The following is a 115343-nucleotide window of genomic DNA, read 5'->3' on the forward strand; positions in this document are numbered from 1 at the left end:
ATCTATCCCATCACCCCCTCGTCCACCATGGCCGAGTATGTCGACAGCTGGGCTGCGGAAGGCCGCAAAAACATCTTCGGCCAGACCGTCAAGGTTGTCGAAATGCAGTCCGAAGCAGGCGCGGCCGGCGCCACCCACGGCTCGCTGCAGGGCGGCGCCCTCACCACCACCTTCACCGCCTCCCAGGGTCTTCTCCTCATGGTCCCCAACATGTACAAAATGGCCGGCGAACTCCTGCCGGGCGTCCTCCACGTCAGCGCCCGCGCCGTCGCCGCCTCGTCGCTCAGCATCTTCGGCGACCACCAGGACGTCATGGCCACCCGCCAGACCGGCTTCGCCCTCCTGGCCGAAAGCAGCGTCCAGCAGGTCATGGACCTGTCCGCCGTCGCCCACCTCGCCGCCATCGAAGGCCGCGTCCCCTTCGTAAACTTCTTCGACGGCTTCCGCACCTCGCACGAAATCCAGAAGATCGAAACCTGGGACTACGCCGACCTCGCCAGACTCATCGACCGCGACGCCCTGGCCGGCTTCCGCCAGCGGGCCCTCAACCCCAGCCGTCCCTGCATCCGCGGCACCGCCCAGAACCCCGACATCTACTTCCAGGGCCGCGAATCCGCCAACGAATACTACCAGGCCCTGCCGGCCATCGTCGAAAAATACATGGCCAAAGTCAAAGAAGTGACCGGCCGCGAATACCACCTCTTCGACTACTACGGCGCCCCCGACGCCGACCGCATGATCGTCGCCATGGGCTCGGCCTGCGAAACCATCGAAGAAACCATCGACAAACTCCTGGCCCAGGGCGAGAAGATCGGCCTGCTCACCGTCCACCTCTACCGGCCGTTCTCCATCGAGCATTTCCTGAAATACATCCCCAAAACCGTCAATAAAATCGCCGTCCTCGACCGCACCAAAGAACCGGGCAGCGCCGGCGAGCCCCTCTACCTCGACGTCAAAAACGCCTTCTACGGCAAGTCCTGGCAGCCCGTCATCGTCGGCGGCCGCTACGGCCTCGGCTCCAAGGACGTCGTCCCGGCGCAGATCGTCGCCGTCTACGAAAACCTCAAAGCCGCCCAGCCCAAAGACGGCTTCACCATCGGCATCGTCGACGACGTCACCGGCACCTCGCTGCCGCTCGGCGCCGACATCGACACCACTCCGGCCGGCACCCGCGCCTGCAAATTCTGGGGCCTCGGCTCCGACGGCACCGTCGGCGCCAACAAAATGGCCATCAAAATCATCGGCGACAAAACCGACCTGTTCGCCCAGGGCTACTTCGCCTACGACTCCAAGAAATCGGGCGGCATCACCGTCTCCCACCTGCGGTTCGGCAAAAAGCCCATCAAATCCCCCTACCTCATCAACAAAGCCGACTTCATCGCCTGCCACAACCAGTCCTATGTCGCCAAATACGACGTCATAGCAGGCCTCAAGCCCGGCGGCACCTTCCTCCTCAACTGCATCTGGGACGCCCAGGAACTCGACGCCCAGCTGCCGGCGGCCATGAAGCGCTACATCGCCAACAACAACATCAAATTCTACACAATCAACGCCGTCAGCATCGCCCGCGAAATCGGCCTCGGCGGCCGCATCAACATGATCATGCAGTCCGCCTTCTTCAAACTCGCCGACATCATCCCCGTCGAAGACGCCGTCAAGTACCTCAAAGACTCCGTCACCGACGAATACGGCAGCAAAGGCGACAAAATCGTCAACATGAACTTCGCCGCCATCGACCAGGGCACCAGCGCCATGGTCAAAATCGACGTCCCCGCCGCCTGGAAAGACGTCAAGGACGCCGTCGCCGCCGCCAAAGCCGTCCCCGAATTCATCAGCAAAGTCGTCGTCCCCATCAACCGCACCGAAGGCGACAGCCTCTCGGTCGGCGTCATCAAAGAAATGGGCATGACCGACGGCACCTTCCCCTGCGGCACCTCCGCCTACGAAAAACGCGGCATCGCCGTCGAAGTCCCCGAATGGCAGCTCGACAAATGTATCCAGTGCAACCAGTGCGCCTTCGTCTGTCCGCACGCCTGCATCAGGCCCGTTCTCGCCAATGACGACGAAATGAAGAAAGCCCCCGCCGGCTTCACCGCTAAACCGGCCACCGGCGCCGCCGGCCTGCAATTCCGTATGGCCGTCTCGCCGCTCGACTGCACCGGCTGCGGCAACTGCGTCCAGGTCTGCCCGGCCAAGGAAAAAGCCCTCGTCATGCAGCCCCTCGACAGCCAGATGCCCCAGCAGGACCTGTGGGACTACGCCATGAGCCTGTCCGTCAAGCCCAACCCCATGAACAAAGAAACCGTCAAAGGCAGCCAGTTCGAAACCCCGTACCTCCAGTTCTCCGGCGCCTGCGCCGGCTGCCTTGAAACAGCCTACGCCCGCCTCGTCACCCAGCTCTTCGGCGACCGCATGATGATCGCCAACGCCACCGGCTGCTCCTCCATCTGGGGCGCGTCCGCGCCGTCCATGCCCTACTGCACCGACAAAAACGGCTTCGGTCCGGCCTGGGCCAACTCCCTCTTCGAGGACAACGCCGAATACGGCCTCGGCATGTACACCGCCGTCAAGCAGATCCGCGAGCGCCTGGCCGGCAAAGTCGCCGAAGCCGTCGCCGTCTCCTCCGGCGACCTCAAAGCCGCCCTCCAGGAATGGCTCGACAAAAAAGACATCGGCGCCGGCACCCGCGAGCGGGCCGACAAGCTCGCCGCCGCCCTCGAAGCCGCCAAAGGCGCCAATCCTCTCTACGCCGAAATCCTCGGCTACAAAGACTCCTTCCTCAAACGCTCCCAGTGGATCTTCGGCGGCGACGGCTGGGCCTACGACATCGGCTACGGCGGCCTCGACCACGTCCTCGCCTCCGGCGAAGACGTCAACGTCTTCGTCTTTGACACCGAAGTCTACTCCAACACCGGCGGCCAGTCCTCCAAGGCCACGCCCACCGCGGCCATCGCCCAATTCGCCGCCAGCGGCAAGCGCACCAAGAAAAAAGACCTCGGCATGATGGCCATGAGCTACGGCTACGTCTACGTCGCCCAGGTCTGCATGGGCGCCGACCGCGCCCAGACCCTCAAAGCCATCGCCGAAGCCGAAGCCTATCCCGGCCCGTCGCTCATCATCGGCTACTCGCCCTGCATCAACCACGGCCTCAAGCTCGGCATGGGCAACAGCCAGCTCGAATGCAAGCGCGCCGTCGAGGCCGGCTACTGGGCCAACTACCGCTACAACCCCGCTCTCAAGGAAATGGGCAAAAACCCCTTCAGCCTCGACTCCAAGGCGCCCACCGCCGACTTCATCGAATTCCTCATGGGCGAAGTGCGCTACGCCGCCCTCAAGCAGGAATTCCCCGACGTCGCCGACCAGCTATTCGCCAAAACGGCCAAAGACGCCGCCGAAAGGCTCGACAGCTACAGGCGGCTGGTCAAGTCCTACGACGAAGCCGTCGCCGAAGCGGCCGCCACCCAAGAAAAGAAATAAACCGGCACCAACGAAAAGCCTCAGCCCTGAACCAGGGCTGAGGCTTTTCCCATACCACCCCGCGCTGCCGCTGATAGCGCCATCGTTATTTGCTATAACAAAGATTTACATATTATTAACAGGTAACAGCAGGAGTTTCAATATTGAATTTATAATCATTATAAATTAATAATACATATGAATGCCAGACGATGCGCTTCGGCGCGGCAAAAGGAGACGGGATCCATGTTCAACATCTTCAGGAAAAACGCGCCCTGCGAGGAAGCCCTGTGCATCCTCAAAAACGTCGAGGACAGAATTAGCGGCAAACCGGCCGACCCTATCGCGGTCGCCTACCCCATCCACCAGCGCGTGCTCGGCAACTTCGACAAACTGCTGGCCAGCGAAGCCAAAATGGCGGGCGCCTGCAAAACCATGCTCGGCACCGTCTCGGCGCTCAGCGAATTCGACGTCAGGATGACCCACTCCGCCTACAGCCTCATCAGCTTCGCCCAACAAATGGCCACCCTCAGCGAATCCAACCTCGCCATCGTCGAAGAGATCACCGCCAGCATGAACGACGTCAACGAAACCATCGGCCAGACCTCGCAGAAAATGCTGCACCTGTCCGCCGCCTCCCAGGCCCTCATCGCCAAAAACGACGCGAGCATCGTCCAGATCGGTGAAATCAACGCCCTCAAAGAAAACGTCGTCACCGACACCACCCTCATGCACGACCAGATCGGGCAGCTCGTCGAAATGACCACGCGAATCAACGACATCGTCGACGGCGTTGCCGCCATCGCCGAGCAGACAAACCTCCTCGCCCTCAACGCCTCCATCGAAGCGGCGCGGGCCGGCGAGCACGGCCGCGGCTTCGCCGTCGTCGCCGAGGAAATCCGCAAACTCGCCGACAGCACCAAAACCAACCTCAACGACATGCGCGTCTTCGTCAACAACATCCAGCAGGCCGCCCATGGAGGGCGGGAGAGCCTCGGCAACACCCTCCGCTCCACCAGCTCCATGAACGACAAGCTCGACGGCATCGCCGGCACCATAGAGGAAAACGTCGCCATGCTCAAAACGGCCGTCAAAGACGTCGACGACATCTCCACCCTCATGGTCAACATCAAAGAATCCGCCCAACAGGTCAACCAGGCCATGACCCTGTCCGCCCAGGACGCCGAAAAACTTCACGGCATGACCCAGGCCATCCACGACGACGCCACCCAGAGCGCCGCCAACGCCAAGCAGATATCCAAGATCGACGAAGAACTCAGCGGCATCGTCCGCGACATGGTCTCCGCCCTCAACGGCGGCATCCACGCCATCTCCAACGAAGAGCTCGTCGCCAGCCTCCTCAAAGCCAAGGAAGCCCACGCCAACTGGATGCGCAACCTCAAAAAGATCGCCGACGAAATGAAAGCCTACCCCATCCAGACCAACTCCAAGCGGTGCGCCTTCGGCCACTTCTACCACGCCATCACCATCACCCAGCCCGACGTCCTCCGGGAATGGGCCGCCATCGACGATGTGCACAACCAGCTCCACGGCATGGGCGACAAAATGATCGCCGCCGTCAACGCCGGCGAAGCGTACGGCGCGCATAGCCTGTACGCGCAGGCCGAAGAGCTGTCGCTGCAGATCGCCGCCCGCATCGACGCCGCCATCCGCGTCATCGAAAGCAAGGGAAAAGCCGGCGAAGCCGTATTGCGGTACGCCTGACCCTGAGAAAAACCGCCCCGCTCCCGGAAAGAGGAGGGGGCGGTTTTTTTATCCTATGAAAGATTGGCTTTTTCTCGCGACCGGGATCCAGATCTCGCTCCGGAAGTCTGGCGAAGAAAAATCCGCATGCTCGTTCCAGAGGATTTCCGGCCCCTCCGCCAGTTCGTAGCCCGAAGAAGGGAACCATTCGGCGTAGATGCGTCCCCAGACGTTCTGAAGAGTATCGGGGAACGGTCCCACAGCCGTGAACACCGCCCAGGTCGACGCCGGCACCTCAAGCGAGGTCAGGCTCTCCGGGCAGGGTCGCGTGGTCGCCACGCCGATGTAATGGTCGAGTTCGCCCTTTTCCTCCATCCGCCCCTCGGAAAAGTTCGCCGACGCCTGGATAAGTCCCCGGGGATCGACATTCGAAAGGCTTTTCAGTCTCGCGATCGCCTCGCCGTCGAGCGCTTTCCACATGGCGGCGATATCGGGGTTGACCCCCGTGAAAACGATCGGTACGCGTCTTTTGACGCCGATAATGCGGAAAGCATCCTTCTCTTCGACTCGATAGTTCATCTCGTCGCCTCCTTTTACAGTTAGTTGGAAAAACATCCGCGAATACGCCTTCAGCGCCTGGCCGCCGCTTCTGGCCTCGGACGGCGTCACACCGTGCAGCGCCTGAAAAGCGCGGGCGAAAGAATCCGGCGAACCGTACCCGTACTTGACCGCCGCATCGATCACCCTCACGTCGCTGTTCGCAAGCTCCAACGCCGCCAGGCTCAGGCGCCTGCGCCGGATATACTCCGACAGCGTCACCCCCGCCAGCGAAGAAAACATCCGCTTGAAATGATACTCCGAGCAATAAGCGCGCCGCGCCGCCTCCTTGAAATCGATATCGTCCGTCAGATTATCTTCGATATAGCGCAGCGCGTCATTCATCTTTTCCAGCATCCCCATGGGCCGTCGCCTCCTCCCACCGATAGAGTAACAGAAACGCGCGGCCGGTATCCGACATTTCGTGCCCAGTTTTGCAGGGTAGGCATGAAAAAGCCTCCCTGCCCCGTGAAGGGCGGGAGGCATTCGGTGGTGGCGCGAATAGCGCTAACCCTCCGCCGCGAACCGCGCCAGTTCCTTGTTGAACTTCTCGCGTTCATCGTAAAACAGGCCGTGGCCGCTGTACTTGAACGGCACCAGCCGCGAGTGCGCGATACCCTCGTGCTGGGCCACGCCCAGCGGAAACCGGCACACCCTGTCGTGGATACCGTGCATAATCAGCGTCGGCACGCCTATCCGGCCGAGGTCGGCGAACAGCTCCTCCTCCCCCAGCCACGCCTGGGCCACCGCCGCCGTCGACCAGCCCGCCGCCGCCAGTCCCATCTGGAAAAACCACTCCGCAAACGGCTGGGTCACATAGCGGAAAAAGAACATATCGCCGAACTCCCGCAGCATCGCCGGCCGGTCCGCGAGCGTCCCGGCGATGATCTTCTCCACATCCTCGCGCTTCAGGCCGTAAGGGAAATACGGGCGCTCTATCAGGCTGGGAGCCGCCGCCGCGCACAGCGCCAGCCTCGCCAGGCCGCAGCCGTGGCGGGCCGCGTAGCGGACCGCGATCGCGCCCCCCGTCGAATGCCCGGCCAGCGTGAAGTTCTCCAGGCCGAGCGCCTGCACCACGCACAGGACATCGTCCGCCTGCCGGTCGTAGTCGTAGCCCCCCGCCGGTCTGTCCGACCTGCCGAAGCCGCGGAAATCGACGCCCACGCAGCGGAACCCCATGCCGGAAAGCTCGCCGAACTGATACTCGAACATATTATGATTCGCCGGCCAGCCGTGCAGAAAAACGATCGCCTCCCGGCCCGCAGGGTTCACATCCTCCACATAAAGCCGCACCTCCGGCTCCGCCTTGATATAATAGCCCATCCGCCTCGCCTCCGAAATCAGTTTATTACCATCCTATTCGGCGGCTTGGCGCGCGGCTACATAAAAACACCCCCGGCCCCGATAAGGGGGCGAGGGCGCTCCGCCAGGCAAATTCCGCGCACAGCTACACCTTCGTATCGATCCTCGATGAGAACAATACCGGTCCCTTCTCGGCGCCCGGCAGCACCAGCCTCCTGATAACGTCCCTCCCCAGGATTTCGATCTGCCTTTCCGCCTGGGCGGTCAGATAAACGATTAAATCTTCCTCCGCGGTCGGCAGGTAGCTCTTTATCGTATTATAGATACAATCCCGATTGAGCATGGCAGCCTCCTGATAATCGCTTACGGGGATGGCCCGCAAATCCGCCGTAAAAATAAACAAAGCAGGCGACCGCCTGCCCGAAATCGACTATCTGTTAAATAGCCGGCGGCTTGGCAGTCATAGACACATGTCCTTAGACCCATAGCTTTGCGTCCTTATCTTTCGACAAGTTTGCCACATTCGACAAATTATAACAATTATTTGCAGTTTCATATTACTACTTAGCTATTATTAGTGTCAAGATATTTCCTAGGAGTTTTTTCCCATAAAACCAGGACTTTAGTCCTATTCGCGGGGCTGCTGGCCACCGGTTTCCGGCAGCGCTGCCAATAGCCCGCAGGATAACCGGCAGACTTACGCGAAGATAAAAATATACTCCAGGGAAAATGTGTTAAAGGAGGTAAATATATGAGAAAAGCTGTGGTTTTTGCGCTGACGCTTCTCATAATGGTCTTTACGGGATCGGTTTCGGCCGCAGAGCAAGGCGAGTCCGACTTGCAGCGGGCCTGGGAAATTATCCGCACAAAACAGCTTGTCGATCTCACGCACGCCTTTGGCCCTGGGATTCCGCACTGGAAAGGGTTTTCCGACGAAAAGCGGGAGATATTGTATACCTATAAGAAAGACGGCTTTCTGGTCCATCTGTATACTCATGTGGGGCAATGGGGAACACACGTCGACCCGCCGGCCCACTTTTTCGCCGGCAAGCGAACAGTCGACCAGATTGACCTGACAGAAATGATTCTGCCCCTCGTAGTGCTCGATATTCATGAAGCGGTTGCGAAAAATGCCGACTATACGGTGACCCTCGACGACGTGAAAGCCTGGGAAAACAAATACGGCAAAATACCGCCAGGGGCTTTTGTCGCGTTGCGCACCGACTGGCATAAACGCTGGCCGGATGCGGCCGCCATCGCCAACAAAGATAAACTCGGCGTCGACCATTATCCCGGCTGGAGCCTGGCTGTGCTCAAATACCTTTACGAAGACCGCCGAATCACGGCCTCGGGGCACGAGACCACCGACACGGACCCCGGCATCGCGACAAGCAAAGGCGATTACTCGCTGGAAGCCTACATCCTGCAGCAAAATCATTATCAAATCGAACTGATGGCCAATCTCGACAAAGTTCCCGAACACGGCGCGCTGATCGTCGTTACCTTCCCCAAGGTCAAAGACGGCTCCGGTTTCCCGGCAAGGGCCTTTGCCATCCTGCCCTAGATAAAATGCCCCCTCCACCGCCGGCTGTCGCCGGGCCGAAGGAACTCTGCCCTGCTGCTTAATAATACGCTCACATGGTAAAAGGAGGAATATTGATGTATTGTTCAAGAAAAATAGTCGCTATTCTCTGCTTGGCCTGCTTGCTTTCCAGTACTGTTTTGTTCGCGACCGGTCAGCAGGTATCCGCCTGCAGCCGGGTGCTTTCCGCCGACAACGGACAGGCTGTTCTTGTCGGCCGGAATATGGACTGGCCCAGTATGCCCGATATCGCCTTGTGGGCAATGCCGCGCGGCATACAGCGCGAAGGGCTGCCAGGCAACAATCCGCTGGTCTGGACCGCAAAGTATGGCAGTCTGGTAACCGCTTCCTACGACAATAGCAATGGGTGCGTCACCGACGGCATCAACGAAAAAGGCCTGGCTGCCAACCTGCTGTGGCTCACCGAAAGCAACTACGGACAAAGGGACGAGCGCCTTCCCGGCCTGTCCGTCGCCATGTGGGCCCAATACTTCCTCGATAACTACGCCACCGTCGCTGAAGCCGTGCAAGGCATGAGAAATGCGCCGTTTCAGGTCGTCGAGCAAATTATTCCCCGCACCACTCCTGCGGGGACAATAATGCAACCAGCCAGCCTTCACCTATCCCTGGCCGACAAATCCGGCGATTCGGCCATTATCGAATACATCGACGGCCAGCCGGTGATTTACCACGACAGGAACTATACCATCATGACCAACTCGCCCACTTTTGAAAAACAGCAGGAAAATCTGAAGCAGTATCAGGGCTTCGGGGGCGATAAACCGTTGCCGGGAACGGGAGAACCGGCCGACAGATTTGTCCGCGCAGCCTACTATATGAAGTATTTGCCGAAGCCGAAGAATCATCGCGAAGCCGTAGCCGGCATACTCAGCGTTACCAGGAACGCCTCCCAGCCTTTCAGGCTATCGGCAGACCCCCAAAAACCGTTTACCTCCTCGACGATCTGGCGTACAGTATCAGACGTGACCAACGGGTACTACTTTTTCGAATCCACAATCAGCCCCTCCATCATCTGGGCGAATTTCTCCGAGTTCAACTTAAAAGAAGGCGCCCCGGCCATGAAGCTCGATCTAACCAATAATCCCGACTACAGCGGCAACGTATCCAAAAAATTCGTCAAGGGAAACACCGCAGAACTAAAAGTGCCTAAATTTTAGTACCAATGCCACCAGCCCAAAACCTCGCAAACTACGCGGGGTTTTGGGTTTTTTTCATTGCCGGGAGGTCAACCGCGGGCGGGGGGGACCGTTGGCCTTGTGCCAATACCTTCGCGGGGGCGCAAACGCCCTGCTCCTGCCCTCCGGCTTAACGCGCCGTATGGCTCGCGGTTTCACCCACTGGCGCCGTCGTCAACTGTCGTCCGTGACAGATGACTCCTCTCGCACGTCCTGATTTCGTCACCTTATCCGCCGTCATGGCTTTTGGAGATTCCCAGCCGCCTCCTATGTGCGAGCCGTCCATGGCCGCTCGCACCCGCAAGGGGCAGGCCGCAGTTCTAAGCGCAGAGGCGCTAAGAACTTGCGCACCGCCGCGTGCTCACCCCTTCGCCGACGGCGCGTAACAAAGCGACCACATCGCCGCTAAAGCGTCGTGTGTCTGCTTTTCCGCAACGTCGCCGTTCGTTTGCGCCCCCCTTTTGTTATGCTTTGGGTAGGGACCGGGTACTCCGCACGGGAATAGCATACATTTGCTTACAGCAGGCAAAACTGATTATATAAACTGCGGGAGGTCTTGCCGTGAGCAATCAGACGCTTATGTGGTCAATATTGGTTATGCCCTGGCTTACCCTGGCTTTTATGAAAAAAGACGCCATAAAGCGCTTTATGCCTGTCGCCCTGTTATCGGCGCTCGCCAGCGTATTGGCCGTCGAGATGGGGGAAAATCTGGGCTGGTTTGTTTATGGTGAGTCTGCCTATCCGCTGCGGACAGGTTATTATATTATCTTTGGTTTAAATATCGTCACCACGATGTGGCTTTTTTACTTTCTTTACGGCCGGTTCTGGAAATATACGGCGATAGATATAGTGCTGAACTTTGGCTTCATTTATCTATTTCACGTCTATTTTCTCGGCGGTAGAGGGCTTTTTCGTGAAGTGGGCATAACCCCCTTTACGAACGCATTGATTCCCTCCGCTGTTGGTGCTTTACTTTATGCTTATCAGATGTGGCAGGAAGGAATATTCGTTCCCGCCGAACGAACCGCAACGGCCGGACACTCGCGAATCCTGCGGCCCGAAGCGGCCAAACCGCTGGACAGTGATGAACGAGACGATGACCGGCATGATTGAAAGACTTAGCCCAACCAATGAGGAGCGGGGCACCCGCTCTTTTTTCATGCCCATGGCAGGTACCGCGCCAATCGCGGCGTATACTTACATATTACCAGTATATAGGAGTGATTACCCATGGAGCATCTTTGGCTTATTTTTGCGCTGTTGTCGGCGGCGACGGCGGCGTTGGTGGCGATTTTCGGCAAGATCGGGTTGCAGGGCATCGACGCCAACACCGCCACCGCCGTGCGGGCCGTGATTATGGCTGTTTTCCTCATTGGCGTTGTCGCCTTCCAGGGGACGCTGAAGGACATTCCCGCCATCATTGCCAACAAAAGAGCCATCACTTTTATCGCCCTCAGCGGCGTGGCGGGGGCGACGTCGTGGCTGTTCTACTTCCTCGCCCTCAAGTACGGCAAGGTGTCCCAGGTCGCCCCCGTCGATAAGCTCAGCGTCGTCATGGCCACAATTATCGCCGTCCTCTTCCTCGGCGAGAAGGTCAGCCTCCTCGGCGGCGCGGGCGTCGCCCTCATAGCCCTCGGCGCCATCCTCGTGGCTCTCGGCTAGTAATCGGAATTTTGCTGCACCGTGAGGGGCCGCCAGACTCCGGGCTCCGTAGCTACAGAAGCACGCGCCGTAAGACTCGGGTCTTGCGCCGCTAGCACCGTCGCCAACTGTCGTCCGTGACAGATGGCTCCTCGCCCGGCCGTCCATGGCCGGGCGTGCTGCGGCGCTACGACCGCTTCGTCAACGGCGCGTAGCATCTTCCGCAAAGTCGCCCTGAGCCTGGCGGTCCCTCGCAATGTACCTCACAACAGGGTAGAGCAAAATAAAAGGAGCGAATCGCCCATGCCTATCCCCATCTACCAGGTCGACGCCTTCACCGCCAAGCCGTACAGGGGCAACCCGGCGGCCGTATGCCTGCTCGATAAGGCCGCCGACGCGGCGTGGATGCAGGATGTCGCCGCCGAGATGAACCTGTCCGAGACCGCCTTCATCTTCCCCGAGGGCGACGGCTACCGGCTGCGCTGGTTCACGCCCAAAAGCGAAGTCAAGCTGTGCGGCCACGCGACGTTGGCCACCGCCCACGTCCTGTTCCGCGAGCAGGGCGCGCCCCAGGACAGGCCGATCAACTTCTACACCCTCAGCGGCCTGCTCACCGCCGGCCTGCGGGACGGCATGATCGAGCTCGACTTCCCCGCCTCCCCCGTCGTTCCCTGCGAAGCGCCGCCCGGCCTTGTCGAGGCTTTGGGCGTACAGCCGGTGTTCGTCGGCCGCGGCGACGACGATTACCTCGTGGAAGTGGCGACCGAACAGGAAGTCAGGGACGCCGCCCCCGACTTCGCCCGCCTCGTCAAAACGCCCTGCCGGGGCGTCATCCTCACCGCCCTGTCCCGCTCCGGCGAATACGACTTCGTCTCCCGCTTCTTCGCCCCAGCCGTCGGCGTCAGCGAAGACCCTGTCACCGGCTCGGCCCACTGCCGCCTCGTCCCGTACTGGCAGGCCAAACTGAACCGGGACGAATTCACCGCCTACCAGGCGTCGGCGCGCGGCGGCTTCCTCAAGGTCGCCGCCAGGGGCGAACGCGTCAGCATCCGCGGCCACGCCGTCACCGTCTTCGCCGGCGGCCTGCTGGCCTAGTCGCAACCATGACGGTGCCAAGCCTCATCATCGTATCTAAGCCGCGACCTGAAGGTCGCGGCTTTCATTTTTTATTACACCTGATATTTTCCCGCGCCGCCGCGAAAGCTATCTTCAGAAAGGAGCGTGGGCACGACGAAAAAGAAGATCGCCAATATCCCCTTTGGACCGTACATCGCCGTCCTGGCGGGGGCCACCGTCAACGGCAAGCCCAATTACGCCACCCTCGGGGCCTATGGGGTCGTCAGCCAGCGGCCGGTGCTGTACATCTCGCTGAAAAACTCCCACTACACCACGGCGGGAGTGGTCGAGAACGGCTTCTTCAGCGTCAACATCCCGGCCTCGGCGGATATCGCCAAAACCGATTACTGCGGCACCGTTTCCGGCAAAGACGTCGACAAGTCGGCGGTGTTCGAGTCCTTCTACGACGAGGCGGGCAACGCGCCGCTGATAAAGGAATGCCCGGTCAATTACCTCTGCAAGGTCATCCAGACCATCCCCGTCTTCGACTTCACGATGTTCCTCGGCGAGATCGTCGCCGCCTACGCGGACGAGGAATGCCTGGAAAACGGAGTGCCTGACGCTTTGAAAGTCAAACCGACGATGATGCTGGCTTTCGGATATTTCGATATCAAGGATAGAATAGGGACCGTATTCAAAGCCGGCAGCGGCGGTAAATAAAAAAGCGCCGGCCTACCAGGCGTCGGCGCGCGGCGACTTCCTCAAAGTCGCCGCCAGGGGCAGCCGCGTCAGCCTCCGCGGTCACGCCGTCACCGTCTTCACTGACGAACTGCGCGTCTAGCCACCCGGCGCTTCGAACTTTTGGGCATAGCACGGAAAAACCCGCACTGGCTGCGGGTTTTTGGTTACAAAATTTCATTTTGGCAAATTCGTCCCCGCGAGAACGCCGACGCCGAACGTCGTCAGCAAGACGATAATATGAAATAAAAACCAGGCCCACTTCCCGTACGCAAAGGCCTCGCGCGCAATGGGGGCCCGCGCGTTCTCCGGCACCACCTTGCCGCCGATCCATTCGAACAGCAGAAAATAAATCCACCAGGTCGTGTAGGAATCCCACAGATCCCAGGCAGGCTGATACTTGATGAGTTGCGTATGGCGTTCCATCAGGAACTCCGCGAAAACCCCCGGATTGATGATAATTCCGTAAAAAGGGACCTTGTACAGCCATTTTGTCGGGCTATAGCGTATCCCCAGCAAAACATAGAAAGAAAACGCCGTCAGTATCGACTCGAACGGAAAGGGCAGAAAGCCCGGGATAAGCAGGTGCGGAAAAGTGTAATACCCCAGCAGGACGAAAATATAGCATAGCCCAGAGCCCAGTATGCCGCTCAACAACACGATAAAACCGTAACGCTTCCAGTCATGCCTGGCGACCCAGATGATACCCGCCGCATTGATCGCGAGAGCGCCGATTAAGATGACTGTTTCGATATTACGGCCGATATTTACGGTCATAGCACCTCACCCGATGGTAATATACCCAATCCGGCAGCCGACCTCACCCCTCGTAAATCTGGATCAGGTTCCCGCACGTGTCGTCGAATAGGGCTATCGTGACAGGGCCGGCCTTGGTGGGCGGCAGGGTGAAGGTGACGCCGAGCTTGAGCAGGCGGTCGTACTCCCTGGCGATATCGTCGCTTGCGAAAGCGGTCATCGGTATGCCCTGGGAGCGGAGCGCCTTCTGATAAACCTGGGCCGCCGGGTTGCCGTTCGGTTCCAGAACGAGTTCCGCCGCGTCCGGAGCCTCGGGCGACACCACGGTCAGCCATCTGGCATCCCCCACGGGGATGTCGTTTTTCTTCGCGAACCCCAGCACCCCGGTATAAAAATTCAGGGCCTTTTCCTGGTCGTCCACGAAAACGCTGCTCAGCTTTATTTTCATGCTTGTCCTCCCCTTACAAACTATCTGCTCTTTTTTTGGCAGGGCTTCCTGGTTTATCCGGCGAAAGTTAAAAAAGTATTTGCCGCAGCTTTCTTGTCCAAACTGCAAAGCATGCATTGCGAAAATTAACTTGTCGCCGAGGAGTGAAACCTACGTGGACCAGATCGATTCCGTCAAAGTCAGGCCGGCGTCGGAACAAAGGCCGATCATGCGCATCTTCCTCAATCGCTACGGTATTCTGCTTTTCAACCTGCTGCTGCTCGCAATACTGGTGTCGTCCATCATAGATATGGCCGGTATGCTGCTTGACCCCAGGGACGATTTCGAGGCGCTGGAACTCACGATCGAGGGGCTCGCCACCATATTCATCGCCTACGGCGTGGTGCTGGAGGAACGCGAGTCGCTGCTGAAAATATTCCGCTATTATCCGCGCTTTATGAGCGAGCAGGAGACTCGGATAGATCATATATGCCACGACTATGGCGTACTCTTCCTGGTGATCGGCCTGCTGGCAGAGGTGGCCGTGCAGCTGGTCAAGATCCCCGACCGTATCTTTAATACCGCCAAGCTTGAGGAAATATTGTTCGGCCTGGGGATGGCCCTTCTAATAGCCGGAGGGTACTACACCGTGAGCTTCTGCTGGAAACTGGCGACTTCCTGCCGTAAACAAAGCAACTGCGACTCGCCCGCCGCCTGATCGCCATACCATCTGCTCAAACGCAAAGCAGATAAAAGAAGGCGCATCCGACATCCCCCGAAGGGATGTCGTTTTTCTTTCCGAAACCCATAACCTCGGGATAACAATTTTGTGCCTTCTCCCGGACGCCGCTCAGTTTGATTTTCATCCTGTTCCTCCCGAAACGTTGTTCTTCTCAGGGTGAAAAACTTTGAGGCGGAAGCTGCAATCGCAAGCGAGTATTGGCGGAAAAGCAGACGCACGACGCTTTAGCGGCGATACGGTCGCTTTGCTACGTGCTGTAAACTCGGACCGCCGCGAACGAAACCGTACGCCCGTCCATGGACGGACGGGCGAGGAGCCATCTGTCACGGACGACAGTTGGCAACGGTACGGCTGAGTCGGCGCGGGTTGTACAGCGCGTTAATCCGGAGACACGCGAGCGGTGATTGCAGCTTCCGCTTGGCAGCAGGCCCCAACTGCCTCAATGCAGCACCTCCACCACGCCCCGCGTCCCGTCCACCCGTATCCTGTCCCCGTCGTGGATCTTCGCCGTCGCCTCGTCCACCCCCACCACCGCCGGGATGCCGTACTCGCGGGCCACCACAGCGCCGTGGGTCATCAGCCCGCCCACCTCGGTCACCAGCCCGCTCGCCGACACGAACAGCGGCGTCCAGCCCGGATCGGTGAACGGCGCCACCAGGATGTCGCCCCGCTCAAGGTCGGCCTCCTCCAGCCTCGTCACCACCCGCGCGCGGCCCTCCACCGTCCCCGCCGACACAGGCATGCCCGCCAGCGCCCCCGGCGGCAGGTCGCGCGGCGCGTACGAGCCGGCGAACGCCTCGCCCTCGCTCGTCAGCACCCGCGGCGGCTTCAGCTTCTCGTACCCCGCGTACTTCTCCCGCAGCGCGGCGATCCCGGCCTTGTCGGCCCGGCCGGTCGCCACCGCCGCCGTCAGCTCGTCGAGCGTCAGGTAGAAAACATCCTCCGGGCGCTCGATCACCCCCCGCGCCGCTAAAACGTCCGCCTCCGCCATGATCGCCTTCTTGCACTCATCCAGCAGGCACACCATGATATACTTCGGGAACTCCCTAAGACCGATGAAATCCCGGTACGTCCGCACCAGCCTGCCCATCATCCGGGCCTTCATGCCGCCGCCCAGCCTGCGCCTCAGCCGCCGCAGCAGCTCCTGCGCCGCCCGCCCGGCGTCCGCCTCCCCCTGGGCGAACCTCCGCCGGTGCTCGCCAGGCTCGGTGCTGTGGATATGGCTGACGATCGCCGGTATCAGCTGTGTCGGCCGCTCCCGCCAGCGTGGCCGGGTTATGTCGATCTCGCCCGGGCAGCGCATCCCATACTTGCGCAGAAAACCCTCGAACGCCGGCCGGACGGCGTCGCCGCCCTCCACCCGCTCCAGGCCATCCAGCAAAGTGGCGTCGTCCGCCGCCTGCAGATACGCCAGCGCGGCGGGATACCGCCGGATGACGTCCGCCAGGTCGCCCAGCTCCAGCCCCATCTCGCTCGACACATTCCCCGGCGCCGACTTCGTCAGCTCGTCGAGCGGCGACGGTTCGCCCAGCCAGTGCCGCGCCAGCCAGCCGATCAGCATCGACGCCATCCAGGCCGCGAACACCGGCTTGCCCATCTCGCCGATGACATCATCGAAACTCATCGTGAAATTGCCGGCGATAAACGCCACCCGGTCCGCCCCCGACCGACTGGCCAGATCGCGGCGCAGGTCGCCGATGACCCTCGCCCCTACCGCCGCTGCGTCCGGAGCCTCGATCTTCTCCCTGAACAGCAGCTCGAACACCGACGCCGCCATCATGGCGAAACTCTTCCGGATGTACGACTTCCCGGCCTTGGCCCGTTTGCGCGGCTTCAGGCCGGCGATAAAATCGCGGCGGCGGATGACCTCGGCGATCGCGCTCGCGATCAGCGCGTCCGACTTGCTGTACATCGCCGGCGCCGTCTTGCGCCCCAGCCACGTGGCCAGCGAATCGGTGATGTCGATATACATCCGCCCCCCCGCGGCCACCGGCACCCAGCGATTGTCCACCGCCTTCATCGTATTCTCCCAGACCGACATCCCCAGCGGCCTGATCGGGTCGGTCATCATCTGCACATGACCGAAAGACACATATACCCCCGGCGTGTCGCCCGGCGTCTCCGGCAGGGGGTACAGCGTCGTTATCGGTCGGCTCTGCACAATGTAAAAACGCTCCCCGGCCCGCGCCCACTCGATATCCTGCGGCGCGCCGAAATGCGCCTCGATCCTCCGGCCCAGCTCAGCCAGCTCCAGGATTGCCCCGTCGGCCAGCGCCTGCTCGCGCTGCCGCTCCGGCGGCAGCGCCCGCTCCTCCGTGCCGCCGTCCGGCAGCGGATATATCGCCAGCCTCTTGGCCGCCACCTGCCGCTTCACCAGCCGTCCGTTCCGCACCTTGTAAAGATCGGCGCTCACCAGCCCCGACACCAGCGCCTCGCCCAGCCCGAAAGCCGCGTCGACCGACACCGTCTTGCGGTTGCCGCTCACCGGGTCGGCGGTGAACATTATCCCCGACACCTCCGGGAAAACCATCCGCTGCACCGCCACCGCCAGTTGCACCTTGCCGTGGTCGAAGCCGTTCTTAGCCCGGTAGGCGATCGCCCGGTCGGTGAAAAGCGACGCCCAGCAGCGGCGGACATGCTCGAGCAGCTCGTCCTCCCCGCGGATATTCAGGTATGTATCCTGCTGGCCGGCGAACGACGCCCCCGGCAGGTCCTCGGCCGTGGCGCTCGAACGCACCGCGTACGCGTGCTCCGTCCCTGTCCGCCGCCAGGCGCGGACGATCGCCGCCGCCACCCGGCCGGGGATGGCCAGCCCCTCCAGATGGCCGCGGATGCGTCGCCCCAGCGCCCTGATCTCCTCCAGATTCCCGGCGTCCACCCGGCGCAGCCCGTCCAGCAGCGCCGCCAACTCGCCGCTCCCGGCCGCAAACTCCTCATAAGCCGCCGTCGTCACGCAAAACCCGGCCGGCACCGCCACCCCCCGGATGCGGCCCAGTTCGCCGAGGTTGGCCCCCTTGCCGCCGACCGCCGCCAGGCTGTCTTTGTTTATCTCCGCAAAGTCGAGCACATAACGCTCCATTATCTGCCCCTCCTTTTTTCGTAGCTTTCCCCGCCGTTTGCTACCCGTACCCCATTTGTGATAATATTTTCTTGCCTGCAACGAAAAGATTTCGTGTCCATTTTCCACCCTGATATACGAGGTGAAGACGTGCTGCCCTGGCTCGACCTGCTCGGCCTTATCGCCCGCGGCGTATTCTACGTGTTCTTCGACCTGACCTTCTGGCTGGTGCTTGCCCTCGTGGCCTTTCAGTACCGGCAGATGCAGAAGGACCAGCTTAGAATGTTCAGCGTCCCCGGTCCCAGCCTGCGCCAGCAGGTGATGACCGCCGCGGCCATCGGCGCCGCCGGCGGCGTCATCGGCAGCTTCGTGCTGACCTTCGTCGGCGTGCCCCTCAATAACCTCGGCCTCGCCTACATCTGGCCGGTCGTCATCGCCCTCATGCTTGTCAACATCCGCTTCATGTGCTTCGCCTACGCCGGCGGCCTTGTCGCCGTATCCAACGTCCTCTTCGGCTGGCCGGAGGTCAACGTCCCCCAGGTCATCGCCCTTGTCGCCGCCCTCCACGTCACCGAGGCCATCCTCATCTTCGTCAGCGGCCGCTACGGCGCCGTGCCCATGATCCTCAAAAAAGACGACGGCCGCCTCGTCGGCGCCTTCACCCTCCAGAACTTCTGGCCGCTGCCCCTCGTCCTGCTGGCCGCGACCAGCGTCCCCGAGGCCTCGCTGCCCGCCGTGATAAAAATGCCCGACTGGTGGCCGCTGCTGCCCATCGGCCAGGACCCGCCCGCCGGCCACACCTGGCTGTACGCCATGGTTCCCGTCGTCGCCGCCCTCGGCTACGGCGACGTAGCCGTCTCCAGCACCCCGGCCGAGCGCCGCCGCCAGTCGGCCTTCCACCTCGCCCTCTACAGCCTCGTCCTCCTCGGCCTGGCCGTGCTGTCCGCCAAATACGCCTGGCTGCAGTTCTTTGCCGCCGTCCTGTCGCCGGCCGGCCACGAGCTGCTCGTCCGCCTTGACAACCGGCGGGAAATGCGGGGCGAGCCCCGCTTCGTGCCCCCCGCGCGCGGCGTCATGGTCCTCGACACCGTCGCCGCCACCCCCGCCCGCCAGGCCGGCCTCCGCCCCGGCGACATCATCCTCGACCTCGGCGGCCTCGGCGTCGACAACGGCTTCGAGCTGGCCCGCGCCATCAGCTTCGCCCCCGACGAATTCAATATCACCGTCAACCGCGCCGGCGCCGTCGCCCGCCGCCCGGCCCGCTATGTCAACGGCGAGCGCCGCCTCGGCGTCATCATCGTCCCCGAAGGCCACGAACAGCACTACGCCCAACTCGTCGGCAACCGCTTCGGCCTGATCGACTGGCTCAGGAACAAATTCCGCAGACGATGAAAATCATTCTTATTTCCTCTTGGTTGTGTTATAATTATTACTAACCGATAATTTTTATAAATTAATTTCCAGCTCAGGAAAATATCGTACAAATTACCGCCGTCTGCCGGGCATTTGTCAGAGTAAATGACAGGGCCGATGTCAGGGAAAATGCCAGGGTATTTGTCAGATAAATGGCAGATTTTTCACGACCCGCTTGCCCGAACATACGTGCTGTAGTACAATGATAATAACGAACATTTGTTCTTAGCGAGGCTGTTATGACGTCACTAGTCCCCAAGCTGAAAAACACCTATCAGGAAGGCAGCAGACCCTTCGAGGTCGTCGCCCCGTTCGTCCCGACGGGCGACCAGCCCACCGCCATCGACAAACTGGCCGGCGGCATCGGGAGCGGCGACTGGGCCCAGGTGCTGCTGGGCGCGACCGGCACCGGCAAGACCTTCACCATCGCCAAGACCATCGAGGCGGTGCAGAAGCCGACCCTTGTCATCGCTCACAACAAAACGCTCGCGGCCCAACTGGCCAGCGAGTTCAAGGAGTTTTTCCCCCACAACGCCGTCGAGTATTTCGTCAGCTACTACGACTACTACCAGCCCGAGGCGTACATCGCCCATACCGACACCTATATCGAAAAAGACGCGTCGATAAACGACGAGATCGACAAGCTGCGCCACTCGGCCACCAGCTCGTTGTTCGAGCGGCGCGACGTCATCGTCGTGGCCAGCGTCTCCTGCATCTACGGCCTCGGCTCGCCGGAGGACTACTATAATCTGGTGCTGTCCCTCCGGCAGGGGCAGACCAAAGACCGCGACGAGATCCTCCGCAAGCTGGTCGATATCCAGTACGAGCGCAACGACATCAACTTTACCCGCGGCACCTTCCGCGTGCGCGGCGACATCATCGAGATATTCCCGGCCGCCTACGGCGAGCGGGCGGTGCGCGTCGAGCTGTTCGGCGACGAGGTCGAGCGGATCATCGAGATCGACACCATGACCGGCGAGGTGCTGGCCGAGCGCAAGCACATCGCCATCTACCCCGCTTCCCACTACGTCACCTCGCGCGACAACATGCTGCGGGCGACGCAGGACATCGAGGCAGAGTTGGAGCAGCGGCTGGCCGAGCTCAAGGCCGGGGACAAGCTCCTCGAGGCCCAGCGCCTGGGGCAGCGCACCAGGTACGACCTGGAGATGCTGCTGGAGATGGGCTACTGCTCGGGCATCGAGAACTATTCGCGCCACATCACCGGCCGCAAGCCGGGCGAATCGCCTTACACCCTCATCGATTACTTCCCCGACGATTTCCTGATCGTCGTCGACGAATCGCATGTTACCATCCCCCAGCTAAGGGCGATGTACAACGGCGACCGCTCCCGCAAGGAGGCGCTCGTCGAGTTCGGGTTCCGCCTGCCGTCGGCCTACGACAACCGGCCGCTGACCTTCGACGAGTTCGTCGAGCGCATCAACCAGATAATTTACGTGTCGGCGACGCCGGCGGCTTACGAATTGGGCGCGTCCACCCAGGTGGCCGAGCAGATCATCCGCCCGACCGGCCTCCTCGATCCCGTGGTCGAGGTGCGGCCGATCAAGGGCCAGATGGACGACCTGCTGGGCGAGATCAAGGCCCGCGCCGCCGCCAACGAGCGCGTGCTGGTGACCACGCTGACCAAGAAAATGGCCGAGGACCTGACCGAGTACCTCAAGGAGATGGGGGTGCGGGTGCGCTACCTCCACTCGGATATCGTCACCCTCGAGCGTCTGGAGATAATCCGCGACCTGAGGGCCGGCACCTTTGACGTGCTTGTCGGCATAAACCTCCTCCGCGAGGGCCTCGACTTGCCGGAGGTGTCACTGGTGGCCATCCTCGACGCTGACAAGGAGGGCTTCCTCCGTTCGGAAACGTCGCTCATCCAGACGACCGGCCGCGCCGCCCGCAACGCCAACGGCCGGGTCATCATGTACGCCGACAGGGTAACCGATTCGATGAAGCGGGCCATCGGCGAGACCGACCGCCGCCGGGCGGTGCAGCAGGCGTATAACGACGCGCACGGCATCACGCCGCAGACCATCCAGAAGCGGGTCAAGGAGATCATCGAAACGACCAAGGTGGCCGAGACGCCGGGCGAGTACCGCGCCGACCGCATCAAGTCGATGTCGCGCTCCGAGACGCTGGCGCTCATCGCCAAGATGGAGAAGGAGATGCGCCAGGCGTCCAAGGCGCTGGAGTTCGAACGGGCCGCCGAGTTCCGTGATATGATCGTCGAGCTTCGCCAGGGCCTGCAGAACGCGCCGCCGGCGGTGAAGGAAAAGAAGAAAACACGCGGCAAGTGATATATAGGTTCATGTATTGTCAGTTTTAATTACTTTCGGAGGCTTACAACGTTGAAAGATAAAATTTTCGTCAAAGGGGCCAGGCAGCACAATCTGAAGAATATCGACGTGGAGATCCCGCGCGATGAGCTGGTGGTCATCACCGGCCTGAGCGGCTCGGGGAAATCTTCGCTCGCTTTCGATACCATCTACGCCGAGGGGCAGCGCCGCTATGTCGAGTCGCTGTCCGCCTACGCCCGTCAGTTCCTCGGCCAGATGGACAAGCCGGACGTCGACTACATCGAGGGCTTATCCCCGGCCATTTCCATCGACCAGAAGACGACCAGCCGCAACCCCCGCTCCACCGTCGGCACGGTGACGGAAGTTTACGACTACCTGCGCCTGCTGTTCGCCCGCGCCGGGCGGCCCCACTGCCCGCAGTGCGGCAAACTTATCAGCCAGCAGACGGTCGAGCAGATGGTCGACCAAATCATGGCCCTCCCCGAGGGTACCCGTCTGTCCGTCCTCGCCCCGGCCATCCACGGCAAGAAGGGCGAACACCAGAAGGTGCTCGAAGATATCCGCAAAGACGGCTACGCCCGCGTGCGGGTAGACGGAGAGGTCATGGAGATCGGCGCCGACATCAAGCTGGAGAAGACCAAGAAGCACAACATCGATGTGGTCGTCGACCGCATCGCCATCCGCGACGGCATCGCGCCCCGCCTGGCCGATTCGCTGGAAACGGCTCTGAAACTCGCCGAGGGCCTGGTGGTCATCGACGTGGTCGGCGCTAAGGAGCTGATTTTCAGCCAGAACTTCGCCTGCGCGGATTGCGGCATCAGCCTGCCGGAGATCGCGCCGCGGATGTTCTCGTTCAACAACCCCTACGGCGCCTGTCCCGACTGCACCGGCCTCGGCAACAACATGGAGATCGACCCGGCGCTGGTGGTGCCGGACGGCTCCAAGTCGCTCGCCGACGGGGCGCTTGCCGCGTTTTCCAAGAACACAAACTCGTGGTTCATGTGCCAGCTGGAGGCGCTGGTCGAGAAGCGCGGCCATTCGCTGTACAGCGTGTGGGACGAGCTGCCGGCCGATGTGCAGCAGACCATCCTGTGGGGGGCGGGGGAGGAGAAGGTTACCTTCGAATACGAGAACCTGCGCGGCGAACGGCGCATCCACCACACCCACTACGAGGGCGCCATCCCGACGCTCGCCCGCCGCTACAAGGAGTCGAGCTCCGACTGGTCGCGCGAGGACATCGAGGAATTCATGAGCACCAAACCCTGCCCGACCTGCAAGGGGGCGCGCCTCAAGCCCGAGGTGCTGGCCGTGAAGGTGGGGGGCAAGAGCATCTACGAGGTGACGAAGCTGACGGTGGGCGACTGCGTCGATTTCTTCGCCGGCCTCGACCTGACCGAGCGCGAGCGCACGATTGCCCACCAGATTCTCAAAGAGATCAAGGCCCGGCTGGGCTTTCTCTTAAACGTCGGCCTCGACTACCTGACCCTCGACCGGGCGGCCGGTACGCTTTCGGGCGGCGAGGCCCAGCGCATCCGCCTGGCGACCCAGATCGGCTCCGGCCTGGTCGGCGTGCTCTACATCCTCGACGAGCCGAGCATCGGCCTCCACCAGCGGGATAACAACCGCCTGCTGGAGACGCTGAAGAAGCTGCGCGACCTCGGCAACACCATGCTGGTCGTCGAGCATGACGAGGACACGATGTACGCCGCCGACCACATCATCGACATCGGCCCCGCCGCCGGCGAGCACGGCGGCCGCATTATCGCCCAGGGGACGGTGGAGGAGATCAAGCGCAACCCGTCGTCGGTCACCGGCCAGTACCTGAGCGGCAAGAAGGCCATCCCCGTGCCTGAGACCCGCCGCAAGCCCAACGGCAAGTGGCTGGAGGTGACGGGGGCGCGGGAGAACAACCTCAAAAACCTGACGGTGAGGTTTCCGATGGGCGTGTTCACCGCCGTTACCGGTGTGTCCGGTTCGGGCAAGAGCACGCTTGTGAACGAGATACTCTATAAGGGGCTGGCCGGCCGGCTGTTCGGCAGCCGCCTGCGGCCGGGCGAGCACGACGCCATCCGCGGCGCGGAGTATATCGACAAGATTATCGATATCGACCAGTCGCCCATCGGCCGCACGCCGCGGTCCAACCCGGCTACCTACACCAGCCTGTTCGACGCCATCCGCGAGGTTTACAGCCAGACGCCGGAGGCCAAGGTGCGGGGCTACAAGCCGGGGCGATTCAGCTTCAACGTCAAGGGCGGCCGCTGCGAGGCCTGCCGCGGCGACGGCATCATCAAGATCGAGATGCACTTCCTGCCGGACGTGTACGTGCCCTGCGAGGTTTGCAAGGAGGCGCGCTACAACCGCGAGACGCTGGAGGTGAAATACAAGGGCAAGAGCATCGCCCAGGTGCTGGATATGGTGGTGGACGAGGCGGTCGAGTTCTTCAAGAACATCCCCAAGATCCACCGCAAGCTGGAGGTGCTCAAGGATGTCGGCCTGGGCTACATCAAGCTCGGCCAGCCGGCGACGACGCTTTCGGGCGGCGAGGCCCAGCGGGTAAAGCTGGCCACCGAGCTGGCCCGGCGCTCGACCGGCAAGACGCTCTATATCCTCGACGAGCCGACCACCGGCCTCCATACCGCCGACATCCACCGCCTGCTGGAGGTGCTGCAGCGGCTGGTCGACGGCGGCGACACCGTGGTGGTCATCGAGCACAATCTCGATGTCATCAAGACGGCCGACCATATCATCGACCTCGGGCCGGAAGGCGGCGACCGGGGCGGGATGGTGGTCGCCCAGGGCACCCCGGAAGAGATCGCGGCAACGCCGGTCTCGTATACGGGCAAGTTCCTGGGGCCGGTGCTGGAGAAGGGGAAGAAGGCTGCTAAGAAAAACAAGGCTGTGTGATGAGAAAAGGCTACCTGCGCCTTCAACTGGGCGGCAAAAACTTTAAAACTGGCTAGGAAATCCATCTGCGGCGTACCCGCAAGGGGCAGGCCGCAGTTCTAGGCGCTGAAGCGCTAAGAACATGTGCACTTGCTCCTGCGGGCGGTTGCTAGCGTACGTCCTTGTACGCGTCGTCGCCCGTCCTCGGTGCGCCTTGCATCTGGAGCTTCCTAGCCAGTTTCGGCAATTCAATAAGGGCTACCGGCGCATGTGTGACGCGGGTAGCCTTTTTGAGGTTGAGGGGTCGTTTTTTGGCGACCTAGCCGTAGGTTTAGGCTCCTACTCTCCGGCGATCCATCAAATATAATGGGAAATAATGTTAATATGGCAGGAATCTGGAAGTGGTGGCGGAATTTATTAAACTGAAGTGGATTTAATAAAGGAGCTGACGGTGTTGTGCCCAGAATGCTGATGATATGCTGCCTGGCGGTTGCGCTGCTCGTTGGTCCCGCCCCGGTTCTGGCCGGCCCAGAATTGCCGGACGAGGAGCAGCCTGCCTCAAAGCCAGTTGTGGCCACGATTTATATCAACAATGCCAAAACCACCTATGACAGCGAGATCACAGCTAAGCTGACCGAGCGTTTCAACGCCAAACTGGCGATGTACGATATCCGCAAGGGTGACAGGTATGTGGAAAAGCTGGATAAAATAGGCGTGACCGATATCTCCGTCGCCGAACGGGCCGACATTCTCAAGGCATTTGAAGGAGAGGGCGTAGACTATGTTGTCTATGCAGAAGTGCAGCCGCCGGTACTGAACGAATGGATAGCGTTTTTCAACGCGGGGTATAAGGTTGCCATAGTCGTTCCCATGAAGATTCTCGATGTTAAAGCCGGTAAATATCTTTATACCGGCAAGTTTACGGAGCATGCCGACAACAGCGCTGTTATTGGCGGGGTCGGCACTAAGGGGGCGGTGATGGCGGCACTGGAGCTGATACTCGCAAAGACGGACGAAGCGCTGACCAACAGGCTGCCGATGAAGAAGTAGCAGGAAAAGGCAGGCCCGGATTGAGCAATCCGGGCTTTGTGTATAGAGCAGCGGAGAAAATATGTAAAATAATGTAAATGAAGCAGGAATATAAGTCACAGTAGGGAATTTAGAAAATGGTAAATTTTTCAAAGGGGTTGACTGATTTGCTGAGAAAGTTGGTCATTGGATGCCTGGCGGTCGCGTTGATCGCAATCTTCTCGGCTCCTGCTTCGGCCGAGATAGTCTTACTGCCGAAGGAGGATACGAGAACCAAACCGGTGGTGGCCACAATTTACGTCAATAATGCCAAAGCCACTTATGACGACGAGATTTCCGCCGCACTGACTGAACGTCTCAACGCCAAGTTAAAGATGTACGAGATTCGCAAAGGCGACAAGTATGTCGAGAAGCTGCATAAAATGGGCGTCACCGATATCACCACCGCCGAACGCACCGACATTCTCCAGGCGTTCGAAGGGGAGGATGTCGACTACGTGGTTTATGCCGAAGTGCAGCCGCCCATCCTGAAGTACTGGATGGCCTTCTTCAACCAGGGTTACGCGGCCACCGTCACCATTCCCGTGAAACTGATCGACGTCAAAGGCGGCAAATATATATACAACGGCAAGTTTACGGAGCAGGCGGACAACAGCGCGGTGATCGGGGGCGTCGGGACGAAAGCGGCCGTGATGAAGGCGATGGATAAGATTTTCGTGAAGACGGACGAACTTTTGGTTACCAGGATGCCGATGCCGGCGCCGGCGACTAAGTAACCGTTGCAAAACAGGCCGGTGCTGGAGAAGGGGAAGAAAACCAAGAGCAAAAGCAAGTAATGTAAAAAGGCTACCGGCGCAGGGATGGCGCGGGTAGTCTTTTTGTATTTGTGTGGGACATTTTAGCTTGCGGCACGTTAAGGTGGCCACAATTGGCTTTGCCTAGCGGCCGGGCCAGGTTTACGCCTATAGATTTAGTTCTTTAGGAGACGAAGAGGCGCGTGGAGAGAGGATAGTATGTCGACTTGAAGGGTTTTTATGGGAATTGTGGAAGAACGGTAAAAATAAGTGATGTTGGAGGTCAGCGAATTGGATATCAGGGAATGGGTGGCCGGTGAGGTGCGCAGGCATTACTGGCAGGAGAACGATAATTGCGCACGGACGGTGCTGGCGATACTGGCGGAGCTGGGCGGGCGGACCATCCACCCGCAGGTGGTCGCTGCGGCCACGGGGCTGCACGGCGCGGGCGGGTTCGGCGCGCAGTGCGGGCTGGTGGAGGGCGGGCTGATGTACATCGGCATCGCCGGAGTGGAGCGCGGGCTGAGCGACGAGGAGATCGGCGACCTGTGCCGCGAATTCGCGGCAGGGTTCACCGCCACGCTCGGCAGCCTGCTGTGCCGCGAACTGCGCCCCGAAGGCTTCGGCCCCGAAGTGCCCCTGCACGCCTGCGAGCCGCGCAGCGTGGACGCGGCGATATATGCGGCGGGGTTTATGCGGGAGAAGGGGTTAGTACAGGATTAATTCGTACTTCGACGAATTGTGGTGAAAACGCTACCCGCGCCGAATGGCGCGGGAAACTGTAACCAATTTTATATAATATTATCGCAATGTGGAGGTGAGCCTCATGATTCGCGATGCAGGGCGAGATGATTTAACTGCTATCTTGGCAATATACAATGATGCGATATTCAACACAACAGCGGTCTACGATTATAGACCCCATACCCTTGAGGATAGGACATCATGGTATGAAAAGAAGGTTGCTGATGGCTTTCCCGTCTTGGTGTTTGAAGAAAACAATCTCGTTGTTGGATTCGCAACATTTGGACCTTTCAGGGCTTGGCCCGCCTATAAGTACACGATAGAACATTCGGTCTATGTCCATCCGAACTATCGGGGAAAACACATCGGAACCGGCCTGTTGCAAGAGCTTATCAAGCTAGCTGACGCGGGAGGCTACGCTATAATGGTCGCCGGGATTGACGCCAGCAACGAAGGTAGCAGGTTGATGCACGAGAAAGTGGGCTTCAGCCATTCTGGCACGATTCGTAAAGCCGGCTATAAATTTGGCAAGTGGCTTGACTTGAGTTTTTATCAGTACGAACTCAGGGGGCCTGACACCCCAACAGAAACATGATATTTTAACCAGCCGATGTGCTGGTTTATTTTTACTACCCCACTGAAAAAATAAGCACAAGCGGAGGGGGCGCAGGTGCGGGGCGACTTTGCGGAGGGTGAATACGCGCCGTGGGCGAAGCGGTTGCCCGCCGCCGCACGAGCGTCCATGGACGGACGCGAGAGGAGTCATCGGGCATGGACGCCCGTTGACGACGGTGATCGCGGGCGGGTAGCCCAAGCCCTACGGCGCGTTCGCCCGGAGGATAGGAGCCCAAGGCTGCGCCCCCGACGCGGGAAATGGCACAATGCATCTTAACAAGACCGATTCCCCAAGCGGAGCCGGTCTTTTGTATTTTCTTGCGGCGGGTACGGAGACAGGCTATACTAGAAGCTGCGATAAATATGTTGCTTGACAGGGGAATGTACGGGAATGAGTATTAAGAGGCTTTTCGTTGTTTTGCTGGTGTTTGTGGTGCTGGTGAGCGCCTTTGCTTATTTTGCCGCGTCGAAGAAGGACGCCGGGGAGAGCAAGGACGGCTACGCGGTGTACGAGAACGCGGCCCTGGGGCTGAAGGCGGAGTATCCGGTCAGGTGGCAGACGCTTGAAGATGTGCGCGGGGTCACCGTCGTTTTCCATTCGCCGCTGGAGTCGGCCGAGGATAAGTATAACGACAATGTCCATGTCATCGTCGAGGATGTTTCCGCCCAGCCGTGGCTGACGGCCGAGGCTTACGCGGCGAGCGGCGTCGCCAAGCTGCCGGGGGCGCTGGTCGATTTCCGCCTGATCGGGAACAAGAGCGATACTGTGTCCGGCCGGCCGGCTAGGCTGATCGAATACACGGGCCGGCGGGGGGATTTCCAGCTCCATTTCCTCCAGGCGGTGACGATCGCGGACGGTAAGGCATTCCTGATAACGTATGTGGCCGAGGAGGCCAGCTACGCGAAGCATCTGCCGACGGCGCAGCGGATTTTCGCGTCGGTGACGATAAAGTAAGAGCTGCCGCGCCGGTAGGGCGCGGGTAGATTGCCGGCGGAGGGCAAAAACGGCTATACTGGAAGCAGCGGTTTGTTAATCTTGCCTACAGGAGGCTTGACATGAGAAGGTTATTTACAGCTATGCTGGTCGCGGCGGCGCTTGTTATTCCCTTGGCCGCCGACGCCGCACCCCTGGGCGCCGACGGCAAGGCGGCGCAGGATGCGATGCCTGTGTACCGGAACGCTGACTCCGGCCTTGAGGCGCAGTATCCTGCGGGGTGGAAGGCGGTGGAGGGGCTGATGGGGGCCGCCGTTATTTTCGCTTCGCCGTTGGAGTCGAAGGAAGACAAGTTCAGCGAGAATGTGAATATTATTGTCGAGGATGTGTCGGCCCACCCCGGAATGACGCTCGGGAAGTATATAGAACGGGCCAAGGCCAAGCTGGCGGTGTTCATTACGGAGTACAGTCCGAAGGATAGCCGCGATTCGATCCTGTCTGGACAGCCGGCGAAGCTGATCGAGTACACGGGCCGCCAGGGAGTATTCAACCTCCACATCCTGCAGTCGGTGACGCTGATAGACGGCAAAGCCTATGTGGTGACCTTCACCGCCGAGGAAGACAACTATGAGCGGTATTTGCCGGCCGCCAAGCGGATCATGGATTCGCTGGCGATTAAATAGGGCTGAGAGGGATACGACAATGAATGAACCGGCGGGGGCGATTTTCCGCGAGGAGCAGCAGTTCCGCCAGCGGTGGCTGTGGCTGGTGAATGTGGCTACAGCCGGGATAGCCTGGTACGGGTTCGTGAGTCAGGTGGTTATGGGGCGGCCGTTCGGCGATAACCCGGCTTCGAATGTGATGCTGACGGTGATCTGGCTGGCGTTCGGCATCGGCATGCCGGTGTTTTTCCGCCTGCTGCGGCTGGTGACGGTGGTGAGCCCGGCGGGGGTGCATTTCCGGTTTGCGCCGTTCCATTTTGCGTACCGGGTGCTGCCGCCGGCGTATATCCACGCTTATGAGGCGCGCACCTACAGGCCGCTGGTGGAGTACGGCGGCTGGGGCATCCGCTCGGGACGGGGCGGGGACGCTTACAATGTGAGCGGCGACCGGGGCGTGCAGTTCGTGTTGGCCGACGGCAAGCGGATTCTGATCGGGACGCAGCGGGCGGAGGAGTTCGTGGCGGCGCTGGACAGGATTGCGCCGAATGAAAAAGCCTGAACCTTTGAGGGTTCAGGCTTTTGTTATGTTTATTAACCTACCTGCTCGGCGGCGCCGGCGACCCGGTCGCGGAGGACTCGCTTCAGTATTTTGCCGGTCTGGTTTTTGGGGAGGGCGTCGAGGACGACGAAGTCACGGGGGAGTTTGTAGGCGGCGAGGTTGGCGGCGAGGTAGTCGCGGACGGCTTTTTTGTCGAGGGTGTGGCCTTCGGCGAGGACGAGGTAGGCCCGCACGGCCTGGCCGCGCAGTTCGTCGGGGATGCCGATGACGGCGGCTTCGGTGACGCCGGGGTAGGCGTAGAGCAGTTCTTCGATTTCGCGGGGGTAGACATTTTCGCCGTTGGCGATGATGAGGTCTTTGAGCCGGTCGACGATGAAGAAGTAGCCTTCGGTGTCGCGGTAGGCGAGGTCGCCGGTGTGCAGCCAGCCGTCGCGCAGGGCGAGGGAGGTTTCGAGCGGCAGGTTGTAGTAGCCCTGCATGACGCTGGGGCCTTTGACGACGATTTCGCCGACGGCGCCGGGGGCGAGGGGTTCGCCTTTGGGGCCGACGACTTTGACGTCAAGACCGGGCAGGGGTTTGCCGATGGAGTAGTATTTGGTTTTGGACGGCGGGTTGAGGGTGACGACGGGCGAGGCTTCGGAGAGGCCGTAGCCTTCGATGATGGGGACGCCGTGCTTTTCCTCGAACTGCCGGGCGATTTTTTCGGGGAGGGGGGCGCCGCCGGAGACGAAGATGCGCACGCCGGCGAGGTCGCCGGGTTCGCCGGCGCGGGCGAGGACGTTATACATGGGCGGTACGCCGTACATGACGGTGACGCCGTATTCTTTGATGGCGGCGATTGTTTCCTTGGGGGTGAAGCCGTCGAGGACGGTGACGGACGCGCCGCAGAGGAGGGGGTTGAGGACGGCGCAGGTCCAGGCGAAGCAGTGGTACATGGGGAGGACGCAGAGGACGTTGTCGGCGGCGGTGACGGTCAGCGCTTCGCGGAAGGCGGCGGCGTTGCCGACGAGGTTGCCGTGGCTGAGGACGGCGCCTTTGGGGTTGCCGGTGGTGCCGGAGGTGTAGATGATGGCGCAGTGGCTGTCGGCTTCGAGGCCGGCGTCGGCGTCGGGGGCGGGGGGGAAGGCTGCGGCGGCCAGCCGGGCCTTGACGGCGGGGATGACGTATTGGGCGAGGTCGCCCTGGTAGCCGCAGCGCTCAAGCTCGGCGCCGAGGTCGAGGGGTTCGGCGGTGATGAGGTGGCGGATGCGGGCGTCGTTGACGATGTAGGCGATTTCTCTGGCGGTGAGCTGGAAGTTGAGCGGCACGACGACGGCGCCGAGGCTGACGACGGCCATGTAGCTGTAGACGAATTCGACGGCGTTGCGGGCGGTGAGGCCGACGTTGTCGCCGGCTGTGACGCCGCTGGCGTGGAGAAAGGCCCGCCAGGCGGCGACTTGGGCGCGGAGCTGTTTATAGGTAGGGTTTTCTTTGCCGTAGAAGGCGACGGTGTCGTCCGTTCCCCTGGAGATCAGCTGGTGAACAAGCATCCTGAACCCCTTTCTTTTTGCAACAAACGTATGTGGGTATTTTATCCTATTATGCCTGATTTGTCACGCGCCGTATTCGGGAGGCTTATTTTCGGGAGCGGGCGGAGAGAAAGGAATATCCCTTTTTTTAGTCGAATTAAATGGAAAAAGATGCGAGGGGGGTTTTTACGTGGCCAAATACGACGAGCAGCTTTCTTATCTGCAGAAGCCCGATGCGGCGGAGGTGCCGCCCGAGTTGCAGGAGATATTCGACAAGTTCACCGATTTTCAGGAGAAGAACTGGGGGTTCATTAATAATCTGTTCAAGGTGCTGCCGCTCAATGCGCTCCAGTACAAGGGTTTTCTCGATTTCAAGGCGTCGCTGTTTACGCCGGAGACGTGCTATCTTTCGAACGCCGACAAGGAGATGATGGGGCTGGTGGTGTCGGCGACGAACAACTGCGCGTATTGCCTGACGACGCATACCGACGCGCTGCGCGGGATGGTGGACGATCCGGCCTGGGTGGATACGCTGAGCTATAATTACCGGTCGGCCAAGCTGACGCCGAAGCAGCGGGCGCTGTGCGATTACGCGTTTTTCGTGACCGCGTATCCGCGGGAGATCGACACCGATCAGGTTGATAAGCTGCGGGCGGTGGGCTTCAACGATCACGAGGTCCTGGAGGCGGCGTATGTGGCGGGGTTTTTCAACTACACGAACCGCTGGGTGAGCACGATCAAGCCGCTGGCCAACCGCGGCCATTTCAGCCATAGCCGTTAGGAGGAGGATGCATATGACAAGGATAGCTTTCAGCGCGGCGGGAGCCGCGACGGTGGGGCCGTATTCGCATGCGGTGGCGGCCGGCGACATTGTCTATCTGTCCGGGCAGACGCCGCTCGACCCGAAGACGGGCAAGCTGGTGGCGGGCGACGTGGGCGACCAGACGGCGCAGTGTTTCGAGAATCTCAATAATGTGCTGGCGGCGGCCGGGCTGACGCTGGACGATGTGGTGAAGGTGAATGTTTTCCTGACCGATATCGGCGATTTCGCGGCGATGAACGCGGTGTACGCGACGAAGTTCGCGGCGCCTTATCCGGCGCGGTCGACGGTCGGTGTGGCGGCGCTGCCGCTCGGGGCGCGGGTGGAGATCGAGATGATCGCCCGCCGGGGCTAGAGTACGTCCTCTTAGGCAGGACATTCCGCGCCGGCCGAGAAGTGATGAGATAGCGGCAATATACGGGTTGGGAGCTGGCGCGGTAAATGGGACAAGATAAGGAACAGGGCTGCTGGCAGGCGCGGGTGCGCGCGCTGGAGCGGCGGCGGTGGATTGTGTGGGCGCCGGTGGCGCTGGCATTTTTGGCGGCGTATTTTCACCGGACGGCGACCGGCGTGGTGGCCGACAGTCTGATGCGCGATTTCGCGATCGAGCGGGCGGCCGAGCTGGGGGTCCTTTCGTCGATTTATTTTTATACGTACGCGGCGATGCAGATGCCGGCCGGTATCCTGGCCGATTTCTGGGGGCCGCGGCGGTCGATAACGCTGGCGCTGGTGATCGCGACAGGCGGAGCGGTGGTGTTCGGGGCGAGCGAGAGTATGACCGCCCTGTACGCCGGCCGCTTTTTGTCGAGCCTGGGCGTCGGGTTGCTGTTCATCAATCTGATCAAGATCCACGCCGAGTGGTTCCGGCTGCGGGAGTTCGGCACAATGGGCGGCCTAACGGTGCTGGTGGGCAACTCCGGGTCGATGCTGGCGGCGACGCCGCTGGCGTTCGTGGTGGAGGCGTTTGACTGGCGGGCGGCGTTTTATATTATCGCCGCTTATTCGCTGGCGATGGCGGCGGTATGCTGGCTGGCGATCCGCGACCGCCCGACCGATGTGGGGCTGCCGCCGATAGCGGCGGTGGAGGAGCGCGAAGGCGGGGCGCCGGCGGCGACGATTACGGCCCGGGACAGTGTGGCGGCGTGCATCAGGGCGGTGCTGGGCAACCGCTATACCTGGCCGCCTTTTTTGTCGGCGATCGCGATTTACGGGGTGTTCATGGCGTTCCTCGGCGTGTGGGGCGTGCCGTATTTCATGCAGGTGTACGGCATGTCGCGGGTCGAGGCGTCCAATCTGATGCTGCTGGTAGTGGCCGGCAACATGATCGGCGGGCCGCTGGTCGGCTTTTTTTCGGACCGGCTGGGGTACAGGCGGCTGCCGTTTACCGTCGCGACCGCGTTTTTTCTGGCGGTGTGGCTGACGCTGACGGTGTGGAACGGCGGTAAACCGCCGGTGTGGGCTGTTTACCCCATCGCTCTGGCGATCGGCCTGGGGGTGTCGGGGATCACGATTTCGGTGGCCTGCGTGCGCGAGGTCAATCTGCCGCATATGACCGGTATCGCGGCCGGGTTCACCAATTCGGGACCGTTTGTGGGCGCGGCGCTGATGCAGCCGATTTTCGGCTGGGTGCTTGATCTGCATTGGCAGGGCGCGGTCGAGAACGGGGTGAAGGTTTATCCGGGAGAAGCCTGGCAGAGCGCGTTCTGGCTGTGCGCGGCGGTGCTGGCCGTGGGGCTGGCGTTGTCGTTTTTAATCAAGGAGACGCGCTGTAGAGCTCGTACTGAATAAAAGGGGATTGGAGCATTTTATCTCAATCCTGGCAATTCGAAGAGACGAAAAAAAGACCGTCCGGAGCGGCAAGGCTCTGCGGCGGTCTCTTTTCGTGTGTGAATCAGGTGCGGTATTTGAAGGTGATGGTTTTTTTCATGTCGGGGTGGAGGCTGTTGAATACGGGGCATTCTTTGGCGGTGAGCTCGATGATCTTTTTCTGTTTGGGGCTGTAGTTGTCGTGCGGCAGGGTAAATTCGCTGATGAGCTCGACGATGCGGCGCGGGTCGGTGCCCATGACTTTGGTTGTCTGGACTTCGGCGCCTTCGATGGAGAAGCCGTGGGTTTGGGCGGCGATGCCCATGATGGTGAGGACGCAGGACCCGAAGGCGGTGGCGACGAGGTCGGTGGGGGAGAAGGCTTCGCCGCGGCCCTGGTTGTCGACGGGGGCGTCGGTGATGAGTTTGTTGCCTGATTGAAGGTGGACGCATTCGGTGCGCAGGCTGCCGAGGTATTTGTTTGTTACGGTTGCCATTATAAGACCCCTTCCGGATGTTTTTTCACTGTGGATATATTCCAGCAGCAAGCGGCAATTTCCTTTTTCCGGCGTAAAAATACCCCGTACCCGGGCGGCGGGGGGCGGGCCGGAGGGGTAGGGGAAAATAGGACAAAAGGCCCGGTATTTTGAGACTTTAGTACTAAAAAGGCTTGCCAACGACATGAAAACGCGCTAATATTAAGTAAATAGTATGAATTTTTGAAGAATATTGTCGAAAACATTATAGCAGCAAACCTGTCGAAAGACAGGGACGCAAAGCCATGGGTCTAAGGACGGGTGTCTATGACTGCCAGGTTGCCTATTCGCTGAGGCGAATTGCTTTTCTCCGCGGCAGTCTTTGATACGACTGGCGCTATTTTTATGGGCCGGGCGCCCGCCATGATGCGGGGCGCGACCGGCTGGCGGAGGGGGAGAAGCGATGCCGGGATTGGATTTCGCATATTTGCTCGCCGCTGGGGGGATTATCGTGGTTTTGCTGGCCGCGTATGTTTATGCGACGGTGTCGGAGCCGAAAAGCTTTTTCCGGCGGCCTGTGGGGCAGGTTCAGGTCAGGGATCTGCGCAAGATCAAGAGCCGATAAGGCCGCGGGAACGATCTGGCGGCGCGTTGGCCGGTAGTTGCGGATTATGGGAAAGGAGGTGCGCCATGAAGAAGATGACTGTTAATGAGTTGACGCCGGGGTTGGTGGTGGGCCGCGAGGTGGTTTCCCGCGAGGGAATCGTTCTTCTCGAAAAGGGTGGGCGGCTGACACAGGCGCATATCGCCTGTCTCCTTCGCCGCGAGGTGCCGTACGTTTATATCGAGGAAGGGTAATACGTTATCAGAATTGAGGATTGCTGCGGCCGGCGAAAAGCCGGCCGTTTGCTTTTGCGGGCGGACGCGGGCGGATGGGTTGGCGCGGGGCGGGTCGGCTTGCTATAATACAAGTACGATGTTCCGCACGGGAGGGTATCCATGGCGAGCGAGCTGACGGAAAAACTGAGCCATTTGCCGGATAAGCCGGGCGTTTACCTGATGAAGGACGCGAGCGGCCGGATCATCTATGTCGGCAAGGCGGTCAACCTGAAGAACAGGGTGCGTTCTTATTTCCAGACCAGCCGCGCTCATTCGCCGAAGACGGTGGCGCTGGTGGCCCGCATCGCCGATCTGGAGTTCATTGTGACGGCGTCGGAGATCGAGGCGCTGATCCTGGAGTGCAATCTGATCAAGAAGCACCGCCCGAAGTACAATATCAGCCTGCGGGACGACAAGAGCTTCCCGTACGTGAAGGTGACGGTGAACGAGCCGTATCCCCAGGTTTATGTGACGCGGCGGGTGGTAAAGGACGGGGCGCGCTATTACGGCCCTTATACCGACGCCGGGGCGATCCACGCGACGGTTGCCCTGCTGCGCCGCCTGTTCCCGCTGCGTACCTGCCGCAAGCTGGATGCGCCCCGGCCGTGCCTGCAGCACCATATCAAGCGCTGCCTGGCGCCCTGCGCCGGCAAGGTGGACGAGAAGGCGTACGGGGAGATGATCCGGGCGGTGCTGCTGCTGCTGGAGGGGCGCTCGGACGATGTGGTGAAGGAGCTGAGGCGGCGGATGGCGGAGGCGGCCGCGAACCTGGAGTTCGAGCGGGCGGCCCGCCTGCGCGACCAGGTGGCGGCGGTGGAGAAGGTGGTGGAGAAGCAGAATATCGTGACCGGCGCGGGCGACCAGGATGCGGTCGGACTGGCGCGCTCGGCGGCCGGCACGTGCGCCCAGGTGTTCTTCATCCGCAGCGGCAAGTTGGTAGGGCGGGAGCATTTCCTGCTGACCGGCGGCGAGGACGAGGAGGACGCCGCGGCGCTGGCGGCGTTCGTGAAGCAGTATTACAGCCAGGCGGCGTTCATCCCGCGCGAGGTGCTGCTGCCGGAGGCGCTGCCCGAGCAGGAGCTGCTGGCCGAGTGGCTGAGCGGCCTGAAGGGCGGCCGGGTGAGGGTGGAGGCGCCCAAGCGCGGCACGAAGCGCGATCTGGTGACGATGGCGGCCGACAACGCGGCGGTGGTGCTGGCGGAGCAGGCGGCCCGCCTGGCGGCCGACGTCGGGCGGACGGCGGGGGCGGTGGCGGAGCTGGCGGAGTATCTCGGCCTGCCGGCCCCGCCGGCGCGGATCGAGTGTTTCGATATTTCCCACATCCAGGGGGCGGAGACGGTGGCGTCGATGGTGGTATTCGAGGACGGCGCGGCCAACAAGGACGAGTACCGCCGCTACAAGCTTAAGACGGTGGAGGGCAAGCCGGACGATTTCCGCTCGATGGCGGAGGTGGTGGGGCGGCGTTTCCGGGGGGCGGAAGGACCGTTGCCCGATCTGGTGATTATCGACGGCGGCAAGGGGCAGCTGAGCGCCGCGCTGGCGGTTATCCGCGAGCAGGGTGTCGCTGTGCCGGTTGTGGGGCTGGCGAAGGAGTTCGAGCATATTTTCCGCGAGGGGGAGAGCGAGCCGCTCATCTTGCCGCGCAGTTCCCAGGCGCTTTTCCTGGTGCAGCGCATCCGCGACGAGGCCCACCGCTTCGCGATAACTTATCACCGCAAGCTGCGGGCCCGCCGCAACCTGGTGTCGGTGCTCGACCATGTGCCGGGGATCGGCCCGGCCCGCCGCAAGGCGCTGTGGGAGCATTTCGGCGGCATGGCGAAGATCAAGGCGGCGACGGTGGAGGAGCTGGCGGCGGCGCCGGGGATGACGCGGCCGGCGGCCGAGGCGGTGTATGCATTTTTCCAGCGCCGGGAGGGGAAAGATGGCTGATGTTATTACGCCGCTGACCGGGATCGTGCTGGCCGGCGGCCAAAGTAGCCGCATGGGCCGGGATAAGGCCTGTCTGCCGTGGGGGGAGGGCGATCTCCTCAATACGGTGCTGGCGGCGCTGGCCCCCGTTTGCGGCCGCCTGATCGTGGTGAGCAATGTGCCGCGGGCCATCTCTCTGGCGGAGGTGGCGGTGGTGGCCGACCGTTACCGGGGCTGCGGGCCGCTGGCCGGCATCCACGCCGGGCTGCTGGCGTCAGGGGAGGGCTACAGTTTCGTGGCCGCCTGCGATATGCCGTATTTGCGGGCCGACGCTGTCGCCTATATGGCGAAGGCGGCCGAGGGTTACGACGCGGCGGCGCCTTATGTGGACGGGCATTTCCATCCGCTGCACGCCGTATACCATCATCGCTGCCTGCCGGCGGTCGAGGCGCTGCTGGCGGGCGGCCGCTACCGGGTGGTCGATTTTTACGATATGGTAAGCCTGCGCCGTGTAAGCAAGGATGAGCTGGCGAGCTTAGATCCGGAGCTGCGGATGCTGCGAAATATGAACAGCCCGGAGGATTTGCCGCCTGGCTACGGCCGCTGATAAGCAGTAAGTAATTTTTAGACTGCGTAGGAAGCTCCAGATGCAAGGCGCTCTGAGGAGCAACGCCGCAGATGGATTTCCTACGCAGTCTATTTTTTCCATGCATGATGGCGGTTTTTCGGGTCATAATAGTATCGCAGAGGTTCGTAATGGTCGAGCCAAGATTGGTGCCGGATCTCACACGGGGTTCGGTATCAGTCGGCCAAAGATTGGCGTCGGGTCTCACCAGGGGTTCGGCGTTAGTCGGCGGGCAGATCGTCATGTGTCTTGTAAGGCTGTACGGCAGCCCAACTGTTGTCGTGTGGTCAAAAGGGATGTATGGCGGTCGAGCTAAGACTGTCAGGGGTGCCGGAGAGGTTTCCCGGAAAACTGTACTTGGGTCTGTCGTTGTCGGGAGACTGCGGCAGGTTCGGCAGGTACTCCTGGTAGTCGAGCAAAGGTCTGCTCCAGTTGTGTAATGCTTGTGCGTAGCCGAAAGGTTGCGTATAGGTATGTAGTGATTGGGGTGGGCTGTAGCGTAGATCATTGCGGGCCTTTGCCCTGTTTGTGGATTCTCGGCCGTTGATTACCGCCCATCTGCTGCGTTGTTCCTGCGGTCGCTTGCTAGCGTACATCCGAGTACGCGTCGCGGCGCGATCTTGGAGCCGCCTTGCATCTGGACGGTACTGAACGGCCTTTTGCTTTTTACTATATAGGGACGTTTGGTTTCTGACGAGAGACGTTAATTACAAATATTTAAAATGTATTGACTTGGATGGCTAATGACGTTACAATTAATGCAATTAACTTAATAGTAGCCCAGAAAAACCATGAAGAGGAAAAGTAGGCTTGGGAGTTCGGCCCAGAGAACCGGGGAAAGGTGTGAGCCCGGTGCGGACGACGATGCCGAAGTTCTCCTCGGAGTTGCTGGCTGAAGGCCGCCGGAAGGCGGCTGGTAGGCTTCGCCGGGTCTTCCGCCGTTACAGGGAAGGGGATATCGGCGGCTTTGGCCTGCCCGTATCCTGATGAGACGGATGCGCGGCGTGAGCCGTGTTATCCAATGAGGGTGGTACCGCGGGATAATATTCTCCCGCCCCTTTTTGCACAAGGGGCGGGAGTTTTGTATTTTCGTCCGGCGAGGGAGGTGAGGTTTAAGTGCTGGGTTTGAGCGATCCGTGGATAATCGCCGCTTATCTGCTGTGCCTGGGCGCGGCGGGGCTGTGCGTGGGCTGGGCGGTTTTGGCGGGTAAAAAAGATTAATTTGAAAGGATGAATCGTTATGAATCATTACCTGCTTTACGGGATGCTGGCGCTGTTCGTCGGGGCCACGGCCCTGCTGGGCTATCTGGGATATCGCCATACGAAGTCTTCGCGGGACTATCTGATCGCCGGCGGCAACGTCCACCCGGTGCTGATGGCGCTGGCATACGGCTCGACGTTCATTTCGACGTCGGCGATCGTCGGTTTCGGCGGCGCGGCCGGGGTGTATGGGCTGAGCCTGTTGTGGCTGACGGTGTTCAATATTTTTGTCGGCATTTTCGTGGCGTTCGTGGTGTTCGGACTCAGGACGCGGGCGATGGCTCACGCTCTCAAGGTCAATACGTTCCCCGAATTCCTCGGCGCCCGTTTCCAGTCGCCTTTCATCCGGCGGTTCGCGGCGGCGGTGCTCAGCCTGACGATGCCGCTTTACGCGGCGGCGGTGATGATCGGCGGGGCCCGCTATATGGAAGAGGCGCTGGGGCTGGATTATGTCGCCGCTCTGACGGTGTTCGCCGCCATCGTTCTCGGCTACGTTTATTTCGGCGGTCTGCGGGGCGTGATCTACAACGACGCTTTTCAGTCGACGATAATGTTTGTGAGCATGGCGGTGCTGATCGTGCTGACGTATGTGAAGCTGGGCGGGGTGACGGCCGCCCATGGCAAGCTGGAGGCTTTAAGGGCGCTGGTGCCGGCGGCGCTGGCGGCGAAGGGCCATCAGGGCTGGGCCGCGATGCCGGCTTTCGGCTCGGAAATTTGGTGGTTTGTGGTTTCGACGCTCGTCCTGGGGGTGGGCATCGGGGTGCTTGCCCAGCCGCAGCTGGCGGTGCGCTATATGACGGTGGCCAGTTCGCGCGACCTTAACCGGGCTTTGGGGGTCGGCGGGGTTTTTATTCTCTTCATGACCGGGGTGGCGTTTACGGTCGGGGCGTTGTCCAACGTCTATTTCGTGGAGGCGTCCGGCAGGCTTGCTCTGGCGGCGACGGCCGCCGGCGGCGCGGCCCCCAATGTCGACAGGGTGATTCCGCTGTTCATCGCCCAGGCGATGCCGGAATGGCTGAAGTATCTGTTCCTGTTCACGCTGCTGTCGGCGGCGATGTCGACGCTCAGCGGGCAGTTCCATCTGATTTCGAGCTCGCTTTCCTACGATCTCAACCCCGGCCGGGGGCGGAGCGATAAGCGGACGCTGCTTTTAAACCGGGCGGGGACGGTGGCGGGCTTCGCGCTGACGTTGGCCCTGTCGCTGCTGCTGCCGCCGGGTATCATCGCTATTGCGACCGCGCTGTTTTTCGGTTTCTGCGCCTCGGCCTTCCTGCCGATGTACGCCGCGGCGCTTTACTGGCCGCGGGTGACGCCGGCCGGGGCGGCCTGGAGCATGGTGGCGGCGAGCGTGACTTATCTAACTCTGGTGCTGGTGGTGCATGAAAAGGAGGCGGCGATCTTCGGCGTGTGCCAGAGCCTGTTCGGGGTCAAGTCGCTGGCGTCGGCCCCGTGGACGTATATCGATCCGCTGGTGATAACGCTGCCGATCAGCGCGCTGACGCTGTGGGCGGTGAGCCTGGCGACCCAGCCGGCGGCGGAGGGGGCGCTGGAGGTTAAGGAAGAGGCGGTATAATATGTAGATTTACCGGCCGTTCAGAAAGCCCCATCTGCTGCGTTGTTCCTCAGAGCGCTTGCTAGCGTACATCCAAGTACGCGTCGCGGCGCGTTCTTCCGGTACGCCTTGCATCTGGGGCTTTCTGAACGGCCGGATTTGCCTTTTGGCTTTGTTATTGGTACAATTTATATAACAGCAACTATTAAGGAGGATTGGCTATGGCGAAGTGGGAGTGCAGCGTGTGCGGCTATGTTTACGACGAGGCGGCGGGCGATCCCGAGCACGGCATCGCGGCCGGGACGAAGTTCGAGGATATCCCCGACGACTGGGTGTGCCCGGTGTGCGGGGTGGGCAAGGACCAGTTCACGAAGCAGTAGGATACAGGGAAAGGCCCTCTGAAAAGAGGGCCTTTTTTTGTGGCCGCCTGATGGCGGCGCGGGATTAAATTGTCAGCACGCCCTGGAGCGTGACGGCCGCGCCGTCGCGCCAGACTTTTATCGCCATGATCGGTCCCTTGTTAAGCATCTCGATGAGCTGCGTCGGGGAGGCGATGTCGACGCCGTTGATGGCCAGGAGGACGTCTTTTTCCCTGATCTGCATCTTGTCGGCGAAGCTGTCCTGGGCGACCGACAGGACGAGGAAGGCCACCGGGCGGTCAAGGCTTAGGGTTTTGAGCTCCTGGGCGTCGAGCAGGCGGAGCTGGAGGCCGAAGCCCTTGGGCGGGCCGGCCTGGCCGCCGCTCTGGCCGCTGCTTTGGCCGCCCTTGGCGATGCTGGCGTTGAAAGCATAATTAATAAGCTTGACCTGCTTGTCGGACGTGGCTCCGTTGCGGACGACTCGGGCGACGACGGTTTCCTCCGCCTTGCCGGCGACCGCTTCCCGGCAGGCGGCGTTCCACGAGCCTTTATCGGTGATCGGATAGGTTTTGCCGGCATATGTGGCCTGGACGATGACATCCTCCGACGTCAGGGGCGAGCCGGGGGCGCCTGAATGGACGACCGCGCCGGCGGCGACATTGGCCTGTTTGAGGACCTTTTCGAGGTAGCCGGCGCTGCCGGTGGCGATGCTGAAGTCGTAGTAGGGAGGCAACGGCGCGTTCTGGGCGATCGCCAGGGTGGCGACGGCGTCGATCAGTTTGCGGCCGTGGGCTGGACTGGCGATAAAGAAGGTGTCCGCAGGGTTGATGTTCATCATCGAATAGTATTTTCCTTCGTCATCGTCCATCTGCGAAAAGCCTGTCACTTTGCTGAAGTCAATTCCCCAACGGAGAGCATTGGCGCCGTAGGCGAAGACGATCTGAAGCATGTTCTGGTCGACGGCGAAGTCCTGGATTTGGTTGTAGTTTGCGTCGCGGGTGAGGAACGGCCTGAGTTCTTTGATCGCCGCGATGGCGGCGTCGGTGGACGCCAGGGGCTGGGGAACGTGCCAGGCGTAGCCAAAACTGGCCGCGGCGGTTGCGCCGCCGCCGGCCGCGAGGCAGGCAAACAGGGCGATTGCGACGAGTTTCCGCAGGATTGTCATAAAATACGCCTCCCGTCATCGACAATTGCCGATATACTTCCCTATACTTCGCGGAAAATCCTTCCATGGACGCCGCGCCGGAGGCGCGGCACAAACAGGATTAAAAAAATGAAGAGACCGTCCCAAAGCGCCGCTTCAAGACGGTCCCAATACTATCTTGAATTGCCGGGACTGAGCTAAAAAGCTCCAGATGCAAGGCGCACCGGAGGCTGTCACCACCGTTTCCTCCGCGACAACGTTTAGATGCGTTGTTTGCACAGGATCGGTTTAACAGCATCGCGCGTACACGAACGTACGCTGAGGATGGCAGCCGAGGAGCAACGCCGCAGATGGACTTTTTAGCCAGTCCCCCTGTTTTACAGCTTAAAGCGCATAACGGAGCGGTTGAGTTCGTCGGCCACTTGGCTAAGCGCCTGCGCGCTGGCAGAGATTTCCTCGATGGAGGCGTTGACTTCTTCGGCGCTGGCGGCGGTGGTTTCGGTGGCGGCGGCGGACTGTTCGGCGACGGAGGCGACGTTCTGGATGGCGTCTTTGATGCTGGCCGCGGCCGCGGCCTGACGGTTGGCCATGCCTACGGCTTCGGCGACTTTGGCGGCGGTGACGTCGACGGTGGCGGTGATTTCGCTGAAGCTGGCGTTGGCGCGGGTGATGGTTTCGACGCCGCCGGCTACGGCGGAGCTGGTGCCGGCGAAGGCCCGGACGACGCCGTCGATGTCGCCGAGCATGTCGCCGATGATGGCGCCGATCTGTTCGGCGGCTTGCCCGGACTGTTCGGCGAGTTTGCGGACTTCTTCGGCGACGACGGCGAAGCCGCGGCCGTGTTCGCCGGCCCTGGCGGCCTCGATGGCGGCGTTGAGGGCCAACAGGTTTGTCTGGCCGGCGATGGTGTTGATCATTTCGACGATCTCCCGCACTTGCTGGGATTTGGTGTTGAGTTCCCCGGCCAGCCGGGTGTTGGCGGCGGTGGTGTCGGCGATGCCGCGGATGACGGCGGTCGCTTCGTCGATGGCGGACTGGCCTTTGCTGGCGGCGGCGCTGATTGCTTTGGCGTTGCCGGTCAGCGCCTGCATTTCGCCGGCGACGGTCGCGGCGAGGTCATTGAGTTCGGCGGTGCGCTCGGCGGCCCCCGCTACCGCCCGTCCGGTCTCGTCGGCGCCTTTGGCGATTTCGCCGGCGGTTGCGGCGACCTGGCTGACGGCCCGGCCGGCTTCGTCGGTGGTGGCGGCTAATTGCTGGCTGGAGGCAGACAGGGATTCGGCGTTGCTCTGGACGGTGCCTACGATGGAGCGCAGGTTTTTGACGGTGTCGTTGACGGCGGCGGCGAGCTGGCCGAGTTCGTCGCGGGAGCGGTGGTCGACGGACAGGGTGAGGTCGCCGGCGCCGAGCTTCGCTACTTCACGGGTCACGAGGGTGAGGGGGCGGAACATGCGGCCGATGAGCCACCAGACGGCGAGGGTGATGAGGAGGAGGGCGGCGAGGAGGAGAAGGGCGCTGCTTTTGATCCCGCCGTAGAAGCCTTTCATGAGCTCGGCTTTGGGGAGGGAGGTGGCCACATACCAGCCGGGGCCGACGGCCTGATGGAGGGATATGTAGCTGGGCTGGCCGAGGGAGGATATATAGGATTTCGGCTTGCCGGTGTTGTCCTGGAAAAGCTGCACAAGTTCGGGCGAGGCTGATTTGCCGTCTTTGACGAGCTGCTCGACGTTGTGGGCGATGAAGCGGCCGTCGGGGGTCATTATGGCGGCCAGGCCACTGTAGCCTGATTTGAGGTCGTTGAGGAGGAATTGGAGGAAGGTGAGGTCGAGGCTCAAGGTCATGACGCCGACGGTGTCCAGTTTGCCGTCCTGGAGGGGGTAGGCGATGACGACGGTGGGTTTGCCGGTGGTGCGGCTGACGACGACGTCGCTGACGGTGACGCTACCGCTGTTGATCGACGCTTTCCAGTGAGCCCGGTCGGCGAGACTGGCGCCGAGCATTTTGGGGTCGAAGGGGTAGCCGGTGATGATTTTGCCGGCACGGTCGGTGATGTTGATGGCCATTATGCCGGGCATGTTGCTCTGGGCGACCCTGAGCTGCTGCATTATGGCCGGATGGTCGCCGGAGAGCAGGGCGGGTTGCTTGGCGAGAATCTGTCCAGTTTGCCAGAAGGTCATGAACCAGGTGTTGACTTCGTGGCCGAGCATGGCGCTCTGCCCTTCCATGGCCGCAAGGGCGTCGCGCTCGACGGCCGAATAGATGGAATAGAGCTGTAGGCCGCTGACCATAAGGGTGACGGCTAGCAGGGCCACGATCATGACAGACAGGAACTTGTTTTTGATACTCAAGCGATTCTCGCCTCCCCAGTAGCTAATTAATGGAAAAATTCGCTATTAATATGACGATTCCTGTGTAAATGTGCAAAATTAGTCGATATATGTCAAATTGTTGCGCCGTGAATGGGCGGGGGCCGGGCGAAAAATGAAGAACCGGGAGGCTAGTCCCGGTTCGCGTTCAGTGCTGGAGTTTGTGGAGGTGCGGCAGCCAGCCCTTGTTGAGGACGAGCTGCATGAGGCTGAAGTTGTAGTCGGTGGCTTTGTCGAGGACGTCCTGGTACATTTTGGCGAGGTAGGGCTGGTAGCAGTTGTGCATGGCGGCGAGGACGGCCATTTGGGAGGTTTTGGCCATGTTGGCGAGGAGGAGGGCGATTTCCTGGTCGCTGAAGCGGGCCGCTTCGGGGAGGTCGAGCGGTTTGTCGAGGAGGTCGCGCCGCATGAAGTGGAGAGCGGGCAGGTCGGCGCCGGCGGCGGCGAGGGTTTTTTCGGCGTGATTGGTGAGCCACTCGGTCTGTTCGTCGATGGAACGTTTGAGGAGCGCCCTGAGGTCGGCGTCGCGGGCCTGGTTGTAGAGGACGGCTAGGGTGGCGACGTTCTGGCGGCCGGCCATGATGCTGGCGTAGAGCGCGGCGGCTTCGACACGGTTGGGAGGCTCTTTGTCGAACATCATGTTGAGGGCGGTGTCGGCCTGGGCCATAATTTTTTCGGCGATGGTCATGGCGTTGCCTCCTGTGCGAGTTTTGGCGATGCGCTAATAGCATGGACATTATGGCGTTTTTTCATGCGCCGGGGGGAGGAGTCGGCCACGAGTGGCGCGAAATTATAGAGGCTGGGTTAAAAGCCCGTTATTGTTCCGGGGAAAATTGTCAGTTGTATGGAGGTTGAAACGATGGATTGGAAGACTTTGAAGCAGACTGCGCGGGAGAAGTTCAACGGCGCGTGCCGGGTGTGCCCGGTGTGCAACGGGGTGGCTTGCGCCGGGGAGATGCCCGGCATGGGCGGGATCGGCACCGGGGCTTCGTTTCAGAATAATGTGGCGGCGCTGGCCGGGTACCGCCTGAATCTGAAGGTGGTGCACGCCGTAAGCGAGCCGGTGATGGCCTGTAAGATTCTCGGTATGGAGCTGTCGATGCCGATTATTGGCGCGGCGATCGCGGGCGGCAAGCTGAATATGGGCGGGGCGACGACCGAGCCGGAGTACGCGGCGGCGGTCGTGAGCGGCTGCCACCAGGCGGGCACGGTGGGCATGACGGGCGACGGGCCGATTGCCGATGTGTTCGAGGCCGGGCTGGCGGCGATCGGCGCCGTGGGCGGCAGGGGCATCCCGGTGATCAAGCCGCGGGAGAACGATAAGATTATCGAGAAGGCCAACCAGGCGGCTGCCGCCGGGGCTTTTGCTTTCGGGATGGACATCGACGCGGCGGCGATCATCAATATGACGAACGCCGGCCAGCCGGTGGGGCCGAAGACGGCGGCCGAGCTGGCGCATATCAAGAAGAGTACGAAGATTCCCTTTATCGTGAAGGGGATTATGGTGCCCGAGGATGCGCGGGCCTGTGTGGAGGCGGGGGTGGACGCGATCGTGGTTTCGAACCACGGCGGCCGGGTGCTCGATCATACGCCGGGCACGGCCGAGGTGCTGCCGTATATCGCCGAGGCGGTGAAGGGCAAGGTCACGATTTTGGTGGACGGCGGCATCCGCAGCGGGGCCGATGTGCTGAAGATGCTGGCTCTGGGCGCCGATGCGGTGCTGGTGGGCCGGCCGGTGACGATCGGCGGCGTGGGCGCCGGGGCCGAAGGTGTGGCGATGGTGCTGAACAAGATGGCTGCCGAGCTGCGCGCCGCGATGGTGCTGACCGGGACGGCGAATGTGTCCGAGGTACCCGAAGATATCCTCTGGTAAGGTTAATGATAAGGCCGCCGGGTTTTGAGCCCGGCGGCTTTTGTGTTGGTGAGAACGTCGTCCCCTTGCAATGCCGGAACCGTTCAGAAACCCCCAGATGCAAGGCGCACCGGAAGAGCGCGCCGCGCCGCGTACTCGGATGTACGCAAGCAAGCGCTCTGAGGAGCAACGCCGCAGATGGGGGTTTATCAACGGTTCCATTGTATCGCCCTAAAGTTTTAATTGTTTAAAGTATTAGAAGGATATCCTATTAGCATATAGAATTATATACTCATTCTGTTTGGGAGGGGATTTCTCATGAGCAAAAAGTATTTGGCGCTGGCGCTGGCGATAGTGTTCGCCCTGACCGCGGTGCTGGCCGGCTGCGGTTCGAGCCAGCCCGCGCAGCCGGCCAAACCGGCCGCGCCGCAGAAGATTATCATCGCTTACACGCCGTGGACCGGCTACGCGGCGCTGTTCGTAGCCCAGTCGAAGGGTATGTTCAAGGCCCGCGGCCTCGATGTCGAGGTGCAGGCGATCGAAGGCGTCGGCGACCGCAAGCAGGCGCTGGCCGCCGGCAAGATCCAGGGCATGGCCGCGTCGATCGACGTTTCCATTTCGGCCGCCGAAAGTCTGCCGCTGAAGTATGTGTGGGCGTTCGATTCTTCGGCCGGCGCGGACGGTCTGCTGGCCAAGCCGGAGATCAAGAGCTTCGCCGATCTCAAGGGCAAGCAGGTGGCCTACCACAAGGGTTCGGCTTCCCATCTGATGCTGACCGAGCTGCTGGCTAAGAATAATATGAAGGAAAGCGACCTCGTCCCGGTGGATATGAAGGCTTCGGAGGCCGCCGCCGCGTTCATGGCCGGCAAGGTCGACGCCGCCGTTACCTGGGAGCCGCACCTGACCAAGGCCGTGAAGGCCGGCGGTAAGCTGATGGCGACTACGAAGGATACCCCCGGCCTGATCGCCGACGTGCTGGTGTTCAAGGATGACTATGTGAAGGCTAACCAGGAGACGGTGCAGAAGATCGTCGAGGCGATGGCCGAGGCGACCGATTTCCTGATCAAGAACCCGGCCGAGGCCAGCAAGATGGTGGCCGAGGGCATGAAGATGAAGCCGGAGGACGTGGCTTCCGATTTCCCGACGCTGAAGTTTTACGACCTGAAGGGCAATCTCGAGTTCTACGGTACCGCCGACAAGCCGGGCCCGATGTACGCCGTGACCAAGAAGGCCGCCCAGTTCTACGTCGACCAGAAGGTCCTCAAGGCAGTGCCCGATGTGAGCAAGATTCTCGACAACAGCTTTGTCCTCAAGATCAAGAAGTAAGGAATGTTTGCAGCGGAGAGGTTGCGCCGGAGGCTGGGGCCTTGGAGCAGCCTCTCTTTTTTGGCAGCCTGCATGGGGCAGGCTGTGGTATAATTATTGATGGAGTTTCCCCGGAAAGGAAATGTGGTAATCTTGTCCAGGAGTAAAATCTTCGTCCCGAAAGCCGCTATCCCGTCCCATTTGTACGCGCTGTGCAGCGCGCTGGCCTTCGCCCTGCTGCTGTTGGTGTGGTCGGCGCTGACATACGGCGCGTTTGTGCCGCCGCTTTTCCTGCCGACGCCGGACGCGATTGTGACGAGCGCAATTACGCTGTTTGCCGAGTTCGAGCTGATGAGCGATGTGTGGGCGAGCGTGCTGCGCGTGACGGCCGGGTTTCTGCTGGCGGCAGTGATCGGTGTGCCGCTGGGGGTGCTGATGGGCAGTCTGAAGACGTTCGAGGCGTTTTTTGAGCCGTTGTTGGGCTTTATCCGCTATATGCCGGCTTCGGCGTTCATCCCGCTGTTCATCCTCTGGCTGGGGATCGGCGAGAGCGAGAAGATCGCGGTAATTTTTTTCGGCACATTTTTTCAATTGACACTGATGGTTATGGACGTCACTAAGAATGTGTCCATGGACCTTATCAATACGGCCTATACGCTGGGCGTGTCGCAGCGCGGCGTTTTCCGGCGGGTTATCCTGCCGGCCAGCCTGCCGGGGATCGTCGATACGCTGCGGATAACCTTCGGCTGGGCCTGGACTTACCTGGTGGTGGCCGAGATTGTGGCCGCCAGCTCGGGGCTGGGGTATATGATCATGCAGTCGCAGCGCTTTCTGAAGACGTCGAATATTATCGTCGGCATCGTGGTGATCGGCATCATCGGCATTATCATCGATGTGCTGTTCAAGTGGCTGTACGCGCGGCTCTTCCCGTGGCTGGGCAAAGGGGGTGCCGCGTGATGGGCGCCAAGCTGCTGGTGGAGAATGTTTCGAAGGTGTTTGCGGGGCAGGACCGCGAGGTGACGGCGCTGCAGCACACGAATTTCAGCGTGACCGAGAGCGAGTTTATCACTATCCTCGGGCCGTCGGGCTGCGGCAAGTCGACGATCCTGAAGATCATCGCCGGCCTGGAGGAGACTTCGAGCGGCCGGGTGACGCTGGATGGCCGGGAGATCAACGGGCCTGGCAAGGACCGCGGCATGGTGTTCCAGAGTTATACGCTTTTCCCGTGGCTTACGGTGGCGGAGAATATCGAGTTCGGCCTGGATGTGGCCGGACGTCCGAAGGCGGAGCGCCGGGATATCGCCGCCCATTATATCGCCAAGATCGGCCTGAAGGGGTTCGAGAAGGCCTACCCGGCCCATCTTTCCGGGGGCATGAAGCAGCGGGTGGCGATAGCCCGCGCGCTGGCCAACGATCCGCAGGTGCTGCTGATGGATGAGCCGTTCGGGGCGCTGGACGCCCAGACGCGGGCGGTGATGCAGGAGCTGCTGCTGAGTGTGTGGGAGGAGTCTCACAAGACCATCCTGTTCGTCACCCACGATGTTGACGAGGCGGTGTTCATGGGCGATACGGTGTATGTGATGACGGCCCGGCCGGGGCGGATAAAGGCGCGCATCGCCGTGCCGCTGCCGCGCCCGCGCAGCTACGATATCAAGGTGTCGGACGTTTTTCTCGACATCAAGAAGGAGATCCTCGGCCTGATCCGCGAGGAGAGCTGGAAGGCGGCCAACAGCCTGGAGCTTATGGAGGGTGTGCGCAATGAAGAAGTATAGCATTTTTGAGACAGGCTGGGGCTATGTGGCGGCGATGTGGTCGCCGGGCGGCCTGTGGGCGATTTCTTTCCCCCGCGCGTCGGCTGAGGAGGCGCTGGCCTCGCTCAAGGTCAGTGTATCCGGGGTCGAGGAGGGGTACCCCGAGTGGGCAGCCAGCCTGGAGGGCGAGCTGAAACGGTATTTCGCCGGGGAGAAGCTGGATTTTACGGCGCCGGTGGACTGGGACGGCTATACGCCTTTCCAGGCGGCGGTGCTGCGCTATACGGCGGCCATCCCGTACGGCGTCGTCGAAGGCTACGGCCGGGTGGCGGCGGCGATCGGCCACCCCAAGGCGGCCCGCGCCGTGGGCGGGGCGCTGCATATCAACCGCACGCCGGTCGTGGTGCCCTGCCACCGCGTGGTGGGGGCGAACGGCGCGCTGGTCGGCTTCGGCGGCGGGCTGGACCGGAAGAAGGCATTATTGGATCTGGAGTCGGTCACTTATAAGGATCGCTGAGAGCCCTAGACAAAAAATTATTGCCATATATTTGTCCAAAGGGATATAATATCAGTATTGGCAAAACAGACCGGGAGGGCGCGCTAGTGTCGGGCTTTCTGCTGAGAATCCTCATCAACGCGATAATTATCTGCGCCGTGGTGGTGGAACTGCCGGGCATCTTTGTGGATACCCTGGGCGGCACGCTGCTGGGTGCGGCGATCATCGGCGTCGCCAACGCGGCGATCAGGCCACTCTTAACACTGGCGGCGATGCCTTTCAACGCGGTGACGGTCGGTTCGTTCGCCTTTTTCACCAACCTTGTGGCGCCGCTGGCGGTGGTCAAGGCGCTGCCGGGGTTCCAGGTGTCGAGCTTTATGGCGCCGCTGGCGGGGATATTGCTGATGACGCTGTGCAGTTACACGCTGACCAAGGTAATTCAAGACCGGTAAGGAAAAAGGGCGCCTCGGTCGAGGCGCCCTTTTAGGTTTAGAATCTGTAGGTGAGGCCGAGGCCGAAGCCTTTGGTGGTTGTATCGAGGTCGATGTCGTTGACTTTGAGGTCGTCGATGCGCTTGTAGCGGTAGAAGAGGTTGACGTCGAGGTCTTTGGCGAGGGCGTAGGCGAAGCCCGCTTCGGCGTTGAGCAGGCTGCCGCCGGCGCCGACGATGCCGTAGAGGGTGGTTTTCTTGCCGAGCGCGGTTGTGCCGATGAGGCCGACCTGCCAGGTACTCTTGCCGGGCAGCGAGTAGCCCGGGGCGTTGGTAGTGAGCCTGGCCTGATGCCAGCCGGCGAAGGCGGACAGGTTCTTGTCGAGCTTATAGAGGACGTTGACTTCCTGGCTCCTGACACCGCCGTGAAAACCGCTGTAGTCTTTGCTCACCGGGTTGAAGTAGCGGTACTGGATGGCCCACTTGCCGCCGAGGCCGGCGGTGAGGCCGTAGTCGAAGTTGCCGCTTTTGCCGTCGAGGGTTTCGCCGTTGGCTTCCAGGTCGAGGCTCGGGGTCCAGTTGACGTCGAGGGCCACTTTGCCGGCCGAGTAGTCGGTTAGCGGGCTGGCCATCGTTACGCCCGCCGTCGTGAAGGTGCAAAGCAGCACCGCGAGGATTATCGCGAGTTTTTTCATTCCGTTATACCTCCTTTCTCTGGAATCTATAGCTAGACTATGCAGTCATCGCCAAATATGATGCTCGGAAATTATTACCACCGTCCAGGAGGGTTCACTCATGTCCATCAGATTGATCGCCATCGATTTAGACGACACGCTTCTCGACCATAGCCGCACGATTTCGCCCCGGGCGCGCGCCGCGATCGCCGCGGCGATGGCGAAGGGCGTCACGGTGACGGTGGCCACCGGCCGCATGTTTCGCTCGGCGCTGCCGTACGCGCAGCAACTGGGGCTGGATGTGCCGCTGATAACTTATAACGGGGCGCTGATAAAGTGCGGCCTGTCGGGGGAGACGCTCCGCCATCTGCCGCTCGATATGGCGACGGCCCGCGCGCTGCTCGCCCTGTTCCGCGACCGCGGCTGGTATGTGCAGGTGTATCTTGACGATGTGCTGTACGTGCGGGAGCGCAACGCCAATGCCCGCTTGTACGAGACGATCGCCGGCGTCGAGTCGGTGCCGGTGGGGGACGAGCTGTGGTCGCCGGCGGGGCCGCCAACGAAGATGCTGGCGATGGGGGACCCGGCCGATATTCCGGCGATCGAGGCGGCCGTCCGCGCCGTCGGCGGCGACCGGGTGTACACGGCGGCTTCGAAGACCAATTACCTGGAGATGACCGATCCGGCCGCCAACAAGGGGGCGGCTCTCGCTTTCCTGGCCGGCTGGCTGGGGATCGACCGATCCGAGGTGATGGCGATCGGCGATTCGAGCAACGATCTCGATATGGTCGAGTACGCCGGCTGGGGGGTGGCGATGGGCAACGCCAGCCCGCGGGTGAAGGCGGCGGCCCAGGCGGTTACGGAGGCCAACGACGCCGACGGTGTGGCGGCGGCGATCGAGAGGTTTGTGCTGAATAAGTGAAAATGCGCAAGAGGCCGTCGGGAGATGGCCTCTTGCTATGCCGGGCAGGATTTTGCCAGCCCCGCATAGTATTGAGATTATTGATGAGTCGGCCGCCGCACGGGCGGACGGCGCCGGGGAGGTGACCGACGGTGAACCGCGAGGGTGTAAGGAAACTGCTCACCGAGCACGAGTGGGAGGAGATCGTCAGGCTGGCGATGCTCGACCGGCGCGTGCTGCGTATTCTTCTTGGCCTGCTTTACGACGCCGAAGACTATGTGCACTGGCTGGCGATCGACGCCATCGGCCGCTGCGGGGGCCGGACGGCCGCCGACAACCCGGAAAAGACGCGGGATCTCGTCCGCCGCCTGCTGTGGACGCTGAACGACGAGAGCGGCGGCACGCCCTGGGGAGCGACCGGGGCGATCGGCGCGGTGATCGCCGCCCGTCCTGATCTGTTTGGCGGGTACCTGTCGATGATTTGTCCGTTTCACGATGATGTGAACCTCTACCCGGAGTTTATCTGGTCGGTGGGCGCGGTGGGCCGCACCCGCCCCGACCTGGCGGGCGAGTATGTGCCCTTCCTGCTGGACGCCCTCGGTCACGCCGCGGCGGACATCCGCGGCTATGCCGCGTGGTGCCTGGGCGTGCTGCGGGCCGCGGCCGCGGCGGCCGCTCTGGGGGCCAGCCTGGAAGACGCCGCCGCGGCGGCGGTGTACGAGGGGGACGGTGTTTACCGCCGGCGGCCTGTCGGCGCCATCGCCGCCGACAGTCTGGCGAGGATGGGAAAGCGCTAGAACGGTTACCCCTGAATGAGCCGCGGGGCGTTCAGAGTCCCCAGATGCAAGGCAGGGCGAGGACGCGCAGCGACGCGTACTTGACGCGTACGCTAGCAAGCGCCCGCAGCCCTAACGCCGCAGATGGGGGCTATCAACGCCCCGCCTTTTGCTTTTTAAACAGAGATAGCCTATAATTGGTATATATATAAAGGAGTGATCCCATGCGGTTCGAAGCTGATCTGCACATTCACACCGTCGCCAGCGGGCATGCTTACAGCACGGTGCTGGAGGTCGCCCGCGCCGCCGCCGACAGGGGGCTGGCGCTGATCGCCCTTACCGATCACGGGCCGGCGATGCCGGGGGGGCCGCATGCCTACCACTTCAGCAATCAGTTTTGCATGCCGGAGAGCATTTTCGGCGTCAGGGTGCTGAAGGGGGTCGAAGCGAACGTGATGGATCGCGACGGCACGCTCGATCTGGACGAAGGCCGCCTGGCGAAGATGGAGATAGTGCTGGCCGGGCTGCATACCTTCTGCGCTCCGTACGGCACGGTGGACGAGAACACGGCGATGATGATCAATACGATCAGGAATCCCTGGGTGGACGTTATCGTCCATCCGGGCAACCCGGAGTACCTCATCGACGAGGCGGCGGTGGTCCGGGCCGCGGCGGAGCACGGCGTGGCCCTGGAGATCAACAACAGTTCGCTGACCGTCTCCCGCAAAGGCAGCCTGCCGCACTGCGACCATATCGCCTGCCTGGCGAAGGAGTATGGCTGCAAGATTCTCATGGGCTCGGACAGCCATTTCGCTTATTCCGTGGGCGACTTCGGCGCGGCCGCCGGGATCGTCGCCAGGAACGGCATCGATCCGGCGAAGGTGCTCAATACGTCGGTGGCGGCAATCACGCGCTATTTAGAGGAGCGCAGGGATAAAAGACCGAAGAAATAGATGCTTTGTATGAGCTTATTAATAGCCGTGTGCGGGAGCTGATCAGGATGGATAATTTTCGCCTCGTAATCGTTACCGGCATGTCGGGAGCGGGAAAAACCCAGGTCGTCCGGGCGATGGAGGATCTGGGCTATTTCTGCGTGGACAATCTGCCGCCGATGCTCATCCCCAAGTTCGCCGAGCTGTGCGTGCAGTCTGCCGGCCGGGTGAGCAAGATCGCTCTGGTGGTGGATATCCGCGGCGGCGAGTTTTTCGATACCCTTGTGCAGGTGCTCGAAGATCTTGAGACGCAGGGTTTCATGTACGAGATCCTCTTCCTGGAGGCGTCGGACGAGACGCTTATCCGCCGTTACAAAGAATCGCGCCGCCGCCACCCCATGGCTCCTTTCGGCCGGGTGAGCGAGGGCATCAGCCGCGAGCGCGAGCGCCTGGAGCACATCCGCGGCCGGGCCACGCATATCATCGATACTTCCGATCTGGCCACATCGCAGCTCAAGGAGAAGATCACCGCAATGTTCGCCGGCGAGCGTGACAGCGACCGGATGACGGTGACGGTGGTGTCGTTCGGGTTCAAGTACGGTATCCCGCTGGACGCCGATATGGTGTTCGATGTGCGGTTCCTGCCCAATCCCTTCTATGTGGAGTCGCTGCGGCGCAAGAGCGGCAAGGAGGCCGATGTCAGCGATTATATCGGCAAGTGGCCGATCACCCACCAGTTCCTCGACAAGCTCGGCAGTCTGATCGATTTCCTGGTGCCCAACTATGTCAAGGAGGGCAAGGGCCAGTTGATAATCGCCGTGGGCTGCACCGGCGGCCTCCACCGTTCGGTGTTCGTGGCCGAGAAGATCCACGAGGGGCTGAAGAAGAAGGGGTATCGGGTGGGTGTGGAGCATAGGGATATTAAGCATAACGTGCTGGAGGTCTAGTTCTGGTTCTTAGGCGGCTGTTGATAAGCGTCGCCTCGCGGCGTTGCGACTGCGTCTGCCATCCTCAGCGTACGTTCGAGTACGCTTCCGGTGTCAGACTTGTCGCGCCTTGCGACGCTCGCTTCTGAACAGCCGCTCGCTAAAGAAAACGTATTCGGGATTACACGAACCGGCTAGAAGCGAGTAGCGCAAGGCGCCGAGACGACGGCACCGGAGACGTACACGGACGTACGTCGAGGATGCCGGCGGCGAAGGCAAGTGCGCGGTTCTTAGCGCTTCAGCGCTTAGAACTGCGGCCTGCCCCTTGCGGGTGCAAAGCGATACGAAGCTTATCGCCGGTTCTCAGGAGCATGGCGTGAACTACCTGAAGTGGCTTTACCCGGGCATGAAGCTTAAGAGATGGCTGCTGCTTTTTTCGGTTGGCGTCATCGCCGCCAGCCTGGGGCTTGCTATTGTCTTCAATTATAAATACATCGGCGTGGTGGAGGAGAATATCTTCAAGATGTTTTACCGCGCCACCGGCAAGTATTATTACGCCGCCACCACCGTCGCCGGCACGGTTATTTTTGTCCTCGGCCTGGCGGTGATGACGTTTTCCACGCGCCAGATTATCCGTTCGGTCGTCAGCGTGCTGCTGCCGGAGGGGTCGGACAAGCTCGTGGAGATCATTTTCCAGAAGCGCAAGCTCAACCGGGGCCCGGCGGTGACCGTCCTCGGCGGCGGCACCGGCCTGTCGGTGCTGCTGAGAGGCATAAAGAGCGTGACAAGCAATATCACGGCGATTGTGACGGTGGCCGACGACGGCGGCTCTTCGGGGCGCATCCGCAACGATCTGGGCATTATCCCGCCGGGCGATCTCCGCAGCTGCCTGGTGGCGCTGGCCGACACCGAGCCGCTGATGGAGAAGCTGTTTCAGCACCGCTTCGGCGGCGCGGGCGATCTTGCCGGGCACAGCTTCGGCAATCTGTATATCGCGGCGATGACCGAGGTGCTGGGCGATGTTGAACTGGCGCTGAAGGAGTCGAGCAAGGTTCTGGCGGTCCGCGGCCAGGTGCTGCCTTCGTCGGCCCAGACCATCCGCCTGGCGGCGGAGATGGCCGACGGCAGCATTGTGGAGGGCGAATCGCAGATTCCGCTCGCCGGCAAACCCATCCGCCGCGTGTTCATCAGGCCGGAGAACGCTCCGCCGGTGGCGAGCGCCATCGAGGCGATCGAGAACGCCGACGCCTGTATCCTGGGCCCCGGCAGCCTTTATACCAGCGTAATCCCCAACCTGCTGGTCGGCGGCATCGCCGATGCGCTGCGCCGTACGCAGGCTGTCAAGATTTATATCTGCAATGTCATGACCCAGCCGGGGGAGACGGACGGCTATACGGCGTCGCGCCACGTGCAGGCGATCGTCGACCATGTCGGCCCCGGACTGATCGATTATGTGGTGGTGAACGGCCAGGAAGTCGCGCCGGGCCTGCAGGAGTCGTACGCCCGCCAGGGCGCGTATCCGGTGGCGGTCGATACCGAGGAGCTCGAGGCTTTGGGCGTCAAGGTGGTGAAGGCCAGCCTCATCAGCGAGACGGTGCTGGTGCGCCACGATCCCGTCAAGCTGTCGCAGACGATCATGGAGATGGTTTTCCGGCTCAAGGCGAGTTCGGAGCGGATGAAGCTGCTGGATTATTATCTGATCGCCGATAATATCAAGGAGCTGAAGAACGGCGACAGCGGCCGCCGTTAAGATTGGCGGGGTAAGGCGAGCCGCGTTGTCGCAGTTGTTATCATGGAGTGAGTATAGGTGTCATTTTCCGCGGATGTGAAAAACGAGCTGGCCAGGGTGACGGACGGGCAGAACTGCTGCCATGTCGCCGAACTTGCCGCCCTCATGAGGATGGGCGGCACGATGCTTATCAGCGGCCACAATACTGTCGGCGTCAATTTTACGACCGAGAACGCGGCGGTGGCCCGCAAGGCGCTGACCCTCATCAAGCGCGGCTTCGGCCTTGCCGTCGAGGTGGTGGTGACCCGCGCCCGCCGGTTGAAGAAGGCCAATTCGTATCATGTGAAGGTGGCGCCTTCGCCGGTGGTGGCCAAGCTGCTGGCCGAGCTGGGCATCATGCGCGGCGAGGTTATCAACGCCGGCCGGGACATGGGCCTGCTGCGCAAGGCGTGCTGCCGCCGGGCGTATCTGCGGGGCGCGTTCCTCGGCGGCGGGTCGGTGAGCAGGCCGGAGGGGGAGTATCACCTCGAGCTGGTGACCGGCAACCACGATTTCGCCAAGACGCTGGTGCGGCTCTTGAGGTCGTTCGGTCTGCCGGCCCGCATGACCGACCGCAAGCAGGATTTCGTCGTCTATCTCAAGGACGGCGACGCGATAACTTCGCTGCTGCGCATCATCGGCGCCCACAATGCGCTGTTCGCGTTCGAGAACGTGCGGGTGGTCAAGGATATGCGCAATCAGGTGAACAGGCTGGTGAACTGCGAGACGGCCAACCTGCAGAAGACGGTGAACGCCGCGGTGCGGCAGGTGGAGAGCATCAAGCTGATCGCCGCCCGTATCGGCTTCGATAAGCTGCCGCCCAGCCTGCGGGAGGCGGCCGAGCTGCGCCTCGCCCACCAGGAAGCTACGCTGCAGGAGCTGGTGGACCTGGCGGATGGGCAGGTGGGCAAGTCGGGCATGAACCACCGCTTGCGGAAGCTGGAGCAGATCGCCCGCGACCTGGAAGGGAAGGAATAGATGAAGCTGCTGGTGAAAGGCGCCGCGGTCCTCGCCGCGCTTATCGTCCTGGCTGCCTTCTGGGCGGCCTGGCCCGCCGCGGGCGTGCCCATGCTGGCCTACCACAAGGTGGGCGACACCGAGGAAGCTTACAGCGTGGCGCCGGCCGATTTCGAGCGGCAGATGGCCTACCTGGCCGATAAGGGTTATACGGCGGTCACCATGGCCGACCTGGTCGGCCATATGACGGCGGAGAAGCCGCTGCCGCCGCGGCCGGTGGTGATAACGTTCGACGACGGTTATGCCGACAATTATTATACGGCGCTGCCGATCATGAAGAAGTACGGGATGAAGGCGACGGTGTTCGTTGTCACCGATTTTCTCGGCGAGCGGCCGTATATGACGTGGGACGAGCTTAAGGCGCTGCGGGCGGCGGGCACGGAAATCGGCTCGCATACGCTGCACCACCGGGCGCTGCCTGAGCTGCCGGCGGCCGAACGGCTGCGCGATGCGGCGCTGTCGAAGGACGGGCTGGAATGGCGGCTGGATGCGCCGGTCATATTCCTGGCCTACCCGTTCGGCCGGTACGACGCCGATACGACGGCGGCGCTGCGGGCGGCCGGGTACCGGGCGGCGGCCAGCACGCGGCTGGGGCTTAACAATCCCGGCGACGATCTCTATGCCCTGAAGCGGATCAACATCCCCCGCAGCAGCTGGGGGATGCTGGAGTTTCGGCTGCGGCTGATGAGGGCGAATGTGTATGATAAGCTTGGTTTGCAATAGGAAAGGCGGTCCTGTAAGGGACCGCCTTTGGCGTTTTTAAAAGCCGACTTTTTCCTTCCCCTTAAGGCCGAGGATGGCCCGCGCTTCGTCGGGGCCGGCGGTTTCGCGGCCGATGGCCTCGATGATTGTTTTGATCTGGGCGACTTGTTCGCCGCTCGATTTGGCGAGGACGCCGGGTCTGAGGTAGAGGTTGTCTTCGAGGCCGACGCGGACGTTGCCGCCCATGGCTGCCGCGGCGGCGGTGAGGGCGAACTGGTGGCGGCCGGCGGCGCAGCACGACCAGGTGATGTCGCCGAGGAGGTCGCGGGCCGTTTTGACCATGAAGACGAGGTTTTCGACGCTGGCGGGGATGCCGCCGAGGATGCCCATGACGAACTGGATGTAGATGGGCCGCCTGAGGATGCCGCGCTGGAGGAGGTGGGCGACGTTGTTGATCATGCCGACGTCGTAGACTTCGAATTCGGGGCAGGTGGCGTTGTCGTACATGGTGCGGGCGTAGTATTCGATGCCTTTGTAGGTATTGCTGAAGACCATGTCCCAGGTGCCTTTGAGGTAGGGGATTTCCCAGTCGAATTGGGGGTTTTTGAGTTTGTCGGCCGCCGGTTCGAGGACGAAGTCGACGGAGCCGGCGTTGCAGGAGGCCAGTTCGGGCTTGAGGGCCGGGACGACGGCGATGCGCTGTTCGAGGGACATGCCGAGGCCGCCGCCGGTGGTGATGCAGATGACGATGTCGCAGCTTTGTTTGATGCCTGCTACGATTTCCCTTACGGTGGCGATGTCGGGGGACGGCCGGCCGTTTTCGGGGTCGCGGGCGTGGATGTGGACGGCTGCCGCCCCGGCTTTCCAGGCGCTGACGGCGTCGTCGATTATCTGGCGGGGGGTTATCGGCAGATAGGGGGACATGCTCGGGGTGTGGATACCGCCGGTGATGGCGGCGGTGATGATGGTTTTCGTCATTGTCGCTTACACCTTCCTTTTTTGATTGGCGGTCGGTCGGCCGGCTACATTACTGCCGGCAGGACGAGGAGGCCGAAGGTGATGACGGCTCCCGCCCAGATGAGCATGATGAGGCCGTAGGGCAGGATGTCCTGGAAGCGGAGCTTGAAGGCTCCGAGGATGGGCAGGGCCCAGAAGGGCTGGATGAGGTTGGTCCACAGGTCGCCGTATGTGTAGGCGTTGATGGTCATCGGCAGGCTGGCGCCCAGCTTTTTGGCGGCCGGGAGGATGTAGGGGGCTTCGATGACGAATTTGGAGCCGCCGGAGGGGACGAAGATGTTGAGGAAGCCGGAGTAAAGGAAGACGACGAAGGGGAAGGTGTAGGCGGTGGAGATGGAGACGAACCAGTCGGCGATGATGGTGGCGAGGCCGGAGAAGGAGATGATGCCGAAGATGCCGGCGTAGAGGGGGAACTGGACGATGACGCCGCCGACGGTGGCGACGCCGCGCTGGACGGAGGCCATGAAGCTGTTGGCGCTGCCGTGCAGCAGCAGGCCGAGCATGAAGAAGATGAAGTTGAGGGTGTTGAGGTCGAGGCTGCCGATGCCTTTGGCGGCGATGAAGCGGCCGAACCAGAAGACGCCGAAGACGGCGATGAGGACGGGGAGGAGGGGCGAGCGGTCCCACCGCTCGGCCGGTGTGCGGGCTGCGTCTTTGGCGGGGAGGCTTTCCTGGGGGGCGAATTCTTTGGCGAGTTCGGGGGATATTTCTACGGCGTGGTCTTTGGCGGGGGCGACGGCCAGCATGATGAAGGGGGCGGTGACGAGCATGATGAGGTTGGTGAGAAGGAGGGCGGGGTCGAAGGTGGTCAGGCTGATGGGGATGACGCCGGTGACTTTTTCCATGAAGTGGCCGGGGGTGGCGAGCAGCAGCTGGGCGGCCATGGAGGGCCCGTTGGCGAGGACGATGCCGCAGTAGGAGATGGCGGCGACGAAGATGTAGTCGATGCCGAGGCCGCGCTTGCGGACGACGAGCTGCCGCCCCATGATGATGGAGACCATCATGCCGATGCCCCAGTGGAGGTACCAGAGGATGCTGATGAAGGTGAAGTACATGAGGATGGTGGCTCTGCGCGTTTTGGGTATGTCGATGAGCTTGTGGATGATGGTTCTGACGTATTTGGAGTCGGCGACGGTGAACCCGGTTATCATCAGTACGCACATCTGCATGGCGAAGGTGAGCAGTACCCAGAAGCCCTTGACCCAGTCGTCGATGAGCTGCAGGGGACCGTGTTTCGTCAGCCCCCAGGCCATGAAGAAGACAAGTACGGTGAGCGCCAGGACGAAAACCATGGCGTCCGGCACCCAGCGCACGCTCCAGCGGGAGAACGAGGATACGAAGGTGTGGAGAGCCCCGCGTGCTGGTCGGGGGGCTCCGGCGACAGGATTGGCCATTTTTTCAACCTCCTTTTAATCATCCCGGGACGGTGTTTGCCCCGGTCGGATTGCAATTCGCGTGCCAGCGGCGGGGGAGGGCAGGAAGGCCACAAGCCGGGAGCGGGCGACGGCGGACGGCAGGGAGGCGTAAAAAAACAGTGTCCGGGAAGCGGACACTGTCGGATATTCCTACAGTGATGAGAAGCTGTGGGCTCTGAGTTTTTCGTAGAGGGTGCTGCGCGCTATTCCCAGCAGCCGGGCCGCCTGCGTGTGGTTGCCGCCGGCGCGCTGCAGGGCGGCGAGGATAAGCTCTTTTTCGGCGTCGGCGAGCCTGAGCGTGGGCTGGTGGCCGGCGGAGCCGTCCGCCGCGCCGGCGTGGAAGCGGATTTCGTCCGGCAGGTGGGGAGGGTCGATGCTGTCGCCTTCGAGGAGGTTGTAGGCCCGTTCGATGACGTTTTCGAGTTCGCGGACATTGCCCGGCCAGTAGTAGCCGGTCAGGAGCGCGAGCGCTTCGGGGGAGGGCGTCACTCCCGGCCTGGCCATCCTGAGGCCGATCTTGCGGGTGAAGTGGCGGGCGAGGACGGGCACGTCCACGGGCCTGGCCCTGAGCGGCGGGATGGAGATGCTGACGATGTTGAGGCGATAGAAGAGGTCGGCGCGGAACCGGCGGTTCATGACTTCGCGGCGCAGGTCTTTGTTGGTGGCGGCGATGATCATGATGTCGACCGGCAGCGTCTTGGCGGAGCCAAGCCTCGTGACGGTGCGGTTTTGCAGCACTCTGAGCAGGCGGGTCTGGAGGTCGAGGGGCATTTCGCCGATTTCGTCGAGGAGGACGGTGCCGCCGCTGGCCAGTTCGAATTTGCCGGGGCGGCCGCCTTTGCTGCCGCCGGTGAAGGCGCCCTCGACATAGCCGAACAGTTCGCTTTCGATAAGTTCGCGGGGGATGGCGGAGCAGTCGATGACGATGAAGGGGCCGTCGGCGCGGTCGCTGGCCTTGTGGATGGCCTGGGCGAAGATTTCCTTGCCTGTGCCGCTTTCGCCCTGCAGGAGGACGGGGGAGAGATTGGCGGCGGCTTTGCGGGCCTGGGCGATGGCCGTTTTCATCGCCTGGCTTTCGGCGATGAGGTCGTCGAAGGTGAGCAGGCTGCGGCCGGCGAGGTCGTTGACCAGGCGCTGGATTTTGGTGAATTTGCGGAAGGTGTCGATGACGCCGATGACTTCGTTGTTGTCGCCGAAGACGGGGATGGCGGTCTTGATGAGGTGGAGCTGGCGTCCGTGGGGCAGGGTGATGTGGAATTCGCGGTCGGCCCAGCCGACGCCGGTGGCCAGAACGTTGAGAAGCTGGGGCTCGAACTTGAAGGCGTCGACCATGTGGCGCCCGACGATGTCTTTGGCGTCCATGCCGAAGATTTCTTCGCCGGCCCGGTTGAGGAAGGTGACGACGCCGCTTCTGTCGGCGGCCATGAAGCCGTCCTGGATTGTGTTCATTATCCTGAGCATCTGTTCGTTGTGGGTGAGCGCCTTGTCGACCGACAGGCTGAGGTGGCTGCGGTTGGCGATGAGGAGCGCCCAGGCTTCGACCGTTTCCCCGGCGATCGGCGGGCGGTCTTCGACGAGGACCGCCAGCAGCCCGGAACGGGCCTGGCGGCCGGCGGCGAGGGGGGCGACGGTGCAGCTGATTGGCCGGCCGCCCGCGGTGAAGCGCTCGAAGGCGCAGGGGGATTCCACAGCCGTGAAGGCGGCGTCCAGCCGCGAGCCGGCGGGGTAAAGGCAACAGGCGGGAACGGTGGCCCGGCTGAGGACGACTTCGCCGCTCAGGTCGGCAAGGACGATTTCGAAGTACGCGGCCGGCTCAATCACCGCGGCGACGGTGCGGTAGACAAAATCCAGCACCAGTTCGCCGGCGGCCAACAGGTGGCGGTTTTGCTCGAGCGGTTTGCCGGGGGGGACGGGTGGCTGCACGGCATCCGCGCACATTTTTGCCCCTCCTTCGTGTTGGCGGGCTGAAATCTTTTGCCATTATTTTCGTTATAAGTATTTTTTTTCCTGCTGTGGTAGGCGGTAGTTTTATTTACATAACATAAAGACATTGCTATAATGATAAGTGATTCCGCCATAGGGAGGTACATATGAAATACATAAGCAAGCGATTGAAGGCAGCCGCGCTGGCGGCCGCCATGGCGTTCGTTTTCGGGGGCCCGGCCGCGGCCGCCGGCCCGGCTGGCCTTGATGTCCTGAAGCTGCCGGAATGGCAGGTGACTTCGACCTCGTACGGCGGCAAGCTGCTGTTGTCCGACAGCCCGGAGATGGTGACCGGCGACGGCATCCTGTACCAGGACAGGGTGGCTGGCGACGTGCGCCTGTTTTTCCACCACGTGAACGCGACGGCCATTCCCAAGCGGCTGGTGGTGCTGCTGGAGAACGCCGGCCCGGCGGCGGCTACGGTGACGGTGCATCAGCACGGCATCGGCGGCCCCGGCTACGACTGGATGGCGGTGGGCAAGGCGGCCCAGGAGGCATACCTGGCAGGCGGCAGTATCCGCCAGATCGATGTGCCGGCCGGCGGGGCGGCGACGCTTTCGCCGGCGTTACAGGCCGCGGTGGTCAAGCCCAATATGCTGGTGAACGGCATTTTCGATTTCATCGCCGACGGTCCGGTGACGGTCAAGGTGATGATGCTGCCGCTGGATGAGGATGTAAAGAAGTTCGCCCTCCGGGCGAAGGTGCTGCCGCCCGACGCGCAGAAGCTGCGCGGCACGTTCGAGGGCAAGGACCGGATGCTGGTGCCGATGAAGGTGTATAATCCGCAGGTGGACGGCCCGGTGGCGCTGACGCTGGCCGACAACGCCCTCGATCAGTATGTGGTGGGGATTGACGCAACCACCGGGGAGACGGTGCTCAACTACGGCAATTACGGCGTGGTGTACAAGCTCTTCCTGCCGGCCGACGGCCGGGGGAAGACGGCCTATTACCTCAACCCGCGGGGCGGCGACTATGCCGGCGCTTTAGGCATCAGGTACAAGTATGCGGTGGCCCCGCCGCTGCCGACGCCGACAGTGGGCACGTCTTTCGGCCGTAATAAGCTGACCGATTTCGCCCATGTGGGCACATTCGACGGCGGCGAGTCGCTGTGGCTGACGTTCAGCCCTCCGGGGGCGTCGAATCTGCCGGTGAAGCTGCTGATTGTGCCGGAAAATTAGCAAGATGTATTTTGGACGCCGTATTTCGGCGTCTTTGCTTTTCCATGAGCCGGTAATTGTGGTAAAATAGTACCCGAGGTGATAAAAATGTCTACTAAATTATGCAAAACTGTTCTAAAAGAGCTTGTCCGCGAAATCGACAAAGCTGCGTTTCGCGCCGAGGCCAACTTCGGATCGGTACTGGCCGAGGTTGTCGCATGTCACCCGGAAATCACTGCATCCGAGGAAGATTGGAACAAGCTGGACGAACAAACCAGGGATGCGATTATTGACCGGGCCAAGAAAACACTGGGAGCTATCGGCTAGCCGACGCTCTTGGCGAAGCCGCCGGGCGTCGCCCAGCGCCTTTTGGGGCAGCCCTTTTGGTAGCGGCACGGTTGTCCGGTCTGCCAAAGTGTGGTATCATAGTCTATACAATCGCATACATATCGGCAAGGAGGGAATTTCGATGGCTAAGCATATCGTTACCGTAAATAAAGGGTCGCTGCAAAGTACGGTCAAGACGGGCGGCTGCGGCGAGTGCCAGGCGTCGTGCCAGTCGGCCTGCAAGACTTCTTGCACGGTAGGCAACCAGGTCTGCCAGAAGTAACAACAGCGGCGCCCCCGTTAATGCGGGGGCCTTTTACTTGGAGGGTATTTTGGAGGCTAGCATGGATATACATAGATTTTTCCTGAACGGCATGCATATTGTGCTGGATGTGAACAGCGGGGCGGTGCATGTCGTCGATAAGATAGCGTACGACGCGCTGGACGTGTTCGACGGGCACAACGACGCGGCGGTAGCTGCCGCTCTCGCAGGCGAGCACGGGGCGGCGGCGGTGGCCGAGGTGCTGGCCGAGCTGCACGCGCTGGCGGACGCGGGGCTGCTGTTTTCGCCGGCCGTGGAGGTGCCGGCGGTTATCGGCGACGCGCCGCTGGTCAAGTCGCTCTGTCTGCATGTCGCCCACGACTGCAACCTGCGCTGCGGCTACTGTTTCGCCGGCACGGGCGATTTCGGCCATGACCGGAGCCTGATGCCGCGGGAGATGGCCGAGAAGGCGGTGGAATTCATCATCGCCGGCAGCGGCCGGCGGCAGCACTGCGAGATCGACTTTTTCGGCGGCGAGCCGCTGCTGAATATGGATACGGTGCGTCACACGGTGGCGTATGTGCGGCGGCGGGAGGCCGAGACCGGCAAGGTGTTCAAGCTGACACTGACGACCAACGCGGTGCTGCTGGACGAGGCAACGCTGGCGTACCTTAACGCCGAGAATATCAGCCTGGTGCTCAGCCTCGACGGCCGGCGCGAGGTGCACGACCATATGCGGCCGGACGCCGCCGGCAACGGCAGCTGGGAGGAGGCGCTGGCCGGGGCGAAGCTGGCGGCCGCTTCGCGCGGCGGCAAGAATTATTACCTGCGCGGCACGTACACTGCCCATAATCTCGACTTTGCCGCCGACGTGCTGGCGATGGCCGACCTCGGCTTCACCGAGCTGTCGGTCGAGCCGGTGATCGGCAAGGATACCGGCTACGCGCTGCGGGAGGAACACCTGCCGGCGCTGTATGCCCAGTACGAGGCGCTGGCGGCCGAGTATCTGGCGCGCCGCCGGGCCGGGAAGCCGTTCGAGTTTTTCCACTTCAACCTCAACCTCGATAACGGGCCGTGTGTGGCCAAACGCCTCGCCGGCTGCGGCGCCGGGCACGAATACTTCGCGGTGACTCCGGACGGCGACCTGTACCCGTGTCATCAGTTCGTCGGCCGCGACGATTATCTTATCGGCAATCTTACCGACGGCATAAAGAAACCCGAGCTGGTCCGCAAGTTCCGCCAGGCCCACGCGCTGGCCAAACCGGCCTGCCGCGAGTGCTGGGCGCGCTTTTACTGCAGCGGCGGCTGCCACGCCAACGCCCAGTTGTTCGGCGGCGACATCGCCGAGCCGTATGTTTTGGGCTGCGAGCTGCAGAAGAAACGGCTGGAGTGCGCGATCATGATTCAGGCCAGCCTGGCCGCGGATAAGGGAGAATAGCTCCGCCATCGGAGGTTTTCCTAAGTTGCGAAAATACTGAATACATGGTAATCTCGGATTATGAAACGTTGTCAGGAGTTATTATGCACAGACGGCGGATTGTAATTACGGGCATAGTGCAAGGGGTGGGCTTCCGCCCCTTTGTTCATAACCTTGCTCACCGCTTTTGTCTCGGCGGCTGGGTGGCCAACGACGGCCGCGGGGTGGTCATCGAGGCCGAGGGCGAGCCCCCGGCCGTTGCGGCGTTCCTCGCCGCTCTCCGCTCCGAGGCGCCGCCGCTGGCGGTTATCGACGCGATCACGGCCGAGACGCTGCCGCCTGAGGGCGGGAAGGGGTTCGCCATCCTGGCGAGCGGCCCGGCGGAGGCGCGGCTGGCGCTGATTTCCCCCGATGTCGCGACCTGCCCGGACTGCCGGGCGGAGATCGCCGACCCGGCCGACCGCCGGTACCGCTACCCGTTCACCAATTGCACAAACTGCGGACCGCGTTACACCATCATCGAGGATGTGCCCTACGACCGGGTGCGCACGACGATGTCGTCCTTCGAGATGTGCCCCGCCTGCCGGGCCGAGTACGGCGATCCGGCCGACCGGCGGTTCCACGCCCAGCCCAACGCCTGCCCGGTGTGCGGTCCGGCGTATCGCCTGCTGGACAGGGAAGGCCGCCCGCTGCCGGGCGACCCGCTCGCCGAGGCCCGCCGGCTGATTGCCGCCGGGAAGGTGGCGGCTATCAAGGGCATCGGCGGCTATCATTTAGCCTGTAATGCACTTGATGCCGGGGCGGTCGCCGCCCTCAGGGCCCGCAAGGTCCGCGAGGACAAGCCGTTCGCCGTTATGGCCGGCGGCCTGGAGGCCATCCGGGCCCGCTGCCTGGTGGACGCCGCCGAGGAGGAGCTGCTTGCCGGGACGGCCCGGCCGATTGTGCTGCTCGCCAAAGGGCCGGGCTACGATTTGGCGGATGCGGTGGCTCCCGGCAACCCGAATGTGGGGATGCTGCTGCCGTATGCCCCCGTCCACTGGCTGCTGCTGACGCCGGACGACGTGTGGGTGATGACGAGCGGCAACACGAGCGACGAGCCGATCGCCTACGAGGACGACGACGCCCTCGCCAGGCTGGCCGGTATCGCCGACTTTTTCCTTGCCCACAACCGGCCGATTTTCTGCCGGGCCGACGATTCGGTGGCCCGCGTCTTCGCCGGCCGGCCGTATATCCTCCGCCGCAGCCGCGGGTTCGCGCCCGCGCCTATCAGGCTGAAGGGCCAGGGGCCGGCGGTGCTGGCGTGCGGCGGCGAACTGAAGAACGCTTTCTGCCTGACGCGCGGCGACCTGGCTTTTATGAGCGCCCATGTGGGCGATCTTGAGAATATGGCCACCTATAACGCTTATACGGACGCCATCGACCACTACCGGCGCCTGTTCGCCGTTACCCCGGAGGCGGTTGCCCACGACCTCCACCCCGAGTATCTGGCGACCAAATACGCCATGGAGTGCGGCCTGCCCCGCGTGGGCGTGCAGCACCACCACGCCCATATCGCGGCGGTGCTGGCCGAGCACGGCGAGAGCGGGCCGGTGATCGGCGTCGCTTTCGACGGCACGGGCTACGGCGACGACGGGCGGCTGTGGGGCGGCGAGTTCCTGCTTGCCGACCTGAAGGATTACACCCGCCTGGCCCATCTGGCCTATCTGCCCCTGCCGGGCGGCGCCCAGGCGATCCGCGAGCCGTGGCGGCTGGCCGCCTGGCTGCTGTACGACCTGTATGGCGCAGACTTCATAAACAAAGGTATTCCTTTTACCCGCCGCTTGCCGCCCGGCTGGGAGCTGCTGCTCGACGCGGCGTCCAAGGGGCTGAACGCCCCGCTGTCGTCGGGGGCGGGCCGCCTGTTCGACGCGGCGGCCGCCCTTCTGGGGGTCCGCGGGGCGATAAACTACGAGGGCCAGGCGGCCGTGGAGCTGGAGCTGGCCGCCGCCGGCCGGCGCGGCCGGGTGCTGCCGTACGAGATAACCGCCGGCGAGCCGGCGACGGTCGATTTCCGGCCGGCGTTCGCCGCGATTGCGGACGCGCTCGGCCAGGGGACGCCGGCCGCCGCGCTGGCGGCCGATTTCCACGCGACAATGGCCGCCGCCGTGGCGTCCGTCGTCCGCCGCCTGGCCGCCGCCAGCGGCGTTCGCAAGGTGGCGCTGAGCGGTGGCGTGTTCCAGAATGTTACGTTGCTTGGGCAGGTCGTCGACCTGCTGGCGAAAGATTTCACCGTGCTGCTTCACCGCCGCGTCCCCGCCAACGACGGCGGCCTGGCGCTGGGGCAGGCGGCGGTGGCCATCGAAAGGAGCAGATGATATGTGTCTTGCCGTGCCTGCTAAAATTGTCGACAGGATTGATATGATGGCTACCGTGGAGGTCAGCGGCGTCACCCGCCAGGTGAGCCTAATGCTGCTGCCCGGAGCTAAGGTAGGCGAATATGTGCTTATCCACGCCGGGTTCGCCATCCAGACGGTGGACGAGGAAGAAGCGAAACGGACGCTGGAGCTGTTTGAGGAGATGGCTGCTCATGAAGAGTAGGACCAGGGAGGAAGAGCGCCGCCTGGCCGCGTTTTTCCGCGGCGAGATCGCCCGGCTGGCCACCCGGCCGGTGAGGCTGATGGAGGTGTGCGGCACCCACACGGTGGCGATTTTCAAGGCCGGCATCCGCCAACTGCTGCCGCCGGAGGTGGAGCTTGTCAGCGGGCCGGGCTGCCCGGTATGCGTCACCCCTAACGAGTATCTCGACACCGCGGTGGCGTATAGCCGCCAGCAAGGTGTCATCATCACAACGTTCGGCGATATGCTGCGGGTGCCGGGTTCTTCGTCGAGCCTGGCGGCCGAGCAGGCGACGGGGGCCGATATCCGTATCGTCTATTCGCCGCTCGACAGTCTGGCGATCGCCGCCGCCAACCCGGCGAAAAAGGTGATTTTCCTGGCGGTGGGCTTCGAGACTACTGCGCCGACTGCCGCCGCGACGGTGCTGGCCGCCGAGCAGGCCGGACTGACGAATTTCTATGTGCTGTCGGCCCACAAGCTGGTGCCGCCGGCGCTGCGCGCTCTGCTGACGGCCGGCGAGGTCCAGGTGGACGGGCTGCTGCTGCCGGGGCACGTCAGCGCGATCATCGGCGAGGAGCCGTACCGCTTTCTGGCGCGGGAGTACGGCGTGCCGGCGGTCATCACCGGCTTCGAGCCGCTCGACATTCTCGGCGCGGTGTATCTGCTGGTCAAAAGGATCGCGGCCGGCGAGGCGGCGCTCGACAACGAGTACCGCCGCGTGGTGCCGCCGGCGGGCAACCCGGCCGCCGTTGCCGTGCTTGACAAGGTTTACGGCGAAGCGGACGCCGCGTGGCGGGGCATCGGCGTCATCCCGGCCTCGGGCCTGGCGGTGAAGGCCGCCTATCGCCGCTTTGACGCCCTCGCCGCCCTGCCGGTGACGGTGGAGGAGACGAAGGACCATCCCGGCTGCCGCTGCGGCGAGGTGCTGCGCGGCGTGGCCCGGCCGGCCGACTGCCCGCTGTTCGGGGCGGCCTGCACGCCGGAGAGGCCGGTGGGGTCGTGCATGGTGTCGGTGGAAGGCACGTGCGCGGCCTGGTACAAGTATGGCGCGGGAAGGTGGCAGGTATGAAGGACGAATTGATTCTCCTCGCCCACGGCAGCGGCGGCAAGCTCAGCCACGACCTGGTGGCGCGGGTGATGCAGCCTGCGTTCGCCAACCCGGCCCTCGACCTGATGCACGACGGCGCCAGGGTGGAGGCGGCGGGGGCCAGGCTGGCCTTCACGACCGATTCCTATGTGGTCAAACCGCTGTTTTTCGCCGGCGGCGATATCGGCAAGCTGGCGGTGTGCGGCACAGTCAACGATCTGGCGGTCAGCGGCGCGACGCCTCTTTATCTCAGCGCCGGCTTTATCATCGAGGAAGGGTTCCCGGTGGCCGCTCTGGAGCGGATCGTCGCCTCGATGCGGGCTGCGGCGGCTGAAGCCGGGGTTTCGATCGTCACCGGCGACACCAAGGTGGTGGAAAAAGGGGCGGTCGACGGCATATATATAAATACGGCCGGCATCGGCGCGGTTATCGCCGGCGCGGATATATCGCCCCTTAACGCGCGGCCGGGGCAGGATATCATCCTGAGCGGCCCGGTGGGCGACCACGCGGTGGCTGTGATGGCCGGCCGCCACGGCCTGAAGCTGCCGGCGACGGTGGCGAGCGACTGCGCGCCTCTCGGCGGAATGATCGGCGCGGTGCTGGCTGCGGTGCCCCAGGTGGCTGTGCTGCGCGACCCGACCCGCGGCGGGCTGGCGACGACGCTTAACGAGATCGCCGCCCAGGCCAAGGTGGGGATAATGGTGGAAGAGGCTGCCATACCTGTGCGCCCTGAGGTGCAGGCGGTCTGCGATATCCTGGGATTCGACCCTTTGTACCTCGCCAATGAAGGTAAAGTCATAATTTTTGTCGAATCTCCCTATAGTGAAGAGGTTATCGCGGTGCTGCGCGCCCACCCCTACGGGCGCGAGGCCCGCGTCATCGGCCGGGTGACCGCCGCCCCCGCCGGCCAGGTCGGCCTGCGGACGGGGATCGGTGGCGTCCGCCTGCTCGATATGTTGATCGGCGACCAGTTGCCGCGGATTTGTTAACATATCCAGAGCACGTCCGTCATAATATTTAGCGAGAGGAGGAGAGCTGAAGATGCGCATGGATTACAGCCTCAAACTCGAACTTACCCAGAAACTTGTGATGACGCCCCAACTGCGCCAGGCCATCGCTATCCTGCAGCTTTCCTCGCTGGAACTTTCCGAGATGGTCGAACAGGAGCTGTTGGAGAACCCTGTCCTCGAAACGGAGGAGAAGGCGCCCGCCGAGCCTGTCGAGGAGGAGCCGAACGACCGGATCAGCGAGTATTTCGAATGGGCCAATTACTTCGACGACGGCACCGACCCCGGGTATACGCCGCCAGGCGAGGAAAAGCCGTCGTTCACGACCTTCGTGTCGGCGGCGTCGACTCTGCACGAACACCTGGAATTTCAGCTTCATCTGACCCTGCTGGACGAAAAGGCCCGCGCCGTGGGCCAGTACCTCATCGGCTGCATCGACGAGAACGGCTACCTGTGCGGCACACTGGCGGAGGCGGCGCATAACCTGGGCGTCGCCGAGGAAACGGTGACCACCGTCCTCGGGGTCATTCAGACCTTCGACCCCGCGGGGGTGGGCGCGCGCGACCTGCGGGAGTGCCTGCTCATCCAGGCCGAGCAGCGGAGCGTCGACGCGCCGCTGGCGCTGGCGATCATCGACAAGTACCTCGACGAGGTGGCGGCCGGACACTTCAAGAATATCGCCGACAAGCTGGATTGCACCCCCCACGACGTGCAGCGGGCGGTCGATTTCATCCGCACCCTCGACCCCAAGCCGGGGCGGGCGTTCGACGCCGGCGACCAGCCGTGCTATATAATCCCCGATGTCACCATCGAGCGGGTGGCAGGCAATTATATCATCATCATCAACGATCACAATATCCCCCATCTGACGATCAACCCCTACTACCGCCGCGTGGTGCGCGACGCCGACAGCGAGGCCAAGAAGTTCGTGGAGGGGCGGATCAACGCCGCGGTGTGGCTCATCAGAAGCATCGAGCAACGCCGCCGCACCCTCTACAATGTCGTCGAGACGATCATCGAACTACAGCGCGATTTCTTCGACCACGGCCCCAAGTATCTGCGGCCGCTGACGATGAAGAAGGTGGCCGACAAGGTGGGTATCCACGAGTCGACCGTCAGCCGGGCGATCGCCAACAAGTATGCCGACACACCCCACGGACTGTTCAGCCTGCGGGCCTTTTTCTCGGCCGGGCTGCAGGGAGCGGACGGCGAGGCGCTGTCGGCTGCGACGGTCAAGCGGCAGATCAAGGAGCTGGGCGCCGCCGAGGACCCCGTGCAGCCGCTCAGCGACCAGGCCATCACCGAGATCCTCATCGGCCGGGGGGTGGCGGTGTCGCGCCGCACGGTCGCCAAGTACCGCGAGGAGCTTAATATCCAGAGCTCGAGCAAACGGCGGAGATATTGATTCGAGAATGAAACCGGGCATTTTTGCCCGGTTTTTGTTTTGCTGAGCGAAAAAACCTCTAGCGTAATATTTGCCGTTAGTGTATAATTTAACTAGCAATACCCCCTCCCCTGGGGGCGGTCCCCCAACCGGGGGTGAGGGGTCAACTAAAGGATCTGTTGCGATAAGGAGGCAAGCCATGAAACAGATGAAGGCGGTACTTGCGCTGGTTGTCGCCGTTGCTCTTGCCGGCGCGCTTGCAGGCTGCGGCGGCGCCCCCAAGGCGGCCGAAACGACTAAGCCCGCCGCGGCGGCTATCGGCAATCCCTTTGTCGCGCTGCAGGCGGAGACGGATAAGTACCTGAAACAGAACCGGGCGCTGTACATTGAGCCGCAGGAGGTGCTGGCCAAGGTTGTGACGGCCGGCGACCAGGGCTACTACCTTGTCGATATCAGGAACGACGAGCACTACGCCGCCGCCCATATCCCCGGCGCGATACATATCGCTTACGCCGATGTCTGGCGGGAGCAGAAGACGGCTTTCCTGCCCAGGGATAAGAAGATTGTCGTTGTCGATTATTCGGGCCACACCGCCAGCCAGGTGGCGGCCTTCTGGAGCATGCTGGGCTTCGACGCCACGGCGATGAAGAACGGTATGGCCGGCTGGTCGAAGGATAAGGACATCGTCGGCGGTTCGCCGCTGGCCTGCGAGGCTCTTAATTATCCGGTGACGGCCGCCGTGACCGCGGCCGCCGACCACGAGCTTCCCAAGCTCGACAGCAAGGCGGCGTCGCTGGCCGAGCTGCTGGCCGCTCGGTCCCGCGAGGCGACCGAGCAGGCGCCGGTCATCCAGCCCAAAGATTTTCTCGCCAAGCGGGGCGACTATTTCGTCGCCGACCTCCGCCAGGGCGAGCATTACGCAGCCGGCCATATCGAAGGCGCGGTGAACATCCCCTTCCGCAGCCTGGCGGCGACGGAGAATCTCCGCAAGCTGCCGGCCGACAAGACGATTGTGCTGGTGGACTACGATGGCCACGCGGCCAGTCAGGCGGCGCGGCTTCTCAACCAGCTCGGCTACCGCGCCACCGTCCTCAAGGACGGCATGAGCGTGTGGACGGCCGACGAGAGAGTGATCGGCGCCAAAAGCATCGCCTGCAATGTGAGCGAGCACCCGGTCGCGAAGCTGAACGCCCCCCTGAAACCCGGCCCGTCCGCGGCGGCGACGTGAGGGTAGTAAATACGCAGCCAGTTTGGCTGCATAAACGGTAGAGGCAACAGTGAAAGGTGAGAATAATGCTGACGATTAGTAGGCGTACCTTTCTCAAGGCCGGCGCTCTCGCCGGGGCGGCGTGCGCCGTGCCGGCGGCTTTCGATTTCCCTTCGTTCGTGCGCGGGGCGGCCGAGCAGCCGGTGACCAAGATACCTTCGACCTGCAACGGCTGTTCGACGAACTGCGCGCTGTGGGTGTACGTGAAGAACGGCCGGCTGTGGAAGCTGGAGGGCGACCCCAAGTCGATGAAGAACGAGGGCAGGCTGTGCGCCCGCGCGTACGGCGTGGCGGCCGATGTCTACAACCCCGACCGGGTGACCGGGCCGATGAAACGGACGGGCGAAGGCCAGTTTTCGCCGATATCGTGGGAGCAGGCGTTTACGGAGATCGCCGGGAAGCTGACGAAGATCATCGACAAGGACACTGCCGGCGCCGTGGCGTGGATGGCCCACGGCGGCAAGGAAACGTATGCCCAGATGCTGCTGGACGAGATCGGCGCGGCCACATACATAACCCATTACTCGACCTGTTTTACCTCGAAGACGAATGCCTGGGACAAGATGGTCGGCAACCAGCTGACTTCGGATATCAACCGGGCCAGGTATATGCTGTTCGCCGGCCGCAACTACGCCGGCGGCATCATGCCGGGGGCGATGCGCAAGATTATGCGGGCCAAGGACCGCGGGGCGAAGATCGTGGTCGTCGACCCCAGGCTGTGCGAGCTGGCGAAGGTGGCCGACGAGTGGCTGCCCATCCGCCCCGGCACCGATCTGGCCTTTTTCCTCGGCCTCGCCCACACGCTGATCAGCGAGAAGCTCTATGACGAGAAGTTCGTCAAGGAGTATGTTTTCGGTTTCGAGGAGTTCTGGAACGCCAATCGCTATTTCACCGCCGAGAAGGCGGCCGAGATTTGCGATATCCCGGCGGCCAAGATCCGCGCCATCGCCCGCGAGCTGGCGAAGAACGCGCCGGCGGCTTTCCTGGAGCCGGGCTACCACGGCCTCCACAACCACTACGCGGCGAGCACGCAGATCGCCCAGGCGAACGTGATCGTCAACGCCCTGCTGGGCAATTTCTACAAGCACGGCGGCCTGATGCCGGCGGCCGGCCCCAAGTTCGGCAAGCTGACGCTGCCCAAGCGCCTGCAGCCGGAGAAAGGGGAACGGGCCGACGGCGCGGGGGTGAATAACGAGTATCCGACTGTCGAGACAAGCCGCGGCATCGCCCAGCATATGCCCGACCGGATCGCCGCCGGCAAGGTCAAGGCTCTGTTTATCTACCATTTCAACCCGCTGCGGACGGCGCCCGATCCCGAGTACCAGAAGAAGATGGTCAAGGCCGATCTGGTGGTGTCCATCCCGGTGGACTGGAACGAGACGTCGGTGCATACCGCCCATTATATCCTGCCGGAGCATTACTATCTGGAGCGCATGGACGCCCCCAAGTCGACGGGCGGCAACATCGCCCACGATTACCCGCAGGCGGTGATGCGCTTCCCGGCCCTCAAGCCGCTGCACAACACCAAGCACCTGCTCGATATTCTCAAGGGCATCGCCCAGGCGATGAAGATCGACGACCTGTACCCGTTCACCGTCGAGGAGGAGGCGGCGGCGATGCTGAAGCCGCTGGGGGCGACGCTGGACACGATGAAGGATAACGGCTGCCTGGAGGTGGCCGAGGCGGTCAGGCCGGAATTCCCGGTGAAGGACGGCAAGCCGGCCCTTACGACGACCACCGGCAAGGTGGAGTTCAGCGTCGGCGCCTTCAAGCTTCACGGGCGGATGGGGGTGCCGGTGTGGACGCCGCCGCTGGTGAGCCCCAAGGCGGAGAACGAGTTCCGTCTCATCCACGGCAAGCAGCCGTGGCATTCGCACTCGGTGACGAGCAATAGCCCCTATCTGATGGCGGTGTCGAAGAGCTACAACGGCAGCAGGATGTGGATGAACCGCAGCCGGGCCGACAAGCTCGGCGTCCGCGACGGCGACACGGTAACGGTGGAGGCGAGGATCGAGCACGGGGGCGAGGCGCGGACGGTGAGCAAGAAGGTGGCCGTGAAGGTGACCGAGATGCTGCACCCCGAGTGCGTGTGGGTGCCCTCCGGCTACGGCAATTTCTCGCCGCGCCAGAAGGTGGGCTACCAGCAGGGGGTCAATTACAACGATTTCGCGCCGGCCAGGGTGGAGCCGCTGTCCGGCGGCTGCATGGTCCAGGAAGTAATTGTCACGGTTAGGAAGGGGGGCTGACGCGGTGGCTCATTACGCGATGCTGATCGATGCGGCGCGCTGCACCGGCTGCGCCGCCTGCCGGGTCGCCTGCCAGATGCAGTGGCAGCTGCCCCCGGAAGTGTTTTTCAACCGCCTGGAGTTCCGCGAGTCGGGCAAGTACCCCGATGTTAAACAGGAGATCGTGCCGGTGCAGTGCATGCACTGCGACAACCCGCCGTGCGCGACCGTCTGCCCTACAAAGGCCACTTATAAGCGCGCCGACGGCCTTGTCCTCATCGACCACGACAAGTGCATCGGCTGCAAATACTGCGTCGTGGCCTGCCCGTACGACGTGCGGCAGATGAACGACCGCGGCATTCCCGAGAAGTGCCGTTTTTGCGCCGGGTTTATCGAGAAGGGCGAACAGCCGCCGTGCGTGAGCACGTGTATGAACGATGTGCGGGTGTTCGGCGATCTCGACGACCCGAACAGCGAGATCAGCAAGAAGATGAAGGAAAAGCCGGTTTATCAACTGGCGGCCGAAAAAGGCACCAAACCGCGCGTTTTCTACGTGAAGAGGGGTGGCTGACGTGATGCCGAAATTCGAGCGCTGGATGGCGCTGCCCGGCGCGCTGGTGCTGGCCGGGCTGGCGGGCGCCGTAAATAAGCTCGTCTACGGCGAGCACGCGCTGGGGACGACGGCTGCCGTGCCCTGGGGCAGCCTTATCGCCGGTTATGTGTTTTTCGCCGCCGCCGCCACCGGCGCCGGCCTGATCGGCGCGTTCGCCCACTACAGCAACCGGCAGGCGCTGGCGCCCATCGAGAAGCCCAGTCTTTTCCTGGCGCTGTCGCTGCTGTTGGCCGGCTTCGGCCTGATCGGCATCGAGCTGGGCAACCCCTTAAACCTCGTTTATATAGTCTTTTCACCCAATCTCCATTCGGGCATCTGGTGGATGGGCTTTCTGTACAGCATCTACATGGGCCTGCTGATGGTGGAGTGCTACTTCAGTCAGGTTGACCCCGCCAACAAGAATCTGAAGTTCGTGTCGGCGGTGGCGGTCGTCAATAAAATCGCCGCCGTCTGCAACCTCGGGGCGATCTTCGCCCTGATCGCCACCCGGCCGTTCTGGCATGGCTTCTATTTCCCGCTTTATATCCTGCTGACCGCCATCCTGTCGGGCGCGGCCGCCCTGGCGGCGGCGATGTGGCTGAGCGCCAGGCGCCAGGGGCGGGAGGCGGACGGCGCGGTGATGGCGGCTTTAGGCAGGATTATGCTGGCGGCGCTGGTCGTGACCGCGCTGGCGAATGCCGGCAAGGTGTTTTTCGGCCTGACGGGCGCCGACCCGGCGCTGCGGGAGGCGACGGCGGCGCTGGTGAGCGGTCCGCTCGCCCTGCGTTTCTGGGCTTTAGAGATCGGCCTCGGCCTGCTGGTGCCGCTGGCGCTGCTGGCCAAGGCGGCCGACGGGCAGCGCGTCTTCCGGGCCGCGGTGATGGTGCTGATCGGTGTGTTCTTTATGCGTCTCGATTTCGTCATGGCGGGGCAGATGGTGCCCCAGGCGGTGGTGGAAGGTGTCCAGCATGTGCTGATGCACGGCTATACGCCGACGTGGACGGAGTGGGCGCTGACCGGCGGGGCGGTGGGGGCGGCAGCGCTGCTGTTCGCTTTCAGCGAGACGGTCTTCGATCTCGGCACGGGCGCGACGGCGGCCCGCGGCAAAGCGGGCGGGGCGGCCGCGGCCCGCGTGTAGGGACTCAGAGCGGCTGGCCGCTTGAGGATAAATCTTTTGCCAATAATGTTAAGGAGAGGGGATCAACACGTGTTTAACAATCGTTTTCTGACCAACCGGTTCCTGACTGTCGTCACCCTGCTCATCCTGGTCGCTTTTGTCGTCGCCGGCTGCGGCGGCCAGCAGGCCAAGGCTCCGGAAAAGCCCGCCTCGGCGCCGGCGGCGTTCGACGCCGTCCAGGTGACCAAGGACGCCACGTGGGACGCCTACAAGAAGGTCGTCGCCGATGTCCAGGGCAAAACCTTCCCGGTCGACGCCGCCAAAGCCAAAGAGCTGCTGACCGGCAACGAGAGCAAGTACCTCGTCATCGACATGCGCGCCCCCGAAGATTACGCCAAGGGCCACATCAAGGGCGCCGTCAACCTGACCATCGTCCAACTGGCCGAGAACCTCGACAAGCTGCCGGCCGACAAGACGCTGCTGCTGTACTGCTATTCCGGCCAGAACACCGGCACGGCCATGGTGCCTCTGAAGGCATACGGCTACAAGGCTCTCTCGATTTCCAAGGGCTTCCCGATGGTCCAGCAGGCCGGTTTCGCGATGGATACCGCCGCGACCGCTTTCACCCCGGCTGCCGCCAAGAAGGCCGCCGATCCCAAGGAAGCCGCCGCGCTGGCCGGCATCAAGGACAACTATATGGCGATCGCCAAGCAGATGGCCAGCAAGACGCTTGTCATCGGCGGCGCCGATGTCAAGAAGCTTGTTGACAGCGCGGCCGACAAGTATGTGTTTGTCGATCTGCGCGCCGCCGAGGACTTCGACAAAGGCCACGTGAAGGGCGCCGTCAGCGCGCCGCTGGCCGCGCTCCAGGACAAGGCCAAGACTTTCCCCAAGGATAAGACCGTCGTGCTGTACTGCTACAGCGGCCAGACGGCCGCCATGGCCACCGCGCCCCTGAAGGCCGAGGGCTTCAAGCTCATCTCGATCAGCACCGGTTTCCCGCAGGTCCAGGCCGGCGGGTTCGAAATCGAAAAGAAATAGGTCCGGTACCTTTTGCAGGGCCCGCCTAAATGGCGGGCCCTGTTCGTTTGTGTATAGAATAGCAACCGGTGGGGAAATTACCTATTGTGGCGCAGTATAGCGCCCCGCGGCACAGTGTCCGGGGGAGGCGGCGACGGAGCGCCGAAACCTTTTTTCGAGGAGGATTCTGCCATATGGTAACTCTGACAACAGCCCACTGGTTGTTCCTGTTCTGGGTGCTGGTCGTCATCGTCGTCATGGGTCTGCGGAAAGACCCGCTCATCCCCTGTATCCTGGGGCTGCTTACCGTCGGCTGGCTGGTGAAAGGCAGCATCGTGGGCGCGTTTACCACCATTTTCAACTCGCTGATTGTGGCCGGCAACGAATTCTGGGGCATCATCGTCGTCATCTCGCTGATCGTCGCCCTGTCGAAGCTGCTCAGTGAGACGGGGGCCGACTACCTGGTGATGAGCCCGGCCGCCAAGCTGATGGTCAACGCCGATGTCGCTTTCTGGGTGGTCGGCTTCGCGATGCTGATCGCCTCGTGGTTCTTCTGGCCCTCGCCGGCCACCGCCCTTGTGGGCGCCATCCTCTTCCCGGTAGCGATCAGAGCCGGCCTGCCGGCGATCGGCGCGGCGATGGCGATGAACCTTTTCGGCCACGGCATCGCGCTTTCGACCGACTATGTCATCCAGGGAGCGCCTACCGTTACCGCCAAGGCGGCCGGTTACACCGATCCCGGCGCGGTTATCTCCGCCAGCATACCGCTCGCCGTGACGATGGGCCTGGTGACGACGATCGCCGCCTATATTATTATCAAGAAGGATATGCGCACAAATGCCGCCGCCCACAAGCTGGAGCGCGAGAAGTTGGTGGCTGCCCAGCCGTCGCAGCGGGAGCTGGACTGGGTGTCGTGGTTCCTGGCGATCATCACTCCGGTGGCGTTCGGGCTCGACGTGTTCGCGATGCTGACCCTCAAGCTGCGCGGCGGCGACGCCACCGCTCTCCTCGGCGCCACGGCGATTCTCATCCTGGCGGTCGGCTGCCTGCTGAAGTTCGGCATGGAAGGCTTGGAGAAAATCACCGATTACATCCGCGACGGCTTCATGTTCGGCATCAAAATCTTTGCCCCGGTCGTCATTATCGGCGGCTTCTTCTTCATGGGCAAGGGAGACTTGGCCAAGGCGATTTTCGAGCTGAAGACAGCCACCGGTTTCCTGGAGGACTTCGGCGTCTACCTATCCCAGACGGTGCCGCTCAACAAGCCGTTCGTCGCCCTGGTGACTCTGGGGACGGGCATCATCGTCGGCCTCGACGGCTCGGGTTTCTCGCCCTTGCCGCTGGTGGGCAGCGTGGCTGCGACGTTCGAGAAGGCCATCGCCGTCGACAAGGCGACGCTGGCCGCTCTCGGCCAGATGGCCGGCGTGTGGACGGGCGGCGGCACGATCATCCCCTGGGGCCTCATTCCGGTGGCCGCCATCACCGGCGTCAACCCCATCGAATTGGCCAGGCGCAATTTTGTGCCGGTGGTGCTGGGGTTCATCGCGACGACGATCGTGGCCATCATCCTGATGTAGTAGGCGAAGGTTGCTTCGTTAGCAACCGTAAGGGGCGGCAGCGCAAGCTGCCGCCCCTTTATCTGTTTGTTCGTAAAAAAAATACATTGCGCCGGCCGGGTGATCGGCAGGAACTGACAGAAGAGTGGCGAATTTTCAAAATAGCTCATCAATGATGAGCAGCTTTTGAACTGTAAATGAATTATAGGAGGTGACGCCGCCGGGATAACGCGGCAACTGCATAAGGATAACCCCGAAGTCTGGACGAATTTGAGGAGGAGTTTTAGTATATGACGGTAGCACTGACCTCAGCTCACTGGCTTTTTCTGTTCTGGGTACTGGTCGTCATCGTCGTCATGGGCTTCCGCAAAGACCCGCTCATCCCCTGTATCCTGGGCCTGCTTTCCGTCGGCTGGCTGGTCAAAGGCGGCGTTGTCGGCGCGTTCACCACTGTTTTCAATTCGCTGATCGTGGCCGGCAACGAGTTTTGGGGAATTATTGTCGTTATATCGTTGATCGTTGCTTTGTCCAAGCTGCTGGGCGAAACGGGCGCCGATTATCTGGTGATGAGCCCGGCCGCCAGGCTGATGGTCAACGCCGATGTCGCCTTCTGGGTGGTCGGCTTCGCGATGATGTTCGCTTCCTGGTTCTTCTGGCCTTCGCCGGCCACCGCTCTCGTAGGCGCCATCTTATTCCCGGTGGCGGTGAGAGCCGGCCTGCCGGCGATCGGCGCGGCGATGGCGATGAACCTCTTCGGCCACGGTATCGCGCTTTCGACCGACTTCATAATCCAGGGGGCGCCGACGATCACCGCCAAGGCGGCCGGCTTCGCCAATCCCGGCCCGGTAATCGCCGCCAGCGTGCCCCTCATCATTACCATGGGCCTGGTGACAACCATCTCGGCGTTCATCCTGATCAAACGCGATATGAAGGCCAACGCCGCCGCTCACAAGCTGGAGCGCGAGGCGATGATGGCCGCGACCGAGACCAAGCGCGAAATCGACTGGGTGTCGTGGTTCCTGGCGATCGTTACCCCGGTGGCGTTCGCGCTCGATGTGTTCGCGATGCTGACTCTCAACCTGCGCGGCGGAGACGCCACCGCCCTTCTCGGCGCGACCGCCCTCGTCATCCTGGCGGTCGGCTGCCTGCTGAAGTTCGGCATGGAGGGGCTGGAGAAGATAACCGATTACCTGCGCGACGGCTTCATGTTCGGCATCAAGATCTTCGCCCCGGTTATCGTCATCGGCGGCTTTTTCTTCATGGGCAAGGGAGACTTGGCTAAGGCGATTTTCGAGCTGAAGACAGCCACCGGTTTTCTGGAGGATTTCGGTGTGGCCCTCTCCCAGACGGTGCCGCTCAATAAGCCGTTCGTCGCCCTGGTGACTTTGGCGACAGGCATCGTCGTCGGCCTCGACGGTTCGGGCTTCTCGCCCCTGCCGCTTGTGGGCAGCGTGGCTGCGACCTTCGACAAGGCCATCGCTCTCGACAAGGCGACGCTGGCCGCCCTCGGCCAGATCGCCGGCGTGTGGACGGGCGGCGGCACGATCATTCCCTGGGGCCTCATCCCGGTGGCCGCCATCACCGGCGTCAATCCCATCGAGCTGGCCCGCCGCAACTTCGTGCCGGTGGTGCTGGGCTTCATTGCGACGACGATTGTGGCCATTATCCTCCTGTAATCCAGGTTACGATCTGACCCCGGAAAGAGGGTGGCAACCCGGTTGCCATCCTCTTTATTTCATTTTCGCCGCCGGCGGCGAAGAGGATGGCGTCGTCATCGACATGGCTCCCAGGGGCGGCGAACGTCACGCGGCAACCGCGGCAGCGCAGGCCTTCGGCCAGCGGCGCAAGCAGGGCGGCGAGCGGCGCGGCGGCGATGAATACGATCTGGCGGTCTGTTGCCGCCGCCAGTGTTTCGTGGCCGGTGAAGGCGTTGCCGGCAAGCATTGTCTGGACCGCCCGGCCGAGGAGCGGAGCGGCGGGGCAGGGGTCGAAGGAGAGGAGGTACATCAGGCCGGAAGAGTAGTTTCTGAGGGTTACCGCGTCGATTTCCCGGCCGCCGGGCAGCGGGAAGCGGATTTTCACCGTCGTGCCGGCCGGCGCCGCCGCCAGTTTGTCGCCGCCCCTGATCACCAGCCCGGTGGCGCCTGCCAGGGAGCGCACGGCGACGACCGTCCCGGCCGCCCGGCGCTCGTCGCCGTCCCGCCACTGCCAGCGTTCGAGCGCGCACTGTCCCTGCCAGTCGCAGCCGCACACCGTCTCGCCCCTGAGCAGTGTGCAGTAGGTGCATTCCGCCGTTTCGGCAAGGAGGCACGGGCAGCGTTCCGCGGCGAGTTCTTCGCATTCCACGGTTATCACCTCGCGATATTTCGTGCGCCGATGTTTGTCGGCTATCCATGATATGCGGGCGGCGGCCGGTCGGTGAGTGCTGTATGGCGGTTTTATATTTCACCATTTGAAACGGGCGGCGGCAGGAATATCCTCCCTGATACCGAATTTGCAATTAATAGATAAATAACTCAGTTAATAAAGTATTGGCATTTTCGCCGATATTCGCTGTCCCCTGGTGAACGGAGGAGCGCTTCTTTGCCTAATATTGCGGTTAACAGTAAGTGGATTAAGAAACTTAACAGGTTGAATGTCCTTAACATCCTCAAACGCCAGGGTTCGGTGTCGCGCCAGGAGCTGGCGGTAATCACCGGCCTGACGGGCCCGGCGATCACCGGTATCGTCAAGGAGCTTCTCCGGATGGGCTTCGTGAAGGAGACGGGGCTCGGCCGCTCCCAGGGGGGACGCAAGCCGATGCAGCTGGAGATTAACCCTGAGGCCGGCTATGTTTTCGGCGTCGAGGTTACCCGCCACGAGGTTTCGATGGGCATGGCCAACCTCACGGACGATCCCGTGCTGCTGCAGCGGCGGGCCGTCGATATGTCGGCGCCCCGGCCGGGTGTGGATAATTTTATCAAGATGATCACTTCGGCCGCCCGCATGGTGGAACGGAAGGGGCAGCTGCTGGCGCTGGGGGTGGCCTTTCCCGGCCTTCTCGACGCCGCAACCGGCACAGTCAAGCGCTCGGTCAACCTCGGCCCCGACTGGAACGGCTATCCTATCCAGGCGGCGCTGGAGGAGCGGCTGGGGGTCAAGGTTTTCGTCGAGAACAATTCCAACGCGGCGGCGCTGGCGGAAAGATGGTTCGGCGACTGCGCCGAATGCCGCGATTTGGTGTACGTAAACTGGGGCGAGGGCATCAGCGCCGGCGTGCTTACCGACGAGCGCATCCTCCAGGGCCACCGGGGGTTCGCGGGGGAGATCGGCCATATTGTCATTCAGGAGGGCGGCGCGCTTTGCAATTGCGGCAACCGCGGCTGCCTGGAGACGATCTGCGGCATCCCCGCGCTGGAGCGCAAGGTGGCGAGCGAGCTGCCGTTCATCCCCGCCGACGATCCGGTGCGGGAGCGGGCCGCCGCCGGCAGGGTTTCGATCGAAGATTTCATCGACTGCGCGTCGGTCGAAGGCTCGTACTGCGCCGACCTGATGCGCCAGGTGGCGCGGTATATGGGCTACGCGGTGGCCGATGTCGTCAATATCCTCAATCCCCAGGTGGTTTTCCTCGGCGGGCGGATGGCCCGCGCGGCCATCCTCAGCCGGGATGTGATCGAGGAGACGGTGCGTTCCCACGCTTTTCCCGAGGTGGCGGCGGCCACCGAGCTGAGGATTTCGTCGCTCGACGGGAGGGCCGGCTTTGCCGGCGCCTGCGCGCTGGCGCTCAGGGAAACAATGGAGTCTTCGGAGTCGGATCTGCTTAAAGGAGGCGAAGATCATCACTTACTTTTACCCCGAAAAACAATTTGATGGCTACCGGGAGGTCGTGCGGCTCGGCGACGGCCCCGAGTATATCGGCCTCGGCCTGTTGCGGCTTTCCGCCGGCGCCGTCCACAAGGCGGCGACCGCCGGCGAGGAGGTTGTGCTGGTGGTTTTGTCCGGTGTGTGCGATGTCGCGGCCGGCGCGGCCGAGTTTACGACGGTGGGCGGCCGCAGCGACGTTTTCGCCGGGCGGGCTTCGTCGGTGTACGTGCCGATCAACACGGCGTACAGCGTGACCGCCGCCGGCGGGCGGCCCGTGGAGGTGGCTGTGCTGTCGGCCAAGGCCGAGCGCAAGTTTTCGCCGTTCGCCGTGCGCCCGGACGAGGTGGTTGTCGCCCACCGCGGGGCGCTGAACTGGCAGCGGGATGTCCACGATATCGTCACAGGCAACGCCGACGGCCGCGTCGACCGGATCATCGTCGGCGAGACGTTTGCTTATCCCGGCCAGTGGTCGAGTTATCCGTCCCATAAGCACGACGTCCACGAGCCACCGCACGAGGGGCTGTTCGAGGAGATATATCTGTTCAAGGTCAAGCCGGCGGGCGGGTTCGGCGTGCAGATAATGTACAGCGACGACCTGTCGCTCCGGGAGGCTTTCATGCTCAAGGACGGCGACGCCGTTTTCCTGCCGCGGGGCTACCATCCGGTGGGCGCGGCCCCCGGCTGCCAGTTGTATTATCTGTGGGTGATGGCCGGCCCCCACGGGCGCAAGCTCGTGCCGCGGGACGACCCCAACCTGGCCTGGCTGCAGAACGTGCCCCCGATGCTCAAATAGCCTCAGGCACAGGGCGGAAGCCGCGGAGGCTTCTCCGTTTAAATAAATATATATATCTAGGGAGGGTCAACATGAACAAGAGAACCATCGCGATCCTGGTAGCCGTGCTGTTCGTCCTCACCGGCATTTTCGCCGGCTGCGGCGGCGGCGACAAGAAACCGGCCCAGCCGGCCCAGCAGCAGCTTGTGCTGAAACTGGGCGAAACCCATCCCCCCGACTACCCCACCACCCTCGGCGACAAGAAATTCGCCGAACTCGTGACCGAGCGCTCCAAGGGCCGCATCAAGGTCGAAGTTTATCCCTCGTCCCAGCTCGGCGAAGAGAAAGCCGTCATCGAGCAGGTTCAGCTCGGCGCTATCGCCTTCACCCGCGTCAGCACCGGCCCGATGGCCGAGTTCTACAAACCGATGGGCGTCTTCTCGCTGCCCTACATTTTTAACAGCGGCGACCATATGTGGAAATTCCTCAACGGCCCGGACGGCCAGAAGATGCTCGACGGCCTGACCGCCTCCAAGTTCATCGGCCTGTGCTACTTCGATCCGGGCGCCCGCAGCTTCTACTCGACCAAGCCGATCAAATCCCTCGAGGACATGAAGGGTCTCAAGATCCGCGTTATCCAAAACAAGATCAATATGGACCTCATGCAGGCCCTGGGCGCCAGCGCCACCCCGATGCCGTACGGCCAGGTGTTCAGCTCGCTGCAGACCGGCGTTATCGACGGCGCGGAGAACAACTTCCCCAGCTATCTGACCGCCAACCACTACCAGGTGGCCAAGTACTACCTCGTCGACACCCACCAGCGGGTGCCGGAAGTGCTCGTGATGAGCAAGGTCGTCTGGGATAAGCTCTCCGAAGAAGACCGCAAGCTTATCAAGCAGGCGGCCACCGACGCGGTAGCCACGCAACGCGACCTGTGGAACAAGTTCGAGAAGGAAGCCGAAGGCAAAGTGAAGGCCGCCGGCTGCACCGTCACCGAAGTCAAAGATCTCAAGCCCTGGCAGGAAGCGGTAAAACCGATGATCGCGAAGTATCGCGCCGATTACGGCGAAGTGCTTGACGCGATCGCCAAAGCTGCCAAGTAATTACTGAAGCTTATCGATGAACCGGCCGACTGGCGGCGCTCCCCCGGAGGGCCGCCAGTCTTGCCGATGCTAAGAAGTTTGGGGGTGACCCGCGCGTGCAAATGCTCAAGATGGTGCTTACAAGGGCGGATAAAATACTCGAAGGGTTCGCAATTCTCAGTCTGCTGGCGATGATCCTCATTGTGACCATGCAGGTTTTCACCCGAAAACTGTTTAACTTCGTCTTCTTCTGGTCGGAGGAAATCACCCTTCTCCTGCTGGCCTGGTTTTCCTACATGGGTATCGCCATCGGCTTCCGCGAGAAGCTGCATATGAATATGGACATGATCGAGAATTACGTGTCAAAACGGGCTATCTATTTCATGGACAGGATTATCGACGTGTCGACTTTCGCTTTTGGCCTTTATCTGATTATCGCCGGCTGGGATTTTACTCTCCTCATGCACGAATCCACCCTGCCGGCAACCAAGCTGCCGAACAGCCTGCTGTACGTCGTTATGCCGCTGACCGGCGTGATGACCTGCGCCTATTCGGCTCTTCAGTTTTTCGGCTATGACATCCGCCGCTACTCCGATGTGGAGGAGGAAATAAAGCAAAATGATGCCTGATCAATCAATTGCTATCTGGATACTGGCACTCAGCTTCGTCGTCCTCCTCATCCTGCGTTTCCCGGTTGCCCTGACCCTGGTGTTTTCGTCCATTCTGACGCTATGGTATCTCGAAATCCCGCTGGTGGTCGTCGGCCAGCAGATGATCCAGGGGATAACGATTTATTCCCTGCTAGCCATTCCTTTTTTCATCCTTACCGGCCAGATCCTCGGCGAGGGCGGACTGGCCAATAGGATCGTCAACCTGGCCAACCTGTTCGTGGGCCGCATCCGCGGCGGCCTTGCCCTGGTAAACAGTGTGGCCTGCATGTTTTTCGGCAATCTGTCCGGGTCGGCGGTGGCCGACGCGTCGGCCATCGGCTCGGTTATGATACCTTTAATGAAGAAGAAGGGTTACGCGGCCGATTACTGTGTCGGCGTCACCATTTCCTCCGCCATCCAGGGGGTTGTCGTGCCACCCAGCCACAATCTGGTGCTGTACGCCATCGCCGCCGGCGGGGTGTCGATCAGCGGCCTTTTCCTGGCCGGTATCGTTCCCGGCATCATCCTGCTGTCGTCCCTGATGCTGACAAGCTATATCATCGCGGTGAAAAAAGGCTATCCCAAGGGCGACCCGATCGAAAAGGGCCAGATACCCGGCATCCTCTTCCACGGCTTTTTGTCCTTCACGCCGGCGATCATCATCCTCGGCGGCATTATCACCGGCTGGTCCACGGCCACCGAATCGGGCGCTCTGGCAGCCGTTTACTCCTTCCTGTTGGCCTTCTTCGTTTACCGCGAGGCGTCCCTGAAGCAGATGTGGCCGGTGCTTGTCCGCACTTTCCGGACGGTGCTGATGGTATTTTTCCTGATCGCCGCTTCGCAGGCGTTCGGCTGGGTCATGGCTTATCTGCACCTGCCGGATCTCATCACCCAGTGGTTCCTGTCGGTGTCCGACCAACCGTGGGTCATCTTGCTGATGATCAACATCCTGCTCCTCATCCTCGGCGCGCCGATGGATATGGCGCCGATGATCCTCATCCTCACCCCCGTCCTGCTGCCGGTGTGCAAGGCGATCGGCATGGACCCCATCCATTTCGGCATCGTCCTGATCTTCAACGCCGGCATGGGACTGCTGACCCCGCCGGTCGGTACGGTGCTGTTCGTGGGCTGCGCCATCGGCAAGGTGTCGGTGGACGCCGGCACACGGGCGATGATGCCGTTTTTCCTGGCCATGCTGGTGGTGCTGTTTATGTTGACGTATATACCGGCGCTGTCGATGTGGCTGCCCAATATGTTTAAGTGACGATACTTTTGGCAGAACGTTGATAACCCCTATCTGCGTCGTTGGTCCTCAGAGCGTTTGCTAGCGTACTTCCGTGTACGCGTCGCGGCACGCTCTTCCGGTCCGCCTAGCATCTAGGGGTTCTGAACGTCCTGCTCGCCAGCCCTTCGTGGGCTTAAGGAGGTACGTTTTAATGCCTAAACTTACGAAAAAACTGCTGGACGGGAGTTTCCGCTTTCCGCCGGAGATGGATTTGCCCGCCTATCCCGATAATCTGCCCGAGAGGGTGATCCAGTTCGGCGAGGGCAATTTCCTGCGCGCTTTTGTGGACTGGATGTTCCACCGTCTCAACAACAGCGGCCAGTGGGGCGGCCGGGTGGTCGTCGTGCAGCCGATCGCCGACGGACTGGCCGATCGCCTGAACGGGCAGGACGGCCTGTATACGCTGGCCCTGCGCGGCCTGCAGGACGGCCAGCCCACCGAGGATCTGTCGGTGATCGGCGTTATCAGCCGCGCGTTGAGCGCTTATAGCCAGTGGGACGAGGTGCTGAAATGCGCCGAGAACCCCACCATCGAGTATCTGATTTCCAACACGACCGAGGCGGGCATCAGCCACGATCCCGAGGACGGGCCCGAGCTCGCGCCGCCGGTGTCTTTCCCCGGCAAGGTGACGGCGTACCTTTACAGGCGGTTCCGCCATTTCGGCGGCGATGCCGGCAAAGGGATGACGATCATTCCCTGCGAGCTCATCGACCGCAACGGCGACGTGCTGAAGAAAGTGGTGCTGCGCTACGCCGCGGAGTGGAAGCTGCCGGCGGAGTTCGCCGCCTGGGTGGAAAAGAGCAATCTGTTCCTCAATACCCTCGTCGACCGGGTGGTGACCGGCTATCCCCGCGACGAGGTTGCGGCGTTCGCCAAGCGCCTCGGCTACGAGGACGGCCTGCTGGATACGGGCGAACGCTTCCACCTGTGGGTGATCGAGGGCCCGGCCCGCCTGGCGGAGAAGCTGCCCTTCACCCGCATCGGCCTCAACGTCATCTGGACGGACGACATGACCCCGTACCGCACCCGCAAGGTCCGCGTATTGAACGGCGCGCATACCGCCTCGGTGCCGGCCGCGTTCCTCTACGGGCTGGATACGGTGGGCGAGATGATGGACGATAAGGTGACGGGACGGTTTGTCCGCGAGGCGATCTATGAGGAGATCATCCCCGCTTGCGGGCTTGACAAGGATATGTTAAAATCGTTTGCGGACGCGGTCGTCGAACGGTTCCGCAACCCTTACATCAGGCATTATCTGATCAGCATTCTGCTCAATTCGGCGTCGAAGTTCAAGAACCGCGTCCTGCCGTCCATCCTCGACCACCAGGAGCGTTTCGGCCGCCTGCCGCAGCGCCTGGTATTCAGCCTGGCGGCCCTGATGGCCGTTTACCGGGACGGGAAGATCAACGGTGCGGTGATGGAAGCCCGCCGCGAAAAGGGTTCGTTCGAGATGCGCGACGACGTGTTCGTGCTTGAGGCGATGGCGGCCGCGTGGGCAAAGTACGACGACACCGACGCCGGCGCCCGCGCGGCTGTGGCCGAGGTGCTTGCCAATACGGCCCTGTGGGGCCAGGATCTTAACAAGGTGGCCGGCCTGAGCGAGGCGACCGCCGGTTATCTGCGCAGCATCTGCCGGGACGGCATGGCGGCGGCGATCGCGGCCGTGGCGGGCGGCGAGCGTCAGTGACGAGAGGAGAGACTGCATGGAACTGATGAGAATTCACCCCAAGGATAATGTCGCGGTGGCGGTTAAGCCGCTGGCTCCCGGACAGGCTCTGGCCGCCGGGTCGACCGCCGTGGTCACGCGCCAGCCCATCCCCGCCGGCCACAAGATCGCCATCTCCCCCATCGCCGCCGGCGAGAAGGTCGTGAAGTATGGTTTCCCGATCGGCACGGCCCAGGCGGACATCGCCGCCGGCGACTGGGTCCATACCCATAATTGCAAGACCAATCTCGGCGAGCTGCTGGAGTATACTTACGAACCTGAGGAGACGACGCTGGAGAGCGCCGGCCGGGGCGAGTCCTTCATGGGCTACCGACGGCCGGACGGCAAGGTGGGGACGCGCAACGAAATATGGATTATCCCCACAGTGGGCTGCGTAAATCAGAACGCCCGCGTGATCGCCGAGGTGGCCGGGAAGCTGCTCTGCCAGGAGAATATCGACGGCGTCCATGCTTTCACCCACCCTTACGGCTGTTCGCAGCTGGGCGAGGATATCGCCAACACCCAGAAGATTCTCGCCAACCTTGTGCGTCATCCCAACGCCGGCGGCGTCCTTGTCCTCGGCCTGGGGTGCGAGAACAACCATATCAGGGCTTTCAGGGAAATCCTCGGCCCGGTGGCCGCTCAGCGGGTGAAGTTTCTCGAAACCCAGGGGGTCGATGACGAGATCGAGGCCGGGGTGCAGATGGTGTCGGAGCTGGCGGCGTATGCCGGCGGCTTCAAACGGACCCCTTGTCCGCTGTCCGACCTGGTTGTCGGCCTGAAGTGCGGCGGCTCGGACGGCTTCTCCGGAATCACCGCCAACCCGCTTGTCGGGCTGTTCTCCGACCGCCTGGTGGCGAGCGGCGGCACGACGGTGCTGACCGAGGTGCCGGAGATGTTCGGCGCCGAGACCATCCTGATGAACAGGGCCAAGGACAGGGAGACGTTCGCGAAGATCGTCAGCCTGATAAACGATTTCAAGACGTATTTCACCGCCCACAATCAGCCGGTGTACGAGAATCCCTCCCCCGGCAACAAGGACGGCGGCATCACCACGCTGGAGGACAAATCGCTCGGCTGCACGCAGAAGGGCGGCTATGCCGCCCCGGTGGTCGACGTTCTCCAGTATGGCGAGGCGGCCAAGGCGCAGGGCCTCAACCTGCTGAACGGGCCCGGCAACGACCTGGTGGCGTCGACGGTGCTCGCCGCCGCCGGCTGCCAGCTGATTCTGTTCACCACCGGCCGCGGTACGCCGCTCGGCACCGTTGTGCCGACGGTAAAGATCGCCACAAATAGCGACCTCTTCCGCCGCAAGAAGAACTGGATGGATTTCGACGCCGGGCGGCTGCTCGACGGCGTCGCCAGGGAAGAACTCGCCGGCGAATTCTTCGCCTATATGCTTAATGTGGCGTCCGGACAGACGACCAAGGCGGAGAGACTTGGGTTCCGCGATCTGACGCTGTTCAAGAACGGCGTAACCGTATAGTTACGGCCGTTCAGCAACACCCATCTGCGGCGTTGCTCCTCAGAGCGCTTGCTAGCGTACGCAACCAAGTACGCGTCGCGGCGCGCTCTTCCGGTGCGCCTTGCATCTGGGCGCTTCTGAACGGCCTAAGCCAAAAACATATAATCGACACTCCTTCGCGGCATGCCTTCGGGTGTGCCGTTTTTTTGCCAAAAAGTGAAGCGCGCCGTGCGGCGCGCTTCTTGTCTATTTCAGTCTATTTCAGCCCGAGGGCGGCTTTGACCTGGCCGACTTTGTGGCGGCTGACCGGGATCTGCTGGCCCTTGCAGTCGTCCATCCGCAGGAAGTAGGTGCCTTTGAACCAGGGGATGACTTCGACGACTTTATCGAGGTTGACGATGTATTGGCGATGGACGCGGACAAAGGCGGTTCCGGCCGCCCTGCCGGCGGTCAGGAGGCTTTCGATTTCCTGCATGGTGAGAGGGGCGGCGTACTCGCCCTGCTTTGTGAGGACGTAGACGGCTTTTTCGCGGACCTGGACGAGGGCGATGTCTTCTTTATTGAGAGGGACTATTCTGCCGCCGGACAGCACGCATACTTTGCCGGACGGTTCTTTGAGCGCTGCGGCCGGCCGCGCGGCCAGGCCGCGCACTTTGCCGAGGACGGCGGCGATTTTGGCTTCGGTGACCGGCTTGGTGACATAGCCGACAGCCGGGGTTTCGAAGGCGGCCAGGGCGAATTCGGGGTGGGCGGTGATGAAGACGATGAGGGGCGGGTCGCGCAGGACGCTGAGACGGGCGGCCATCTCCAGGCCTGACATGCCGGGGAGGCTGATGTCGAGGAAGACCAGGCGGGGGCTGTTGGCGGCGATGTAGTCGAGGGCGGCCGGCGGCTGCTCGAAGCGCGCGACAACTTTGACGTCCGGGTGGCCGCCGAGCAGGTATTCGATTTCCTCGCAAATGGGCGGTTCGTCGTCGACGATTACGGTTGTGAGGATCATGCCGTATTCCTCCTCTCAAGGGGGATGCGGATGGCGGCCCGGGTGCCTTGGCCCGGCTCGCTGTCGATGGTGAGGCCGTAGCCGCTGCCGTAGATGCTGGCCAGGCGCTTGTGGACGTTTTTAACGCCGATGCCTTCCTCGCTCGTGAGCAGGGTGGCGAGTCTGGCGGACGGGATGCCGACGCCGTTGTCGGTTATTGTTATCAGCAGGTCGTCGCCGTCAGCCCCGGCCCGGACGGTCAGCCGGCAGTGGCTGAGCTTGGGGAACAGGCCGTGTTCGAGGGCGTTTTCCACCAGCGGCTGAAGGGAGAGGACGGGGACGCGCACCGGACGGACGGCTTCGTCGACGTCGATGTCGACGGTCAGCCGGGAGCCGAAGCGCGTTTTGGCGATCTCCAGGTAGGCGAAGATGCCGTCGATTTCGTCGCCGAGGGGCGCGAAGTCGTCGCGGACGGTGAGGCTGCGCTGCATGATGGTCGCCAGGTGGGCGAGGAGGGTGCGGGCGGTCTCGGGCTTGGTGCGGCAGAAGGACATGATGGCGCTGATGGTGTTGAAGAGGAAGTGGGGGTTTATCTGCGCCTGGAGGGCTTTGAGCTCGGCTTTTTCGCGCAGTTTTTTCTGGTTGTCGACTTCGGCGAGCTGTATCTGGACGGACAGCAGGTTGGCGATGCCGTCAACGAGACGGATGTCCATGGCGGTGACGGTGCCCGCCACCGCGCGCGACAGCTTGATGGCGCCGACTGCTTCGCCGTGCGAGAAGAGGGGGGCGGCGACGCCGGAGCGGAGCGGGCAGCCAGGCACCGAGCAGCCGCGGGCCTCGGGGGTGTCGATGACGATCAGTCGCTGCTCTTCGAGGACTCTGCGGGTCGAGGCGGTGCTGATCGGCTGCCCGGCGGCGTGGTGGTCGTCGCCGACGCCGATGAAGGCCAGCACCTGCTCACGGTCGGAGATCGAGACGGCGTCCATTTTGGTCAGCTCGTAGATGATTTCCGCCGTTTTCTGCGCCGAGGACGGGGTGAGTCCCTGGCGCAGGAAGGGGAGGGTGCGGCTGGCGATCTCAAGCGAGATTTCGGCGGCCTGGGCGCTGTGAGTTTCGCGCGTTTTCTGGATGTCTTCGATTATGATGATGAAGATGACGGTGCCGAGGATGCTGACGAGGGTGGTGGGGACGGCGATGACCCGCTCCAGCGCCCAGGCGGCGTCTAGCGGCCCGAAGAGGAACACCAGGCTTTTCTGGACGATTTCCCCCGCCAGGGCGACGGCCGCGCCGACTTTCCAGTTGAGGCGGTGGATGCCGAGGCGCGAACGGACAAGCCCGGCGAGCAGGCCGCCGATGACGGCCGAGAGGCCGCAGGCTTCGGCGGTGAAGCCGCCGAGCGAATAGCGGTGCAGGCCGCTGATGGCGCCTACGGTGAGGCCGACCCACGGGCCGCCCATGATGCCGCCCATCAGCGCTCCTACCAGCCGGGTGTTGGCCAGAGCCCCCTCGACGGGGATGCCGCTGTACGTTCCCATGATTGACAGCGGGGCGAAGATGGCGACGAGGGTGACGAAGCACCGTCCCCGCGTGGGGGTGTGGACGCAGTCGCTGATGAATTTGTTGCGCCCGATGAGGTAGGCGACGATGGCAATCAGCGCCCCGTCGCACAGCAGGTCGAGAAGCATGGCGGTGTCCATGGGCCACCTCGAAAACACGGATTCTATGGAGATTGTTTTCTCCGTTTTTCCGCTAACACCTTCCCGGATTGTTTCGGAGTGGATTTATGACAAAGCCGAGACCGTTCAGGGAGTTCATCTGCAAGGCGCACCGGATAAGCAGACACACAACGCTTTAGCGTTGATGTGATCGCTTATACCCGCAAGGGTGCGAACACGACGCAGGCGTACTCGGTCGTACGCCGAGGAAGTGTTCGAGGAGCAACGCAGCAGAGGGGCTTCCTGAACGGCCTCGTGGAAAAATTTATTCTTTTTTCCAAACCATGAAGGAGATTAGCAAACGATGGCGAAGAATGATTATATAGCTCATCAATGATGAGTAGCAACCGTCCGATACGCCGGAGGTGGAGAACATGCCTAATATCACCGAACAGATAATGGACGCTCTGGATGTGGAGACTTTCTTCGTCTGCGCCACCGAGGAGGAGGGGCGCAGTCTGATGCTAAACCTGCTCAAGTCATGGGGCTTCACCGACGCCGATGTGGTATTCGCCCAGTACGAGGGACCGGGGGTCCGGGTCAGGGGCCGGGCGTACGTTTACCGGCCGGCCGACAAATACCGCTGGCTGCTCCGCGAAGCGGCGCCGCAGGAGGGCTGATAATGAAAAGAGTGCTGCTCGCACCGCTCGACCCGGTGCATGACATCGGTCTGAAGATCATCGCCCGCGGCCTCGAAGAGGCCGGCTACGAGACTATCCTCCTCCCGCCCGACCTGACGGAGGAGGAGATCATCGACAGCGCTCTCCGCGAAGGGACGGGGACGCTGCTTTTAAGCCGCACGCTGGGCTATGGCGTGGCCGAGGTCCTCGCCCGCTTCGTCGACCTCGCCGACGCCGCCGGCGTCCGCGCCAAGGTCAAGCTGGGCATCGGCGGCATGGCGATCAGGCAGGAACTGGCCGCCGAGCTGGGTTTCGACGCCGGCTTCGGGCCGGGGACGACGGTGGAGGAGGTCGTGTGCTTCATCGAGGGGCGGGAGTATAAGCCCGATCCCACGCGGTACGCGAAGGTGAAGCCCGACATGACGGCCGGCTACGGCTACGGTTACCGCCACGCCGGCATCGCCGGCAAGCTCGAACGCATCAGCGCGATGATTATGGACTGGGTCAAGGACAAGACGTCGCCCGGCGTGGAACGCGCCCGGCTGCGCGATGAGCTGTGGGACGTCAAGAAGTGGCGGGCCCGCCAGGGCGACGGCGAGCTTTACCAGCACTATTCCGCCCTGTGCGGCGATATCCCCAAAAAGTATTACGCCAGCGGCGAGCTTCATCCCAAGACGCGCCGCTTTACAAAAGCCGAGGTGGAGGGCCTGGAGAAGTACCTGGCCGACACCAAGGACCGCATGTCGGTCCGCAAGCTCCAGCACACCCGCAAAAAGCCGCTCGTGTTCGTCCAGTACGGCACCGGCTGTCCGTTCATGGATATCGGCCACATCCTCGCCAGCGAGGCGTGGGGCGCCGACGGCGTCGTGCACTTCGACCCCTCGTGGGGGGCGCGTACCGAGGGCTTCCTCGACGGCTTCCTCACCCACCAGGAGGACGGTACGGTGATAACGCCGGCCAACTTTAACCGTATCAAGGGCGCCCTCGAGGATTCGACGCTGTGGCAGGTGAGAGCCCACCGCGGCCTCAACACCCCGGAGACGGCGGTGCTGGCCGGCAAGATGGGCGCCGATCTGACGAAGATCAATTTCTGCTACGGCGCGCTGGGGGCGGGGACCGATCCGGCCCGCATGGTGGTGGACGGCTACCACACCATTCTCTACGCCAAGAAGTACAAGCTGCCGTTCGATATCGTGACAAATGAGGAGCTGTGCGGCGTGCCGGCCCACAAGGCGTTCGCCGGCATGCTGATCGTCGCCGACCTGGCGGTGCGGCTCGGCGGCCGCCCCATCCTCCAGCCGCTGTTCGCCTATTCGCCCGAGGTGATGGTCGGCGGTCTGATGACAGATAACTACATCGACTTCAATGTCGCCAAGATAAAGGCCCTCAGGGGCATCATCGACGCCCCGCTGTGGCCGGGCGCGCCGATCGGCTTCCTCACCCACACCGAGGATCGGGTGCAGTCGGCGATGGCCACCGCTCTCCACGCCTGCCTGGCAAGTTCGCTGGCGGTGGACGCCATCTCGATCGCCTCCACCGACGAAGCCTATTCGGGCGGACCGATCTCCGCCCCCTCGCGGATCGATACGCTAAGGGCCGTCCAGGAAGGGTTCCGCTTCTTCGGCCAGGCCGGTATTAGTCCCACGGCCATGGCCGACAGCTACGCCGACGAGTTGGTGGCCGGCATCGAGAGCGTGCTGGACGAGGTGGCGGCGAGCGGCGATTTCGTAGCCGCCATCCACAAGGGCGTCCTCGGCAGCCGGGCGGAGGGGGCTTATCCGGGGAGGACCGGCAAAGACACCGTGACCACGGTGAAAAAATAGGAGGAACCGTTCATGAAACAAGATCCCTACGCAGCCGGCAAATTCACTTCCAATCCCTACGCAGCCAAGACCGATGTCGCCGGCGTGCTGACGGTCGTGCTGAGAGGGAAGATGGAAGACCGCGGCCTGGAGCTTATCAAGCCGATATCCCGCTGCATCAGGCGGCACGACATCCACGAACTTATCCTCACCGACGAGCCGGACGCCAAGCCCGGCAGCCGTGTGGACCGCATAGCATACCTCGGCTTCGCCGCCATCGAGGACGGCGGCGTGATCGTCGCCGGCGACGGGGTTTACCTCGCCGGACGGCTGGTCGGCACCCTGGCCGGCTTCGACGAGACCCATATGCCCAACCACCTCAACATCGTCATCCGGACCACCGACCGGCTGGCCGACGGGGTGGAGCAGGGGGCCGAGCTGGGGATGCCGGTGCGGTTTACCGTCGCCAGCAGGGATGAGAAATAGAAACCGGTTCAAGCCGGGGAGGTGACCAAAATGAGTGTGGAAGAAAAAATCAAGGAGATGGGGCTGAGCCTGCCGGCGGCTCCAAAGCCGGTGGCGGCTTACGTGCCGGCTGTAGCGACCGGCGACGGCTATGTGTATACCTCCGGTCAGATTCCGTTCGTCAATGGCGAGCTTGTCTTCAAGGGCAAGGTCGGCCGCGAGCTGGACGAGGCCCAGGGCTACGCGGCGGCGCAGGTTTGCGCCCTCAACTGCCTGAGCGTCATCAAGGCGGCGATCGGCAGCCTGGACCGCGTCGAGCGGGTGGTGAAGGTGACGGGTTTCGTGGCCAGCGCCCCCGGCTTCAATGCCCAGCCCAAGGTGGTCAACGGCGCATCCGAGCTGCTGGGCAAGCTGTTCGGCGCCGCCGGGGAACACGCGCGGTCGGCGGTGGGAGTAAGCGAGTTGCCGCTGGATGCCGCGTGCGAGGTCGAAATGATTGTCAAGGTTAAGTAAATAAAAATCACAATTACTAGGAGGAGAAAGACATGAGCAAATTCAAGTACAAATTCCAGATGTACAAGAGCCTGCAGGCCAACATACCTGCCATTTACGCCGACGCCAAGAAGGCCGCCGACGAGCTCGGCATCCCGCAGGAAATCCGCGGCAAGTTCGGCATGACCGGCGGCATCTCCGGCTGCCCGGCGCCTCTGCGCGACGATATCATGAAAGCCAGCGAGGAAGCCGCCAAGACTGTAACGCCGCTGGCGGTGATGGTCGACCAGATCCGCGAGCTTGTCAAGGATATCTACGGCGACGAGTACGACGCCGCGCCTACCAGCACCTGCGAAGCCGGCCTGTGGGTCGCGTTCGATTCCCTGTTCACGCCGCCGGCGATGGGCCGGGGCGACAACTACCGCGCCCGCTACATCGCCCCGTACGAGAAGCATTTCCACCACCAGGGCGGCTACGGGCGTCCCTTCCCCGGCAAATACAAAGACCTCATCGCCGACCGCGGATCGACCCCCGGCGAACTCGGCTTCTACGGCAAGCGCCAGAACAACCTCGACACGATCGTCGTGCCGGTGGCCGGCGCCGAATATCCGGTGCACGGCATCAAGCATCACCCCGTCCCGCTCCTGACCAAGGTCGACCCTGAGGCGACCTATGTCGAGATGAAGAAAATCGCCGAGCGGCACGCCGCCATGTTCACCGGCATGACGTCGCTCGCCTACGAGACCCCCGGTTACGGCTATGGCGCCAAGGACAAGGACGGCACGCCGGTCCTCCAGAAGCTGTACGCCAAGCTGTGCAAGGAGTACAACGTCCCCTACGTGCTTGACAATGCCTGGGGCGTGCCTGGCATCGGCCACGACATCCGCAAATCGGGCGCCGACGCCATCATCTACAGCATGGATAAGGCGAGCGGCGCGGCCACCAGCGGCCTGATCATCGGCAAGGAAGACATCATGGTGCCCATCCGCCGGGCGATGGGCATGCACGGCGACCGCTGGGGCACCGGCGCTTCTTACGGCAAGGCGGCTTACGTGACGTTCGATCCCGGCAAGGAAGCTCTGGCCACCCAGATCCAGGTTCTCAAGGTGCTGCGCGACAACCCCGAGGTTTACACCAGGGCGGTCGACGATCTCTTTGACGTCGTCAAGGAGGAATTTGCCAAGATTCACCCGAAACTGAAAGCGGGGATCATTATCAACAAATCCTACAACTCCCGCGCTGTCGAAGTGAACTACGAGGGCACGTGGAAGGACGGCGAGCTCGGCCTGCCGATCTTCTCGATCGAGGATATGTATTCGGGCACCAATATCTTCCAGAGCGGCATGGCGCAGATGGGCGTCATCCCGACGGTGGCCTACGACGGCAATATCTACATCTCCCCCGACCTCGGCACCACCGACAGCAAGGGCAACCTGCTGAAGGACGTAATGCGTTACGGCGTCCAGGCGCAGGTGAAGTTGATCGAGATCGTCGCCAAATACGCGGGAATCATCTAGGCGGTTGCCTAAACCGAAAGATTAAGGCCGACTAGAAGGCCTCAGATGCAAGGCGCACCGGAAAAGCGCGGCACCGTTCCCTCTGCGACCTAGTTTCTAAGACAGGTATGCACAGGCATATTCAACGGTATCGTAAGCGTACTCGGAATGTACGCAAGCAAGCGCTTTGAGGAGCAACGCCGCAGATGGGGCCTTATCGGCGACCGAAGCTAAGGAGGGACTTACATCATGGCTAAAAAAGTTGTCATTGTCGGCGGCGGCTGGGCCGGCTGCGCGGCTGCCCTGGCGGCCCGCAAGGCGGGCTGTGCGGTCGAGCTGTTCGAGCGGGCCGATATGCTGCTCGGCACCGGTCTGGTGGGCGGCATCATGCGCAACAACGGACGCTTCACCGCCACCGAGGAAGCCATCGCCATGGGCGGCGGGAACCTGTTCGTGATCGCCGACGCCAACTCGCGCCACAAGAATATCGAGTTCCCCGGCCACAAGCACGCCAACCTTTATGACGTTTCGACCATCGAGCCGGCCGTCCGCAAGGCGCTCCTCGCCGCCGGCGTGACCGTGCACCTCCAGGCGAGAGTGCGCGATATCGAAGCCAAGGACGGCGCCATCACCAAGGTTTTTGCCGACGTGTTCCACGGCGAGCCCATCGAGGCGAGCGGCGACGCCTTTGTGGATGTGGCCGGCACCGCCGGTCCGCAGGGCAACTGCATGAAGTACGGCAACGGCTGCGCGATGTGCATTTACCGCTGTCCGACCTTCGGGCCGCGCTTCTCGATCGCCGCCAAGGCCGGGGTGAAGGAAATCCTCGGCGAGAAGGCGGACGGCACCTTCGGGGCAATGAGCGGCTCGTGCAAGCTCCACAAGGATTCGCTCTCGAAGGAAATCCAGGACAAGCTCAACGCGACCGGCGTGGCCATCATCCCCGTGCCCGCCAGCCTCCAGAAGGATATCGGCTCGCTGGCCAAGAAGGCCTGCCAGCAGTACGCCCTGAAGGAGTTCGCCGAGAATATCATCCTCCTCGATACCGGCCACGCCAAGCTGATGACCTCTTACTATCCCCTGGACATCCTCCGGCAGGTGCCCGGTTTCGAGAACGCCCGCTTTGAAGACCCGTATTCCGGCGGCATCGGCAACTCGATGCGCTATCTGGGGATGCTGCCGCGCGACAACGCCCTCAAGGTCGAGGGGCTGACGAACGTGTTCTGCGGCGGCGAGAAAGCCGGCCTGCTTGTCGGCCACACCGAGGCGATCATCACCGGCACGCTGGCCGGGCACAACGCCGCCCGCGCGGCCTGCGGCCTGGCGCCGATCGAGATTCCCGCCAGCCTGGCCTGCGGCGACGCCATCGCCTTCGTCCGCAGCCAGATGCAGACCAAGGTCGGATTGACTAAGAAGTATACCTTCTCCGGGTCGGTCTACTTCGAGCACATGCAGCAGGAGAAGCTCTACACCACCGATATCGCCGCCATCAAGGCGAGGGTTGAGAAGGCCGGCATGAGCGGCGTCTTCGACCGGCCGGTGTGCTGACTGACGGCAGGAAAAGGCGTTCCGGCGACGAATAAGGCATATGGCCCCTAGCAGTTCGAGAGGTGGGCAGACAGATGCTAAGCAAACGGGAAAAGCTGGAACGCGACCTGCTGACGATCATCCGCGACAGCACCCAGCCGGTTGGTTGCGGCCATATCAGCCAGGTTCTGCAGAATTTGGGACACAGCATCAGCGAGGCGACCGTCGGCCGGCTGCTGCGCGACCTGGACAATCAGGGCTTTACCGACAAGGCCGGCTTCCAGGGCCGTTCGCTGTCGGCGCAGGGTACGGCGCGGCTGGACGAGCTGATGAACAGGCAGAAGAGTTTCGAGTGGGGGATCGAGTTCGCCAGTTCGCTGCGCGGCCACACCAAAGGCCAGCTGCTGGAGGTGCTGGTGGCCAGGCGGGCTATCGAAAGCGAGCTCGCTTACCTGGCGGCCGTCAACCGCAGCGATGCGGAGGCCGCCCAACTGAGCGAAATCCTGGAAAGGCAGCGGCAGGCGCTTGACGCCGGCGGCGGCGCGGCCCAGGAGGATGTCGATTTCCACGCCCTCGTCGCCTGTATGGCCGGCAACCGCGTTCTGGGCGCGGCCATCGCCCTCATCCGCCAGGATACCCAGCTTTCGCCCGTTCTCGAGTACATCCGCCGCCGGGTCAAGAGCCCGGTCTACATCGACCACCAGCGGCTTGCCGAGGCGATCGCCGCCGGCCGGGCCGACAGCGCCCGCGAGATAATGGTCGAGCATATCAACAATTTGATGAAGGACGTCGAGAAGTACTGGAAGATGGCCGGCGTTCAGGACAAACAGTGAAAAAGTGGGGCGTGCGTCTATGACTGCATGCCCCATATCCTCGATTAGCCCCCATCTGCGGGTCGCCTGCGAATGGGGGCGTATCAATACTTATTCCCTGGAATATTTTGGGCATTATAAGTGGCGGTACGAAAAACCAGAGGAGGATAACGATGAATCTTGAGCAGTTTCCCCGCCGGCGCTACACCGAAGGACGGACGCCGATCGAATACCTGGGCAATTTATCGCGGGCGGTGGGCGGGCCGGAGATATACGTCAAACGCGACGATTTGCTGGGGCTGACCGGCGGCGGCAACAAGACGCGCAAGCTGGAGTTTCTGGTCGGCGACGCGCTGGCGCGGGGCGCCGATACCCTCATCACCTGCGGGGCGGTCCAGTCGAACCATTGCCGGCTGACGCTGGCGGCGGCGGTCAAAGAAGGCCTGAAATGCCGGCTGATCCTGGCGGAGGCGACCCCCGGCGCCTACCGGCCGGACGCCGGCGGTAATGTCTTTCTTTATCACTTGCTCGGCGTGGAGCGGATAACGGTCGTGCCGTGGGGCGCGGATCTGCTTGCCGCGCTCGCCGCCGCCGCCGCCGAAGCCGCGGACGAGGGACGACGACCCTATATCATCCCGCTGGGCGGCTCGAATCCCATCGGCGCCCTCGGCTATGTCGCCTGCGGGCAGGAGATCGCCGCCCAGATGGCGGCGGCCGGGACGGCCTTCGACAATATCGTGGTGGCGGGCGGCAGCGCCGGCACCCAGGGCGGGCTGCTGCTCGGCCTGAGGAGCGAGGGCTGCCGCGTCCCGGTGATTGGCGTCAGCGTCCTCAACCCACGGGCGGCCCAGGAAAAGCTGGTGTGGGAGATGATCGGGAAAACGGCCGACTATCTTGGTATCGCCAGCCCGGTAATGCGCGAGGAGATCGTGGTGCGCGACGAATACCTCGGGCCGGGGTATACGCTGCCGACCGGGGAGATGGTGGCGGCGGTCAGGCTGCTCGCCGGGACGGAGGGCATCCTCCTCGACCCGTCGTACACCGGCAAGGCGATGGCGGGGCTGATCGACCTGGCCCGCAAAGGCGTGTTTCCGGCGGGAAGCAGGGTGTTGTTCCTGCATACCGGCGGTTGGCCGGCGCTGTTCGCCCATCCTGAGCTGTTTGTATAGAGTCGGCCGCCCAGCAGCCCCCATCTGCGGCGTTGCTCCTCAGAGCGCTTGCTAGCGTACGCCCGAGTACGCGTCGCGGCGCGCTCGCACCCTTTCGGGTATAAGCGAGCACATCAACGCTAAAGCGTTGTGTGTCTGCTTATCCGGTGCGCCTTGCATCTGGGGGCTTCTGAACGGCCGCGGCAGTTCAGGGAAGGACCGGGGAAGAAACGGATGAGGGAAGCGCCATGCCGCGTTATTTCTCTCAGAAGGAATCCGGTCGAGCGGTGGGGAATTTTGCCGTAAAGGGTAATTAAAGGGTGGGTTGCCATGGATTATGAGCTGGCTTTGTGGGCCGGGTACTCGGCCCTGGGCTTCCTGACGGCGGCGGCGTGGTATTATCCCCTCCACCGGCTGCGCGAACATCTGGCGCGCAGGGACTCGCCGGCAGCCAACGGCTGGCTGCGGACGGCCGACATCGTAGCCCGCGCCACCCATCCTTATCTGTCCTCGCTTATTTCTCTCGCCGCCGCGTACCATGTCTTTGTTATGCTGCTGACCCGCCCGGCCGGCCTCAAGACCGGCTCCGGCCTGCTGGTGTCGGCGGCGGTGGTGTTCATGGCCAATTCGGGTTGGCTGCTCAAATTCCGGCCGCAGGCCGGGAGGGTGCGCCGCGCCCATCGGTTTGGCATGGGCGTTCTCGCCGGTTTGGCTGTTATCCATTTTTTTCTCTGAGCGGGCGTTACTTTCTCCGCGGGCCGGCGTTTATACAGGTGAACGGGTAGTCAATACATATTCGAGGAGGATTCCGATGTTGAAACGCAGCCTTGTTATTCTGACCTTGCTGTCCCTGCTGACCGCATGCCTGGCCGGCACAGCTTTCGCCGCCCCCGCCGAAGGGGCCCGCACAATCAATGTTACCGGCCACGCCGAAGCGACGGTGGCCCCAGACATCGCGTTCGTCACCGCCGGCATCATCACCACCGGCGCGGACGCCGCGACGGCCCGCGAGGACAACGACCGGACGATGCGGCGGATAATCGACGCCCTTGCCGCCCAGGGCATCGCCAAGAGCAATATCGCCACATCCCAGTTTTCCCTGCAGCCCATCTATAAAAGCGACGGCAAGGACGGCTCGCCCGGGGCTATCACAGGCTACCGCCTGCAGAACAGCGTGACTGTGAAGGTGGAGGACCTCGGCAAGATCGGCCCGGTGATCGATGCCGCTTTCGCGGCCGGCGCAAATCAGTTTCAGGGTCTGCGCTTCGCCGTCAAGGACGACGGACGGCTGTACGACGAGCTGCTGCGCAAAGCGGTGCAGGACGGCCGCCACAAAGCGTCGGTGATGGCCGACGCCCTCGGCGTCGCCCTCGGCCAGCCGCTGTCGGTGACGGAAGCCGGTCGCTATATGCCGGTGCAGACCGACGCCCTGCGGTCGTTCAAAGCGGCGGGGGCGCCGATCGAGGCGGGGACGCTGACGGTGAGCGTGGACGTGAATCTCGTCTTCGGGATGTAAGGGTAAGGAGTGTCGTAAGAGACGAACGCAGCTTCCCCGGCCATAACGGCCGGGGAATTATTTTCTTTTCGAGGACAAATTATCCTTTTGCCGGCAGGAATAAAAGGGAAAAAAGCGAATAAAAATAAAATAAGAGTATGATTATTTGTATGCCGGGACATATAATGTACCAGCGGGACAAATGTTATCCCGGAGGAGGGCGCCAGTGGAAAAAGCAGTCGCCTTGCACCGCAGGATCGCCCCCGAGCTGATCGGCGTGATCGAAGACAGGTTCAATATCCTCCGCCAGATCCAGTTCGCCCAGCCGGTAGGACGGCGGGCGCTTGCCGTCGCCCTGGGCATGGGCGAACGGGTGGTGCGGGCCCAGGTGGATTTTCTCAAGGCCGCCGGCCTGATCGACTTCACGCCCCTGGGGATGTCGGTCACCGACGAGGGGCAGGCGGTGCTCGACGAACTGGCCGGGTATGTCAGGGTCCTCCACGGGTTTTCCGCCCTGGAGGAGGAACTGGCCGACCGCCTGGGGGTGCGGCGGGTGGTGATCACCCGCGGCGACGCTGACGCCGACCCCGCCTCGCTGCGCGAGCTGGGACGGGCCGCCGCCGGAGTACTCGGCGGGTATCTGGGAGATAATATGACCGTTGCCGTGAGCGGCGGGTCGACGATGGCCTGGGTGGCCGAGGCCGCGTCCGCGGCGGCGCGGGATGTGACGATCGTGCCGGCCCGCGGCGGCCTGGGGGAGAAGGTGGAATACCAGGCCAACACCATCGCGGCCGTCATGGCCGGCAAGCTGGGCGGCCGCTACCGGCTGCTCCACCTGCCCGACGGCGTGGGCGGCGAGGCTCTCGATGTGCTGCTCGCCCACGACGCCAACCTGCGGGCCGTCGACGAGCTTATCCGCCGGGCGGATGTCGTCCTGCACGGCGTCGGCTTGGCCGAAGCGATGGCGGCAAGGCGCGTCATCGCACCGGCGCTGATGAACGAGCTCAGGGCGCGGGGGGCGGCGGGCGAAGCGCTCGGCCAGTACGCCACGATTGGCGGCGAAATTGTTTATACAACCGACAGCATCGGGTTGCGCCTCGATGATCTCAGCAATGTGGGACGGGTCATAGCCGTGGCCGGCGGCCGTAAGAAGGCGGCCGCCATTGTGGCGGTGACCGCCGCCGGCAGCCGCGACGTGCTTGTCACCGACGAGGGGGCGGCCCGGGCTATCAGGGAAATTATAAAGCGCTGACAAAATAAGGAGGAATATATCATGGCAATTAAAGTAGGGATCAACGGTTTCGGCCGTATCGGCCGCAACGTGTTCCGAGCGGCGCTCGGCAATCCGGCGCTGGACATCGTGGCTGTCAACGACCTGACCGACGCGGAAACGCTGGCCCATCTCCTCAAGTACGACTCGGTCCACGGCACGCTGGCCGCCGAGGTCGAAGCCAAAGAAGGGAATATCGTCGTCAACGGCAAAACGATCAAGGTGCTCGCCGAGCGCGACCCCGCCAATCTCCCCTGGGGCAGCCTCGGGGTGAGCGTGGTGGTCGAGTCCACCGGCCGGTTTACCGACGCCGAGAAGGCGGCCGCCCATCTCAAGGCCGGCGCCAAAAAGGTCATCATCTCCGCCCCGGCGAAGGGCGAGGATATCACCATCGTCATGGGCGTCAACGATGCCAAGTACGACCCAGCCAAGCACCACATTGTCTCCAACGCTTCCTGCACGACCAACTGCCTGGCGCCGTTCGCCAAGGTGCTGCACGAGAAGTTCGGCATCAAGCACGGCATGATGACCACCGTTCACTCCTACACCAACGACCAGCAGATCCTCGACCTGCCCCACAAGGATCTGCGCCGGGCACGGGCCGCGGCGATGTCGATCATCCCGACGACCACCGGCGCCGCCAAGGCGGTCGCTCTGGTGCTGCCCGAACTCAAGGGCAAGCTCAACGGCTTCTCGCTGCGCATTCCGACTCCCAATGTTTCGATCACCGATCTGGTGGTCGAGGTGGAGAAACCGACCACGGTCGAAGAGGTCAACGCCGCTCTTAAGGCAGCCAGCGAAAACGAGCTCAAGGGCATCCTCGGCTACTCCGAAAAGCCGCTCGTATCCCGCGACTACAACGGCGACCCCCGATCCTCGATCATCGACGCGCTGTCGACGATGGTGGTGGACGGCTCGCTCGTCAAGGTCATCTCCTGGTACGACAACGAGTGGGGCTATTCGAACAGGGTCGTCGATCTCGTGGCTCTCATCGCCAAGAAGGGAATTTAACGGAAAATTAACCAGCTATTTCCTTTCGGAAAGAGCAATTTTCTGATAGGATAAGGGTAAAACTAGGCTTACGTCTGCGCCTGAAGGCTCGGCGCAAGCCGAGTTTTCTTTTGAGGCGCGTTTGCGTCATTAAGCCTTAGGGGTTCTGTGGAGGTGTGCGAATGAATAAGAAGACCATCCGCGATATCGATTTTGCCGGCAAGAAGGTGCTGGTACGGGTGGACTACAATGTTCCGATGGACGGCGGCAGTATCACCGACGATACCCGCATAAGGGCGACGCTGCCCACCCTGCGCCACCTGCTGGCGAAGGGCGCGGCCGTCATCCTCGCCAGCCATCTCGGCCGCCCGAAGGGCGGTCCCGCCGCCGAGTTCTCGCTTGCGCCGGTGGCGAAACGGCTGTCCGACCTGCTCGGCATTGAGGTGCTGTTCGCGGCCGACTGCGTCGGCGCGGCGGCCGAAGGCCCGGCCAAGGCGCTGAAGCCCGGCCAGGTGCTGATGCTGGAGAACCTCCGTTTTCACAAGGAAGAGGAGAAAAACGATCCCGAGTTTGCCCGCCAGCTTGCAGCGCTGGCCGATACATATGTGAACGACGCGTTCGGCGTCTCCCACCGGGCCCACGCTTCGGTGGAGGGGATAACAAAGTATCTGCCGGCGGCGGCCGGTTTCCTGCTGGAGAAGGAGATCGACTTCCTCAGCCGGGCGGTTGGCAAGCCTCCCCATCCTTATGTCGCCATCATCGGCGGCGCGAAGGTGTCGGATAAGATCGGCGTGATCGCCAACCTGCTGACCAAGGTCGACACTCTCATCATCGGCGGCGGTATGGCCAACACCTTCCTCGCCGCTCAGGGCTTTTCCACCGGCAAGTCGCTGGTGGAGGAAGATAAGATCGAACTGGCCGGCTCGCTGATCAAGGAAGCGGCTAAGCGGGGCGTCAAGCTGCTGCTGCCGGCCGACGTAACCGTTGCCGACCGCTTCGCCGCCGACGCGGCCGCCAAAACTGTGAGCGCCGACGCCATCCCCGCGGACTGGATGGCTCTTGATATCGGCCCGGTGTCCGCGGCCGCTTTCGCGGCCGCGCTTGCCGGCGCCAAGCTGATCGTCTGGAACGGCCCGATGGGCGTGTTCGAGATGGACGCCTTCGCCAAGGGCACGGTCGCCGTGGCGGCGGCGGTGGCCACATCGGGAGCGGTGAGCGTCGTCGGCGGCGGCGACTCGGTGGCGGCGATCGAGAAGGCCGGTCTGCAGGATAAGATCAGCCATATCTCGACCGGCGGCGGCGCGTCGCTGGAGTTTTTGGAAGGCAAGGTGCTGCCTGGCGTGGCGGCACTCGCTGATAAGTAATAATGGTATGAGAACGGCCGCGAGGAGGTAAATACATGAGAAAACCGATAATCGCAGGCAACTGGAAGATGCACAAAACGATCGCGGAAACGGTTGCCTTGATTAAAGAATTGGCTCCGCTGACCGCAGGGGCGGCGGCCGAGGTGGTCGTCTGCCCGCCTTTCACGGCGCTGGCGGCCGCCAAGGCGGCGCTCGCCGGCACGGCGATCAGGCTGGGCGCCCAGGATATGCATTGGGAGAAGCAGGGCGCCTTCACCGGCGAGGTTTCGGCCCCGATGCTCAGGGACGCCGGCTGCGACTATGTTATCATCGGCCATTCCGAGCGGCGCCAGTATTTCGCCGAGACGGACGAGACGGTGAATAAAAAGCTCCACGCCGCCATCGCGGGCGGCCTCGGCCCGATCGTGTGCGTGGGCGAGACGCTGGCCGAACGCGAAGCGGGCGATACCGAACAAGTGGTGGACCGGCAGGTCCGCCAGGGGCTGGCCGGGTTGACCGCCGCCCAGGCGGCCGCCCTGGTCGTTGCCTACGAGCCGGTGTGGGCCATCGGCACGGGCCGCACCGCCTCCGCCGATGACGCCAACGCGGTGTGCGCCTTTATCCGGAGGCTGGCGACCGAGCTGTTTGGCCAGGCCGCGGCCGACGCGATGCGCATCCAGTATGGCGGCAGCGTCAAGGCCGACAATATCGCCGAGCTGATGGGCAAGACCGACATCGACGGCGCTCTGGTCGGCGGCGCCAGCCTGGACGCGACCTCCTTCGCCAAAATCGTCAAATATTGAAACGAGTTGATATTGTGAGTAAACTCGCCACACCAATTGCGCTGGTCATCCTCGACGGGTGGGGGGTCGGCGACGCGTGCGACGCCAGCAACGCCATCGCCCGCGGCGATACCCCCCACCTGACCCTCCTTGCCGAACTCTACCCGAATACCGTGCTGGCCTGCGCCGGTGAGGCGGTCGGCCTGCCGGACGGGCAGATGGGCAACTCCGAGGTGGGCCATCTGAATATCGGCGCGGGGCGCGTCGTCTATCAGGAGCTGACCCGCATCTCGAAAGCCATCCGCGACGGCGACTTTTTCGCCAACCCGGTGCTGGGCGAGGTGATGGCGGCGGTGAAGAGGAGCGGTTCCGCCCTCCACCTGATGGGCCTGGTGTCGGACGGCGGCGTCCACAGCCATATCGAACACATCTACGGCCTGCTGGAAATGGCCAAGCGCGCCGGCCTGGCGAAGGTTTATATCCACGCTTATCTCGACGGGCGCGACGTGCCGCCCTCGAGCGCCCGCCAGTTCATCGACGCCCTCGAGGCCAAGGCGGCCGAGCTGGGTGTCGGCCGCATCGCCACTGTTTCCGGCCGCTACTATGCCATGGACCGCGACAAGCGCTGGGACAGGGTCGAGAAGGCTTACGCCGCCCTCGTGCGCGGCGAGGGGGAGCGTGCCCCTACTGCCAGGGCGGCGGTGGAGCAGGCCTACGCGCGTGGCGAGACGGACGAGTTCGTGCTGCCGACGATTGTGGAAAGCTGCGGCGAGTGCGGCATCAAGGCAGGCGACGGCGTAATCTTCTTCAATTTCCGTCCCGACCGGGCCCGCCAGCTGACCCGCGTGTTCACCGACAAGGATTTCGCGGCCTTTCCGCGCGACTATATGCCGCTCCATTTCGCCACTTTCACCCAGTACGACGAGACGCTGCCGTCGCCGGTCGCCTTTCCGCCCCAGTACATAAGGAACACGCTCGGCGAGGTTTTCAGCGCCGCCGGGTTCACCCAGCTGCGTATCGCCGAGACGGAGAAATACGCTCACGTCACCTACTTTTTCAACGGCGGCGAGGAGAGGCCGCTGCCCGGCGAGGACCGGGCGCTCATCCCGTCGCCGAAGGTGGCGACTTACGACCTCAAGCCGGAAATGAGCGCCGTGGAGGTCACCGACCGGGTAGTGGTCGAGATCCGCTCCGGCAAGTACGACCTTATCGTGGTGAATTTCGCCAACGGCGATATGGTCGGCCATACAGGCGATCTGGACGCCGCCATCCAGGCGGTGGGGGTCGTCGACAAGTGTGTCGGCCGGGTGACGGACGCCATCCGCGACCGCGGCGGCATCGCCTGCATCACCGCCGACCACGGCAACGCCGACTGCATGATCGACGCCTGCAACGGCGGGGTGCTGACCGCCCATACGCTGAACCCCGTGCCTTTCATCCTCGTTTCCGAGAAGCACCGCCAGGCCAAGCTCCGCGCCGGCATCCTCGCCGACATCGCCCCGACGATCCTCGACCTGGCCTCGCTCAACGCGCCGGCGGAAATGACCGGCAGTACGCTTATCATCAAGGAGGGAAAATAATGACAACTATCACCGATGTATTCGCCCGCGAGATCATGGATTCGCGCGGCAACCCCACCGTGGAGGTGGACGTGGTGCTGGAGGACGGCTCGCTGGGCCGCGCCGCCGTGCCCTCGGGGGCTTCCACGGGCGCGTACGAGGCTGTCGAACTGCGCGACGGCGACAAGGGCCGCTACCAGGGCAAGGGCGTCCTGCAGGCGGTGGAGAATGTCAACGACCTCATCGCCAACGAGATCATCGGTCTCGACGCCCTCGACCAGAACGACATCGACGCCATCATGCTGAAACTCGACGGTACCCCCAACAAAGCCAAGCTGGGCGCCAACGCCATCCTCGGCGTGTCGATGGCGGTCGCCAAGGCGGCGGCGATTTCTTTAGGGATGCCGCTCTACAAGTACCTCGGCGGCATCAACGCCAAGGAACTTCCCGTGCCGATGATGAACATCATGAACGGCGGCAAGCACGCCGACAACAATGTCGACATCCAGGAGTTCATGGTCATGCCGGTCGGCGCCGTCTCCTGGGCCGAGGCGCTCAGGATGTGCGCCGAGATATACCACACGCTGAAGAAGGTCCTCAAGGATAAGGGTCTGGCGACGGCTATCGGCGACGAAGGCGGCTTCGCGCCCAACCTGGCGTCCAATGAGGAAGCCCTCAAGGTTATCGTGGCCGCGATCGAGAAAGCCGGCTACAAGCCCGGCGAGCAGGTGGCGCTGGCGCTCGATCCGGCAGCCACGGAGTTTTACAAGGACGGCTCGTATGTGCTGGCCGGCGAGGGAAAAACGCTGAGCGCGGCCCAGATGGTAGACTACTATGCCAGTCTGGTCGAGAAATATCCCATCGTTTCGATCGAAGACGGGCTGGCCGAGGACGACTGGGACGGCTGGAAACTGATGACCGACAAGCTCGGCGGCAAAATCCAGATCGTCGGCGACGACCTGTTCGTCACCAATACCGAGCGTCTGGCGCGCGGCATCAAGTCGCACACCGCCAACTCCATTCTCATTAAGGTCAACCAGATCGGCACACTCACCGAGACCTTCGACACAATCGAGATGGCCAAACGGGCCGGCTACACCTGCGTCATCTCCCACCGCTCAGGCGAGACCGAGGACGCGACCATCGCCGACATCGCCGTAGCCGTCAACGCCGGCCAGATCAAGACCGGCGCTCCGGCCCGCACCGACCGGGTGGCCAAGTACAACCAGCTGCTGCGCATTGAGGAGGAGCTGGGCGAGGCTGCCGGGTTCAGAGGCAACGACGTGTTCTACAACCGCAGGAAGTAAGCGAGATATCGGGAAGCCCCGGCGCGCGCCGGGGCTTCTTTTTCATGCGTATAACGCCATAACCAAGTCTTTTCTTTTATTTCTATCCGGGTGGCAGGGAAAGAATATCCATGGGAGGAATTATACATTATATTTTTATCGGATATTCGGCGGAGGGGGAAATTAGAAATGCAGAAATGTTGCAGCACGATTCTCGACGCGGTGGGCAAAACGCCACTTGTTTATCTGGGACGTACTTCGCCGGCTGGCGGGGCGAAGATTTATGCCAAGGTGGAATGCGTCAACCCCGGCGGCAGCATCAAGACCCGCACCGCCCTCGGCATGATCGAGGCGGCCGAGCGGGCCGGCCAGCTCAAGCTCGACTCGGTCATCGTCGAGGTGACGAGCGGCAATCAGGGGATCGCCATGGCGATGATCGGCGCCGTGAAGGGCTACAAGGTCCGGATCGTCATGCCTGAGAATATGAGCGTGGAACGGCAGAAGCTCATCAAGGCCTATGGGGCGGAGATAATCCTCACTCCGGCCGGCGCAAGCATCACCGAGGCTATCGAAAGCGCGCTGGCCGTGGCCGGCGAAATGGCCGCCAAAGACAGCCGCGTCTTCCTGCCCCGGCAATTCGAAAACGTCAACAACCCCGATATCCACCGCCGCACAACCGGGCAGGAGATCCTCGCCCAGATGACGGGCCCGGTGGACGCGTTCGTGGCCGGCTTCGGCACCGGCGGCACCATAACCGGCATCGGCGAAGTTCTCAAGAAGGCCTATCCGGGCGTCATGATCATCGCCGCCGAGCCGGATAACGCCGCCATCCTGGCCGGCAAGCCGATCGGCCACCATGTCCAGCAGGGCATCGGCGACGGCGTCATCCCGCCCATATTGAACCGCGACATCATCGACGACCTCGTGCTGGTCAGCGACGACGAGGCCTGCGAGACCGCCCGCCGCCTGGCCCGCGAGGAAGGCATCCTCTGCGGCGTTTCCAGCGGGACCAACGCCTGCGCCGCCATCAAGATCGCCCAGAAACTCGGCCCCGGCAAGAGCGTGGTGACGGTGCTGCCGGATACGGGGGAGCGGTACCTCAGCACCTGCCTGTTCTGATTTGGTCTCAAAACAAGGGAAGCCGCCTATAAAGCCCATCTGCGGCGCACCCGCAGGGGGCAGGCCGCAGTTCTAGGCGCTGAAGCGCCAAGAACTTGCGCACTTGCTCCTCCGGTGCGCCCCGCACACTGCACGTGAGATAATCGCCTACAGCATAGACCGCTGATAAGGTCGAGATAGTCAGGACGTGCATCTGGGTCTTTCTAGGCGGCCTCCGGTAATTCAAGAGGGATGATATTATTCAGAGGGCCGATGGCCCTCTTCTTCATTTATTTGCCAAATAATGCAACACATTTTGGTAAACGGTGTATATTATTTGTGTGAAACAGTGAAAATATATCGCGAAAGGCGATTGTCAAGCTATTTGCTATTTGGTAAAATAAAGTGGTACAAAAGGGTAGGGGGTGTAAAGTTAGTGTATAACGCGCTTATGATTCTCGACGGCATACTGTCCATCGCGATAATCGCCGTCGTAGTGATGCAGTCCAGCAAGAGCGCCGGCATGTCGGGAGCGATCGCCGGCGGCGCCGAGACCATTTTCGGCGGCAAGAAGAAAGGCCTGGACGAAATCCTTTCCAAGGCCACGATGGTGCTTGGCGTTCTTTTCGGCGTCGTTACCCTGGCCCTGGCCAAGATGTCGATGTAGACAATTCCGGGAAAAATGTTCCACGGAGATTCCGGGAAATGTAACTCATTTCCCGTAATTTATTGCCTGTAAGGAGGAGTGGTAGTTTGGATACCTATTTGCTTATTTCTACGCTGGCAGGCGCTTTGGCGCTGATATTCGCTTTCTTTCTGGCCAGCAACATCGCCAAGGCCGACGCCGGCAACGAGCGGATGCGCGAAATCGCCGGCTATATTCACGAGGGAGCCATGGCCTTCCTGTATCGCGAGTACCGTTATCTGGTCATTTTCGCCATAGCTGTCTTCATAATCTTATCCTTCTTCATCAATTGGCAGACAGCCGTCTGTTACATCGCCGGCGCGGTTTGCTCGGTGCTGGCCGGCTATTTCGGCATGCAGGTGGCCACCAAAGCCAACGTGCGCACGACCGAAGCCGCCCGCCACGGCATGGGGGCCGCCATCAAGATCGCTTTCTCCGGCGGCGCCGTCATGGGCATGTCGGTGGCCGGTCTGGGCGTGCTCGGCCTGGGCATCATGTTCCTGGTATTCGCCAAGGATGTAAACTATATCGCCGGCTTCAGCCTGGGAGCGAGCTCCATTGCGCTCTTCGCCCGTGTCGGCGGCGGTATTTACACTAAAGCGGCCGACGTCGGCGCCGACCTTGTCGGCAAGGTCGAGGCCGGCATCCCCGAAGACGATCCCCGCAACCCGGCGGTTATCGCCGACAACGTCGGCGATAACGTCGGCGACGTGGCCGGCATGGGCGCCGACCTGTTCGAGTCCTATGTCGGAGCCATGGTTTCCGCCTTTGCGCTCGGCGCCGTTCTCTTCAAGGGCGGCGAAGGCATCCTTTTCCCGATCGCGCTCTGCGCCCTCGGCATCGTGGCATCGATAATCGGCATAATGGTCGGCCGCGGCAGCAACGCGGACAACCCCCAGGCCGCCCTCAACATGGGCACTTACGTGGCCGGCGGGCTTACGATCGTGGCCGCCGCGGTCCTCAGCCAGTACCTGTTCGGCAATTTCAAGGCGTTTATGGCTATTGCCGCCGGTCTGATCTCCGGCCTGGCAATCGGCAAGGTAACCGAAATATACACCTCCGGCGATTACAGCCACGTTAAGAAGATCGCCGAACAGTCGCAGACCGGTCCGGCGACCACCATTATCTCCGGCATGGCTGTCGGCATGTATTCCACCATGTGGCCGATGCTGTTCATGACGGCCGGCATGCTGGTATCCTATTACGTCATGGGCGGCGGCACGATGGGCCTTTACGGCATTTCGCTGGCGGCGGTCGGCATGCTGTCGACCACCGGCATCACCGTGGCTGTCGACGCCTACGGCCCGATCTCCGACAACGCCGGCGGCATCGCCGAGATGGCGGAGCTGCCCCACTCTGTCCGCGAAGTCACCGACAAGCTCGACGCGGTCGGCAACACCACCGCGGCGATCGCCAAGGGCTTTGCCATCGGCTCGGCCGCTCTCACCGCCCTGGCGCTGTTCGCCGCTTATTCGGAAGCGGTCGAGCTTAAAGCCATCGATCTTCTTAACCCGCTAACCCTCGGCGGCCTGTTCATCGGCGCGATGGTGCCTTTCCTGTTCGGCGCCCTGACGATGGAAGCCGTCGGCAAGGCGGCCAACGAGATGATCGAAGAAGTCCGCCGCCAGTTCCGCGAGATCCCCGGCCTGATGGAAGGCAAAGCCAAGGCCGAGCACGCCAAATGCGTCGATATCGCTACCGGCGCCGCCCTGCACAAGATGGTCGTTCCCGGCACGCTGGCCGTCGTTCTGCCTCTCGTCGTGGGCATCCTCCTCGGCACCGAGAGCTTGGCCGGCTTCGTGGCCGGCGCGCTGGTGACCGGCGTCCTCGTGGCCGTATTCATGGCCAACGCCGGCGGCGCCTGGGACAACGCCAAGAAATATATCGAAGGCGGCGAGTACGGCGGCAAGGGCAGCAACACCCACAAGGCCGCGGTCGTCGGCGACACGGTCGGCGATCCCTTCAAGGATACCTCCGGCCCGGCGATGAACATCCTCATTAAGCTGATGACGATCGTCTCGCTGGTATTCGCCCCTGTGTTCGTCAAGTATGGCGGTATTGTCCCCCATCTCCTCAAGTAACCGTTCCACGACGATGTGGGCCGCAGCACCGGGATACCCGGCTGCGGCCCTTGGTTTTTGGCGATGCCGCGCATCATAATTATTACATAAATGGAAGGAATTAACTAGGCGGCGGCGAATAAATGAAGCGTAATCGTTCTTAATGGGATAAATGGCGAAGAGGGTGGTCGCGGAAACGGATAAAGGTATCGTCGGGAGCCGAACGTAAAACGAGAAAGGGGTATTCCAGTGCAAGGTATCGAGAAGTTTATTGCCGATATGGCCGATTTTGTCTGGGGTCTGCCGCTGATAATCCTTCTGTTCGGAACGCACTTGTATTTGACTTTTAGACTGGGATTCATTCAGAAGTATATGGGCAAGGCGATCAAGCTTTCGCTGACCCGCTCGACCGAAGGGCGCGGCGATGTCAGCCAGTTCGGCGCGCTGACGACGGCGCTGGCCGCGACCATCGGCACAGGCAACATTGTCGGCGTGGCCACAGCCGTGGCCGCCGGCGGCCCTGGCGCGGTGCTGTGGATGTGGCTGACCGGCGTGTTCGGTATCGCCACTAAGTATGCGGAGGCGCTGCTGTCCGTCAAGTACCGGGTTCAGACCGAGGACGGGCAGATGGCGGGCGGGCCGATGTACGTTCTCGAGCGCGGGCTCAATATGAAGTGGCTGGCTGTCGTGTTCGCGGCTCTGACCGCAATCGCCGCCTTTGGCATCGGCAACACTGTGCAGGCCAATTCCATCGCCTCGATGCTCAAGGAAACCTATAATGTTTCGCCGTATGTTTCCGGTATCGTCATGACCGTCCTTACCGCCCTGGTCATTCTCGGCGGCATCAAGTCGATCGCCCGCGTGTGCGAGGCATTGGTGCCCTTCATGGCCGTCTTCTATGTCGCCGGCTGTGCGGTCATCCTGCTGTCCGGGTTTTCCACCATCCTCGATTCGATCTCCCTTATCGTCAGCAGCGCCTTCTCCGGCCAGGCGGCGGTAGGCGGCTTCCTGGGAGCTGGCATGAAAGAAGCGATGCGCTTCGGCATCGCCCGCGGCCTGTTTTCGA

The 115343-nt window shown here is 62.4% G+C and carries 103 protein-coding genes, 2 riboswitches and 1 other annotated feature (2 of these 106 running past the window's edge); of the genes, 84 read left to right on the forward strand and 19 right to left on the reverse strand.

What is annotated here, in order from left to right:
• Both nifJ and RIN56_06220 read left to right on the forward strand, forming a co-directional pair.
• On the forward strand, positions 1-3477 hold the 3' portion of the coding sequence (gene nifJ / locus RIN56_06215) for a pyruvate:ferredoxin (flavodoxin) oxidoreductase (GenBank protein ID MDR7866397.1). It extends 75 nt beyond the left edge of the window; 3477 of the gene's 3552 nt are visible here — the last part of the coding sequence; the start codon falls outside the window, past its left edge; it ends in the stop codon at positions 3475-3477.
• 225 nt (positions 3478-3702) lie between these two features.
• Complete coding sequence (locus RIN56_06220; protein MDR7866398.1) at positions 3703-5181, forward strand: methyl-accepting chemotaxis protein; 1479 nt, start codon at positions 3703-3705, stop codon at positions 5179-5181.
• A gap of 48 nt (positions 5182-5229) precedes the next feature.
• On the opposite strand, the gene RIN56_06225 is transcribed toward RIN56_06220, so the two are convergent.
• The 3 genes from RIN56_06225 to RIN56_06235 form a co-directional block, all read right to left on the reverse strand.
• Positions 5230-6120, reverse strand: a complete 891-nt coding sequence (locus RIN56_06225; protein ID MDR7866399.1) for an AraC family transcriptional regulator — start codon at positions 6118-6120, stop codon at positions 5230-5232.
• 144 nt (positions 6121-6264) lie between these two features.
• Entirely contained in the window at positions 6265-7080 is an 816-nt protein-coding gene (locus RIN56_06230) for an alpha/beta hydrolase (protein ID MDR7866400.1), read from the reverse strand.
• A 124-nt stretch (positions 7081-7204) separates the two neighbouring features.
• On the reverse strand, positions 7205-7402 hold the full coding sequence (locus RIN56_06235; protein MDR7866401.1) for a hypothetical protein: 198 nt from the start codon (positions 7400-7402) through the stop codon (positions 7205-7207).
• Positions 7403-7503: 101 nt separating this feature from the next.
• A riboswitch (cyclic di-GMP riboswitch) is annotated at positions 7504-7588 on the reverse strand.
• Between the two features lie 222 nt (positions 7589-7810).
• Between RIN56_06235 and RIN56_06240 the strand changes: the two genes are divergently transcribed.
• From RIN56_06240 to RIN56_06265, 6 genes are all read left to right on the forward strand, one after another.
• Positions 7811-8623 (forward strand): cyclase family protein, encoded by an 813-nt coding sequence (locus RIN56_06240; GenBank protein MDR7866402.1) that lies wholly within the window; start codon positions 7811-7813, stop codon positions 8621-8623.
• 95 nt (positions 8624-8718) lie between these two features.
• Entirely contained in the window at positions 8719-9819 is a 1101-nt protein-coding gene (locus RIN56_06245; GenBank protein MDR7866403.1) for a linear amide C-N hydrolase, read from the forward strand.
• Positions 9820-10398: 579 nt separating this feature from the next.
• Entirely contained in the window at positions 10399-10950 is a 552-nt protein-coding gene (locus RIN56_06250; GenBank protein ID MDR7866404.1) for a hypothetical protein, read from the forward strand.
• A 117-nt stretch (positions 10951-11067) separates the two neighbouring features.
• The gene (locus RIN56_06255) at positions 11068-11499 is read left to right on the forward strand and encodes an EamA family transporter (GenBank protein ID MDR7866405.1); all 432 of its coding nucleotides are present in this window, start codon (positions 11068-11070) and stop codon (positions 11497-11499) included.
• 282 nt (positions 11500-11781) lie between these two features.
• Entirely contained in the window at positions 11782-12573 is a 792-nt protein-coding gene (locus RIN56_06260) for a PhzF family phenazine biosynthesis protein (protein MDR7866406.1), read from the forward strand.
• A 126-nt stretch (positions 12574-12699) separates the two neighbouring features.
• Complete coding sequence (locus tag RIN56_06265) at positions 12700-13254, forward strand: flavin reductase family protein (GenBank protein ID MDR7866407.1); 555 nt, start codon at positions 12700-12702, stop codon at positions 13252-13254.
• A 195-nt stretch (positions 13255-13449) separates the two neighbouring features.
• Here the strand turns inward: RIN56_06265 and RIN56_06270 are convergent, their stop codons facing one another.
• Both RIN56_06270 and RIN56_06275 read right to left on the reverse strand, forming a co-directional pair.
• Positions 13450-14049 (reverse strand): CBO0543 family protein, encoded by a 600-nt coding sequence (locus tag RIN56_06270; protein ID MDR7866408.1) that lies wholly within the window; start codon positions 14047-14049, stop codon positions 13450-13452.
• A 43-nt stretch (positions 14050-14092) separates the two neighbouring features.
• The gene (locus RIN56_06275; protein MDR7866409.1) at positions 14093-14476 is read right to left on the reverse strand and encodes a VOC family protein; all 384 of its coding nucleotides are present in this window, start codon (positions 14474-14476) and stop codon (positions 14093-14095) included.
• A gap of 154 nt (positions 14477-14630) precedes the next feature.
• Here RIN56_06275 and RIN56_06280 point away from each other — a divergent pair, with 154 nt between their 5' ends.
• Positions 14631-15173, forward strand: a complete 543-nt coding sequence (locus RIN56_06280) for a hypothetical protein (GenBank protein ID MDR7866410.1) — start codon at positions 14631-14633, stop codon at positions 15171-15173.
• A gap of 16 nt (positions 15174-15189) precedes the next feature.
• On the opposite strand, the gene RIN56_06285 is transcribed toward RIN56_06280, so the two are convergent.
• Positions 15190-15321 carry a hypothetical protein gene (locus RIN56_06285; protein MDR7866411.1) on the reverse strand — a complete coding sequence of 44 codons (132 nt, stop codon included), beginning with the start codon at positions 15319-15321 and terminating at the stop codon, positions 15190-15192.
• A gap of 315 nt (positions 15322-15636) precedes the next feature.
• Positions 15637-18276, reverse strand: coding sequence for a rifamycin-inactivating phosphotransferase (gene rph, locus RIN56_06290; GenBank protein MDR7866412.1), 2640 nt, complete (start codon positions 18274-18276; stop codon positions 15637-15639).
• Between the two features lie 93 nt (positions 18277-18369).
• Between rph and RIN56_06295 the strand changes: the two genes are divergently transcribed.
• From RIN56_06295 to RIN56_06340, 10 genes are all read left to right on the forward strand, one after another.
• Positions 18370-19647, forward strand: coding sequence for a PDZ domain-containing protein (locus RIN56_06295; protein ID MDR7866413.1), 1278 nt, complete (start codon positions 18370-18372; stop codon positions 19645-19647).
• A gap of 260 nt (positions 19648-19907) precedes the next feature.
• Entirely contained in the window at positions 19908-21974 is a 2067-nt protein-coding gene (gene uvrB, locus RIN56_06300; protein MDR7866414.1) for an excinuclease ABC subunit UvrB, read from the forward strand.
• A gap of 51 nt (positions 21975-22025) precedes the next feature.
• Complete coding sequence (uvrA, locus tag RIN56_06305) at positions 22026-24878, forward strand: excinuclease ABC subunit UvrA (GenBank protein ID MDR7866415.1); 2853 nt, start codon at positions 22026-22028, stop codon at positions 24876-24878.
• A gap of 435 nt (positions 24879-25313) precedes the next feature.
• The gene (locus RIN56_06310) at positions 25314-25907 is read left to right on the forward strand and encodes a hypothetical protein (GenBank protein ID MDR7866416.1); all 594 of its coding nucleotides are present in this window, start codon (positions 25314-25316) and stop codon (positions 25905-25907) included.
• A 146-nt stretch (positions 25908-26053) separates the two neighbouring features.
• Positions 26054-26662, forward strand: a complete 609-nt coding sequence (locus RIN56_06315; GenBank protein MDR7866417.1) for a hypothetical protein — start codon at positions 26054-26056, stop codon at positions 26660-26662.
• Positions 26663-26953: 291 nt separating this feature from the next.
• Positions 26954-27403 carry a C-GCAxxG-C-C family protein gene (locus RIN56_06320; protein MDR7866418.1) on the forward strand — a complete coding sequence of 150 codons (450 nt, stop codon included), beginning with the start codon at positions 26954-26956 and terminating at the stop codon, positions 27401-27403.
• 103 nt (positions 27404-27506) lie between these two features.
• A complete protein-coding gene (locus tag RIN56_06325) occupies positions 27507-28019 on the forward strand; it encodes an N-acetyltransferase family protein (protein ID MDR7866419.1) in 513 nt (170 codons plus the stop codon).
• 411 nt (positions 28020-28430) lie between these two features.
• Complete coding sequence (locus tag RIN56_06330; GenBank protein ID MDR7866420.1) at positions 28431-28994, forward strand: PsbP-related protein; 564 nt, start codon at positions 28431-28433, stop codon at positions 28992-28994.
• Between the two features lie 101 nt (positions 28995-29095).
• Positions 29096-29656, forward strand: coding sequence for a PsbP-related protein (locus tag RIN56_06335; protein MDR7866421.1), 561 nt, complete (start codon positions 29096-29098; stop codon positions 29654-29656).
• A 19-nt stretch (positions 29657-29675) separates the two neighbouring features.
• Positions 29676-30194, forward strand: coding sequence for a DUF6141 family protein (locus RIN56_06340; protein ID MDR7866422.1), 519 nt, complete (start codon positions 29676-29678; stop codon positions 30192-30194).
• Between the two features lie 32 nt (positions 30195-30226).
• Here the strand turns inward: RIN56_06340 and RIN56_06345 are convergent, their stop codons facing one another.
• Positions 30227-31723: a long-chain-fatty-acid--CoA ligase gene (locus tag RIN56_06345; protein ID MDR7866423.1), complete on the reverse strand. Its 1497-nt coding sequence runs from the start codon at positions 31721-31723 to the stop codon at positions 30227-30229.
• A 169-nt stretch (positions 31724-31892) separates the two neighbouring features.
• On the opposite strand from RIN56_06345, the gene RIN56_06350 reads away from it, so the two are divergent.
• From RIN56_06350 to RIN56_06360, 3 genes are all read left to right on the forward strand, one after another.
• Positions 31893-32483, forward strand: a complete 591-nt coding sequence (locus RIN56_06350; protein ID MDR7866424.1) for a peroxidase-related enzyme — start codon at positions 31893-31895, stop codon at positions 32481-32483.
• Positions 32484-32496: 13 nt separating this feature from the next.
• Positions 32497-32877: a RidA family protein gene (locus RIN56_06355; GenBank protein MDR7866425.1), complete on the forward strand. Its 381-nt coding sequence runs from the start codon at positions 32497-32499 to the stop codon at positions 32875-32877.
• A gap of 86 nt (positions 32878-32963) precedes the next feature.
• Entirely contained in the window at positions 32964-34310 is a 1347-nt protein-coding gene (locus RIN56_06360; GenBank protein MDR7866426.1) for an MFS transporter, read from the forward strand.
• A gap of 103 nt (positions 34311-34413) precedes the next feature.
• Here the strand turns inward: RIN56_06360 and RIN56_06365 are convergent, their stop codons facing one another.
• Positions 34414-34824 (reverse strand): OsmC family protein, encoded by a 411-nt coding sequence (locus tag RIN56_06365; protein MDR7866427.1) that lies wholly within the window; start codon positions 34822-34824, stop codon positions 34414-34416.
• 241 nt (positions 34825-35065) lie between these two features.
• Positions 35066-35150, forward strand: a riboswitch (cyclic di-GMP riboswitch).
• 116 nt (positions 35151-35266) lie between these two features.
• Between RIN56_06365 and RIN56_06370 the strand changes: the two genes are divergently transcribed.
• The 6 genes from RIN56_06370 to RIN56_06395 all read left to right on the forward strand — a co-directional run bounded on the left by RIN56_06370 (position 35267) and on the right by RIN56_06395 (position 41407).
• Positions 35267-35428 carry a hypothetical protein gene (locus RIN56_06370; protein ID MDR7866428.1) on the forward strand — a complete coding sequence of 54 codons (162 nt, stop codon included), beginning with the start codon at positions 35267-35269 and terminating at the stop codon, positions 35426-35428.
• A 65-nt stretch (positions 35429-35493) separates the two neighbouring features.
• Complete coding sequence (locus RIN56_06375; protein ID MDR7866429.1) at positions 35494-35661, forward strand: hypothetical protein; 168 nt, start codon at positions 35494-35496, stop codon at positions 35659-35661.
• A gap of 141 nt (positions 35662-35802) precedes the next feature.
• Entirely contained in the window at positions 35803-37611 is a 1809-nt protein-coding gene (gene uvrC, locus RIN56_06380) for an excinuclease ABC subunit UvrC (GenBank protein MDR7866430.1), read from the forward strand.
• Entirely contained in the window at positions 37604-38197 is a 594-nt protein-coding gene (locus RIN56_06385; GenBank protein MDR7866431.1) for a molybdenum cofactor guanylyltransferase, read from the forward strand. Before uvrC ends, RIN56_06385 begins: the two co-directional genes overlap by 8 nt.
• An 800-nt stretch (positions 38198-38997) precedes the next feature.
• Positions 38998-39277, forward strand: a binding site (T-box leader).
• A 178-nt stretch (positions 39278-39455) separates the two neighbouring features.
• Positions 39456-41048: a sodium:solute symporter family protein gene (locus RIN56_06390; GenBank protein MDR7866432.1), complete on the forward strand. Its 1593-nt coding sequence runs from the start codon at positions 39456-39458 to the stop codon at positions 41046-41048.
• Between the two features lie 200 nt (positions 41049-41248).
• Positions 41249-41407 (forward strand): rubredoxin, encoded by a 159-nt coding sequence (locus RIN56_06395; GenBank protein ID MDR7866433.1) that lies wholly within the window; start codon positions 41249-41251, stop codon positions 41405-41407.
• Between the two features lie 64 nt (positions 41408-41471).
• Here RIN56_06395 and RIN56_06400 read toward each other — a convergent pair whose 3' ends face one another.
• The 3 genes from RIN56_06400 to RIN56_06410 all read right to left on the reverse strand — a co-directional run bounded on the left by RIN56_06400 (position 41472) and on the right by RIN56_06410 (position 45581).
• On the reverse strand, positions 41472-42551 hold the full coding sequence (locus RIN56_06400) for a hypothetical protein (GenBank protein ID MDR7866434.1): 1080 nt from the start codon (positions 42549-42551) through the stop codon (positions 41472-41474).
• A gap of 356 nt (positions 42552-42907) precedes the next feature.
• Positions 42908-44875 carry a methyl-accepting chemotaxis protein gene (locus RIN56_06405; GenBank protein ID MDR7866435.1) on the reverse strand — a complete coding sequence of 656 codons (1968 nt, stop codon included), beginning with the start codon at positions 44873-44875 and terminating at the stop codon, positions 42908-42910.
• 166 nt (positions 44876-45041) lie between these two features.
• Positions 45042-45581 (reverse strand): DUF3231 family protein, encoded by a 540-nt coding sequence (locus tag RIN56_06410; GenBank protein ID MDR7866436.1) that lies wholly within the window; start codon positions 45579-45581, stop codon positions 45042-45044.
• Positions 45582-45752: 171 nt separating this feature from the next.
• Between RIN56_06410 and RIN56_06415 the strand changes: the two genes are divergently transcribed.
• The 6 genes from RIN56_06415 (at position 45753) to RIN56_06440 (ending at position 50749) form a co-directional block, all read left to right on the forward strand.
• Positions 45753-46766 (forward strand): alpha-hydroxy-acid oxidizing protein, encoded by a 1014-nt coding sequence (locus RIN56_06415; GenBank protein ID MDR7866437.1) that lies wholly within the window; start codon positions 45753-45755, stop codon positions 46764-46766.
• A gap of 297 nt (positions 46767-47063) precedes the next feature.
• Positions 47064-48071, forward strand: a complete 1008-nt coding sequence (locus tag RIN56_06420; GenBank protein ID MDR7866438.1) for an aliphatic sulfonate ABC transporter substrate-binding protein — start codon at positions 47064-47066, stop codon at positions 48069-48071.
• Between the two features lie 123 nt (positions 48072-48194).
• Complete coding sequence (locus RIN56_06425) at positions 48195-49007, forward strand: ABC transporter permease (protein MDR7866439.1); 813 nt, start codon at positions 48195-48197, stop codon at positions 49005-49007.
• Positions 49007-49822 (forward strand): ABC transporter ATP-binding protein, encoded by an 816-nt coding sequence (locus RIN56_06430; GenBank protein ID MDR7866440.1) that lies wholly within the window; start codon positions 49007-49009, stop codon positions 49820-49822. Before RIN56_06425 ends, RIN56_06430 begins: the two co-directional genes overlap by 1 nt.
• Positions 49809-50318 (forward strand): methylated-DNA--[protein]-cysteine S-methyltransferase, encoded by a 510-nt coding sequence (locus RIN56_06435; GenBank protein MDR7866441.1) that lies wholly within the window; start codon positions 49809-49811, stop codon positions 50316-50318. The genes RIN56_06430 and RIN56_06435 overlap by 14 nt, the downstream gene beginning before the upstream one ends.
• Positions 50319-50404: 86 nt before the next feature.
• Positions 50405-50749 (forward strand): phage holin family protein, encoded by a 345-nt coding sequence (locus RIN56_06440; GenBank protein MDR7866442.1) that lies wholly within the window; start codon positions 50405-50407, stop codon positions 50747-50749.
• Between the two features lie 37 nt (positions 50750-50786).
• On the opposite strand, the gene RIN56_06445 is transcribed toward RIN56_06440, so the two are convergent.
• Positions 50787-51422, reverse strand: coding sequence for a hypothetical protein (locus RIN56_06445; protein ID MDR7866443.1), 636 nt, complete (start codon positions 51420-51422; stop codon positions 50787-50789).
• Between the two features lie 100 nt (positions 51423-51522).
• Here RIN56_06445 and RIN56_06450 point away from each other — a divergent pair, with 100 nt between their 5' ends.
• The 7 genes from RIN56_06450 to RIN56_06480 all read left to right on the forward strand — a co-directional run bounded on the left by RIN56_06450 (position 51523) and on the right by RIN56_06480 (position 58444).
• The gene (locus tag RIN56_06450; protein ID MDR7866444.1) at positions 51523-52323 is read left to right on the forward strand and encodes a Cof-type HAD-IIB family hydrolase; all 801 of its coding nucleotides are present in this window, start codon (positions 51523-51525) and stop codon (positions 52321-52323) included.
• 131 nt (positions 52324-52454) lie between these two features.
• Positions 52455-53099 (forward strand): hypothetical protein, encoded by a 645-nt coding sequence (locus tag RIN56_06455; protein MDR7866445.1) that lies wholly within the window; start codon positions 52455-52457, stop codon positions 53097-53099.
• Positions 53100-53302: 203 nt separating this feature from the next.
• Complete coding sequence (locus RIN56_06460) at positions 53303-54031, forward strand: phosphatase (protein MDR7866446.1); 729 nt, start codon at positions 53303-53305, stop codon at positions 54029-54031.
• A gap of 47 nt (positions 54032-54078) precedes the next feature.
• Positions 54079-54957: an RNase adapter RapZ gene (gene rapZ, locus RIN56_06465; protein ID MDR7866447.1), complete on the forward strand. Its 879-nt coding sequence runs from the start codon at positions 54079-54081 to the stop codon at positions 54955-54957.
• Between the two features lie 355 nt (positions 54958-55312).
• Positions 55313-56686 (forward strand): YvcK family protein, encoded by a 1374-nt coding sequence (locus RIN56_06470; GenBank protein MDR7866448.1) that lies wholly within the window; start codon positions 55313-55315, stop codon positions 56684-56686.
• Between the two features lie 57 nt (positions 56687-56743).
• Positions 56744-57682, forward strand: a complete 939-nt coding sequence (whiA, locus tag RIN56_06475; GenBank protein MDR7866449.1) for a DNA-binding protein WhiA — start codon at positions 56744-56746, stop codon at positions 57680-57682.
• Positions 57683-58444, forward strand: a complete 762-nt coding sequence (locus tag RIN56_06480) for a polysaccharide deacetylase family protein (GenBank protein ID MDR7866450.1) — start codon at positions 57683-57685, stop codon at positions 58442-58444.
• Positions 58445-58480: 36 nt separating this feature from the next.
• On the opposite strand, the gene RIN56_06485 is transcribed toward RIN56_06480, so the two are convergent.
• From RIN56_06485 to RIN56_06495, 3 genes are all read right to left on the reverse strand, one after another.
• On the reverse strand, positions 58481-59401 hold the full coding sequence (locus RIN56_06485) for a 3-keto-5-aminohexanoate cleavage protein (protein ID MDR7866451.1): 921 nt from the start codon (positions 59399-59401) through the stop codon (positions 58481-58483).
• A 44-nt stretch (positions 59402-59445) separates the two neighbouring features.
• On the reverse strand, positions 59446-60834 hold the full coding sequence (locus RIN56_06490) for a TIGR00366 family protein (GenBank protein ID MDR7866452.1): 1389 nt from the start codon (positions 60832-60834) through the stop codon (positions 59446-59448).
• Between the two features lie 171 nt (positions 60835-61005).
• A complete protein-coding gene (locus tag RIN56_06495) occupies positions 61006-62793 on the reverse strand; it encodes a sigma 54-interacting transcriptional regulator (protein ID MDR7866453.1) in 1788 nt (595 codons plus the stop codon).
• A 152-nt stretch (positions 62794-62945) separates the two neighbouring features.
• Between RIN56_06495 and RIN56_06500 the strand changes: the two genes are divergently transcribed.
• The 16 genes from RIN56_06500 (at position 62946) to RIN56_06575 (ending at position 81527) form a co-directional block, all read left to right on the forward strand.
• Positions 62946-64016 carry a copper amine oxidase gene (locus tag RIN56_06500; protein ID MDR7866454.1) on the forward strand — a complete coding sequence of 357 codons (1071 nt, stop codon included), beginning with the start codon at positions 62946-62948 and terminating at the stop codon, positions 64014-64016.
• A gap of 87 nt (positions 64017-64103) precedes the next feature.
• Positions 64104-64322: a hypothetical protein gene (locus RIN56_06505; protein MDR7866455.1), complete on the forward strand. Its 219-nt coding sequence runs from the start codon at positions 64104-64106 to the stop codon at positions 64320-64322.
• 142 nt (positions 64323-64464) lie between these two features.
• On the forward strand, positions 64465-64605 hold the full coding sequence (scfA, locus tag RIN56_06510) for a six-cysteine ranthipeptide SCIFF (GenBank protein ID MDR7866456.1): 141 nt from the start codon (positions 64465-64467) through the stop codon (positions 64603-64605).
• 61 nt (positions 64606-64666) lie between these two features.
• Positions 64667-66022: a thioether cross-link-forming SCIFF peptide maturase gene (gene scfB / locus RIN56_06515; protein MDR7866457.1), complete on the forward strand. Its 1356-nt coding sequence runs from the start codon at positions 64667-64669 to the stop codon at positions 66020-66022.
• Between the two features lie 83 nt (positions 66023-66105).
• Complete coding sequence (gene hypF, locus RIN56_06520) at positions 66106-68355, forward strand: carbamoyltransferase HypF (protein MDR7866458.1); 2250 nt, start codon at positions 66106-66108, stop codon at positions 68353-68355.
• 1 nt (position 68356) lies between these two features.
• The gene (locus RIN56_06525; protein MDR7866459.1) at positions 68357-68578 is read left to right on the forward strand and encodes a HypC/HybG/HupF family hydrogenase formation chaperone; all 222 of its coding nucleotides are present in this window, start codon (positions 68357-68359) and stop codon (positions 68576-68578) included.
• Positions 68568-69665 (forward strand): hydrogenase formation protein HypD, encoded by a 1098-nt coding sequence (gene hypD, locus RIN56_06530; GenBank protein MDR7866460.1) that lies wholly within the window; start codon positions 68568-68570, stop codon positions 69663-69665. The genes RIN56_06525 and hypD overlap by 11 nt, the downstream gene beginning before the upstream one ends.
• Complete coding sequence (hypE, locus tag RIN56_06535) at positions 69662-70672, forward strand: hydrogenase expression/formation protein HypE (GenBank protein MDR7866461.1); 1011 nt, start codon at positions 69662-69664, stop codon at positions 70670-70672. Before hypD ends, hypE begins: the two co-directional genes overlap by 4 nt.
• Before the next feature lie 52 nt (positions 70673-70724).
• Positions 70725-72095 (forward strand): RNA polymerase factor sigma-54, encoded by a 1371-nt coding sequence (gene rpoN / locus RIN56_06540; protein ID MDR7866462.1) that lies wholly within the window; start codon positions 70725-70727, stop codon positions 72093-72095.
• Between the two features lie 178 nt (positions 72096-72273).
• Positions 72274-73302, forward strand: a complete 1029-nt coding sequence (locus RIN56_06545; GenBank protein MDR7866463.1) for a rhodanese-like domain-containing protein — start codon at positions 72274-72276, stop codon at positions 73300-73302.
• Between the two features lie 65 nt (positions 73303-73367).
• Positions 73368-75587: a respiratory selenite reductase catalytic subunit SrrA gene (gene srrA / locus RIN56_06550; protein MDR7866464.1), complete on the forward strand. Its 2220-nt coding sequence runs from the start codon at positions 73368-73370 to the stop codon at positions 75585-75587.
• A gap of 4 nt (positions 75588-75591) precedes the next feature.
• The gene (locus RIN56_06555) at positions 75592-76137 is read left to right on the forward strand and encodes a 4Fe-4S dicluster domain-containing protein (protein MDR7866465.1); all 546 of its coding nucleotides are present in this window, start codon (positions 75592-75594) and stop codon (positions 76135-76137) included.
• A gap of 4 nt (positions 76138-76141) precedes the next feature.
• Positions 76142-77296: an NrfD/PsrC family molybdoenzyme membrane anchor subunit gene (nrfD, locus tag RIN56_06560; protein ID MDR7866466.1), complete on the forward strand. Its 1155-nt coding sequence runs from the start codon at positions 76142-76144 to the stop codon at positions 77294-77296.
• A 69-nt stretch (positions 77297-77365) separates the two neighbouring features.
• A complete protein-coding gene (locus RIN56_06565; protein MDR7866467.1) occupies positions 77366-78316 on the forward strand; it encodes a rhodanese-like domain-containing protein in 951 nt (316 codons plus the stop codon).
• A gap of 173 nt (positions 78317-78489) precedes the next feature.
• Entirely contained in the window at positions 78490-79872 is a 1383-nt protein-coding gene (locus RIN56_06570; protein MDR7866468.1) for a hypothetical protein, read from the forward strand.
• Between the two features lie 269 nt (positions 79873-80141).
• Positions 80142-81527: a hypothetical protein gene (locus RIN56_06575; GenBank protein ID MDR7866469.1), complete on the forward strand. Its 1386-nt coding sequence runs from the start codon at positions 80142-80144 to the stop codon at positions 81525-81527.
• Here the strand turns inward: RIN56_06575 and RIN56_06580 are convergent.
• A complete protein-coding gene (locus RIN56_06580; GenBank protein ID MDR7866470.1) occupies positions 81514-82206 on the reverse strand; it encodes a hypothetical protein in 693 nt (230 codons plus the stop codon). The two genes, RIN56_06575 and RIN56_06580, sit on opposite strands and share 14 nt — an antisense overlap.
• A 228-nt stretch (positions 82207-82434) precedes the next feature.
• Here RIN56_06580 and RIN56_06585 point away from each other — a divergent pair, with 228 nt between their 5' ends.
• The 7 genes from RIN56_06585 (at position 82435) to RIN56_06615 (ending at position 90674) form a co-directional block, all read left to right on the forward strand.
• The gene (locus RIN56_06585; protein ID MDR7866471.1) at positions 82435-83700 is read left to right on the forward strand and encodes an ROK family transcriptional regulator; all 1266 of its coding nucleotides are present in this window, start codon (positions 82435-82437) and stop codon (positions 83698-83700) included.
• 16 nt (positions 83701-83716) lie between these two features.
• A complete protein-coding gene (iolB, locus tag RIN56_06590; GenBank protein ID MDR7866472.1) occupies positions 83717-84487 on the forward strand; it encodes a 5-deoxy-glucuronate isomerase in 771 nt (256 codons plus the stop codon).
• 71 nt (positions 84488-84558) lie between these two features.
• Positions 84559-85569, forward strand: coding sequence for a TRAP transporter substrate-binding protein (locus RIN56_06595; protein ID MDR7866473.1), 1011 nt, complete (start codon positions 84559-84561; stop codon positions 85567-85569).
• A 101-nt stretch (positions 85570-85670) separates the two neighbouring features.
• Entirely contained in the window at positions 85671-86177 is a 507-nt protein-coding gene (locus RIN56_06600; protein MDR7866474.1) for a TRAP transporter small permease, read from the forward strand.
• Positions 86167-87462: a TRAP transporter large permease gene (locus RIN56_06605; GenBank protein MDR7866475.1), complete on the forward strand. Its 1296-nt coding sequence runs from the start codon at positions 86167-86169 to the stop codon at positions 87460-87462. Before RIN56_06600 ends, RIN56_06605 begins: the two co-directional genes overlap by 11 nt.
• A 172-nt stretch (positions 87463-87634) precedes the next feature.
• Positions 87635-89170, forward strand: a complete 1536-nt coding sequence (locus RIN56_06610; GenBank protein ID MDR7866476.1) for a tagaturonate reductase — start codon at positions 87635-87637, stop codon at positions 89168-89170.
• A 16-nt stretch (positions 89171-89186) separates the two neighbouring features.
• Entirely contained in the window at positions 89187-90674 is a 1488-nt protein-coding gene (locus RIN56_06615) for an altronate dehydratase family protein (GenBank protein ID MDR7866477.1), read from the forward strand.
• A gap of 235 nt (positions 90675-90909) precedes the next feature.
• Here the strand turns inward: RIN56_06615 and RIN56_06620 are convergent, their stop codons facing one another.
• Positions 90910-91653 (reverse strand): LytTR family DNA-binding domain-containing protein, encoded by a 744-nt coding sequence (locus RIN56_06620; GenBank protein ID MDR7866478.1) that lies wholly within the window; start codon positions 91651-91653, stop codon positions 90910-90912.
• The gene (locus tag RIN56_06625) at positions 91650-93347 is read right to left on the reverse strand and encodes a LytS/YhcK type 5TM receptor domain-containing protein (GenBank protein ID MDR7866479.1); all 1698 of its coding nucleotides are present in this window, start codon (positions 93345-93347) and stop codon (positions 91650-91652) included. The genes RIN56_06620 and RIN56_06625 overlap by 4 nt, the downstream gene beginning before the upstream one ends.
• Positions 93348-93721: 374 nt before the next feature.
• On the opposite strand from RIN56_06625, the gene RIN56_06630 reads away from it, so the two are divergent.
• The 20 genes from RIN56_06630 to RIN56_06725 form a co-directional block, all read left to right on the forward strand.
• Entirely contained in the window at positions 93722-93967 is a 246-nt protein-coding gene (locus RIN56_06630; protein MDR7866480.1) for a hypothetical protein, read from the forward strand.
• A gap of 2 nt (positions 93968-93969) precedes the next feature.
• Complete coding sequence (locus RIN56_06635) at positions 93970-95790, forward strand: cobalamin-dependent protein (GenBank protein MDR7866481.1); 1821 nt, start codon at positions 93970-93972, stop codon at positions 95788-95790.
• 12 nt (positions 95791-95802) lie between these two features.
• Positions 95803-96255 carry a hypothetical protein gene (locus tag RIN56_06640; GenBank protein MDR7866482.1) on the forward strand — a complete coding sequence of 151 codons (453 nt, stop codon included), beginning with the start codon at positions 95803-95805 and terminating at the stop codon, positions 96253-96255.
• A 30-nt stretch (positions 96256-96285) separates the two neighbouring features.
• A complete protein-coding gene (locus RIN56_06645; protein ID MDR7866483.1) occupies positions 96286-96747 on the forward strand; it encodes a RidA family protein in 462 nt (153 codons plus the stop codon).
• Between the two features lie 32 nt (positions 96748-96779).
• Positions 96780-98243 carry a hypothetical protein gene (locus RIN56_06650; GenBank protein ID MDR7866484.1) on the forward strand — a complete coding sequence of 488 codons (1464 nt, stop codon included), beginning with the start codon at positions 96780-96782 and terminating at the stop codon, positions 98241-98243.
• 228 nt (positions 98244-98471) lie between these two features.
• A complete protein-coding gene (locus tag RIN56_06655; protein MDR7866485.1) occupies positions 98472-99770 on the forward strand; it encodes an FAD-dependent oxidoreductase in 1299 nt (432 codons plus the stop codon).
• Positions 99771-99844: 74 nt separating this feature from the next.
• Positions 99845-100582 (forward strand): FCD domain-containing protein, encoded by a 738-nt coding sequence (locus tag RIN56_06660; protein MDR7866486.1) that lies wholly within the window; start codon positions 99845-99847, stop codon positions 100580-100582.
• 152 nt (positions 100583-100734) lie between these two features.
• On the forward strand, positions 100735-101730 hold the full coding sequence (locus tag RIN56_06665) for a D-cysteine desulfhydrase (protein MDR7866487.1): 996 nt from the start codon (positions 100735-100737) through the stop codon (positions 101728-101730).
• A gap of 309 nt (positions 101731-102039) precedes the next feature.
• Complete coding sequence (locus tag RIN56_06670) at positions 102040-102444, forward strand: hypothetical protein (protein MDR7866488.1); 405 nt, start codon at positions 102040-102042, stop codon at positions 102442-102444.
• Between the two features lie 76 nt (positions 102445-102520).
• Positions 102521-103225, forward strand: a complete 705-nt coding sequence (locus RIN56_06675) for an SIMPL domain-containing protein (protein MDR7866489.1) — start codon at positions 102521-102523, stop codon at positions 103223-103225.
• A 205-nt stretch (positions 103226-103430) separates the two neighbouring features.
• Positions 103431-104456, forward strand: coding sequence for a sugar-binding domain-containing protein (locus tag RIN56_06680; protein ID MDR7866490.1), 1026 nt, complete (start codon positions 103431-103433; stop codon positions 104454-104456).
• A gap of 21 nt (positions 104457-104477) precedes the next feature.
• Entirely contained in the window at positions 104478-105485 is a 1008-nt protein-coding gene (locus RIN56_06685; GenBank protein ID MDR7866491.1) for an ArsJ-associated glyceraldehyde-3-phosphate dehydrogenase, read from the forward strand.
• A 161-nt stretch (positions 105486-105646) separates the two neighbouring features.
• Complete coding sequence (locus RIN56_06690; protein ID MDR7866492.1) at positions 105647-106828, forward strand: phosphoglycerate kinase; 1182 nt, start codon at positions 105647-105649, stop codon at positions 106826-106828.
• Between the two features lie 35 nt (positions 106829-106863).
• Positions 106864-107610, forward strand: a complete 747-nt coding sequence (tpiA, locus tag RIN56_06695) for a triose-phosphate isomerase (protein ID MDR7866493.1) — start codon at positions 106864-106866, stop codon at positions 107608-107610.
• A gap of 14 nt (positions 107611-107624) precedes the next feature.
• Complete coding sequence (gpmI, locus tag RIN56_06700) at positions 107625-109169, forward strand: 2,3-bisphosphoglycerate-independent phosphoglycerate mutase (protein ID MDR7866494.1); 1545 nt, start codon at positions 107625-107627, stop codon at positions 109167-109169.
• Positions 109169-110455 (forward strand): phosphopyruvate hydratase, encoded by a 1287-nt coding sequence (eno, locus tag RIN56_06705; protein MDR7866495.1) that lies wholly within the window; start codon positions 109169-109171, stop codon positions 110453-110455. The genes gpmI and eno overlap by 1 nt, the downstream gene beginning before the upstream one ends.
• Before the next feature lie 168 nt (positions 110456-110623).
• A complete protein-coding gene (gene cysK, locus RIN56_06710) occupies positions 110624-111553 on the forward strand; it encodes a cysteine synthase A (GenBank protein ID MDR7866496.1) in 930 nt (309 codons plus the stop codon).
• Positions 111554-111968: 415 nt separating this feature from the next.
• Positions 111969-112199, forward strand: a complete 231-nt coding sequence (gene secG, locus RIN56_06715) for a preprotein translocase subunit SecG (protein ID MDR7866497.1) — start codon at positions 111969-111971, stop codon at positions 112197-112199.
• Between the two features lie 86 nt (positions 112200-112285).
• Positions 112286-114298, forward strand: a complete 2013-nt coding sequence (locus RIN56_06720; GenBank protein MDR7866498.1) for a sodium-translocating pyrophosphatase — start codon at positions 112286-112288, stop codon at positions 114296-114298.
• Between the two features lie 228 nt (positions 114299-114526).
• Positions 114527-115343, forward strand: the 5' portion of a protein-coding gene (locus tag RIN56_06725) for a sodium:alanine symporter family protein (GenBank protein ID MDR7866499.1). The gene runs 569 nt beyond the window's last position; 817 of the gene's 1386 nt are visible here — the first part of the coding sequence; the start codon lies at positions 114527-114529; the stop codon falls past the right edge of the window.

Source organism: Sporomusaceae bacterium (assembly GCA_031460455.1).
Taxonomy (GTDB): domain Bacteria; phylum Bacillota; class Negativicutes; order Sporomusales; family UBA7701; genus Anaeroselena.

What these genes read in the sequence shown, in the direction of transcription:
- RIN56_06245 (MDR7866403.1), top strand. Translation starts at nt 8,719, where the DNA reads ATGTATTGTTCAAGAAAAATAGTCGCTATTCTCTGCTTGGCCTGCTTG.
- RIN56_06255 (MDR7866405.1), top strand. Translation starts at nt 11,068, where the DNA reads ATGGAGCATCTTTGGCTTATTTTTGCGCTGTTGTCGGCGGCGACGGCG.
- rpoN (MDR7866462.1), top strand. Translation starts at nt 70,725, where the DNA reads ATGCGCATGGATTACAGCCTCAAACTCGAACTTACCCAGAAACTTGTG.
- RIN56_06235 (MDR7866401.1), bottom strand. Translation starts at nt 7,402, where the DNA reads ATGCTCAATCGGGATTGTATCTATAATACGATAAAGAGCTACCTGCCG.
- RIN56_06430 (MDR7866440.1), top strand. Translation starts at nt 49,007, where the DNA reads ATGGGCGCCAAGCTGCTGGTGGAGAATGTTTCGAAGGTGTTTGCGGGG.
- RIN56_06615 (MDR7866477.1), top strand. Translation starts at nt 89,187, where the DNA reads ATGGAACTGATGAGAATTCACCCCAAGGATAATGTCGCGGTGGCGGTT.
- RIN56_06220 (MDR7866398.1), top strand. Translation starts at nt 3,703, where the DNA reads ATGTTCAACATCTTCAGGAAAAACGCGCCCTGCGAGGAAGCCCTGTGC.
- RIN56_06500 (MDR7866454.1), top strand. Translation starts at nt 62,946, where the DNA reads ATGAAATACATAAGCAAGCGATTGAAGGCAGCCGCGCTGGCGGCCGCC.
- nrfD (MDR7866466.1), top strand. Translation starts at nt 76,142, where the DNA reads ATGCCGAAATTCGAGCGCTGGATGGCGCTGCCCGGCGCGCTGGTGCTG.
- RIN56_06385 (MDR7866431.1), top strand. Translation starts at nt 37,604, where the DNA reads ATGGCTGATGTTATTACGCCGCTGACCGGGATCGTGCTGGCCGGCGGC.
- rph (MDR7866412.1), bottom strand. Translation starts at nt 18,276, where the DNA reads ATGGAGCGTTATGTGCTCGACTTTGCGGAGATAAACAAAGACAGCCTG.
- RIN56_06360 (MDR7866426.1), top strand. Translation starts at nt 32,964, where the DNA reads ATGGGACAAGATAAGGAACAGGGCTGCTGGCAGGCGCGGGTGCGCGCG.
- RIN56_06630 (MDR7866480.1), top strand. Translation starts at nt 93,722, where the DNA reads ATGCCTAATATCACCGAACAGATAATGGACGCTCTGGATGTGGAGACT.
- RIN56_06365 (MDR7866427.1), bottom strand. Translation starts at nt 34,824, where the DNA reads ATGGCAACCGTAACAAACAAATACCTCGGCAGCCTGCGCACCGAATGC.
- hypD (MDR7866460.1), top strand. Translation starts at nt 68,568, where the DNA reads ATGAAGAGTAGGACCAGGGAGGAAGAGCGCCGCCTGGCCGCGTTTTTC.
- RIN56_06650 (MDR7866484.1), top strand. Translation starts at nt 96,780, where the DNA reads ATGAGCAAATTCAAGTACAAATTCCAGATGTACAAGAGCCTGCAGGCC.
- RIN56_06570 (MDR7866468.1), top strand. Translation starts at nt 78,490, where the DNA reads ATGGTAACTCTGACAACAGCCCACTGGTTGTTCCTGTTCTGGGTGCTG.
- RIN56_06375 (MDR7866429.1), top strand. Translation starts at nt 35,494, where the DNA reads ATGAAGAAGATGACTGTTAATGAGTTGACGCCGGGGTTGGTGGTGGGC.
- RIN56_06685 (MDR7866491.1), top strand. Translation starts at nt 104,478, where the DNA reads ATGGCAATTAAAGTAGGGATCAACGGTTTCGGCCGTATCGGCCGCAAC.
- RIN56_06240 (MDR7866402.1), top strand. Translation starts at nt 7,811, where the DNA reads ATGAGAAAAGCTGTGGTTTTTGCGCTGACGCTTCTCATAATGGTCTTT.
- RIN56_06370 (MDR7866428.1), top strand. Translation starts at nt 35,267, where the DNA reads ATGCCGGGATTGGATTTCGCATATTTGCTCGCCGCTGGGGGGATTATC.
- RIN56_06645 (MDR7866483.1), top strand. Translation starts at nt 96,286, where the DNA reads ATGAGTGTGGAAGAAAAAATCAAGGAGATGGGGCTGAGCCTGCCGGCG.
- RIN56_06355 (MDR7866425.1), top strand. Translation starts at nt 32,497, where the DNA reads ATGACAAGGATAGCTTTCAGCGCGGCGGGAGCCGCGACGGTGGGGCCG.
- hypE (MDR7866461.1), top strand. Translation starts at nt 69,662, where the DNA reads ATGAAGGACGAATTGATTCTCCTCGCCCACGGCAGCGGCGGCAAGCTC.
- RIN56_06275 (MDR7866409.1), bottom strand. Translation starts at nt 14,476, where the DNA reads ATGAAAATAAAGCTGAGCAGCGTTTTCGTGGACGACCAGGAAAAGGCC.
- RIN56_06495 (MDR7866453.1), bottom strand. Translation starts at nt 62,793, where the DNA reads ATGTGCGCGGATGCCGTGCAGCCACCCGTCCCCCCCGGCAAACCGCTC.
- RIN56_06505 (MDR7866455.1), top strand. Translation starts at nt 64,104, where the DNA reads ATGTCTACTAAATTATGCAAAACTGTTCTAAAAGAGCTTGTCCGCGAA.
- RIN56_06345 (MDR7866423.1), bottom strand. Translation starts at nt 31,723, where the DNA reads ATGCTTGTTCACCAGCTGATCTCCAGGGGAACGGACGACACCGTCGCC.
- RIN56_06390 (MDR7866432.1), top strand. Translation starts at nt 39,456, where the DNA reads ATGAATCATTACCTGCTTTACGGGATGCTGGCGCTGTTCGTCGGGGCC.
- RIN56_06595 (MDR7866473.1), top strand. Translation starts at nt 84,559, where the DNA reads ATGAACAAGAGAACCATCGCGATCCTGGTAGCCGTGCTGTTCGTCCTC.
- RIN56_06400 (MDR7866434.1), bottom strand. Translation starts at nt 42,551, where the DNA reads ATGACAATCCTGCGGAAACTCGTCGCAATCGCCCTGTTTGCCTGCCTC.
- RIN56_06435 (MDR7866441.1), top strand. Translation starts at nt 49,809, where the DNA reads ATGAAGAAGTATAGCATTTTTGAGACAGGCTGGGGCTATGTGGCGGCG.
- RIN56_06605 (MDR7866475.1), top strand. Translation starts at nt 86,167, where the DNA reads ATGATGCCTGATCAATCAATTGCTATCTGGATACTGGCACTCAGCTTC.
- RIN56_06415 (MDR7866437.1), top strand. Translation starts at nt 45,753, where the DNA reads ATGGATTGGAAGACTTTGAAGCAGACTGCGCGGGAGAAGTTCAACGGC.
- uvrC (MDR7866430.1), top strand. Translation starts at nt 35,803, where the DNA reads ATGGCGAGCGAGCTGACGGAAAAACTGAGCCATTTGCCGGATAAGCCG.
- RIN56_06635 (MDR7866481.1), top strand. Translation starts at nt 93,970, where the DNA reads ATGAAAAGAGTGCTGCTCGCACCGCTCGACCCGGTGCATGACATCGGT.
- RIN56_06420 (MDR7866438.1), top strand. Translation starts at nt 47,064, where the DNA reads ATGAGCAAAAAGTATTTGGCGCTGGCGCTGGCGATAGTGTTCGCCCTG.
- RIN56_06480 (MDR7866450.1), top strand. Translation starts at nt 57,683, where the DNA reads ATGAAGCTGCTGGTGAAAGGCGCCGCGGTCCTCGCCGCGCTTATCGTC.
- RIN56_06640 (MDR7866482.1), top strand. Translation starts at nt 95,803, where the DNA reads ATGAAACAAGATCCCTACGCAGCCGGCAAATTCACTTCCAATCCCTAC.
- RIN56_06230 (MDR7866400.1), bottom strand. Translation starts at nt 7,080, where the DNA reads ATGGGCTATTATATCAAGGCGGAGCCGGAGGTGCGGCTTTATGTGGAG.
- RIN56_06270 (MDR7866408.1), bottom strand. Translation starts at nt 14,049, where the DNA reads ATGACCGTAAATATCGGCCGTAATATCGAAACAGTCATCTTAATCGGC.
- uvrB (MDR7866414.1), top strand. Translation starts at nt 19,908, where the DNA reads ATGACGTCACTAGTCCCCAAGCTGAAAAACACCTATCAGGAAGGCAGC.
- RIN56_06445 (MDR7866443.1), bottom strand. Translation starts at nt 51,422, where the DNA reads ATGAAAAAACTCGCGATAATCCTCGCGGTGCTGCTTTGCACCTTCACG.
- RIN56_06660 (MDR7866486.1), top strand. Translation starts at nt 99,845, where the DNA reads ATGCTAAGCAAACGGGAAAAGCTGGAACGCGACCTGCTGACGATCATC.
- scfA (MDR7866456.1), top strand. Translation starts at nt 64,465, where the DNA reads ATGGCTAAGCATATCGTTACCGTAAATAAAGGGTCGCTGCAAAGTACG.
- RIN56_06485 (MDR7866451.1), bottom strand. Translation starts at nt 59,401, where the DNA reads ATGACGAAAACCATCATCACCGCCGCCATCACCGGCGGTATCCACACC.
- RIN56_06340 (MDR7866422.1), top strand. Translation starts at nt 29,676, where the DNA reads ATGAATGAACCGGCGGGGGCGATTTTCCGCGAGGAGCAGCAGTTCCGC.
- RIN56_06450 (MDR7866444.1), top strand. Translation starts at nt 51,523, where the DNA reads ATGTCCATCAGATTGATCGCCATCGATTTAGACGACACGCTTCTCGAC.
- RIN56_06490 (MDR7866452.1), bottom strand. Translation starts at nt 60,834, where the DNA reads ATGGCCAATCCTGTCGCCGGAGCCCCCCGACCAGCACGCGGGGCTCTC.
- RIN56_06675 (MDR7866489.1), top strand. Translation starts at nt 102,521, where the DNA reads ATGTTGAAACGCAGCCTTGTTATTCTGACCTTGCTGTCCCTGCTGACC.
- RIN56_06410 (MDR7866436.1), bottom strand. Translation starts at nt 45,581, where the DNA reads ATGACCATCGCCGAAAAAATTATGGCCCAGGCCGACACCGCCCTCAAC.
- RIN56_06325 (MDR7866419.1), top strand. Translation starts at nt 27,507, where the DNA reads ATGATTCGCGATGCAGGGCGAGATGATTTAACTGCTATCTTGGCAATA.
- eno (MDR7866495.1), top strand. Translation starts at nt 109,169, where the DNA reads ATGACAACTATCACCGATGTATTCGCCCGCGAGATCATGGATTCGCGC.
- RIN56_06620 (MDR7866478.1), bottom strand. Translation starts at nt 91,653, where the DNA reads ATGATCCTCACAACCGTAATCGTCGACGACGAACCGCCCATTTGCGAG.
- tpiA (MDR7866493.1), top strand. Translation starts at nt 106,864, where the DNA reads ATGAGAAAACCGATAATCGCAGGCAACTGGAAGATGCACAAAACGATC.
- RIN56_06395 (MDR7866433.1), top strand. Translation starts at nt 41,249, where the DNA reads ATGGCGAAGTGGGAGTGCAGCGTGTGCGGCTATGTTTACGACGAGGCG.
- RIN56_06670 (MDR7866488.1), top strand. Translation starts at nt 102,040, where the DNA reads ATGGATTATGAGCTGGCTTTGTGGGCCGGGTACTCGGCCCTGGGCTTC.
- rapZ (MDR7866447.1), top strand. Translation starts at nt 54,079, where the DNA reads ATGGATAATTTTCGCCTCGTAATCGTTACCGGCATGTCGGGAGCGGGA.
- RIN56_06285 (MDR7866411.1), bottom strand. Translation starts at nt 15,321, where the DNA reads ATGAAAATCAAACTGAGCGGCGTCCGGGAGAAGGCACAAAATTGTTAT.
- RIN56_06320 (MDR7866418.1), top strand. Translation starts at nt 26,954, where the DNA reads ATGTTGGAGGTCAGCGAATTGGATATCAGGGAATGGGTGGCCGGTGAG.
- srrA (MDR7866464.1), top strand. Translation starts at nt 73,368, where the DNA reads ATGCTGACGATTAGTAGGCGTACCTTTCTCAAGGCCGGCGCTCTCGCC.
- cysK (MDR7866496.1), top strand. Translation starts at nt 110,624, where the DNA reads ATGCAGAAATGTTGCAGCACGATTCTCGACGCGGTGGGCAAAACGCCA.
- RIN56_06610 (MDR7866476.1), top strand. Translation starts at nt 87,635, where the DNA reads ATGCCTAAACTTACGAAAAAACTGCTGGACGGGAGTTTCCGCTTTCCG.
- RIN56_06260 (MDR7866406.1), top strand. Translation starts at nt 11,782, where the DNA reads ATGCCTATCCCCATCTACCAGGTCGACGCCTTCACCGCCAAGCCGTAC.
- RIN56_06525 (MDR7866459.1), top strand. Translation starts at nt 68,357, where the DNA reads ATGTGTCTTGCCGTGCCTGCTAAAATTGTCGACAGGATTGATATGATG.
- RIN56_06330 (MDR7866420.1), top strand. Translation starts at nt 28,431, where the DNA reads ATGAGTATTAAGAGGCTTTTCGTTGTTTTGCTGGTGTTTGTGGTGCTG.
- RIN56_06575 (MDR7866469.1), top strand. Translation starts at nt 80,142, where the DNA reads ATGACGGTAGCACTGACCTCAGCTCACTGGCTTTTTCTGTTCTGGGTA.
- RIN56_06545 (MDR7866463.1), top strand. Translation starts at nt 72,274, where the DNA reads ATGAAACAGATGAAGGCGGTACTTGCGCTGGTTGTCGCCGTTGCTCTT.
- RIN56_06335 (MDR7866421.1), top strand. Translation starts at nt 29,096, where the DNA reads ATGAGAAGGTTATTTACAGCTATGCTGGTCGCGGCGGCGCTTGTTATT.
- RIN56_06665 (MDR7866487.1), top strand. Translation starts at nt 100,735, where the DNA reads ATGAATCTTGAGCAGTTTCCCCGCCGGCGCTACACCGAAGGACGGACG.
- RIN56_06655 (MDR7866485.1), top strand. Translation starts at nt 98,472, where the DNA reads ATGGCTAAAAAAGTTGTCATTGTCGGCGGCGGCTGGGCCGGCTGCGCG.
- RIN56_06225 (MDR7866399.1), bottom strand. Translation starts at nt 6,120, where the DNA reads ATGGGGATGCTGGAAAAGATGAATGACGCGCTGCGCTATATCGAAGAT.
- RIN56_06460 (MDR7866446.1), top strand. Translation starts at nt 53,303, where the DNA reads ATGCGGTTCGAAGCTGATCTGCACATTCACACCGTCGCCAGCGGGCAT.
- RIN56_06690 (MDR7866492.1), top strand. Translation starts at nt 105,647, where the DNA reads ATGAATAAGAAGACCATCCGCGATATCGATTTTGCCGGCAAGAAGGTG.
- scfB (MDR7866457.1), top strand. Translation starts at nt 64,667, where the DNA reads ATGGATATACATAGATTTTTCCTGAACGGCATGCATATTGTGCTGGAT.
- RIN56_06600 (MDR7866474.1), top strand. Translation starts at nt 85,671, where the DNA reads ATGCTCAAGATGGTGCTTACAAGGGCGGATAAAATACTCGAAGGGTTC.
- hypF (MDR7866458.1), top strand. Translation starts at nt 66,106, where the DNA reads ATGCACAGACGGCGGATTGTAATTACGGGCATAGTGCAAGGGGTGGGC.